Annotated in this window: 102 protein-coding genes and 6 tRNA genes (1 of these 108 cut by a window edge); 49 read left to right on the forward strand and 59 right to left on the reverse strand. The window is 30.3% G+C overall.

From position 1 onward, the window contains the following. The first annotated feature begins 26 nt into the window (after positions 1-26). Complete coding sequence (locus L0U72_RS01640) at positions 27-1,769, forward strand: hypothetical protein (protein ID WP_233898232.1); 1,743 nt, start codon at positions 27-29, stop codon at positions 1,767-1,769. Between the two features lie 322 nt (positions 1,770-2,091). Here L0U72_RS01640 and lpdA read toward each other — a convergent pair whose 3' ends face one another. Next, positions 2,092-3,492 carry a dihydrolipoyl dehydrogenase gene (lpdA, locus tag L0U72_RS01645; protein WP_233898233.1) on the reverse strand — a complete coding sequence of 467 codons (1,401 nt, stop codon included), beginning with the start codon at positions 3,490-3,492 and terminating at the stop codon, positions 2,092-2,094. A gap of 174 nt (positions 3,493-3,666) precedes the next feature. On the opposite strand from lpdA, the gene L0U72_RS01650 reads away from it, so the two are divergent. Both L0U72_RS01650 and L0U72_RS01655 read left to right on the forward strand, forming a co-directional pair. Beyond that, entirely contained in the window at positions 3,667-4,908 is a 1,242-nt protein-coding gene (locus L0U72_RS01650) for a glycosyltransferase (RefSeq protein WP_233898234.1), read from the forward strand. Positions 4,909-4,923: 15 nt separating this feature from the next. Continuing rightward, positions 4,924-5,523 carry a hypothetical protein gene (locus L0U72_RS01655; protein WP_233898235.1) on the forward strand — a complete coding sequence of 200 codons (600 nt, stop codon included), beginning with the start codon at positions 4,924-4,926 and terminating at the stop codon, positions 5,521-5,523. A gap of 85 nt (positions 5,524-5,608) precedes the next feature. On the opposite strand, the gene L0U72_RS01660 is transcribed toward L0U72_RS01655, so the two are convergent. From L0U72_RS01660 to L0U72_RS01685, 6 genes are all read right to left on the reverse strand, one after another. Continuing rightward, positions 5,609-6,094, reverse strand: a complete 486-nt coding sequence (locus tag L0U72_RS01660; protein WP_172505335.1) for a DUF4625 domain-containing protein — start codon at positions 6,092-6,094, stop codon at positions 5,609-5,611. Between the two features lie 73 nt (positions 6,095-6,167). Further along, on the reverse strand, positions 6,168-6,926 hold the full coding sequence (locus L0U72_RS01665; RefSeq protein ID WP_172505334.1) for a DUF4625 domain-containing protein: 759 nt from the start codon (positions 6,924-6,926) through the stop codon (positions 6,168-6,170). 38 nt (positions 6,927-6,964) lie between these two features. Beyond that, positions 6,965-7,795: a hypothetical protein gene (locus tag L0U72_RS01670; protein WP_233898236.1), complete on the reverse strand. Its 831-nt coding sequence runs from the start codon at positions 7,793-7,795 to the stop codon at positions 6,965-6,967. Between the two features lie 19 nt (positions 7,796-7,814). After that, the gene (locus L0U72_RS01675; RefSeq protein WP_233898237.1) at positions 7,815-10,163 is read right to left on the reverse strand and encodes a TonB-dependent receptor; all 2,349 of its coding nucleotides are present in this window, start codon (positions 10,161-10,163) and stop codon (positions 7,815-7,817) included. A gap of 257 nt (positions 10,164-10,420) precedes the next feature. Next, entirely contained in the window at positions 10,421-10,693 is a 273-nt protein-coding gene (locus tag L0U72_RS01680; protein WP_233883930.1) for a hypothetical protein, read from the reverse strand. A gap of 220 nt (positions 10,694-10,913) precedes the next feature. Next, the gene (locus tag L0U72_RS01685; protein WP_233898238.1) at positions 10,914-12,935 is read right to left on the reverse strand and encodes a M3 family metallopeptidase; all 2,022 of its coding nucleotides are present in this window, start codon (positions 12,933-12,935) and stop codon (positions 10,914-10,916) included. Between the two features lie 139 nt (positions 12,936-13,074). Here L0U72_RS01685 and L0U72_RS01690 point away from each other — a divergent pair, with 139 nt between their 5' ends. Continuing rightward, positions 13,075-13,323 (forward strand): type II toxin-antitoxin system Phd/YefM family antitoxin, encoded by a 249-nt coding sequence (locus L0U72_RS01690; protein WP_233898239.1) that lies wholly within the window; start codon positions 13,075-13,077, stop codon positions 13,321-13,323. Beyond that, a complete protein-coding gene (locus tag L0U72_RS01695) occupies positions 13,324-13,584 on the forward strand; it encodes a Txe/YoeB family addiction module toxin (protein WP_233898240.1) in 261 nt (86 codons plus the stop codon). Positions 13,585-13,639: 55 nt separating this feature from the next. Here L0U72_RS01695 and purE read toward each other — a convergent pair whose 3' ends face one another. The 5 genes from purE to L0U72_RS01720 all read right to left on the reverse strand — a co-directional run bounded on the left by purE (position 13,640) and on the right by L0U72_RS01720 (position 17,693). Then, positions 13,640-14,119 (reverse strand): 5-(carboxyamino)imidazole ribonucleotide mutase, encoded by a 480-nt coding sequence (gene purE, locus L0U72_RS01700; RefSeq protein ID WP_233898241.1) that lies wholly within the window; start codon positions 14,117-14,119, stop codon positions 13,640-13,642. Positions 14,120-14,146: 27 nt separating this feature from the next. Continuing rightward, positions 14,147-14,743, reverse strand: coding sequence for an HNH endonuclease domain-containing protein (locus L0U72_RS01705; protein ID WP_233898242.1), 597 nt, complete (start codon positions 14,741-14,743; stop codon positions 14,147-14,149). 2 nt (positions 14,744-14,745) lie between these two features. Beyond that, on the reverse strand, positions 14,746-16,020 hold the full coding sequence (locus tag L0U72_RS01710; RefSeq protein ID WP_233898243.1) for an ATP-dependent nuclease: 1,275 nt from the start codon (positions 16,018-16,020) through the stop codon (positions 14,746-14,748). 21 nt (positions 16,021-16,041) lie between these two features. Next, positions 16,042-17,199, reverse strand: a complete 1,158-nt coding sequence (locus L0U72_RS01715; RefSeq protein WP_233882003.1) for a 5-(carboxyamino)imidazole ribonucleotide synthase — start codon at positions 17,197-17,199, stop codon at positions 16,042-16,044. Between the two features lie 74 nt (positions 17,200-17,273). After that, the gene (locus tag L0U72_RS01720) at positions 17,274-17,693 is read right to left on the reverse strand and encodes a Rieske 2Fe-2S domain-containing protein (RefSeq protein ID WP_101917945.1); all 420 of its coding nucleotides are present in this window, start codon (positions 17,691-17,693) and stop codon (positions 17,274-17,276) included. 109 nt (positions 17,694-17,802) lie between these two features. Here L0U72_RS01720 and greA point away from each other — a divergent pair, with 109 nt between their 5' ends. Further along, positions 17,803-18,276 (forward strand): transcription elongation factor GreA, encoded by a 474-nt coding sequence (greA, locus tag L0U72_RS01725; RefSeq protein ID WP_101917944.1) that lies wholly within the window; start codon positions 17,803-17,805, stop codon positions 18,274-18,276. Positions 18,277-18,423: 147 nt separating this feature from the next. Then, the gene (locus tag L0U72_RS01730) at positions 18,424-18,816 is read left to right on the forward strand and encodes an HIT family protein (protein ID WP_193699651.1); all 393 of its coding nucleotides are present in this window, start codon (positions 18,424-18,426) and stop codon (positions 18,814-18,816) included. A 3-nt stretch (positions 18,817-18,819) separates the two neighbouring features. Here the strand turns inward: L0U72_RS01730 and L0U72_RS01735 are convergent, their stop codons facing one another. Further along, positions 18,820-19,989, reverse strand: coding sequence for a sensor histidine kinase (locus L0U72_RS01735; protein WP_233898244.1), 1,170 nt, complete (start codon positions 19,987-19,989; stop codon positions 18,820-18,822). A gap of 96 nt (positions 19,990-20,085) precedes the next feature. Here L0U72_RS01735 and L0U72_RS01740 point away from each other — a divergent pair, with 96 nt between their 5' ends. From L0U72_RS01740 to L0U72_RS01750, 3 genes are all read left to right on the forward strand, one after another. Then, positions 20,086-20,946, forward strand: a complete 861-nt coding sequence (locus L0U72_RS01740; RefSeq protein ID WP_101917941.1) for a flavin reductase family protein — start codon at positions 20,086-20,088, stop codon at positions 20,944-20,946. A gap of 8 nt (positions 20,947-20,954) precedes the next feature. After that, entirely contained in the window at positions 20,955-21,320 is a 366-nt protein-coding gene (locus L0U72_RS01745) for a DUF3127 domain-containing protein (protein WP_101917940.1), read from the forward strand. Between the two features lie 233 nt (positions 21,321-21,553). Continuing rightward, positions 21,554-22,462 carry an NYN domain-containing protein gene (locus L0U72_RS01750; protein ID WP_233898245.1) on the forward strand — a complete coding sequence of 303 codons (909 nt, stop codon included), beginning with the start codon at positions 21,554-21,556 and terminating at the stop codon, positions 22,460-22,462. A 102-nt stretch (positions 22,463-22,564) separates the two neighbouring features. Here the strand turns inward: L0U72_RS01750 and L0U72_RS01755 are convergent, their stop codons facing one another. The 3 genes from L0U72_RS01755 to L0U72_RS01765 form a co-directional block, all read right to left on the reverse strand. Beyond that, a complete protein-coding gene (locus tag L0U72_RS01755) occupies positions 22,565-22,828 on the reverse strand; it encodes a DUF1456 family protein (protein ID WP_101917938.1) in 264 nt (87 codons plus the stop codon). A gap of 62 nt (positions 22,829-22,890) precedes the next feature. Then, positions 22,891-23,520: a YqaA family protein gene (locus tag L0U72_RS01760; RefSeq protein WP_101917937.1), complete on the reverse strand. Its 630-nt coding sequence runs from the start codon at positions 23,518-23,520 to the stop codon at positions 22,891-22,893. 76 nt (positions 23,521-23,596) lie between these two features. Beyond that, positions 23,597-25,165, reverse strand: a complete 1,569-nt coding sequence (locus L0U72_RS01765; protein WP_233883943.1) for an NAD(P)/FAD-dependent oxidoreductase — start codon at positions 25,163-25,165, stop codon at positions 23,597-23,599. Between the two features lie 169 nt (positions 25,166-25,334). On the opposite strand from L0U72_RS01765, the gene aat reads away from it, so the two are divergent. Further along, the gene (gene aat / locus L0U72_RS01770) at positions 25,335-25,958 is read left to right on the forward strand and encodes a leucyl/phenylalanyl-tRNA--protein transferase (protein WP_233898246.1); all 624 of its coding nucleotides are present in this window, start codon (positions 25,335-25,337) and stop codon (positions 25,956-25,958) included. 15 nt (positions 25,959-25,973) lie between these two features. Here aat and L0U72_RS01775 read toward each other — a convergent pair whose 3' ends face one another. From L0U72_RS01775 to L0U72_RS01790, 4 genes are all read right to left on the reverse strand, one after another. Next, a complete protein-coding gene (locus tag L0U72_RS01775) occupies positions 25,974-26,303 on the reverse strand; it encodes a hypothetical protein (RefSeq protein ID WP_233896969.1) in 330 nt (109 codons plus the stop codon). 116 nt (positions 26,304-26,419) lie between these two features. Continuing rightward, positions 26,420-28,375, reverse strand: coding sequence for a CocE/NonD family hydrolase (locus tag L0U72_RS01780; protein ID WP_233898247.1), 1,956 nt, complete (start codon positions 28,373-28,375; stop codon positions 26,420-26,422). Positions 28,376-28,642: 267 nt separating this feature from the next. Further along, on the reverse strand, positions 28,643-31,135 hold the full coding sequence (locus L0U72_RS01785; RefSeq protein WP_233898248.1) for a zinc-dependent metalloprotease: 2,493 nt from the start codon (positions 31,133-31,135) through the stop codon (positions 28,643-28,645). Positions 31,136-31,145: 10 nt separating this feature from the next. Next, the gene (locus L0U72_RS01790) at positions 31,146-33,005 is read right to left on the reverse strand and encodes a M61 family metallopeptidase (RefSeq protein ID WP_233898249.1); all 1,860 of its coding nucleotides are present in this window, start codon (positions 33,003-33,005) and stop codon (positions 31,146-31,148) included. 133 nt (positions 33,006-33,138) lie between these two features. Here L0U72_RS01790 and L0U72_RS01795 point away from each other — a divergent pair, with 133 nt between their 5' ends. Both L0U72_RS01795 and L0U72_RS01800 read left to right on the forward strand, forming a co-directional pair. After that, positions 33,139-35,274, forward strand: a complete 2,136-nt coding sequence (locus tag L0U72_RS01795) for a YgiQ family radical SAM protein (protein WP_233898250.1) — start codon at positions 33,139-33,141, stop codon at positions 35,272-35,274. A 310-nt stretch (positions 35,275-35,584) separates the two neighbouring features. Next, positions 35,585-36,412 (forward strand): GIN domain-containing protein, encoded by an 828-nt coding sequence (locus L0U72_RS01800; protein WP_233898251.1) that lies wholly within the window; start codon positions 35,585-35,587, stop codon positions 36,410-36,412. A 66-nt stretch (positions 36,413-36,478) separates the two neighbouring features. On the opposite strand, the gene L0U72_RS01805 is transcribed toward L0U72_RS01800, so the two are convergent. The 4 genes from L0U72_RS01805 to L0U72_RS01820 all read right to left on the reverse strand — a co-directional run bounded on the left by L0U72_RS01805 (position 36,479) and on the right by L0U72_RS01820 (position 38,461). Beyond that, positions 36,479-36,904, reverse strand: a complete 426-nt coding sequence (locus L0U72_RS01805) for a GNAT family N-acetyltransferase (protein ID WP_233898252.1) — start codon at positions 36,902-36,904, stop codon at positions 36,479-36,481. Then, positions 36,901-37,986 (reverse strand): DUF6688 domain-containing protein, encoded by a 1,086-nt coding sequence (locus tag L0U72_RS01810; RefSeq protein WP_233898253.1) that lies wholly within the window; start codon positions 37,984-37,986, stop codon positions 36,901-36,903. Before L0U72_RS01810 ends, L0U72_RS01805 begins: the two co-directional genes overlap by 4 nt. A gap of 93 nt (positions 37,987-38,079) precedes the next feature. Next, positions 38,080-38,164: transfer RNA gene (locus L0U72_RS01815), tRNA-Ser, on the reverse strand. Between the two features lie 212 nt (positions 38,165-38,376). After that, positions 38,377-38,461, reverse strand: a tRNA-Ser gene (locus L0U72_RS01820). 307 nt (positions 38,462-38,768) lie between these two features. Here L0U72_RS01820 and aroC point away from each other — a divergent pair. After that, entirely contained in the window at positions 38,769-39,830 is a 1,062-nt protein-coding gene (gene aroC, locus L0U72_RS01825; protein ID WP_233898254.1) for a chorismate synthase, read from the forward strand. 91 nt (positions 39,831-39,921) lie between these two features. Here the strand turns inward: aroC and L0U72_RS01830 are convergent, their stop codons facing one another. The 7 genes from L0U72_RS01830 to L0U72_RS01860 form a co-directional block, all read right to left on the reverse strand. Then, the gene (locus L0U72_RS01830; protein WP_233898255.1) at positions 39,922-41,934 is read right to left on the reverse strand and encodes a protein-disulfide reductase DsbD family protein; all 2,013 of its coding nucleotides are present in this window, start codon (positions 41,932-41,934) and stop codon (positions 39,922-39,924) included. Positions 41,935-42,003: 69 nt separating this feature from the next. After that, positions 42,004-43,140, reverse strand: a complete 1,137-nt coding sequence (locus tag L0U72_RS01835) for a YCF48-related protein (protein WP_233898256.1) — start codon at positions 43,138-43,140, stop codon at positions 42,004-42,006. A 4-nt stretch (positions 43,141-43,144) separates the two neighbouring features. Beyond that, positions 43,145-44,464 carry a DUF3570 domain-containing protein gene (locus tag L0U72_RS01840; RefSeq protein WP_233898257.1) on the reverse strand — a complete coding sequence of 440 codons (1,320 nt, stop codon included), beginning with the start codon at positions 44,462-44,464 and terminating at the stop codon, positions 43,145-43,147. A gap of 12 nt (positions 44,465-44,476) precedes the next feature. Then, the gene (locus L0U72_RS01845; RefSeq protein ID WP_101907474.1) at positions 44,477-44,698 is read right to left on the reverse strand and encodes a DUF4266 domain-containing protein; all 222 of its coding nucleotides are present in this window, start codon (positions 44,696-44,698) and stop codon (positions 44,477-44,479) included. Continuing rightward, on the reverse strand, positions 44,698-45,828 hold the full coding sequence (locus L0U72_RS01850) for a WD40/YVTN/BNR-like repeat-containing protein (protein ID WP_233898258.1): 1,131 nt from the start codon (positions 45,826-45,828) through the stop codon (positions 44,698-44,700). The genes L0U72_RS01845 and L0U72_RS01850 overlap by 1 nt, the downstream gene beginning before the upstream one ends. Positions 45,829-45,846: 18 nt before the next feature. Then, on the reverse strand, positions 45,847-46,824 hold the full coding sequence (locus tag L0U72_RS01855) for an FAD:protein FMN transferase (protein ID WP_233898259.1): 978 nt from the start codon (positions 46,822-46,824) through the stop codon (positions 45,847-45,849). A 1-nt stretch (position 46,825) separates the two neighbouring features. Then, a complete protein-coding gene (locus tag L0U72_RS01860) occupies positions 46,826-47,257 on the reverse strand; it encodes a thioredoxin family protein (RefSeq protein WP_232119299.1) in 432 nt (143 codons plus the stop codon). A gap of 259 nt (positions 47,258-47,516) precedes the next feature. Between L0U72_RS01860 and L0U72_RS01865 the strand changes: the two genes are divergently transcribed. Beyond that, positions 47,517-48,053, forward strand: a complete 537-nt coding sequence (locus L0U72_RS01865; protein WP_233898260.1) for a Crp/Fnr family transcriptional regulator — start codon at positions 47,517-47,519, stop codon at positions 48,051-48,053. Between the two features lie 51 nt (positions 48,054-48,104). Then, positions 48,105-48,650 (forward strand): DinB family protein, encoded by a 546-nt coding sequence (locus L0U72_RS01870; protein WP_233898261.1) that lies wholly within the window; start codon positions 48,105-48,107, stop codon positions 48,648-48,650. 50 nt (positions 48,651-48,700) lie between these two features. On the opposite strand, the gene L0U72_RS01875 is transcribed toward L0U72_RS01870, so the two are convergent. The 9 genes from L0U72_RS01875 to L0U72_RS01915 form a co-directional block, all read right to left on the reverse strand. Beyond that, positions 48,701-50,326: a pyruvate dehydrogenase complex dihydrolipoamide acetyltransferase gene (locus tag L0U72_RS01875; RefSeq protein ID WP_233898262.1), complete on the reverse strand. Its 1,626-nt coding sequence runs from the start codon at positions 50,324-50,326 to the stop codon at positions 48,701-48,703. 3 nt (positions 50,327-50,329) lie between these two features. Next, a complete protein-coding gene (gene pdhA, locus L0U72_RS01880; protein ID WP_193706302.1) occupies positions 50,330-51,325 on the reverse strand; it encodes a pyruvate dehydrogenase (acetyl-transferring) E1 component subunit alpha in 996 nt (331 codons plus the stop codon). A 146-nt stretch (positions 51,326-51,471) separates the two neighbouring features. After that, a complete protein-coding gene (locus tag L0U72_RS01885) occupies positions 51,472-52,149 on the reverse strand; it encodes a hypothetical protein (protein WP_233882128.1) in 678 nt (225 codons plus the stop codon). 115 nt (positions 52,150-52,264) lie between these two features. Further along, positions 52,265-53,020 (reverse strand): M15 family metallopeptidase, encoded by a 756-nt coding sequence (locus L0U72_RS01890; protein WP_101917921.1) that lies wholly within the window; start codon positions 53,018-53,020, stop codon positions 52,265-52,267. A 40-nt stretch (positions 53,021-53,060) separates the two neighbouring features. Then, positions 53,061-54,341, reverse strand: a complete 1,281-nt coding sequence (locus L0U72_RS01895; RefSeq protein ID WP_101917920.1) for a DUF445 domain-containing protein — start codon at positions 54,339-54,341, stop codon at positions 53,061-53,063. A 197-nt stretch (positions 54,342-54,538) separates the two neighbouring features. Then, positions 54,539-54,898, reverse strand: coding sequence for a YkvA family protein (locus L0U72_RS01900; protein WP_233896994.1), 360 nt, complete (start codon positions 54,896-54,898; stop codon positions 54,539-54,541). Between the two features lie 150 nt (positions 54,899-55,048). Continuing rightward, positions 55,049-56,734: a PspC domain-containing protein gene (locus tag L0U72_RS01905; RefSeq protein ID WP_233898263.1), complete on the reverse strand. Its 1,686-nt coding sequence runs from the start codon at positions 56,732-56,734 to the stop codon at positions 55,049-55,051. Next, a complete protein-coding gene (locus L0U72_RS01910; protein ID WP_101917917.1) occupies positions 56,727-57,071 on the reverse strand; it encodes a PadR family transcriptional regulator in 345 nt (114 codons plus the stop codon). Before L0U72_RS01910 ends, L0U72_RS01905 begins: the two co-directional genes overlap by 8 nt. An 18-nt stretch (positions 57,072-57,089) precedes the next feature. After that, positions 57,090-57,536 carry a DUF4870 domain-containing protein gene (locus L0U72_RS01915; protein ID WP_101917916.1) on the reverse strand — a complete coding sequence of 149 codons (447 nt, stop codon included), beginning with the start codon at positions 57,534-57,536 and terminating at the stop codon, positions 57,090-57,092. Positions 57,537-57,701: 165 nt separating this feature from the next. On the opposite strand from L0U72_RS01915, the gene L0U72_RS01920 reads away from it, so the two are divergent. After that, positions 57,702-58,154: a DUF4442 domain-containing protein gene (locus tag L0U72_RS01920; RefSeq protein ID WP_101917915.1), complete on the forward strand. Its 453-nt coding sequence runs from the start codon at positions 57,702-57,704 to the stop codon at positions 58,152-58,154. A gap of 105 nt (positions 58,155-58,259) precedes the next feature. Here L0U72_RS01920 and L0U72_RS01925 read toward each other — a convergent pair whose 3' ends face one another. Further along, the gene (locus L0U72_RS01925) at positions 58,260-59,651 is read right to left on the reverse strand and encodes a TlpA family protein disulfide reductase (RefSeq protein WP_233898264.1); all 1,392 of its coding nucleotides are present in this window, start codon (positions 59,649-59,651) and stop codon (positions 58,260-58,262) included. A gap of 242 nt (positions 59,652-59,893) precedes the next feature. Next, a complete protein-coding gene (locus L0U72_RS01930; protein ID WP_101917913.1) occupies positions 59,894-62,449 on the reverse strand; it encodes an ATP-dependent Clp protease ATP-binding subunit in 2,556 nt (851 codons plus the stop codon). 299 nt (positions 62,450-62,748) lie between these two features. On the opposite strand from L0U72_RS01930, the gene gyrA reads away from it, so the two are divergent. Next, a complete protein-coding gene (gyrA, locus tag L0U72_RS01935; protein WP_233883979.1) occupies positions 62,749-65,289 on the forward strand; it encodes a DNA gyrase subunit A in 2,541 nt (846 codons plus the stop codon). Between the two features lie 22 nt (positions 65,290-65,311). Next, positions 65,312-66,547, forward strand: a complete 1,236-nt coding sequence (locus L0U72_RS01940; RefSeq protein WP_233897007.1) for a tetratricopeptide repeat protein — start codon at positions 65,312-65,314, stop codon at positions 66,545-66,547. A gap of 116 nt (positions 66,548-66,663) precedes the next feature. Here the strand turns inward: L0U72_RS01940 and L0U72_RS01945 are convergent, their stop codons facing one another. Together L0U72_RS01945 and L0U72_RS01950 are read right to left on the reverse strand one after the other, a co-directional pair. Beyond that, positions 66,664-67,506 (reverse strand): C40 family peptidase, encoded by an 843-nt coding sequence (locus L0U72_RS01945; RefSeq protein WP_233898265.1) that lies wholly within the window; start codon positions 67,504-67,506, stop codon positions 66,664-66,666. A gap of 19 nt (positions 67,507-67,525) precedes the next feature. Then, positions 67,526-68,701, reverse strand: coding sequence for an acetyl-CoA C-acyltransferase (locus tag L0U72_RS01950; RefSeq protein WP_233898266.1), 1,176 nt, complete (start codon positions 68,699-68,701; stop codon positions 67,526-67,528). 101 nt (positions 68,702-68,802) lie between these two features. Between L0U72_RS01950 and L0U72_RS01955 the strand changes: the two genes are divergently transcribed. From L0U72_RS01955 to L0U72_RS01980, 6 genes are all read left to right on the forward strand, one after another. Further along, complete coding sequence (locus tag L0U72_RS01955) at positions 68,803-70,851, forward strand: HD family phosphohydrolase (RefSeq protein WP_233898267.1); 2,049 nt, start codon at positions 68,803-68,805, stop codon at positions 70,849-70,851. A gap of 106 nt (positions 70,852-70,957) precedes the next feature. After that, positions 70,958-71,041, forward strand: a tRNA-Ser gene (locus tag L0U72_RS01960). 17 nt (positions 71,042-71,058) lie between these two features. Then, a tRNA-Pro gene (locus L0U72_RS01965) sits at positions 71,059-71,133 on the forward strand. 31 nt (positions 71,134-71,164) lie between these two features. After that, positions 71,165-71,238: transfer RNA gene (locus L0U72_RS01970), tRNA-Arg, on the forward strand. A 607-nt stretch (positions 71,239-71,845) separates the two neighbouring features. Continuing rightward, positions 71,846-75,109, forward strand: a complete 3,264-nt coding sequence (locus L0U72_RS01975) for an Eco57I restriction-modification methylase domain-containing protein (RefSeq protein WP_233898268.1) — start codon at positions 71,846-71,848, stop codon at positions 75,107-75,109. A 59-nt stretch (positions 75,110-75,168) separates the two neighbouring features. After that, positions 75,169-75,696 carry a heme-binding protein gene (locus tag L0U72_RS01980; protein ID WP_101917907.1) on the forward strand — a complete coding sequence of 176 codons (528 nt, stop codon included), beginning with the start codon at positions 75,169-75,171 and terminating at the stop codon, positions 75,694-75,696. An 8-nt stretch (positions 75,697-75,704) separates the two neighbouring features. Here the strand turns inward: L0U72_RS01980 and L0U72_RS01985 are convergent, their stop codons facing one another. The 3 genes from L0U72_RS01985 to L0U72_RS01995 all read right to left on the reverse strand — a co-directional run bounded on the left by L0U72_RS01985 (position 75,705) and on the right by L0U72_RS01995 (position 81,533). Further along, positions 75,705-76,292, reverse strand: coding sequence for a sigma-70 family RNA polymerase sigma factor (locus L0U72_RS01985; RefSeq protein WP_233883987.1), 588 nt, complete (start codon positions 76,290-76,292; stop codon positions 75,705-75,707). 265 nt (positions 76,293-76,557) lie between these two features. Further along, complete coding sequence (locus L0U72_RS01990) at positions 76,558-78,411, reverse strand: porin family protein (protein WP_233898269.1); 1,854 nt, start codon at positions 78,409-78,411, stop codon at positions 76,558-76,560. A 71-nt stretch (positions 78,412-78,482) separates the two neighbouring features. After that, complete coding sequence (locus tag L0U72_RS01995; protein WP_233898270.1) at positions 78,483-81,533, reverse strand: tetratricopeptide repeat protein; 3,051 nt, start codon at positions 81,531-81,533, stop codon at positions 78,483-78,485. Positions 81,534-81,703: 170 nt separating this feature from the next. Between L0U72_RS01995 and L0U72_RS02000 the strand changes: the two genes are divergently transcribed. After that, on the forward strand, positions 81,704-82,384 hold the full coding sequence (locus tag L0U72_RS02000) for a cell division ATP-binding protein FtsE (RefSeq protein WP_193699680.1): 681 nt from the start codon (positions 81,704-81,706) through the stop codon (positions 82,382-82,384). 112 nt (positions 82,385-82,496) lie between these two features. Here the strand turns inward: L0U72_RS02000 and L0U72_RS02005 are convergent, their stop codons facing one another. The 5 genes from L0U72_RS02005 to asnB all read right to left on the reverse strand — a co-directional run bounded on the left by L0U72_RS02005 (position 82,497) and on the right by asnB (position 88,650). Then, positions 82,497-83,423: a malate dehydrogenase gene (locus L0U72_RS02005; RefSeq protein WP_101917902.1), complete on the reverse strand. Its 927-nt coding sequence runs from the start codon at positions 83,421-83,423 to the stop codon at positions 82,497-82,499. 135 nt (positions 83,424-83,558) lie between these two features. Continuing rightward, positions 83,559-84,161, reverse strand: coding sequence for a DUF6588 family protein (locus L0U72_RS02010; RefSeq protein ID WP_233898271.1), 603 nt, complete (start codon positions 84,159-84,161; stop codon positions 83,559-83,561). Next, on the reverse strand, positions 84,112-84,603 hold the full coding sequence (locus L0U72_RS02015) for a DUF6588 family protein (protein ID WP_233898272.1): 492 nt from the start codon (positions 84,601-84,603) through the stop codon (positions 84,112-84,114). Before L0U72_RS02015 ends, L0U72_RS02010 begins: the two co-directional genes overlap by 50 nt. A gap of 147 nt (positions 84,604-84,750) precedes the next feature. Next, positions 84,751-86,688 (reverse strand): DNA topoisomerase (ATP-hydrolyzing) subunit B, encoded by a 1,938-nt coding sequence (gyrB, locus tag L0U72_RS02020; protein WP_233898273.1) that lies wholly within the window; start codon positions 86,686-86,688, stop codon positions 84,751-84,753. A gap of 297 nt (positions 86,689-86,985) precedes the next feature. Beyond that, the gene (gene asnB / locus L0U72_RS02025; RefSeq protein WP_233898274.1) at positions 86,986-88,650 is read right to left on the reverse strand and encodes an asparagine synthase B; all 1,665 of its coding nucleotides are present in this window, start codon (positions 88,648-88,650) and stop codon (positions 86,986-86,988) included. Positions 88,651-89,029: 379 nt separating this feature from the next. Here asnB and L0U72_RS02030 point away from each other — a divergent pair, with 379 nt between their 5' ends. The 9 genes from L0U72_RS02030 (at position 89,030) to recQ (ending at position 98,857) form a co-directional block, all read left to right on the forward strand. Continuing rightward, complete coding sequence (locus L0U72_RS02030) at positions 89,030-90,430, forward strand: anthranilate synthase component I family protein (RefSeq protein ID WP_233898275.1); 1,401 nt, start codon at positions 89,030-89,032, stop codon at positions 90,428-90,430. Between the two features lie 339 nt (positions 90,431-90,769). Next, the gene (locus L0U72_RS02035; RefSeq protein ID WP_233883997.1) at positions 90,770-91,348 is read left to right on the forward strand and encodes an anthranilate synthase component II; all 579 of its coding nucleotides are present in this window, start codon (positions 90,770-90,772) and stop codon (positions 91,346-91,348) included. A gap of 15 nt (positions 91,349-91,363) precedes the next feature. Continuing rightward, on the forward strand, positions 91,364-92,350 hold the full coding sequence (gene trpD / locus L0U72_RS02040; RefSeq protein ID WP_233898276.1) for an anthranilate phosphoribosyltransferase: 987 nt from the start codon (positions 91,364-91,366) through the stop codon (positions 92,348-92,350). Positions 92,351-92,421: 71 nt separating this feature from the next. Beyond that, on the forward strand, positions 92,422-93,210 hold the full coding sequence (gene trpC / locus L0U72_RS02045) for an indole-3-glycerol phosphate synthase TrpC (RefSeq protein ID WP_233898277.1): 789 nt from the start codon (positions 92,422-92,424) through the stop codon (positions 93,208-93,210). A 2-nt stretch (positions 93,211-93,212) separates the two neighbouring features. Beyond that, complete coding sequence (locus tag L0U72_RS02050; protein WP_233898278.1) at positions 93,213-93,872, forward strand: phosphoribosylanthranilate isomerase; 660 nt, start codon at positions 93,213-93,215, stop codon at positions 93,870-93,872. Further along, positions 93,873-94,568 carry a hypothetical protein gene (locus tag L0U72_RS02055; protein WP_233898279.1) on the forward strand — a complete coding sequence of 232 codons (696 nt, stop codon included), beginning with the start codon at positions 93,873-93,875 and terminating at the stop codon, positions 94,566-94,568. A 10-nt stretch (positions 94,569-94,578) separates the two neighbouring features. Then, positions 94,579-95,757, forward strand: a complete 1,179-nt coding sequence (gene trpB / locus L0U72_RS02060) for a tryptophan synthase subunit beta (protein ID WP_233898280.1) — start codon at positions 94,579-94,581, stop codon at positions 95,755-95,757. A gap of 4 nt (positions 95,758-95,761) precedes the next feature. Further along, on the forward strand, positions 95,762-96,529 hold the full coding sequence (gene trpA, locus L0U72_RS02065; protein ID WP_233898281.1) for a tryptophan synthase subunit alpha: 768 nt from the start codon (positions 95,762-95,764) through the stop codon (positions 96,527-96,529). A 213-nt stretch (positions 96,530-96,742) separates the two neighbouring features. Further along, positions 96,743-98,857 (forward strand): DNA helicase RecQ, encoded by a 2,115-nt coding sequence (gene recQ, locus L0U72_RS02070; RefSeq protein WP_233898282.1) that lies wholly within the window; start codon positions 96,743-96,745, stop codon positions 98,855-98,857. On the opposite strand, the gene L0U72_RS02075 is transcribed toward recQ, so the two are convergent. From L0U72_RS02075 to L0U72_RS02085, 3 genes are all read right to left on the reverse strand, one after another. Then, complete coding sequence (locus L0U72_RS02075) at positions 98,858-99,820, reverse strand: WYL domain-containing protein (protein ID WP_101917890.1); 963 nt, start codon at positions 99,818-99,820, stop codon at positions 98,858-98,860. It lies immediately after the preceding gene. A gap of 473 nt (positions 99,821-100,293) precedes the next feature. Further along, a complete protein-coding gene (locus L0U72_RS02080) occupies positions 100,294-100,716 on the reverse strand; it encodes a hypothetical protein (protein ID WP_101917889.1) in 423 nt (140 codons plus the stop codon). 145 nt (positions 100,717-100,861) lie between these two features. Beyond that, a complete protein-coding gene (locus L0U72_RS02085) occupies positions 100,862-101,185 on the reverse strand; it encodes a hypothetical protein (RefSeq protein WP_101917888.1) in 324 nt (107 codons plus the stop codon). 174 nt (positions 101,186-101,359) lie between these two features. Between L0U72_RS02085 and L0U72_RS02090 the strand changes: the two genes are divergently transcribed. From L0U72_RS02090 to L0U72_RS02100, 3 genes are all read left to right on the forward strand, one after another. Continuing rightward, positions 101,360-101,923: a DUF4136 domain-containing protein gene (locus L0U72_RS02090; RefSeq protein WP_233898283.1), complete on the forward strand. Its 564-nt coding sequence runs from the start codon at positions 101,360-101,362 to the stop codon at positions 101,921-101,923. A 118-nt stretch (positions 101,924-102,041) separates the two neighbouring features. After that, complete coding sequence (locus tag L0U72_RS02095) at positions 102,042-102,206, forward strand: DUF5522 domain-containing protein (protein WP_159459596.1); 165 nt, start codon at positions 102,042-102,044, stop codon at positions 102,204-102,206. Positions 102,207-102,252: 46 nt separating this feature from the next. Continuing rightward, positions 102,253-102,972: a DUF4197 domain-containing protein gene (locus L0U72_RS02100; protein WP_101917886.1), complete on the forward strand. Its 720-nt coding sequence runs from the start codon at positions 102,253-102,255 to the stop codon at positions 102,970-102,972. Positions 102,973-103,090: 118 nt separating this feature from the next. On the opposite strand, the gene pyrF is transcribed toward L0U72_RS02100, so the two are convergent. Beyond that, positions 103,091-103,945 carry an orotidine-5'-phosphate decarboxylase gene (gene pyrF / locus L0U72_RS02105; RefSeq protein WP_101917885.1) on the reverse strand — a complete coding sequence of 285 codons (855 nt, stop codon included), beginning with the start codon at positions 103,943-103,945 and terminating at the stop codon, positions 103,091-103,093. A gap of 96 nt (positions 103,946-104,041) precedes the next feature. Here pyrF and L0U72_RS02110 point away from each other — a divergent pair, with 96 nt between their 5' ends. The 8 genes from L0U72_RS02110 to L0U72_RS02145 all read left to right on the forward strand — a co-directional run bounded on the left by L0U72_RS02110 (position 104,042) and on the right by L0U72_RS02145 (position 109,017). Continuing rightward, positions 104,042-105,118 (forward strand): ABC transporter permease, encoded by a 1,077-nt coding sequence (locus L0U72_RS02110; RefSeq protein WP_233898284.1) that lies wholly within the window; start codon positions 104,042-104,044, stop codon positions 105,116-105,118. Between the two features lies 1 nt (position 105,119). After that, positions 105,120-105,599: a TlpA family protein disulfide reductase gene (locus L0U72_RS02115; protein WP_233898285.1), complete on the forward strand. Its 480-nt coding sequence runs from the start codon at positions 105,120-105,122 to the stop codon at positions 105,597-105,599. A 34-nt stretch (positions 105,600-105,633) separates the two neighbouring features. Next, entirely contained in the window at positions 105,634-106,173 is a 540-nt protein-coding gene (locus tag L0U72_RS02120) for a TlpA family protein disulfide reductase (protein ID WP_233898286.1), read from the forward strand. A 47-nt stretch (positions 106,174-106,220) separates the two neighbouring features. Next, positions 106,221-106,712: a TlpA family protein disulfide reductase gene (locus L0U72_RS02125; protein ID WP_101917881.1), complete on the forward strand. Its 492-nt coding sequence runs from the start codon at positions 106,221-106,223 to the stop codon at positions 106,710-106,712. An 84-nt stretch (positions 106,713-106,796) separates the two neighbouring features. Next, positions 106,797-107,555 (forward strand): triose-phosphate isomerase, encoded by a 759-nt coding sequence (gene tpiA, locus L0U72_RS02130; RefSeq protein WP_233898287.1) that lies wholly within the window; start codon positions 106,797-106,799, stop codon positions 107,553-107,555. A 51-nt stretch (positions 107,556-107,606) separates the two neighbouring features. Next, positions 107,607-108,446: a 50S ribosomal protein L11 methyltransferase gene (gene prmA, locus L0U72_RS02135; RefSeq protein ID WP_101917879.1), complete on the forward strand. Its 840-nt coding sequence runs from the start codon at positions 107,607-107,609 to the stop codon at positions 108,444-108,446. A gap of 21 nt (positions 108,447-108,467) precedes the next feature. Beyond that, on the forward strand, positions 108,468-108,743 hold the full coding sequence (locus L0U72_RS02140; protein WP_101917878.1) for an ATP-dependent Clp protease adaptor ClpS: 276 nt from the start codon (positions 108,468-108,470) through the stop codon (positions 108,741-108,743). Between the two features lies 1 nt (position 108,744). Then, on the forward strand, positions 108,745-109,017 hold the full coding sequence (locus L0U72_RS02145) for a hypothetical protein (protein ID WP_101917877.1): 273 nt from the start codon (positions 108,745-108,747) through the stop codon (positions 109,015-109,017). 811 nt (positions 109,018-109,828) lie between these two features. On the opposite strand, the gene L0U72_RS02150 is transcribed toward L0U72_RS02145, so the two are convergent. Then, positions 109,829-109,902: transfer RNA gene (locus tag L0U72_RS02150), tRNA-Arg, on the reverse strand. 80 nt (positions 109,903-109,982) lie between these two features. Then, positions 109,983-110,207 (reverse strand): putative signal transducing protein, encoded by a 225-nt coding sequence (locus tag L0U72_RS02155; protein ID WP_101916424.1) that lies wholly within the window; start codon positions 110,205-110,207, stop codon positions 109,983-109,985. A gap of 203 nt (positions 110,208-110,410) precedes the next feature. Between L0U72_RS02155 and L0U72_RS02160 the strand changes: the two genes are divergently transcribed. Next, a complete protein-coding gene (locus L0U72_RS02160) occupies positions 110,411-111,355 on the forward strand; it encodes a calcium/sodium antiporter (RefSeq protein ID WP_233897054.1) in 945 nt (314 codons plus the stop codon). A 434-nt stretch (positions 111,356-111,789) separates the two neighbouring features. On the opposite strand, the gene L0U72_RS02165 is transcribed toward L0U72_RS02160, so the two are convergent. Continuing rightward, positions 111,790-112,812 (reverse strand): glutamine synthetase beta-grasp domain-containing protein, encoded by a 1,023-nt coding sequence (locus L0U72_RS02165; protein ID WP_233884021.1) that lies wholly within the window; start codon positions 112,810-112,812, stop codon positions 111,790-111,792. 236 nt (positions 112,813-113,048) lie between these two features. Here L0U72_RS02165 and L0U72_RS02170 point away from each other — a divergent pair, with 236 nt between their 5' ends. Further along, complete coding sequence (locus L0U72_RS02170; RefSeq protein WP_233897056.1) at positions 113,049-115,232, forward strand: glutamine synthetase III family protein; 2,184 nt, start codon at positions 113,049-113,051, stop codon at positions 115,230-115,232. A gap of 93 nt (positions 115,233-115,325) precedes the next feature. After that, positions 115,326-115,343 carry the 5' end (the start) of an AIR synthase related protein gene (locus L0U72_RS02175; RefSeq protein ID WP_233898288.1) on the forward strand. It continues 1,161 nt past the right edge of the window, so only the first 18 of its 1,179 coding nucleotides appear in the window; it begins with the start codon at positions 115,326-115,328; the stop codon falls past the right edge of the window.

The raw sequence follows: 115,343 nt of genomic DNA on the forward strand, positions 1-115,343 counted from the left end.
AATAAGTAAAGTAAAAATCAAAGAAAATGAAAAAAAGTAATTTAATTTTTAGTGTATTACTATTAGCGTTTTTAACGCTATTCACTATGGTTTCTTGTTCTGATGACGATCCGATTCCTATAGTAGATATCGAATTAAACAGTAAAGAATTAACGCTTACCGAAAAAGGAACATCAGGAATTATCAATGTTTTAAAAGGAAATGGAGCTTATAGTGTAACTTCATCAGATAAAAAAATAGCGACAGCTAGTATAATTACTGATAAAGAAACCCAAAAAACAACAATTTCAGTAACACCTGTAAGCGCAGGAACAGCGACCATTACGCTTGTTGATGCTGCCGATAAAAAATCGGAAATTACTGTATTGGTAAAAACTCCTGATGTGGCTATTGAAAAATCATTAGTAAATCTTTTAGTAGATGAAATTGCTACCGTTAAAATTTTAGCAGGTTCTAGCCAGTATGAAATAAGTGTAAATAATAGCAATGCAACTGCCGAAATAGTGGGCATGGATATTAAAATTACAGGGAAAGTATTAGGAGAATCTGAAGTAACTTTAACAGACCTTAAAACCAAAAAAACCGCTGTAATAACCGTTAAAATTACACCAGCACCTGAATTAACTCTTGATAAAGAAAAAGTGGAGTTTATTTTAACGCAAACAGGAACAGTAACTATTTTAACAGGAACAGCTCCTTATGTTTTAACAGATAAATATACTTGGAGTAAAGCAGAATCAACCTATAAAATTGTAAATAAAGAGGGACAAGAAGATGTTAATGGAAATATTATCGTTTTTGATAGTACCAAACCAGCTTCAGATAGTTATGTTATTACTGATGCTAAATCAAAAGAAATAGATTTTGATGTAAAAGTATTTAAGACATTAAGTGTAACGGAAACCGCATTAGAAATTCCAAAAGGAAAATCAGTTGAAGTAACTTTAGAAGGTAAAATAGATGCAATTGAAGTAAGTTCAACAAATTCAGATGTTGCAACTGCTGAAATAAAAGATGAATACGGTTCAAGTAGTCGTACAGTAATTATAAAAACAGCTCAAGTTGGTTTGGCAGAATTAACTTTTACCGATGGCATTACCACTCAAAAATTAACCGTAACTGTTGTTGCACCAAATCCATTAGCTATTTTTAATGATGATGTTGAAGTAAACGCAACAACTCTTTATGAGTTAGAATATTTAGATTTAGTGCTTCAAGGAGGAATTGGCGAATATGAGGTTACTTTTAGTAAAGAAAATATTTTAACTTTTGATGAAATACAACAATCACCTTTAGATGATAGCAAGTATTATTTAAAATTAAACCGTAATTTTTCTGTTAGAAAAGGAGGTGAGGTAGTTGTTACGGTATCAAGAAAAGATGATGCTACTGATTCAAAAAGTTTTACAGTAAAATATAAAATGCTAATATCAGCTGCTATAAAAATAAATGGTGTAGATGTTATTCAGAAAGATAGTTCAGAATACGGAATGGCGACACCTTATTTTACAGCAAATCAAGAAAAAAGTTATGATGTTTATGTAGCATTAGGAACTACTGTTGATTTTGAAATTTTAAATAACACAAATAATAATTGCACGTTAGATGCTTCAGGTTATGGTTCGGATAGAGCAGAAATTACTGGCGATGCTACTAAATTTAGTGTAAAAACAGTAAAATCGGGTAATTATTATTTGTCCATAGTAAAAGGAAATCCAGATGATAAAAATAAAGAACAAGTACTTTTAATAACTGTTAGAATTCAATAATTAAATTACTTTAGATAAAATTAAAATTTATATATACAAAAAGCAATCTCACTTTGAGCTTGCTTTTTTCTTTCAAATTCTCTTTTTTTATTAAAATCACTCGAATTGATTATTATTAAAAAAAGCTATTTTATGAAATTAACTAAATTTAGCTTGACGGACTCGAATTCTAGTCCCGATTGAAGCAATTGTTTGAGCTCTTTTTTGTTTTTTTTCTTTAAAAAAAATAAAAAAAGCGAGTGCGGAAAGCGGGAAATAGCTCCAAAAAAAAAGACAATCTCAAAATGAGATTGCCTTTTAAAAAAATGTATTTTAAAATATTCTAAGCATTTAAAGGCTGACCATCCCAGGCACCTTTTGCAGCTTCTTTCACAGCCTCCGAATAGGTAGGATGACCATGACAAATTCTTGCCAAATCTTCCGCAGATGCTCTAAATTCCATAGCAACGGCAGCTTCCATAATTAAATCGGCAACACGTGCACCAACCATATGAACTCCTAAAATTTCATCCGTATTTTTATCAGCTAAAACTTTTACAAAACCGTCTAAATCGCCACTAGCTCTAGAACGACCTAAAGCACGCATTGAAAATTTACCAACTTTATAAGCAACATCAGCATCTTTTAATTCTTGTTCTGTTTTACCAACAGCCGCAACTTCTGGCCAAGTATAAACAATTCCAGGAATTAAATTATAATCAATATGAGGTTTTTGTCCTGCTAAAAACTCAGCAACAACAACACCTTCTTCTTCCGCTTTATGCGCTAACATTGCTCCACGAACAACATCACCAATAGCATAAATATTCGAAACATTTGTTTGTAAATGATCGTTTACATCAACCATTCCTCTATCGGTAAGTTTTACACCCGCTTTTTCTAAATCCAAACCTTTTGTAAACGCTTTACGACCAACAGCAACTAAACAATAATCTCCAGTAAAAGTAACTTCTTCCCCTTTTTTGTTAGTCGCTTTTACGATAACTTCATCACCGTTTCTTTCCACAGAAGTAACCCCATGATTAGCGTTAATTTTCATTCCTTGTTTCTTTAAAACTTTAGTAAGTTCTTTTGAAACATCAGCATCCATAGTAGGTGTAATTTTTGGAGCGTACTCAATTACGGTTACATCAGCACCTAAACGCTTGTAAACAGAACCTAATTCTAATCCAATAACGCCACCACCGATAACTAATAAATGCTTAGGAACTTCTTTTAATTTTAAAGCCTCTGTAGAAGTAATAACACGTTCTTTATCTAATTTGATAAAAGGCAATGTACTCGGTTTAGAACCTGTTGCAATAATGATATTTGTACCTTCAATTACTTCAGAAGTTCCATCATTTTTAGTAACTTTTACGTGTGTAGCATCTTCAAAAGAACCTAAACCTTCATGAACCGTAATTTTATTTTTGTCCATTAAATATTTAATTCCGCCAGTAGTAGTTTCCACGATATTCGCTTTACGGTCAACCATTTTTGTGAAATCGAAAGAAGGTTTTTCAACCGTAATTCCATGCTCTTCAAAATGATTTACAGCATCATAATAATGATGAGAAGAATCTAATAACGCTTTTGAAGGAATACATCCAACATTTAAACAAGTTCCTCCTAAAGTCGAATATTTTTCGATAATAGCTACATTAGACCCTAATTGTGCCGCTCTAATAGCTGCAATATATCCACCAGGACCAGAACCAATAATGATTAAATCATATTTCATAAGTCGTATTTTTAATATTTATGTTTTGCTGATAAAGTTACATTTTATCAGTTTTATGTTTGTTTTTTTAAGAATAATAGATGCAAAATTACATATAATAGTTGATTTGCTGAAGTATGTATTCGATTACTTTTTATCAAAAAATAACATTAATTATGCTAACTTTGAAGTCTTATGAAGCAACTTTTAATTATCGGATATGTTTGGGTAGAACCCAATTCTTCTGCTGCAGGAAGTAGAATGTTACAATTAATTGAATTATTTAAAAAGAATAATTATAAAATAACTTTTGCATCGCCCGCACAAAAGGGCGAAAAAGCATTTAATTTATCAGAAATTGATGTAAATGAAGTTTTTATTGAATTAAATTCGGCTTCTTTTGATGATTTTATTGAAGAATTAAATCCTGAAATCGTACTTTTTGACCGTTTTATGATGGAAGAACAATTTGGCTGGCGAGTTGCCGAAAATTGCCCTGATGCCTTACGGATTTTAGATACCGAAGATTTACATTTTTTACGTAAAACCCGTCATCAGCAATTAAAAAAAGGTCAAAATTTTTCTACGGATGCTTTATTAAAATCTGTGGATGCAAAACGTGAAATTGCAGCTATTTTACGTTGTGATTTGAGTTTGATAATTTCAACTTATGAAATGAAATTGCTTCAAGATATTTTTAAAATTGATGAAAATTTACTGTATCATTTGCCTTTTTTATTAGCTGAAATTGATGAAAAAAGTATCAATAATTGGAAACCTTTTGAAGAGCGAGAAAATTTTATATTTATCGGAAACTTTTTTCACGCTCCAAATGTTGATGCAGTTTTAACGTTAAAAAATCATATTTGGAAAGAAATTCGCAAACAACTTCCGAAAGCAGAAATTCATATTTATGGAGCGTATGCAACCCAGCAAATCAATCAATTACATAATAAAAAAGATGGTTTTTTAGTAAAAGGTTTTGCTACGGATGCGATGGAAGTTGTAAAAAATACAAAAATTGTTTTAGCTCCCATACGTTTTGGAGCAGGAATAAAAGGAAAATTAACAGAAGCGATGATTTGCGGAACACCAAGTGTTACTACAACTATTGGAGCAGAAGGAATGCACGATAATTTGCCTTGGAATGGTTTTATTGAAGATGATTTTCAAGAATTTGCGAACAAATCGGTAGCAATTTATTCGGATGAAAATTTATGGGAAAAATCACAAGAAAAAGGGATTGAAATTATCAATACTATTTATGATAAAGAAAAAATTGAAGCTCCTTTTATAAATAATCTGAAAAAAATCCAAGAAAATTTAGACGAACATCGCACACAAAATTTTTTGGGAAGTTTGTTACAGCATCAAACTATGCAAGCCACAAAATATATGAGTAAGTGGATTGAAGCGAAAAATTCAAAAGAAATTTAACATAAATAAATTGAAATGCTAAAAAAAATAATTGTTATTCTTGGAATTTTTTTAATGATTTCCTGTTCTTTTAAAAGGGTTGTTTGTACCTATAATTATAACACAATTGCACATGGAATTGATTTCAAAAAGACTAACAGTACCAACGGGAAATGGGCATTAAATATGTTAAATATTCGTGGAATTAGGGGAACTGTTGATGATAATTTAAATACTATTGTTTTTGATAAATTTATGATTTGGACGAAAGGAAAAGTGGTTAAAAAAGAAAATTTTAAAGATAATCAAGGGAAGCAATATCCTTTTGAAATTTCAGAAAACCCGACAAAAGAAGATTTAATAAATTTTAAAAAAACAACAAATTATAATTATTTAATCAATATTTTTTTGCTGGAAGATATTCAAAATTCTAAAAATAGAGAAATAAAAGTAGTTATAAATATTTATGATTTGGGGAATCAAAAAATGATGTTGAGTCAAGAAGTAATTGGTTTTTTAGATAAAGAAAATGGAACAGATATTGGTAAAGATTTTAAAATCGATGTAATACCTGATATGATGTATAAAATACTGACAAAAGGGCTTAAGCGAATCGAAAAAAAATCAATTTATTAATTTTTATTATAATAATTTGTAATTTAAAAATTAAAAAAAAATCTAATATATTTTTAAATATATCAGATTTTTTAGGCTTCCGTAATTACTGAATTTTAATATCAACCGAAGTTCTACTTTGCCAACCTGTAATATCAATTACCGAAATTTGACAATGATAATCGCCTGAATCAATATTTGTAGGAATTGAAATTTCTTGTGAAATTTCATAGGTTTTAGGATTGTTTGTAATATCATAATTTTCCATGAAAATAAGCGGAGAAACAGGCGTTTTTATAGGATTTAAATCACACAAACTTCCTTGGTCATCGTGTGTATGATGGTCAAAATTATTATGAATATCAATTGCATACGAAGCCAAACCGATATTATCGGCAACTTTTACTTTTATGATATATTTTTCACCTTTTTTCAATATAGTACACGATTGCGGAAATCCGCCTGTATAATTAATGGTAATGCTTGGTTTTTCTTTGTCAATTTCTTCGGATTCATCATTACAACTTATCAGAAATAAGCTTAAAAACAATAAAATTCCTGTTGATTTGATAGTTAATTTTAATAAATTCATTTTATATAATTATTATGACAAAGCCTACAAGAAAGAAATTCAAGTAGGCTTTTTTAATGTTTTATATTGATTATTATTTTACAGTTAATGGATAAGACAGAACTACTTTTTCTTTATTTTTATCTTCAACAATAATATATAAATCGTATGTTTTGTTTGATTTTAATTTATCTGTTATTGTTAATTTTTCGTTTAAAGATATTTCTTTAATATCTTTATCTGAATAGTTTAATTCTTTTTCAATATGATATTTCCAACCTTCTCCTTCAACAAATTCAGGAATTAATAATTGAATATTTTTGATAGCATTTTTCGATTTTATAAGTGCTTTTATGTTTAAATCTTTACCTATAATCGCTATTTTATCATTTTCGCTAGCAGTTCCGTATTTTACATCTTTTACTAAAATACTGTACGGCGTTACTTTTAACACATCTTCTCTTGTTTTCTTTTTCCCTTTTTCATCTTCAACAGTTATTGAAAAAATGTAATCGGTAACTTTAGCATCATAAGAAATATCGACATGTTTATGAAAATTTACTTCTTTTGCTCCAGTATATTTTTCGGTGAATATTTCTTTGAATTTCCAGTCGCCTTTTACACTGTCTTTTAAATAAATTTCTACAAGAATATTTTTAATTTTTTCATCTGCAAAAATCCCTGCTCCGATATGGATATTTCCACCTTGTTTTATGGTTTTATCGGTACTGTGTCCTGACCCAAATTCTAAATTAATAATTCCTAAAGCGGGAGCTATTATAATTTCTTCTTTTGTACAAGCGCCTAATGTTATTGCTAAAATAAGGATGCTTAAATATTTTTTGTAATTCATTTTAAATGTGTTTTATTAATTGATTTTAAATATTATTACTATTTTATTTCAAAAAGAACAGATAGTTTTACACTTTCTTTTTCACCTTTTTCTTGTACATAGATGTTTAGCCAATATTCTTGTTTTGATGATTCGGGTAATAAATCATAATGATAATGTATGTGCGGGTTTTTAACTCCTTCATATAAGTTTTTAGGAAGTATAGTTACTACGTTATTCCATTTTCCGATTGCTACTTTTTGGTCTGTTCTCCATTCTTTAAACCATAATTCATACTTAATTTCGGTTACGGTATTTGGTTCAGAAATATATTCAAATTCAGTATGTATTTCATCTTCTCCAAAATTTACAGTATTATTTTCTCCTATTTCTAAGTCTTTAAATTTTTGAAGGATGCTTAATTTTTTGGTAATAATACTTTTTGTTCCATCTTGATGTTCAATTGTAATTTTGAAATTATAAACTCCTGTTGCAGGTTTTAATAATGGATTTTCTTTGTCTTTTTCATCAAAGCCAAAAAGAAGATGATAATGAATGTGCGGATTTAATTGATTTTCATAATTTTTAACGGGAACTAAATGATTTTTTAACTCCCAAATAATTTCATCTTTATTAACTTTTGTAACGTTATGAGATGCTACATCAAAAGAAATTTTAGTTACTTTACTAGTTCCTGTATAATCAAATTCGACATGAACATCTGGGCTCGATTGTGGCATAATAAAACTAGCATTACCAAGTTCTAAGCCTTTAAATCTTTCTGTATTGATGTTTTCTTCAAAGCTATCTGGCGTTGGGTCTTCGTTATTACACGATATGATAAAAAAAGTGCTTATTAATAAAAAAAGTGTTTTTAATGTGTTTTTCATGATGTAAAAATTAAATTGATTAAAATGTTTGTATAATGTTTATTGAAAAATTTCTATTAGGTTCAGGAACTTCAATTAATCGATAAAAACTGGTGTGATTGAAAACTGTTTTATTAAAAATATTATTTAATTTCCCTTGAATTTTCAGTGGATTTTTTTTCGAAAACACCGAAATATTAGTGTGTAATCCTGCGTTAATTACCGTAGCTCCATTGGTTGGTTTTTCAGGAGGAACAATATCATGTTGATTTGCCGTGCTTCTTAGATTCGAGAAAAATTTAGTTTTTTCAAAAACAAACCAATCATTAAAAGTATATTCAAAAGAAAAAACGCCTGTTAATGGGGGAGAAAAAGGCAATGCAAAATTCTTTTTTTCGCCGTTTAATTGTTTTGATTTCACGTATTCTAAAGATGCGCTAAATGCTATTTTTTTTAGAGGGTTATATTTTAATGTAATTTCTCCTCCATATCTAAAAACTTTATTTTGAGTATATTTATATTTTTGAAGCGTTTCATAATATCCCGAAGTTGGAGTTAGATAAATATAATTATCAAAATAATTGGCAAAAGGCGTTAGTTGAATACTTACTTTTTTAAAATTATTAAATTCAGCAAAATCAGCTTTAAATTCACCATCTATTTGATACGAACTTTCGGGTTTTAAATCAATTTTCCCTTGTTCATATCGGTACATATGATAATTCACGCCATTAGAAGCAAGTTCATTAGCTAACGGAATTCTAAAACTTTTACCGATATTTATTTTATAAAGTCTATTTTTTAATGAATAACTAATTCCTGCGGATGCACTAAAATTATCAAAATGTAAATTATTTTTTGTGGCACGTTGTAGTTTTTGCATTGAAATAATGCCGTTTTTATTAACAGGCGATAAAAAAGATTCGTAATAGGGTTGTGTTTTTAGGTTTCCGTAATCGTAACGAATACCAGCATCAACATATAAATTTTTATTAATTTTTAGTTGATTATACACAAAAGATCCCACAGTAAAACGAGTATATTCAGGAATAAGAAAACCCCAACCCGCAATATTATTTTGTTGATATTCTAAATTAATTCCTGTTGTTATTTTATAATTATCAAAAGAATAATTCTCATTTTTGATATTAAAATTATAGGTGTTTTTAGTAAAACGGCGTTCCATGGTACTTGTCGGTTTTGACATGTATCCGTGTGCAATCGGTTCGGAATGTTCTTCTCTATCGTTTTTTTGAAAACCAATTTCGATATCTAACGTGTTGTTTTTTAGTGAAAAACGAGTATTGTTATTTATTTTAAAATGATTTACTTTATGAAGTGGTAAATCAATATCGTTGCTACTTTTATCGTAATTAATTTTAGAAGTTCTAACTTCCAGCCCGTGAGCATTGGCAAAAAAACCGTTTTTAGAATTTACATTACTAATATAAGTGGTTGAGTTTACGGAATCATCGGTATATCCTAAACTAAATCCGATATTATGATTTTTCCCTGCGGTATTTCGTAAATTATTTTCATGTAAATCAAAAATATAATTGTCGTAGGTTATTTTATCAACAGGCACTTTGTAATCGCCATATTGCTGATGCGTGATTCGAGTTTTATAAAACCAATGTTTGTAGCGTTGCTTTACACCAAATGAAATTCCATATAAATTATTGTTGTTTTTATGAGTGATATTTACTTCTCCAGCAAAGGAATTTACATTGGGCAGGGTATTATTTTTAAGATTAATGACACCCGCAATGGCATCAGAACCGTACATTAATGAAGAAGCTCCTTTTATGATTTCAATATTTTCAACATTATATTGGTCGATTTCTAAACCGTGGTCAGCTCCCCATTGTTGGGCTTCATGTTTTATACCATTTTCAATAACAACAACTCTATTAAAACCAAGCCCTCTTATCGTTGGTTTTGATTGCCCCGAACCGATAGTTATTGCACTAATTCCAGCAATATTTTGAAGCGTTTGCATTAAGCTATTTTCTCTATTTTGAGCTAAAAATTTCGTATCAATTTTTTGTTTTATAGCGGTATCTTTTGAAAATATTTTTATCGATTTTTGCGATATAACGACTTCATTTAGTATCGAAACATTTTGTTTAAGGGCTATTTTTATGTTGTTATCAACAGTGAAACTGCTATTTTTTTGATAACTAACATAGCCTACATGTGTAACTTTTAGTAATTTTTTACTGATGTTTTTATCTGATAATTCGTTGATTATCTGATAAAAAGTAGCGTTTCCGTTAAGGTTTGTATAGGCGTGTTTCTTGCCGATGCTCACATGAGCATTGGGTAGCACTTTTTGTGTTTTTTCATCAATTATAGTTATAGTAAGCTGATGCTTTTTTTGACAAAGCACATTTTGACTAAAAAATATAAGATAAAAAAATACACAAAATAAAGCGCGTAAGCTTCGTTTTGACATAGTAATCTTAAATAATCTGAATAAAAATAATGAAATTAACAGCTTGTTTTACAGTCAAATAGTTGTGTTATTTGATTATAAAATAGGTTAAAAGTAGGAGTTTATGCTGATAAATAAATCATACAAGAACAGCATCAACTAATTTAGGTTGATGTATTATGTAATAGATAAATAATCAGGATAAAAAATAATTAAGAAATAGTAGGAGGTGCTCTTAATCTTTTAAGAGAGGAATAACAAAAAGTTTTAGTTATTGATTGATAGTTTTCAATAACAGTTTTGTTAATAAGAAAGGTTTTTAATAAAATAAATACTTTTGAAGGTTCATCAAAGGAAGTAAAAGCAAAGTAACATACATCACAATGGTCATTTACAGATTCATGTAAGTGTGTTAATTTTTCTTTACAATTATGATGTTCATCATTTTCATGATGATGGCTTGCTTTAACAATACTAGGTAGCATAAGAAGAAACACCAAAAATATAGCGGTGATTTTACTTAAGAAACTGTTTTGTTTTACGACCATTTATTTATTAAAAAAAAAGCAAAGATAAGTTATAAATTGAAGATACAATAAGGAGTTTTGTTAAAGTTTTAATTTTAAAAACGAAGCTTATTTTTTGAAATTGTAAAATTAATAATTACGAGTTATAGTTTTATAACTCGTAATTATTAATTATTTTTTATGAAATTAATCCAGCACGTTTTAAAAGCGCATCTGGTTTTGGCTCTTTTCCTCGGAAGCGTTTGTATAACTCCATTGGTTTTTCAGTTCCACCTTTTGAAAGTACGTTTTCTTTAAATTTCGTAGCTACTTCTTTGTTGAAAATTCCTTTTTCTAGGAAATATTCAAAAGCATCAGCATCTAAAACTTCTGCCCATTTATACGAATAATATCCAGCAGCATATCCTCCTTGAAAAATATGAGAAAAAGCCGTACTCATACAATTTTCAGAAACTTCAGGATATAATTTAGTATCAGCAAAAGCGTTATTTTCAAATTCTTTTACTGATTTAATTGTTTCTGGCGATTCGTTACCATGCCATTGCATATCTAATAATCCAAAACTTAACTGACGTAAAGTTTGCATTCCTTCGTGAAAACTTGCCGACTCTTTAATTTTCTCCACATATTCCATTGGAATTGTTTCACCAGTTTCATAGTGTTTTGCAAATAACTCTAAAGCTTCTTTTTCGTAACACCAATTTTCTAAAACCTGACTTGGCAATTCTACAAAATCCCAAGAAACTGAAGTTCCTGATAAGCTTGTATAAGTTGTGTTGGCTAACATTCCGTGAAGTGCGTGTCCAAATTCATGGAATAAGGTTGTAACCTCGTTAAAAGTTAATAAAGAAGGTTTTGTTTCGGTTGGCTTGGTAAAATTACAAACAATAGAAACTTGCGGACGCTCGTTAACATCATTTTTAACATATTGCGATTTATAAGAAGTCATCCAAGCGCCGTTTCTTTTTCCTTTTCTTGGATGAAAATCGGCATAAAAATGCGATACAAAATTTCCGTTTGTATCGGTAACATTGTATGTTTTTACATCTTCATGATATTTATCTATCGATGTAATTTCTTCAAATTTTAAATCGAATAATCTATTAGCGATTTCAAAAGCACCATCAATTACATTTTCTAATTTAAAATATGGCTTCAATAATTCTTGATCTAAAGAAAAAAGTTCTTTCTTTAATTTTTCAGAATAATAAGCGCCATCCCATTTTTGAAGTTGGTCGATACCATCTAATTTTTTGGCGTAGGCTTCTAAAGTATCAAACTCACGTTTTGCGGCAGGTTTTGCTTTTGCTAATAAATCGTTTGAAAAAGACAAAACTTTTTCAGGATTTTCTGCCATTCGTTCTTCTAAAACAAAATGAGCGTGCGTTTTATATCCTAAAATATTGGCTCTTTTATAACGAAGATTTACAATATCTAAAACGATTTGTTCATTATTGTATTTATTATCTTGAAAGGCTTTTTTACCTGCCGAAATAGCGAATTTTTTACGTAATTCTCTATTATCAGTATAGGTCATAAAAGGAATGTAACTTGGATAATCTAACGTAAAAATCCAACCTTTTTTTTCTTTTGATTTTGCAATTTCTGCAGCTGCTTCTTTTACACTTTCTGGTAATCCTGATAACTCATTTTCATCAGTTAAATGCATTTCAAAAGCATTGGTTTCTGCTAATACATTTTCGCCAAATTGCAATGATAATTTTGATAATTCGGTATCAATTTTACGTAATTCAGTTTTATCAGCATCATTTAAATTAGCACCATTTCTAGCAAAACTCTTGTATTGTTTATCTAATAAAGTAGTTTGTTCAGGTGTTAAATTTAAAGAATCTTTTTTTTGATAAACTGCTTTTACTCTTTTAAAAAGTGCTTCGTTTAAAGTGATGTCATTTCTAAATTCACTTAATAAAGGCGAAAGTTCTTTGGCTATTTTTTGAATTTCATCATTCGTTTCAGCAGAATTTAAGTTGAAAAAAATTGAGGTAATTCTATTTAATTTTTCTCCTGCAAAATCTAAAGCAATAGTGGTGTTTTCAAATGATGGAGCGTCAGAATTTTCAATAATACTTTTAATTTCTTTTTTTGCTAATTCGATTGCTTTTTCAATAGCTGGCTTATAATGTTTTTCTTCTATTTGAGAAAAAGGAGGTGTTTTAAAATGGTGTAATAAAGGATTCATTAAATAGGTGCGTTTTAAAATGAATAATAAAAATGAATAATAGAGTAAAAATAATGAAATTTACTTGTAGCAAATAACATATTGTTACGTAAGTTTTTTCAAAAGTACTTCTTTAAGTACTTTTTTGTATCTTTGTACTATGGAAACAGTAAATTATACAGACTTTCGTTCAAATTTAAAATATTGGTTCGATAAAGTGGTTAATGATGTAAGTGACATTGTTATCAAACGTAAAAGCGGTAAAGATTTAGTTTTAATATCATTAGATGAATATAATTCATTAAAGGAAACTACTTATTTACTAACAGGAAAAAACAGAGATATTTTGTTAAATTCTATCAAAGAACTTGAGGAGGGTAAAGGTGTTCAAAAAAACTTAATCGAGTAGATGAAATTAACGTGGTCTGCTTCTTCTTGGGAAGATTATTTATATTGGCAAAAAGTCGATAAGAAAATAGTAAAACGAATTAATGAACTCATTAAAAATTGTATGCGAACACCTTTTGAAGGTATCGGAAAACCTGAAGCTTTAAAAGGAGATTTACAAGCTTATTGGTCAAGGCGTATAACATCGGAACATCGATTGGTTTATAAATACGAAAATGAACAAATATTAATAGCAGCTTGTCGTTATCATTATGGAAAGTAAAAAACCTCACCAATTTTTAAATTGATGAGGCTTGATAATTTTATAGAATTGAATTTTATTTACGAACTCTTTCAGACGCTTTTTCAACCTTAATTTTTAATTCCTCTTTGTAAGCTATAATTTTATCTAAAACTTTAGCATCAGAAGCACCAATAATTTGAGCTGCTAAAATACCTGCATTTTTTGCACCATCTAAAGCTACAGTAGCCACAGGAACACCTCCTGGCATTTGTAAAATTGATAAAATAGAATCCCAACCATCAATAGAATTTCTACTTTTTACAGGAACTCCAATTATTGGTAATGGGCTCATAGATGCTACCATTCCTGGTAAATGAGCTGCTCCACCTGCACCTGCAATAATTACTTGAATACCACGTTTGTGAGCATTTTTAGAATAGTCAACTAATTTTTCAGGAGTTCTGTGAGCAGAAACAATATCTACTTCTATTTTGATATTAAAACTTTCTAAAATATCGATTGCTTCTTGCATGATTGGAAGATCTGAATCGCTTCCCATTATAATTCCTATCATAATTTTATGTTTTGTGTTGTTGTTATTTTATTGAATTTCAGGAAGTAATTTCCAAATATTGATATTAAATTCGTTATTAATCGCTCTTAAATAATGAACTCCATTAATATGGTCATTAATTAATGTTTTAAAGAAATTATCAGGACTTACACCGTAAATTTCGATTTCTAACTTTTTTCTTTTGATATAATTTTTTCGTTCATCAGCTAACATAAGATTATCTAATTGAAGTAAATTAATTAGATTTTTAGCTTCAATATCGTTTGAATCTGCTAAAAAATAATGACCTTTTTCGTATAAAATTCTATTTTCAAAAGTGGAGTCTGTTGGATGTAAAATAGGTTGAAAATTCTCCCATTTTGAAGATTTTTCTTTATTCCATTGATGTTTTACTAAAAACCAATTTTGATAAGAATCTACTTCTTTTCCTTTTAATGTCGGATTAAAATGTTCGATATCTTTCGCATCTGTTCTGCCAATATATTCTTCGGTATAAGCACAAAATCCTTTTTGCTCTTTGTATAAAATATTAGAAATTTTTTTATTATTTGTAGAATTTCCAACAATATAATTTAAGTTTTCTTTTATAATTTCAGAGTCTACTTTTTTTACAATTCTTTTCATACCTAAAAATTATAAGTATCTCCTAATTTCATAAATTCAAAAAGCAATTCTTTCTTCTTTTTAGCATCTTTTTCACTTACAATAGCCTGTTTTAAATTTAGGTATTTTTTGTAAGCATTTTTCCCGTGTTTATTGTAATAGTTAACACCGAAATCATTTTTTAACATATCGTTTGGGTCATCGCCAATAGGAGAACTTCCTCTTTTAACGGCAACTTTACCATCTTCATCAAAATATAAAATAAAGCGTTCTTCGGGCTCAAAAGAAGCGGCTATAAAAGGAGAATGCGTTGCTACAATAAATTGCGCATCTGGAGCAAGGTTTTGATAATTTTCCATCAGAGACATTTGCATATCAGGATATAAAGAACGCTCAGGTTCATCCATTAATATGATGGCATCTTTGGTATTTAATTTAAATAAGGGTAAAAAAGAAAGCAATAATCCTTTAGTTCCAGTACTTGTGTGTTGTATTGGAATTATTTCTTCGTTTCTTTTATTGATGATAGGAATGGAATATTCTGTATTTACTAAATCAACTTCTAAATTTAATTTTTCTAATAACGGATTAAATTTATCAGCAAAATCCATTAATTTATTAGGGTTCTCTTTTTGCCATTTTGAAAATTCAGTACTTAATTTTTTTGGGTCATTTAATAAACCTTTATGAATCAGTTCCGACATTTTTTGAGTAAACTTTTTTCGATACTCAAGAATGTCTTCTATAAGTGATAGCCATATTTCTTTTGGAACGTTATTGTCAAAAATGTGTACTAATTGATTTTTGAATTTTCTGTCTTTATCAGGATTAGGATATTTTTCAATTAAATTTATAGGATTTTCTGTAAATATTTCAATATTTTCATCTGAAATAATATTAGCTTTGAAAAATAAGAGATTTGATTTCATGATATTTGACACGAAATATTCTGTTATATTGTCTATAGTTTTAAATTTATAGTTATTTTTTTTATAGGTTGTTTCTCCATTTTTAATTTTATAAATATCATTTTTGAAATTTATAATTAATTCACCTTTTAATTCTTCTTCAATATAATTTGCGGATAAATTACCGTCATCAGCAGATTTTAAAGTTAAAGCTAGTTCTATTTGCGAAAATAACAACTCCAATAAATTAGTTTTTCCAGTAGCACTTTGCCCAATAAAACAGATTTTATCTAAAGGCTCACCTTTTCGTTTTCCACTTTGATAGGTAAAATCAAAATCTAGGTTTTCTAGGTGTTTATACTGTGCTATTTTTAATTTTGAAATCTTCATTTTTGGAGTTGAATAAAAATATTATTTACTAATAACTCGAATCGTTTCTTTGACTAATTGTGCTATTTCTCTAGCTTTTTCAATTTCTTGATGTACAATTGTTACGTGTCCCATTTTTCGGAAAGGTTTGGTTGTTTTTTTTCCATAAATATGTGGGGTAACGCCATCAATTTTTAAAATTTGATTCATATTTTGATATACAACATCACCTGTATAACCTTCTTCACCGACTAAATTCACCATAATTCCAGCAACTTTACTAGCGGTATTTCCTAAAGGAAGATTTAAAATACTACGTAAATGTTGTTCAAATTGATTGGTATAACTTGCTTCAATTGAATAATGCCCCGAATTATGCGTTCGTGGTGCTACTTCGTTTACTAAAATTTCATCGTTTTCAGTTTGAAACATTTCAACAGCTAATAATCCGACGAAGTCTAAAGTTTTAGCAATTTTTAAAGCGATTTCTTGTGCTTTTTTCGCGACAGATTCTTCAATTCTTGCAGGACAAAGTACATATTCAACCTGATTTGCTTCTGGATGAAATTCCATTTCAACAACAGGATACGTTTTGATATCGCCATCAGAATTTCTAGCAACAATTACTGCCAATTCGTTTTTAAAAGGCACTAATTTTTCAGCAATACATTCCCCTTCTGGTAACGATTGTAAATCATCATAAGTACGCACGACTTTTACGCCCATACCATCGTAGCCGAATTGTGCTGTCTTCCAAACAAAAGGAAATTCAATGATATTACTTTCGTAGGAATGTTTTAATTCCTCTAAAAAAGCAAAATGTGTAAAATCTGCTGTAGGGATTTGATGTTCTTTATAAAATGATTTCTGATGTGCTTTGTTCTGAATAACTCTTAAATTCGAAGGTTTTGGATAAATAGTTATCCCTTCAGCTTCTAGTTTGTCAAGCGCATCAATATTTACATTTTCTATTTCGATGGTTAATACATCTACTTTTTTTCCGAAGTTATAAACCGTATCAAAATCAAATAAATCACCTTGATGAAATTCATTACAAATTTGTGCACAAGGAGCTTGGTGGTTATCGCCTAAAATAAGGGTGTAAATATCAAATTTTTGAGTTTCGGCAAGTAGCATTCTACCTAATTGTCCGCCACCGAGAACGCCTAATTTAAAGTCTGAAGAAAAATAATTTTTCAAGATAAATAATTTAAAATGTTGTGATGGCAAAAATAACAATCTAAAAGATAGCAGACTTATATTTAAGTGTATATTTAACGAGATATTCTTAATTGTGAACCGTTAATTTTGGTTACAAAATACATCAAAGCGTTGCAACCTTGCGTATCTATTGGCGAACCTCCTGAAATATAATTATACTTTTTTTCATCGCAAGGACATATAATTTCTACGCCGTTAAAGGTCATTAATGAGTTACAATTTCTATCAGGACATTGTCTATCGAAGGCTTTGTAGCTATTTCCTGTTCTAAAAATATAAATATCTCGTCCTTGTATGGTGTTTTGTGAACTACCATTTGGAACTAATAATCCTTGAAATTCAGGCAATGTTAAATCGATAATTGCATTGATTTCGATACCTCTAAAACAATCATTTACAGGTACGTTATCAGTACAACGAACAGTCGTATTTATGCCGATTATTAAAATTAATAAATAAAAAATAGTTTTCATTATTAAAAAATTGAGTTAGATGAGGAACGCTACGAATTTACAAATATTTTGTATATTTGTGAGACAATCTCATTCCATATCGGCATGGGATTTTTAAATTAATATAATTATGAGTGATATATCCTATTATTCGGCCGAAGGACTTAAGAAGTTAAAGGACGAATTGGTTCAATTAGAACAAGTAGAAAGACCGAGAGTTACACAAGAAATTGCAGATGCAAGAGATAAAGGAGATTTAAGTGAAAATGCTGAGTATCATGCAGCTAAAGAAGAACAATCTCATTTAGAGTTTAAAATTGCAAAGCTTAAAAATGTCGTAGGAAGTGCGCGTATTATTGATGAAAGTCAGTTAGATTTATCTAAAATATTAATTCATTCGGTGGTTAAAATTAAAAATACGGCCAATGATATGGCGTTTTCGTACACGTTAGTTGCTGATTCTGAAACCGATGTTAGAAACGGGAAATTATCAGTAAATTCACCTATCGGAAAAGGATTATTAGGGAAAAAAGTAGGCGATATTGCCGAAATTAAAGTACCTAATGGTATTATGAAATTTGAAATTATGGAAATTTCTAGATAAGATTTTTTAAATATTTCTTTAAAAAAGCGTTGCATCTAGCAACGCTTTTTTTATTTTTACGAATGTCTTTTTAATTATCATCTTGATAAGATTTTATTATGATAATCATCTTGATAAAAAAAATATAACTATTAAATTCAACAAAACATGGCAAGTATTTTCACTAAAATAATTTCAGGAGAAATTCCTTCTTATAAAGTAGCAGAAAATGAACATTTCATTGCTTTTTTAGATATCAATCCGAATGCAAAAGGGCATACGTTGGTAGTTCCTAAAAAAGAAGAAAACAAAATTTTTGATTTATCAAAACAAGAATATATCGAATTAATGGAATTTTCGTATCGTGTGGCAAAAGCGATTGAAAAAACCGTTCCTTGTAAGCGTGTTGGAATGAGCGTAATCGGTTTGGAAGTACCACACGTTCACGTACATTTGATTCCTTTAAATGCGATGGCAGATATTCAATTTAAAGAAAAAGTAACAGTATCCAAAGAAGAATTTTTGAATTTATCAGAAAAAATAGCGAGTAATTTTGAGTAATTATTAAATTTTATGAAGTGAAATTTCAAAAGTTGTTCCTTTATTAATGGTTGATTTTTGAACGATTATTTTTCCTTTATGATATTCTTCAACAATTCGTTTTGAGAGCGATAAACCTAAACCCCAGCCACGTTTTTTGGTGGTAAAACCAGGTTCGAAAATTTGTTTAAATTGTGATTTTTGAAGTCCTTTTCCAGAATCGGTAATGCTGATTTTTACCTGTTTTGGGGTTGCTGTAATCGCCAATGAAAGATTGCCTTTTCCTTGCATCGCATCAATAGCATTTTTAAGTAAATTCTCGAGAACCCAACCGTATAATTCAATATTTAAAAGTATCGAAAGTTGTTCTATATCCGAAGAAAAAGAAAAATGAACCTGTTTTGAACTTCTTGACTTGATATAATTAAACGTCTTTTTTGTTGCCTGAATAATATCTTGTTTTTCTAAAGTTGGTAGTGAACCAATTTTAGAAAATCGGTTAGCAATCGTGTTTAAACGCTCGACATCTTTTTCAATTTCAAGGATATATTCTTCATTTACATTTTCAAATCTTAAAATAGCAATCCAGCCTAATAATGACGATAAAGGCGTGCCAATTTGATGTGCCGTTTCTTTTGCCATTCCTGTCCAGAGCTTGTTTTGTTGGGCAACTTTACTTGATTTATACATCATATAAACGATGGTTACAAAAAGTGCTAAAATCAATAGTAAGGTTAATGGATAATATTTTAGTTTGTTTAATAAATCGGAATTTCGATAGTAAAAATATTGCGTAATTCCAAAATATTCAATCTTGATAGGCGCATTTTGCGATTTCATAATTGCTAATTGTGCTTCAAGATATGCAGGATTTTTAGCCTTAATCGTATCTAAATTTCGATATAAATCAATTGTACCATCTTTATTGACTAAAATCGTCGGAATATTTTCAATCGTTTGATATACTTTATTGATTAAATTCGTGTTTTCATTCAAATTCGGATTTGATGCTAATTCTTTAAAAGCAGTCGCAAAAATTTCAATTTTTCCGCGTTCTTCTTCCTTAAATTTCTGAAAAAATAAATACGTATTCCACAAAATTAGCGAAATCAATAAAAACGAAATAAAAATAATAATTCGTTTTATCCAATAAGAATTTTTTAAACTATTTTTAAAATTATTTTTTAAAATCATCAACCAAATATAAATATCTATAATAACTTATCTTGTGAAACGTTAGTATATTTACATCATAAAATAGAATATAAAATATAAAAATCAACTAAAAATATGCTATCATTAAATCCTAAAGAATTATCCGTAGCCGAATTACATCGTTATTTATTAGGAGCGATTGCACCCAGACCCATTGCTTTTGCAAGTACTGTCGATGAAAATGGAAATCCGAATTTAGCACCTTTTAGTTTTTTTAATGTTTTTGGCGCAAATCCGCCGATGTTAATTTTTTCGCCCGCAAGAAGTGTACGTGATAATACCCAAAAACATACGCTCGAAAATATTGAAAAAACAAAAGAAGTGGTTATCAATATGGTAAATTATGATATGGTACAGCAAATGTCATTAAGTAGTGCCATGTATCCGAAAGGCGTAAATGAATTTGAAAAAGCAGGGTTTACCATGTTGCCATCTGATAGCATAAAACCCTTTAGAGTTGCCGAAGCTCCCGTGCAATTCGAATGCAAAGTAACCGATATTATTTATACAGGAACACAAGGCGGTGCAGGGAATTTAATTCTTTGTGAAGTAGTTAAATTACACATCAATGAAAATGTATTATCCGAAGATGGAAGTATAGATCAGTATAAAATAGATTTAGTTGCCAGGGCAGGAGGTAACTATTATTCAAGAGCAAGAAACGGCTTTTTTGAAATTCCAAAACCCATAAGAACACTCGGAATTGGAGTCGATAAAATACCCGAAAGTATTCGAAATAGTACCATTTTAACAGGGAATAATTTGGGGATGTTAGCAAATGTATCAGAATTGCCAAATCAAGAAACTGTTGATAACTTTGCAAAAGAACATCCAATATATAATTCGCTTACAATTGAAAAAAAACATACATTTGCACAGCAGTATTTAAAAAATAATGATATAAAAAGTGCTTGGAAGGTACTTTTACTTAAATAAATAAGAATATGGAAGTTATAGGGAAAATTAAATTAATTAACGAAGCACAAACATTTGGAGCGAGCGGATTTAGAAAACGTGAATTAGTCGTTACCACTGATGAACAATATCCACAAATGATACTTATTGAGTTTGTACAAGATAAATGTGACCTTTTAAACAATTATTCAGTAGGACAAGACGTAAAAGTTTCGATTAATTTAAGAGGTAGAGAATGGATTAATCCTGAAGGAGTTGCAAAATATTTCAACGCCATTCAAGGTTGGAGAATTGAAAGTTTAGCACAAGCTACTTCTCAAAATACACCTCCTGTTGATAGTTTTCAACAAGCACCAGATTTATCAAATGATGCAGAAGACGATTTACCATTTTAATTTTTTAATTTAAATTTTTTGAAAATTTAGAAATTAAAGGAATTTATTTTATAAAAAGAGAAAGCAATACGCTTTCTCTTTTTTTGTTTAAAACTTAATGTTTTCTCTTTTATTTCTTCTCTTTTTTCTCTTTCTGATGATTAATCACATTTTTTTAACAATATGATAGTTTAAATTTAAAGAACTTTTATAGTTTGATTTGTAGATTGATTGAAAATTAAATAGGATAGTTTATGGAAAATAAAAAGATGAATATAGCCATGTTAATTGATGGTGATAATGCCCAAGCTAAATATTTAGAAAATATCATATCGGAAACATCAAAATACGGAAAAATCAGCATCAAAAGAATATATGGCGATTGGTCGAACGTACATTTGAAAAACTGGAAAGATGTATTAAATACTTTTTCTATAAAACCGATTCAAGAATTTGCACACACAACAGGTAAAAATGCCACTGATATCGCACTGGTTATTGATGCGATGGATATATTACATCAACAAAAAATAGACGCTTTTTGTATTGTTTCAAGCGATAGTGATTTTACAGGATTAGCCAGCAGAATACGTGAAAGTGGATTAACTGTTATTGGAATCGGTAAAGAACAAACACCAAAATCATTTGTAAATGCATGTGATATTTTCACTTTTACAGAATCGTTTAAAGAAGATCCTTCAATAGATAAATTGATGGAAATTTCAGCTAAAAAAGCAGCTAAAAAACTGGAGAAAAGCATTACACTAACCGTCAAAAAAAATAATGTAAAATCGAACGTAAAAGTAAGTTCTAAAGGAAGTTCTAAAGCAAATTTAAAAGAAAAGTTAAAGGAAAAATCAAGAAGAAAATCTAAAAAGAATAAGAAATCTAAAAAAACTATAAAAATAGATATCAATTTTCTTCGATGGGCTTTCTCAATGATTGAGCAAGAAAATGGCGTTGTTTTATTGAGTCAATTTGTTGAATCGGTTCGAAAACTAGATGCAAACTTTGATTCAAAAATATATGGATACAAAAATTTCAATGTTATGTTTAAAGCGTTAAAAAATGATTTTGAAATGATTTATCATAATGATAATTCAACTATTTCAATACGCGATAAAAAAGTAAAGACACTTCAAAAATATAAAAACGCTAGTTAATTTAAAATGTAACAAGCATTATAAAGTCTCCCAAAATAAAAAAACCTTCTAAATATTTAGAAGGTTTTTTTATGCTTTATTTTTGTGTTTATTCTGTGTACTTTATTTCGATTTTTCAGGTTCGACTTTTTTCTTTGCAGGCATCGGACCTCTTAGATGAATAATTAATCCGTTTAAGAAATTTCGAAGAATTTGGTCACCACATTCCATGTATTTAGGGTGTTCTTCATTTCTGAAAAGCGCTCCTAATTCTCCTTTAGAAACTTTAAAATCGACTAAAGCACAAATTTCAACAATATCGGTATCACGTAATTTGTGTGCTACTCGTAGTTTTTTAAATATATCGTTGTTTGATAAGCCTCCCATAATTTCGTGTAAATTTATATGAATTTGTGTAATTTTATATTTTGATGTTTATTTTTAAACGTTTAATTCACGATGCTAAAAATAGCCCAAGCATAGATAGCGAAACGTAAGAAACGAAATAATCCAAAAATAACGACATTTTTAAAAGGATATTTAATCATTCCTGCGGTTAAGCAACTAATTGCAAAAGGCAATGGTAATAATGCACCGACTAAAATTAAAATCCCTCCCCATTTACTGGTATTTTTCAAGTTTTTAGCCATTTTAACTTCTAAATAATTTCGTACAGAATTTATTTTTAAAGCTGCTCTTCCTATAAAATAGGCGGTTAATCCCCCAAGATACGATAAGGTTGCTAAAATTATTAAAATAACAATTGGATTGCTTGTTTTTTTCGACCAAGCAATAAAAATTTCTGGTGGAATTAAGCCTAATATTGTTTCAGAAATATAGAAGGTAATTAGGATTCCGAGTGTTGAAAAAGTTTCGGTTATTAGTTGTAAGCCGTCATTGATATTGTACACGTATTTATTGAATAAAAACACGCCTATTACAGCAATTACGATTGGCCAAAAAGCTTTTTTTAAGCTTTCCCAAATAAACATATAAAACCCTGTGCGATGATAATAATTATGCAAACGCTCAACATGTGGTTTATTTTTCTTTTTTTTTCTGATTTTTTTCACGTTCATTTATTAGATTCCAATTCTCTTATTCAAGATACAAAAATACGAGGTAATTACAGATAAATCAAACAAATATCGTTAATTATAAGTTAGCGATAGCGGCTTCAGCACAACGTTCTCCGTCCATTGCTGCCGATACGATTCCACCAGCATATCCGCCACCTTCTCCGCAAGGAAATAATCCTTGAATTTCAGGATGTTCTAGGTTTAATTTTCTAGGGATATTCACTGGCGATGAGGTACGAGATTCTACGCCAATAATATTTGCTTGTTCGGTATAATATCCGTTCATTTTTTTACCAAAAGCATCAAAACCTTTTCGCAATCTGCTTCCGATAAATTTTGGAAGTAGCGAGTGTAATGGTGCTGATGTTAAACCTGGTTGATACGAAGTTTCATTTAAGCTTGATGAGAATTTACCTTCTACAAAATCTGTTAAACGTTGTGCGGGAGCGGCTTGTGTTTTTCCGCCAGCATTAAAGGCTAATTTTTCTAAATCTTTTTGATATTGAAGTCCTTTTAGCGCACCATATTTTTCGTATTTATAAAGGTCTTTATCGATATTAATTTCAACAACAATTCCTGAATTAGCAAATTTGTTATTTCTACGAGAAGGTGACATTCCGTTTACTACAATTTCTCCGTTTGCAGTTGCTGCTGGTACAATAAATCCGCCAGGGCACATACAAAATGAATATACGCCTCTATCGTTTACTTGTTGCACCAAACTATATGCGGCGGGAGGTAATAATTCATCTCTTTGTCCTGAACAGCTGTATTGAATTTGGTCAATAATTTCCTGCGGATGCTCTACACGAACGCCCATTGCGAATGATTTTGCTTTTAATAGAATATTCTTTCGGTCAAGGAGTTCATAAATATCTCTTGCAGAATGTCCTGTTGCTAAAATCACTGAATTAACGGTCATTTCGTTTTCACTATTGCTTTTATTTTTTAATCGAATTGCTTGTATTTTACTACTTTTAATCACAAAATCGGTTACACGGGTATCAAAATGAATTTCGCCACCATATTTCAAAATATTTTCACGAATATTTTCAATAATTTTTGGCAGTTTATTAGTTCCGATATGTGGATGTGCATCAATTAAAATTTCTTCTGTAGCTCCATGATATACAAGGTTTTCGAATATTCTTCGAACATCGCCACGTTTTAAGCTTCGGGTATACAATTTTCCATCAGAATATGTTCCAGCACCACCTTCACCAAAACAGTAATTAGAATCTTCATTTACAAAATGCTCTTGATTAATAGCACGTAAATCTCTACGACGATCTTGCACATTTTTCCCACGTTCTAACACAATCGGTTTGTATCCTAATTCAATACAACGAAGTGCTGCATACATTCCCGCAGGGCCAAAACCAATAATATGAATTTCTTTGGCATTCGAAACGTCTTGATATTCAAAAACATATTCAGGTTTTTCTGGCAAATTTTCATTAATATATACGGCTACTTTGTAATTGAAAATAATTTCTTTTTTACGTGCATCAATAGATTTACGCAATACTTTTACCGTAGTTATCTCTGAAATAGCGATTCCTAATTTTCGAGAAGCTTTCTGTTTTAAAATATCAGTTTTCTTTTCTTCTATTAAATTAACGCGTAGTTGAAGTTCTTTTACCATTTTGCAAAATTATGCAAAATAATATAGATTTTAATAGATAGCTTCTTATTTTGACAAGTACTTGTTTAAAAAATAAGAAAATCATCTGAAGGTTCTTGTTTTTTGATTTTTACTGTTGATAACTACACTATATTTGTGGTGTTTATTAATATTTATAAGTGTTTTTTAGATGATTTGGTTACCTGAAGAAATAGTATTTCCGCCGTATGAATTTGCAAATGAAGAAGGTATTTTGGCATTTGGCGGCGATTTATCGGCAGAACGTTTGGAGTTTGCTTACAAAAATGGAATTTTTCCATGGTTTAATGAAGGCGAGCCAATTGTTTGGTATGCGCCACCACAGCGCATGGTTTTATTTCCTGATCAGGTGAGAGTTTCAAAATCGATGAAACAGGTTTTACGAAAAGAGAATTTTGTAATTACAGAAAATAAAGCATTTCGTGAGGTAATTTTTAATTGCCGTCATATTCACAGAGAAGACCAATTAGGAACTTGGATTACTGATGATATGGAAAATGCCTATATTAATTTACATGATAAAGGAATTGCAAAATCGATAGAAGTTTGGCAAGATGATATTTTAGTTGCAGGTTTGTATGGTGTCGATTTAAAAAATGGTGTTTTTTGTGGAGAAAGTATGTTTAGCAAAGCGAGTAATATGAGTAAAGTTGCGTTTATTCATTTGGCTAAAAACTGTGGATATAAATTAATAGATTGCCAAGTTCATAACGAACACCTAGAAAGTTTAGGTGCTCGTGAAATTGATAGAAGTGATTTTTTGGAGTTGTTGTAGTTATATTATAAAGGATTAAATAGTTTTTACTTGATTTGAAATTATATTTTCACATTTAACTAAAAAATCATTTTTAGTTAGTTTGGTTAAATTACTTACAATATCCCAATTAGTTTTTCTTCCTTTTAAACCTTGTGGTTTACCTGTTAATTTAGAAATATTAGGACTTGTATCAAAACCTTCTTCATCTAACATTGAAGTAATATTTTGTATTTTCATTTTTATAGAAGCTACTGAGCGGTTTGTTATTTTTTGAATATCAATTTCATCGATTTCTTTTTTTCCATATCTAGCGATATATGTACACAAAACAACTTCATCTTTAATATATAAATTTTTGGTCATAATTTTTTAGAAGCTAAGTTAATTAATAATTACCTACATAAAAACTAACTAAACAAAAAAACAAAACCTCGAAATAAATTACGAGGTTTGCTTAAAAAATGAGTGTTTTAAATTGATTATTCCAACACAGAAAACTCAATACTAGAGTCTGAAAAAACAGTATGTGTTTGTGTTTTAAAATCTTTTTTATCGGCTTTATAAATATTATCTACATAGGTTTGCGGATTCAAATCGATTAAAGGAAACCAGGTGCTTTGCACTTGAATTTGTAATTTATGTCCTTTTTTAAAGGTGTGAAAAACATCTTGTAATTTAATATTTACAGCTGTTTTTTTGTTTGGAGTAAACGGTTCAGGCTTTGAAAAACTGTTTCTAAAACGCCCACGCATCACCTCACTACGAACCATCATATGATAATTACTCAGCTTTAAATGCGTTTGCATATCTTTATTATCATTTTTGATATCCGAAGGATGCACATCAATAACTTTTACAACCCAATCAGCTGCTGAACCTGTGGTGGCTACTTTTAATTTTGCTAAAATATCTCCAGCTAAAGTGAAATCTTCAGTTAAAATATCCGTTTGAAAAACCAATACATCAGGTCTTCGTGCCGCAAAACGCTGATCGTCGGTCATGTATTTTCTTGGTGTGAAAACTGTTTTTATATCTTGTGAATAAGGAACAGGATGTTTAACATCACTTACAAATGTTGTTTTTGAATTCCCTTTTTTAGTTTTCTTTTTATCCGCAGTTAATTCTTGATTTTCTGATAAGAAAAATGACTGCTTTTTTGTGTTTTTTGGAGGCCAAACATCGTATGATTTCCATTGTTTTTTTCCTGAATCAAAAACATAAGCTTCTGGTAATCCACTATTTTTTGAACCGTTTCCTTTTAAGAAATGATTGAAAAACTTCGTTTCGATATTTTTCTGAAAATTAAGCGAAATAGAATCTCCAAAATAATAGTTTCCAACTTTATTGGCTACTTTATTTCGAGACCATCCGCCGTGATCCCAAGGACCAAAAACTAAGGTATTGTAATTATTTGGTTGATGTTTTTCAATATTTTTATAGGTTTCTAAAGGACCGTATAAATCTTCGGCATCAAACAATCCACCAACAATCATAGTTGCTACTGTTGAAGGAACTTTGTTTAAATGTTGAATAATTCCTTTGCTTTGCCAAACGCTATCGTAATTTGGGTGTTCTACGATTTCTTTCCAGAAAAAATCATCAATTTTGTTTTTATCGTTGCTAGTTTTAGAAGCAATTTTAGCATCTAATTTATCATATTGAAAATATTCGTTTAAATTTTTTAAAGGACCTTTGTCTAAAAAAAACTGATATTGGTCTTTTGTTTTCATCTTCGGAAAAGAATACCAAGAAGAATCTGTAGGTTGGTCTTTATAAGTTCCGAATAATGGAATCGCATTAAAATAACTTAGTAAAAATGCGCCATTATGATGAAAATCATCAAAAAAGAAATCGCCAATACAAGCCTGTGGCGAAGATGCTTTTAATGCAGGATGCGCATCAATTGTTGAAATAGTTGCATAATGCCCAGGATATGAAGTTCCCCAAGTTCCAACGTTTCCATTATTATTGGCGGTGTTTTTAACTAACCAATCAATCGTATCAAAAGTATCGCTAGTTTCATCGGTTTGTTTGGCTGTTTTATTAGGAATGTAAGCACGCATATTGTCGTAAACGCCTTCGCTCATCCAACGACCACGAACATCTTGATACACAATAATATTTCCTTCTTTCATTAAAATAGGATTAGGAGCTATTTTAGTTTTAAAAGTATCTTTTCCGTAAGGACGACAACTATACGGAGTTCGTTGTAATAAAATCGGATATGTTTTTGATGTGTCTTTTGGCGAGTAAATAGTGGTATGTAATTTTGCGCCATCTCTCATGGTAATTTTCACTTCTTTTTTAGTGAAGTTGTCTTTTACATAAGTACTTTTTACAGGTGTTTTTTCTTCGGATATTTTAGTCGTGCTTTTTGGCGTACAACTACTTATTACAAGTAGAAAAAATAAGGATAATTTAATAAATATTTTCATGCGGTTTGGTTATTTAGGAAGTAAATATAAATAAAAGAAGTTGTATTAAAACAGATTTTAAAAACCTGATTATATACAACTTCTATAAAATTGTTACTAAAAAATATAATTTACATTTTAAAATATTATATTTTTTTAAAGTGTAAAAATTTCTAGCCCCGATTGAAGCAATTGTTTGAGCTCTTTTTTATTTTTCTTTTCGAAAAAATAAAAAAAGCGAGTGCGGAAAGCGGGAAATTGCTTCAAATCATTTTTATTATTTTTAGTTTATTTAGGATCTAAAATTGTGTCGATTCTATCTAAAATATCTTGTAAATGATAACGAGAAATGTTGTTTTTAGCAACACTTAAAGCTCTTTTTGTATCTCTTTTTAAATGTTTTAATTCGCCTCTAACAACAGGTTTTATATCCGATTGGCTAATATTTACCGCCGTTTGTTTAAAATATCCTCCGTTATTTGTTCCTTTTTGATTTTTAGCTTTGTTTAATAAAAAATCTAAACGATCTAAATAGGCACGTTGTAAATTTCTACGATATGCATCAATGGATTTATTGGTGTATAGTTCGCTCCAAATTCCTTTGCGTAAATCTTGCATCATATTTACAAGCGTGTAAGATTTTGCTCCGTTTAAAGTTTCGTTTTCGATTAAACGTGCCATTCTACCCGTTTTTAAAATACGATTTAAGGTTCTTTCTTGCAATTCGCCAATACGTTTATCGGCTCCAGAAAATTGTACTTTATCAAAAATATTTTTATCTAATAACCAAGTTGGCGTTTCAAATAATTGCTCGTTTACAAATTTTAAAGCATTTTTTTGATGATTTTTAGGAACGTGTGTATATACAGCGCCATCTTGATTTGCAGTTTTGTAGTTTTCGTAAACACCACCAATATTAGAACTTACGTGTCCCATATATCGATTAAATTGCCATAACAATTGGGTGTACATGGTTTTTAATTCGTCGTAATTTTCGCCATCTTTAGTCGTCCATTTTTCTAAATTTGGTAAAATACGTTGTAGGTTTTTAATACCATAAGCACTTGCTTTTATAGCATCATCACCTAAATCTTCTGTTTGTGAACTCGGGTCGATAACATTTACAACTTGCTGATGTCCGAATCTATAAATAGGATTATCTGCTTTGTCAAGAATCCATTTATTTAAGGTTTTCTTTTCGTCTTTAGCCGATGTATTTACTATTGGACGGTATCCCCAACTGATGGCATATTTATCGTAAAGCCCAATATTTGGCATTAAAGCAACGCCTTTATCTTCAGGCTGCGCGATGTAATTAAAACGAGCATAATCCATAATTGAAGGTGCTGTTCCGTATTTTTTAGTAAAGCTTGCCGAACGTAAAGAGTCAACAGGATAGGCTACTGAACTTCCCATATTATGAGGCAATCCAAGGGTGTGCCCAACTTCGTGAGACGAAACAAAACGAATTAAACGCCCCATAGTTTCTTCTTTAAATTCCATGCTTCTAGCATCAGGATTTATAGCGGCAGTTTGAATAAAATACCAATCGTGCAGTAAAGTCATTACATTATGATACCAGTTAACATCCGATTCTAAAATTTCTCCAGAACGAGGGTCGCTTACATGAGGACCGTTGGCATTCGGAATTGGCGATGCTAAATAACGCACCACAGAATAACGTACATCTTCAGGGCTCCAATCAGGGTTTTCTTGCTTTGTAGGCGCATCTTTTGCGATAATTGCATTTTTAAAACCAGCGGCTTCAAAGGCTACTTGCCAATCATTTATTCCTTGTTTGATGTATTTACGCCATTGTTTTGGAGTGGCATCATCAATATAATAAACAATTTGTTTTTTAGGTTCAACCAATTCACCATTGTTGAATTTTTCAAGGTCTTGTTCTTTAACTTCTAAACGCCATCTGTCAAGATATTTTACTGATTTACTTTTTTGAGCGTCTAAACCGTAATCAGTTTGCGACCTGGCAAACCATCCTACACGCTGATCAAAATAACGGCGTTTCATTGGTTTTTTAGGTAATAAAATCATTGAATTACTCAATTCCATTGAAATAGCACCAACACTTTTATTAGCGGGTGCGGCGCTAGAAACGTAGGTTTTTACGTGTCGAACTTCAATATTTTTAGGATAACTGCTAATGCGTTCAATATAAGAGCGCTTTGCATCCATTTTAGAAATTTTGTATTCTTTTCTGCTTCTTTGAGGAAAACCAATCGCTTTTACATCGGTTTTAAATAAAGAAGAAACATCAATAACTGTTGCTGTTGAATCTTTGCTAAACGCTTTTATAGGAAAAGAGTATAAAATTGGCTCAAAGTTAGAGTTTACCACGGCTTTATGAACAGGAAGCAAGGTATCTGCTACGACATCATACGAAACAACTTTTAGTAAAATATTTTTTTGCTTTTTTTGCCAACGTAGTACTTGTGTGTTTTGTTTTCCGCCACCAAAACCGATACCGCTAGCTGTTTTAGCAATTCGAGTTACCATTAACATTTCACGATTAAGTAACGAATCAGGAATTTCGAACAAATACTCTTGCTCTTTTTGATGAACTTTAAATAATCCGTTATCCGTGATATGTTTTTTCGTAACGATTTTTTCGTATGGTTTTATAGCATCTTTATCAGGTTTTGGTTTTGCCGTGCTTATTTCTTTTTTATTCTTTTTCTTTTTGAACCATTGTGCATTTACTTCGGATGAAAAGCTTATAAAAACAACAATAAGAAGTAGTTTTGTGAGTGTTTTTTTTATCATAATGTTGAATTTAGTTTTTTAACCAAGCGTTTCTTAAAATTACTTTTTTGTTATCCGCAGATAATTTTTCAAGAACTAAACCAGTACTTTTAGTAGTTGGCTGTGTGTAATTTGCTGATAATTTTAAAAGTTTTCCGTTTCTAGTAACTTCCATCATTATTTTATCACCTTCTTTCCATTGCATTGTCTTTCCTAAAATAGGACGAATGTTTTCTAATGATATTTTTTTATTATTAACACTTTCTAAAACATCGCCAGCTTTAATACCTAAAGCGGTTAATGCTGAGTTTGTTCTGATGGTAAAAAATACTTTTTTATTACTATTTACAGAAATAAAAGGCTGTCCTTTTGAGTCGATAAAATAGGCTGAATTTTCTGTTTTTGTTTGGTTTTTAACCCCCACTTTTTCAAAATAAGTAGCGTAATTAATTGGCGTAGCTCCTTGTACATGATTTTTGAAAAATTCGCCAACCGAAGGGTAGGTCATTTTTACGATTTCAGCAATGATATTTTCATCTTTAAAAGCTTTATTTTTTCCGTATTTTTTAGATAAATCTAACATTATATTTCGAACTCCGTATGTTCCGTTGCTTTCTTCTCTTAAAATAATATCCAAACACATACCTATTAATGCACCTTTTTGATACACATTATTGTAGTTTTTAGCATATTTAGGTTCTAAAATGTTTTTACTCATTTTGGTAAAAGACATGGCATCGTTATAATTTAATGAAGAAGTAATTTTTGAATTCATTTCATTAATAAATTCATCCTCAGAAATTAAACCTTGATTCACCTGAAAAAGATTGGCAAAATATTCGGTCATTCCTTCGTACATCCATAAATGTTCCGACATTTTTGCTTGGTTAAAATCAAAAGAATGAATTTCTTCAGAATGAACCGATAACGGCGATACAATATGGAAAAATTCGTGGGATACTGTTCCGTTAATCATATTGCTTGCAAATTGTTCTTTGCTCATTGTTTCAGGATAGACTACCGTTGTAGAAGACCTATGTTCTAAAGCTCCGTATCCTTGAAATTTATACATTTCAGGATCAAATAAATAGACTAATACATTGTATTCGTTTGTAGTTTCAAAACCCTTTAAAAAGTTAGTTTGTGCGGTCATCATAGTTTTTAAAGCTTCCTTTAAATCGGTTGCTTTGTGCGTGTTGTTAGGCGAGTAAATAGCTAAATTCACTTCAATTCCGTTCACCGTAAAACTCACGTTATTAAGTGGCGCATACATAATTGGATTGTCTGAAATTTCATCATATCGAGGCGCTAAAAACACATCTTTACTGTTATCAGTTTTTGACGTATTTTTATTGATTAATGATGAGGTTTCATATAAATGAGTAGGATGCGTGATAGAAATCTCATAAGGCAATTCTTTTTTATCATTAAAATACCCAATAAAACCAGGTAAATTTAATAAGAAATTTTTTCCTTCTTCAATATTCGTACCCGCCATTACATAAATTTTATGGTCTTTTTTTGAATCAAAAGTATCATCAACCAAATACGATATTTTATCCATATTCTTAGCATTGTTAATTTGCCAAGAATTTTCGTTTAGTTTTTTAACTGATAATTCTTTTCCGTTATAATCAACTGCTTTAAATTGAGAAACAAATTTTCCGTAATTACTCATTGCATAGGTTCCAGGAACAATTGCAGGAATGTTATAAATTATTGTTTCTTTTTTTATTTTCTTCGGATTTATTACAATCATTATTTTATCATCAACAACGGTATTTAAATCAATATTTACAGCAATAGTTTGAGCCTTGTTTTGAACCGATTTATAGGTGGAACAACTTGCTAATAAGATTAAGGAAATAACTCCGAGTATAATTTTTTTCATAATAATTTTTTTATAGATTTAAATAATAGTGCATAAGTATTCATTATTACCCAAATGTTACACTATTGTAGCATATTTAACATCCTTTTAAGAATTGTAATATCAGTAAAAAACGTTGTACCTTTGCAGCGGCATGGGAATAAGACGAGTTTCAGATTGGTTACCGACTACAAATAAGGAGGTTAAGTTAAGAGGATGGGAAGAATTAGATGTAATTCTCTTCAGTGGAGATGCATATGTAGATCACCCATCATTTGGTCCGGCAGTAATAGGACGAATACTAGAAAGTTATGGTTTGCGAGTAGCAATTGTACCACAACCTAGTGTAAATGATAATTTACAAGATTTTGAGAAATTAGGAAAACCTCGTTTATTCTTTGGAGTAACGGGCGGATGTATGGATCCAATGGTGAGTAATTATACGGCTAGTAAACGCCGTAGAGATAAAGACGCATATACACCAAATGGTGATAAAGGGTTTCGACCTGATTATGCAACATCCGTATATTCAAAAATATTAAAAGAAAAATTCCCTGACACTCCAGTTTTAATTGGTGGTATCGAGGCTTCATTGCGTCGTGTTACGCATTATGATTATTGGTCAGATAAATTATTACCAACTATTTTAGAAACTTCTAAAGCAGATATGTTGGTGTACGGAATGGGAGAGCAACCTTTGCGAGAAATTGTAGAGTTGTTGCAAAAAGGGGTGCCGTTTTCGAGTTTAAAAACGATAAAACAAACCGCTGTTCTTATTGATGAGCATGAAGATGTTCCAAAGAATAAAAATTGGGAGGATGTAGAAATTAATTCTCACGAGGCTTGTTTGAAGGATAAAAAAACATTTGCATCGAACTTTAAAGTAATAGAGCAGGAGTCGAATAAATTATATGCACGTCGTATTTTTCAAAAGGTTGGGAATAAAAAACTAATGATTAATCCACCGTGTGCAACAATGACGGAAGGAGAAATTGATGCTTCTTTTGATTTGCCTTTTACACGATTACCGCATCCAAAATACGATAAACGTGGACCAATTCCTGCGTTTGAAATGATTAAATTTTCGATAAATATTCACCGTGGATGTTTTGGAGGATGTAGTTTTTGTACAATTTCTGCGCATCAAGGAAAATTTATTGCTAGTCGTAGTCAAGAATCGGTATTAAAAGAAGTCGATACCGTTACTAAAATGGATGACTTTAAAGGATATTTATCTGATATTGGTGGGCCATCTGCGAATATGTATCAGATGAAAGGAAAAGTGCAATCTATTTGTGATAAATGTGTGGCGCCTTCTTGTATTTCGCCAGTAATCTGTAGTAATTTAGATACTTCGCATAAACCATTAACAGACCTTTATAAAGCTGTTGATGCGCATCCGAAGATAAAAAAATCATTTATTGGAAGTGGAATTCGACATGATATGTTGGTTCCTGAATTCAATAAAAATGCAGACCCAAAAGAGTTAGATGCCTACACAGAAGAGGTAATGACGAATCATGTTTCTGGACGTTTAAAAGTAGCACCAGAACATACTTCTGATCCTGTTTTAAAATTAATGCGTAAACCTTCATTTAAATATTTTCATATGTTTAAAGAACGATTTGATCGCATTAACATCAAAAAGAAATTAAAATTACAACTAATTCCTTATTTTATCTCAAGCCACCCAGCGTGTGAAGATGAAGATATGGCTAATTTAGCTGCCGAAACAAAAGATTTAGGCTTTCAGTTGGAGCAAGTACAAGGTTTTACACCTACGCCAATGACTGTGGCTACCGTAATTTATTACAGCGGATATCATCCTTATACGTTAAAACCAACAAAAACACCGAAAACAGCCAAGGAAAAGGAAGATCAACATCGATTTTTCTTTTGGTATAAAAAAGAAAATAAAGATTGGATTCGTAATACGCTGAACAAAGTAGGACGAACAGATTTACTTAAAAAATTATTACCAGAAAATAATTCGTGGAAAAAGAATACAGGTGCAAAAGATACTAAAAATACCTTTGATGATGCCGTTCCTTTTAATAAGCGAAAAAGTAAAAATTACCGATCGCCAAAAACGGCTGTAAAAAATACAAGAGATACAAAAAGGACTAAAAATCAATTGGATGAAAAAGTGCCTTTTAATCAACGTAAAAATAAAAATTATAGAACCCCTAGCGTAAACGCAAAGGAAAGCCAAAATAACGGTGGTTCTAAAACGGAAGCGAAAGAAACTAAAAAATACAGCGCTCCTAAAAACAAAAAAAGGAGAAGGTAAATTTGTTTTTGAAAGCGTAAAAAATATTTAAAGTCAATATAAACCTAGTGTGTAAAAGCGCTAGGTTTTTTTTATGAGGATTAAGAGCCTGATTTACCGTGGTTATTCTCTTTTTAAGACGATTATTGTCAATTCGAGTGATTTTAATGACTAATAGGAATTGAGGGAAAAAAATCACTCGAACTGATAGTTTATTAAATTTTTAAAAAGTCGCTAAGCTAAATTAAGTGTATAACTAGTGACTTACTGATGGTTTAGGGGTCTTAAATATGGTTTTAATAACCGTTAACTATAATTTAAAATTAATACCATGAAAAAAATAATTTTAGTCGTATTTTCAGTAATGATTAGTACCGTATTACTTGCTCAGGATAAACAGAAAATTAAAGGAAATAAACAGGTAATAACAACGAGTAAATCTATTGATAAAGCGTTTTATAAAATTGAAATTGACGATGCTTTAGAGCTAAGTATAAATCAGGCTGCTAAAAACAGTTATGTATTAACTACGGATAAAAATTTACACGAAGTTATTAATTTTGTAGTAATAGACAGTGTTCTTAAAATTGCAACAACACATAAAATAGCAAGGAGTAAAAAACTTAAAATAGCATTAGATTTTGTAAAACTTGAAAAAATCACCTTAAAAAATGGTGCTAAAATAAAAGGAGAAGGAGTATTTAATTCAAAAGTAATGCATATTGATAGTTATAATTTAAGTGAGTTTGAATTAGATATAAAAGCGGAAGAAGTTACTGTAAATATGCTTGGAAAATCAAAGGGGGCGTTAAAAATAAAAGCAACGAACACCACTTTTTTAATGTCGGATAAAGCAAGGCTAGAGGCTCATGTTTTAGCCGATAATGTTACCGCTAAATTAATGAATTCAGCCGATTTAAGTTTAGAAGGAGAAGCTAAAAAAGCAAGCTTTAGTTTAAAAGAAGCTGCTGATATGAAAGCAAAGGAAATGAAAATTTCTGAGCTAGATGTATATACTTCAGGGAGTGCAGATGCTTCTATATATGCAGGAAAAAATTTAATTTTATATGCTCAGGATAAGAGTAAAATACAAATATATGGAGAACCTAAAATAGCAATAAAAGGTTTTAAAGGTAGTGCTAAACTTTTTAAGAAGTAACATAACAAATTTATCATTATTTGAAAAAGCTATATTACATAAGTAATGTAGCTTTTTTTATGCATTTTAATTACAAAAATATCTTTCCATAATAACATATTCAATCCCATCTTTTTCAAATTTATTATTTGTTGCTTTTAAATTGAATTTTTCATAAAATTTTGATTTTTCTACCCTAGCATTACACCATATTTTTTTGATGCCTTCTTCCTTTGTAAAATCTATAACTTTATTTAATAGTATTGTTCCGTATCCAAGTCCTTGGAATTCTGTTAAAGTTGCAAATTTTCGAAATTGAGCTTCATTATTGGCTATAAACAACGAAATTACAGCAGTTATTTCATCATTTACAAACAAACCAAAATGTGTTCCGTTTTCATCGTTAGGTAATTTAACATAGGCAATAGGTTTATTTGCCCACATTGCTTTATGACGAATTTCAAGTGTTTTAGTTGCGGTAATTTGTTTTATTTCTATTGCTGTATTTTTCAATTTTTATATTGTCTTTTGATTAGTTCTTCTGGCTTCGTGCAAAATAAATATAGGAAAATAATAAATAACCATTCCAGAGGTTTCATTAGTATATAAGTTACATCAGATTTGAAAGGCGTGTTTATAACTTTGGATAAATTATAGCCATAAGTATCATAATTTTTACGAATAAAATTATGTGTTTTCGGGTAGTTAACTTGAATAATATCTTCAAAAGCATTTGCAATCATTAATTGCCTATTTATTACAATTGGTTTTCCGTGTCTTTTTCCTATTCTTATCGGTTTTACAATACTTGGGTTTCCTCGTGCTGCAACAGTACATAAATAATGCCCTTTATGATCTAATGCTGGTGGGTGTGATTGTTGTGAAAAACGCCAAGTTGTGGTATCAGTAAATACTTTTATCATGCTATCAGAGTCTTGTCCGAATAGCATTAAAATGATGGTTATTATAAAAAAAACAGGAAAAATTAATAGTAAAATAATTAATGGATACGATTTTATTTTGAAAAGTATTTTATGTAAATAATTTAGCGTGGGGTTTTGGTATTGATACTCATTAAAATGATTAGCAATAATATTAAAGCTTTTAGCTAATATGTAAATAGCACTAATACTAGATATTAGCGGATAAAATAAAAACAAGGTTATTGTATTATGATTTGTTGAGGTATTAATAAGCGGGTCGTAATTGAATTCAAACATATCATTTGAATACGATGTTTGAAGGATGATAAAAATATTTAAAATAATACCAATAACTACAAAAACACTTGTAATAGCCCAAGTAAGTGGTGGTAGTGTTTTACTTTTTTTCCAAATTAAAATTTTAGAAACAACATATAATATATAAAAGACAAAAACAGTGAGCATATGTTTTTGCCCAAGAGGAGTGTAGCCTCCATCCATTGGGTCTATGGCTATGTTGTATTCAGCGCTAATTAGCAAACAAAACAGAAAAGGAATAAAAGCAATTAAATGAATGATAGCAGTAATAATACTACCTGCTGATGCTTTTAATTTAATAGCAAAAAATAGAGATATTATAAATAATAAGAAAATAATCAGTAAAAAGGACATAATATATTTGGCTTTATATAATATGAGCTAAGCTAAGTTATTAAAAATAAAAGAGCATAAAAAAAACCGAAACAACTAAATGTTCCGGTTTTGCGGAGAAAGAGGGATTCGAACCCCCGGTACCTTGCAGTACAACGGTTTTCAAGACCGCCGCATTCGACCACTCTGCCATTTCTCCAGACAGACATTCAAAATAAATCTGAATGCGGTTGCAAATATATAACTTTTTTAGATATTAAATGTTTTATTAACGTTTTTATTTTAAAATATTTTAGATAATATTACTTTCGTGATTCGTTCTATTTTTAAAGTAATGCGTAAAAATATATTACTTTTTTTTCATAAAAATCAGCACAAAAAAAACCGAAACAACTAAATGTTTCGGTTTTGCGGAGAAAGAGGGATTCGAACCCCCGGTACCTTGCAGTACAACGGTTTTCAAGACCGCCGCATTCGACCACTCTGCCATTTCTCCAGACAGACATTTAAATAAATCTAAATGCGGTTGCAAATTTACAATCTTTTTTCAGTTCTGAAAAATAAAAAACCTATTATTTTTATTGAAATGTTTATTATTTGATTTTTTATAGTGTATTTTTTTAGGTATCAGTAAGTTATATTTTAAATAATTTTTGAAGCGTTAAAAAATAAGTGTTTTTAAATTTATAGCAATACACAAAAGGTAGTATTACTGTTATATTTATACATACTTAATTAGTTTTTACATTTTTCATTAAGAGAATTATAATTTTTAAATTACTTTCGTTTTAAAATTAAGAAGCATGTTTAATTCATTTGGAAATATATTAAAAGTAACCACTTTTGGTGAATCGCACGGAACGGCAATAGGTGGCGTTATTGATGGTTTTCCTGCAGGAATGGAGGTCGATTTTGAGGCTATTCAACAAGAATTAGACCGTCGTAAACCTGGGCAATCTAAAATTGTAACTCAGCGTAAAGAACCTGATACTGTTGAATTTTTATCAGGAATTTTTGAAGGAAAAACAACAGGTACTTCTATTGGTTTTATGATTAAAAATACCAATCAGAAAAGTAAAGATTATAATCATAATACCAACATATATCGTCCGTCACACGCCGATTATACATATGATAAAAAATACGGAATTAGAGATTATAGAGGTGGAGGACGTACTTCGGCACGTGAAACTGCAAATTGGGTAGTTGCTGGAGCATTAGCAAAACAACTGATAAAACATATTACTATTGATGCATTTACATCATCAGTAGGTGATATTTTTATTGATAAACCATATCAAGAGTTAGATTTTTCTAAAATTGAAAGTAATATTGTTCGTTGTCCTGATGAAAAATCAGCAGAGATAATGATTGCTAAAATTCATGAAATCCGAAAAGCTGGTGATACCATTGGCGGAACAATAACTTGTGTTATTCAAAATATGCCTGTTGGATTAGGAGAACCTATTTTTCATAAATTACACGCCGAATTAGGAAAAGCAATGCTTTCAATAAATGCTGTAAAAGGTTTTGAATTTGGTAGCGGATTTTGTGGTGCTAAAATGAAAGGTTCTGAACATAACGATGTTTTTAATCAAGATGGAACAACAGAATCTAATTTATCAGGAGGAATTCAAGGAGGAATTTCAAACGGAATGGACGTGTATTTTCGTGTAGCTTTTAAACCTGTGGCTACGATTATGACAAATCAGCAAACTATAAATTCTGATGGTGAATTAACTGAGATTCAAGGAAAAGGTCGTCACGACCCTTGTGTTGTACCAAGAGCTGTACCAATTGTAGAGGCGTTATCTGCGTTGGTTTTAGCTGATTTTTATTTAATAGATAAAATGCGTAAAATATAGTTGATATAAATTGATACTAAAAAAAACCACAAGATTATCTTGTGGTTTTTTGTTGTTATAAATAATAGTTTGGTTAGAAGATTTTTAAATTTTAATCAGTATTTTTTTTAGTTAAAAAACTTACAAATTCATTAACATCACTTGTATAGCCAATTTTACTGATAGCTTTATCAGTAAGAGGATTATAAGTAACATAGAGCGGTTGAGAAACTTCATTAAATAATGATTTTTCTAAAAATAAATTCTTTTCACCTACTGTGGTAATATCATAGCCTGCTAAATCTTTTAAATGGTCTTTTTTAGGCAATTCGTGTTTATCATCAACATATAATGATACAACTATATAGTTACTTTCAATTTCAGATTTTACGTTAGGTTGTACCCAAATAGTATCTTCCATTTTTCGGCAGTTAGCGCATCCATGCCCTGTAAAATCAATTAAAAGCATTTTGCCTTGTTTTTTAGCACATTTTTTGGCTTGTTCTAAATCGAAATATCCATTAAAACCTGCGGGTGAATGTAAATAACTAGAATATAAAGGAGTTTCACATAAATTATTTTTACTAGCTGTTGTGTTATAATTATTAACTTTAGGAGGTATTAAACCACTCAAAGCATTTACGGGTCTATCAAAAATACCAGTTATAAAATAAATAGTGCTAAATAAAATAAAAGTAGCCATTAAAAACCTACCTACGGATAATTTTATAGGCGTATCATCATCATGAGAAAATTTAATAAAACCTAATAAATAAAAGGCTAAAAGCAAACTAAGTACTGCCCATATGGTTAAAAAAGTACTTCTATCTAAAAATCCCCAGCCATAAACTAAATCAATATTACTTAAAAATTTAAGCGATAAACCTAATTCTAATATTCCGAAAAATACTTTAATTGTATTCATCCAAGCACCAGATTTAGGTAATTTAGATAATAATTGAGGTGTTAATGCTAACAATACAAAAGGTAAGGCAAAACCAATAGAATACGAAAGCATCCCTAGAAAAGGTTTTATACTAATACCTCCTTTTGAAGAAAGAATAAGAATACTACTGATAAAAGGTCCTGTACATGAAAAAGAAACAATAATAAGAGTAAGTGCCATAAAGAAAAGTCCTAAATAACCTCCTTTTTCCGATAAATTATCAGCTTTATTTGCCCATTTATACGGAAGTTTTAATTCGAAAGCTCCTAAGAAAGACAATCCAAAAAGTACGAATACTAAAAAGAACAAAATATTTGGTAACCAATGCGTACTTATCCAATTATTTACACGGTCACTACCTAAAAGAAGACTTGGTAAAATAGCAAGTGCGGTATAAATAATAACAATGCTTAAACCGTATATAAATGCTTTTTTTATGGTTTCTAACCTGCTTTTATTTCCTTTTGAAAAATAACTTACCGTCATTGGCATTAGTGGAAATATACAAGGCATAAAAACCGTTAACAATCCTGCCATAAAAGCGGTAAGTAAGTACAATATCCAAGATTTTTTCTGTTCTTTTTTTGATGATTTTTCTTCTGATGATACAACTTTATCAATTACTGATTTAGAAGCCGTTTTTTTAGAGATAACGCCACTTTCTATTTTATCAATAGGATTTCCTATAACTATTTTCCCATACTTTTTACCAGGGATACAACTATCATTTGTTTTACAGGTAAAATATTTTAGTTTATAATTTAATAGTTGATTGTTTTTAGTGATTACTATTTTTTGACTAAGCAGTACTTCTTTGTCAAAAATTATCATATTACAATTCCAGTCTTTATCTAATTTAGGATGTGCTCCAATAGATTGTAAATTTCCGATGGTTTTAAAACCTTTTCCTGTCAATTTTAAGGTGGTAGGAATAGGACCTTGACTACACGAAAAACCCGTAGCATACATATAAAAATCATTTTTCATAGTTGCTTTAAAAACCAAATTTAAAGTATCACCAACTTTACTATTAGTAAATTTTAAATTAGTTGTTTTCCACTGAATAGGTAATTTAATGGGGGATTTAATAGAAGATTGAATAGGGGAGTTGTTGGCTATAAGATTTATAGTTGATATAAAACAAATCCCTATTAATAAAACGTATTTTAATAATTTCATATTGATTATATAAAAAAAATCTGATAACTTTTAAGGTAAAAGTTATCAGATTTAATGATTGTTTTTTTATTATTCAGCTAAATTTACTTTAAGGATAATTCCATCATCACCTACAAAATAACCGATTTTACCCGTAGGAAATTCTAAATCGTTTAAATCAGATTCTCTGTTTGTTTTTGTCAATTCATTACTCCAAGTAGTTCCTTGGTCATAAGTCGCAAAAACCTGTCCTAAATGCCCACAAACCCATAGGTTTCCAGCATCAGAAGCATATAAACCATTAAAGTAAAAGACAGAATGATAGGTGTCTGTTTTATCTTGATAAGTAGTTGTTCCGTCTGAATTTAAAGTGATTTTAAAGACCATTGCCTTATCTTCATTAGGAGCACTATCTCCACCACCAACAATATATCCTTCGGTATCATTAAAAAATGTTACTCGTTTAAAGGCTCTATCTTTTGGAGCGGTAATGTCTTTAGTCCAAGTATTACCAGCATTTAAACTGATGTAAACATTTCCTTGAGTACCTATGGCAACAACGGTGTTTTGGGTAACATAAGTAATGTCTGATATTCCAAGTGAGCCATCTCTATCTCCGTGATGCCCGTAAGCTTTCACATCTGAAAGTACTAATTTCCAAGTTAAACCAGCATCGGTTGTTTTGTAAACTTCGCCATTTTCATTTCTAATAACGGATAATAAACCCGTAGTTTCATTTTGAAATTTAAGCGATTTTATAAACGTTTTTTCTTTATCAAAAAAATTTATAGTATTCCAAGTTTCACCACCATCTTCTGTTTTTAAAAAGATATTTCCAGTGGCTCTAAAACGAAGTCTACCTCTTCGGATGTATTCTTCGCCTAAATCACCAGTGATAAATCCTTTTAAATCATTGACAAAAGTTACTTTGTTAAAACGTACTTTTATTTTATCATCAGCAGTTTTAAAAGGAATTGTTTTTATCCAATTTAAACCACCATCAGAAGTTGTTAAATAATCTTCACCTCCAACAACGACTCCTTTTGAGGCATCAAAAAAATGCACATCTTTTAAATCGGATGTTGTACCAGAATGCAAGGTGTTTATATACGTATCATCAGTAGGATTAATAATGGCTGTTTCAGGAGTTACTTCTACACAAGAAGTTAAAAATAGCATTGAAAATACTCCAGCTATTAGTGCGCCGTTTTTTATATATGTAATCATGATTTTATTTATTTTTTTTCTTTAAAAAATTAGAAAATTCAAAACTTGCCCCTACAGAAACTGAATTGGCAGATAAACCATCACTTCTTAAATATTTTGTATATCTTACATCGATTGATTTTATCCCAAGAAATTGTTTAAAAGGAACAATTCTGGCAGATGCTCCAAATTTATTTGAATACAAATTAGATAAATCAAAATCACTTGTGTAATATTCATCAGATAATTCATGCTGTCCGTACCCTGCAAAATAATCAGCCGAAGTTTGTGTATGAAATTTATAAAAAGGCATTACAGAAACCCAAGGTTTAATTTTAATAGGTGCATCAACGCCTAGTGTAAGCGAGTTAACGCCCCAATTATCAGCATATAATCTAGCACTTGTTCTAACAATAAGTAGTTTGTTAACAAAATAATTGTACCTACCGTAAACAGCTAATTTTAATCGTTCATTGGGTAATTTTTCAACAGCGACTGTTTTGGCATATTCATCTTGAATACCATCTCTAAAATAGACTCTGTAAAAAGGTGTAGAAAGTAGTCCGCTTTGATATATTCCATCAACACCAACTAAGGCATTCATACGTTTATTGATATTAAAAGCATAATTAACTCCTAAAGCACTTGTTAATCTGTCATCAACATTATAAGTGTTGCCATCTTTAGTAACTTGTTCGCCATCTGTAAGTTGAATAACATCAGCATTTACACCTATTTTAGTTCCTTTATCAGAAGCACCAGTTTGAGCATCAATAGTAGCGGTTGGTCTAAATTCACCAGGATATATTAAGAGCCATTTATCCATAATTAAGTTAGACTTAAAGGTAAATGTAGATAAGTTTTTAGGGTTTTTATACGAACCTGATAAACCAAAAGTTTTAGATTTTACATCATATTCTTCTGAATAACCAAAAAGTGGTGTTATTTTAAAATCATTGATTGAAAGGTCAATGCTAACATCGCCATATTTTCTTGTTTCATCAACACTAACTCCGCTGTTACCTGAACTTGCTGAGGTTTGATATTTATCAATTAATAAATAGGATGCAGAAGTAAAATAATCAACTCCAGCATTAAATTTTGCATCTATAATTTTTGATACAGGTACAAATATTTTTGCTTCTCGAGTATAACTATGTAATTCTTGTGAGCCAATACCACCATTAGGAGCACCTCTTTCGCCATCCTGCCCGTAGTAATTACCAAGCAAACTAACTTTAATATTTTTATCTTCTTGTTGATTAACAGTAGAAGTGTTTTGAGCAAAACCAATACAGGCAGATAAAACTAAAGCGAATGTTAATTTTTTATTTATTTTCGTCATTTTCTTTAATTTTTAATTACAGCCACAGCCTCCGCCAACTTTACCACCTTCACCACCTGAAACACCTTCTCTATAACTAAAACCTGAAGAAGATAAACTTTCAATAGAAAGCGGTCCTTGTTCCATATAATAATCACTTACAAATTGAGATTGATATGCTTTTACAGAAGTACAGGAAGACATACCTGCTAATATTGCTGTAAATAGTATTAATTTATATAGTATATTTTTCATTATTGTTGTGTTAAATTTTCTGTTGATGAATCTTCTATTTTAATAATTTGTCCTGCATTACCTACAAATATTCCTATTTGAGGATTGATAAATGCACAGCTTCTAAGAATATAGGTACTTTCTGTTGGTGCTATTTCTTTACCCCAATAATTACCGCCATTACTTGTTTTATAGATGTAACCATGCTCTCCAACACACCAGCCAACATCTTCAGTAATAAAGTGCATGCCTCTAAAAGAACGTGTATTGGCTATATTTGTAAGGTCTTGATAAGTTCCATCTTTGTAAATTTTAGATACCGAACCATTTTTACCACAAGTAATAAGAACCGAGTTGTTGATGTAGTTTAAATCATAAATATCATTGATGTTTCCTGTATTTACATATTTCCAGTTATTTCCTGCATCTATAGATTTAAAAACAATTCCATCTCTTCCAGCAGTATATATTTCGTTTTCAGAAACAACTTTTAAACGATATAATCGGGCATTTGAAAGCGTACCAGTATTTTCACTTGGTTCACGGTCTGGATATAGTTTTGCATAATTTTTTACACAAGCTTCTCGCATGCCTAGTGTATCAATTTTGGTTATTAAATTCCAAGTAGCACCTGTATCTGTCGATTTAAAAATTTGACCTTTATAACCAACCATAAATCCTGTAGTACTATTGGTAAAAGCAACATCATACATTCTGTCAATATCTCCACCGTTAACGATAGCTTCATTCCAAGAAGTTGCTCCATCAGTAGTTTTGTAAATAGTAATTTTATTTTTGGTGTTGCTTCCTACTAAAAAACCTGTTTTTTCATTGTTAAACCAAACAGAATTCCAGTCATAAACTTTTGAATCAACAAGTGGCGTATTTAAAGAAGCCCAAGTTTCACCGCTATCACTTGTTTTTAATAGAGTACCCGCCTGACCTGTTATATATCCTATTTTATTCCCTTTTAAAAACTGAATTCTTTCGAGTCTTTCTTGGGTGTTACTTACTATTTTTGTTATTTTAATTTCTTCTATAAGTGGTTTGTTATCGGTGTTTTCTGTACACGAATAACTTATTACAGCCAAGAGAAATAGGGCAATAGTGTTCCTTAGAAGATAAAATCTTCTTTCATTTTTAATAGTCATTGTATGATTTAATTTAGATTAAACTACTGCTTTTTGGTTTGCAGTATTTGGATAAGATATTTCTACTTTAAAGTTTTTTGAAAAATGTTTTTTTTCATTGTCATCAATAATAAAACACCTGATATCGAAAAATTGATTCACAAAATCAAGTCCTTTTTTTACGCCTTTAAGAAAAATTGTGGTAGCAATAGCATCACATAATTCTGCATCAGGGCTTAATACGGTTACACTTTTTATGCCTTCAACAGGATACCCTGTTTTAGGATGAATAATGTGCGAATACCGTTTTCCATCAATAATAGCAAAACGTTCATAGTTTCCAGAAGTAGCAATAGATTCATTTTGAATAGGAAGCCAAGCGATATTTTTCACTTCTTTATTGGGGTCAGCAACGCCAATATTCCAAAAACCACCTTCACGTATGCTTTGCCCCCACGAGGTCATATCTCCACCAGCACTTATAAGTCCTGATTTTATACCAGCCTTTTGTAAAAGGTCTTTCATTTTTGTAGCGATAAAACCTTTACCAATAGCACCAAGTTCTATTTTTGTACCTTTATTATTGATGAAAATATGCTGATTTTCATCATTTAATTCAATAAATTTATAGTTGATGTTTCTAACAGATTTTTGAATTTTTTCGGCACTTGGTTTTTCAGTTAATGGCTTATCGAAATACCAAATTTTATCGATAGAAGCAAAGGTAATATCAAATAAACCATTTGTTATTTCAGATAAATAAACACCTCTTTTAATTAATTGAAACAACTCATCACAAACTTTTACAGGTGCTATTCCTGCCATTTTATTTACTTTATAAAGTGTTGTGTTTTCATCCCAAGCAGAAATAATTTGTATTAATCGTTGTGCTTCGGCATAGGCTTCTTCAATTAATTTATTAGCTTTATTTTCTTTATTATTGGGCATTACGATATGAACATCTAAAGTAGATTTCATTGAATCGATAGATTTAGAAAAAACTTTTAATTGTTCCATTTTATCTATTATCTTTTAAAGCTTTTAAAGTTTTATCAGCACTTGTATTCATGTTTATAACTTTTTTAATAGTTAAGTTTTTATCAGTAATAACTAATAGCGGAAATACGCCTTGATTATTTAATTTTTCAGCGAGTGCATTATTTAGCGTTTCTAATTCTTCTGATAATTCGGTTCTTTGTGGAAAATCAGCTAGATGATACACATAATCTGTTTCAATTGATTTTTTAATTTCAGGAGTATTTAAAACCTCTTTTTTAAACTTATTACAGTTAGCACACCAATCACTTCCAGAAAAATAGACTATGATATTTTTATTTTGAGCTTTAGCAGTATCGCATAATGATTTGTAAGGTAATTTATTTCTTGTATTGAATGATAAAATAGTTGTTATTGAAAGTATAATTCCGATAAATAGTATAATTCTCTTCATTAAGTTTATTTAGATTTAATATTGATAATATATTTTCTGCGAAAGTATTAATCATTTTGATAAATAAAAAGAAAAAACATAAATTATTCTTATTAAGATTTAATAAGTTTAACTTGTTGTTGTGATTATTATAATAAATAGCTTTTTTTTGAAGAAATAAATTAACATATTTATAAAAAACAATAATATTTATTAATAATTTTGATTATTATTGAGTAGAAGTATAATTGAATATAAAAGTATCTAATCGCTATATTTTATGAGTTCATACAAGTGTTTTTTAGAAAAATTAGAAGATGAATGGGATAAAGAAATAACACTTAAAAGAAATGATTTTCTTATAAATAAGGGAGATTTAAATACCAATTTGTATTTAGTAAAAGAAGGAAGTTTACGAGTTTTTATAGAGGATGATAATGAAGAACACACCATTAGATTTGGATATAAAGAATCTATAATTACGGCATTTGATTGTTTTTTAACTGAAAAACCAACTTCTTTTTACATACAAGCACTTAAAAAATGTGAGTTGAAAGTAATTTCTAAAATAAATTACATGCGTTTTGTGAATTCTAAAAAGGAATATCAGGATCTTTGGAACGTTTTTTTAAATGATTTTATGTATCAACAAATAGAAAGAGAAATAGATTTAATTACTTATTCTCCACAAAAACGTTTTAATAGGATTTTTAAAAGAAGTCCAAAATTATTTCAAGAAATACCTCAAAAATATATTGCTTCTTATTTAAGAATGGCTCCAGAAACATTGTCTAGAATATTAAAAAATCTTGATTAGTATCAATATTTATTTTTATAAAAAAGCTCATATTTGAATTAAATTTCAAACATGAGCTTTTTTAATACCAAAGAATTATTATCAGAATTAAAACAAACTGTAGTTTCTCATATCAATTATGCAGAATCTTTAAAAAATAATACTACGGAAGAGTTACAATATAAAAAAACAGCAAAACCATGGTCTATTTTAGAATGTTTAGAGCATTTGAATTTATATGCAGAATTCTATAATAATGAAATTAGAAAAAGAATAGAAAAGTCTAAATATCAAAAATCGACAGTTTTTAAATCGGGATATTTAGGAAATAAATTTGCTTTAGATATGTTACCTAAAGAAGGAATGAAAACAATGAATACCTTTAAAAGTAAGAATCCTATTTATTCAAAATTAGATAAAAAAGTTGTTTTAGAACGTTTTATTACACTTCAAAAAGAGTTATTAAAATTACTTGAGTTATCAGAAGATAAAAATTTGACAAAGGTAAAAACTTCTACAACATTACCTATTTTAAAATTTAGGTTAGGGGATACTTTTCGATTTGTAATTAATCATAATCAACGACATATTATACAAGCAAAGAATATTTGTAAATAAAAAAAGCTCGAGATATTTCTCGAGCTTTTTTATATATGTACGTTAAAAACCTATGCTAACATAGTAACAGGGTTTTCAACAAAAGTTTTTAATGTTTGTAAGAACTGAGCACCAACGGCACCATCAACCGTTCTGTGGTCGCAGGCTAACGTTAATTTCATCGTATTTCCAACAACAATTTGACCGTCTTTAACAACTGGTTTTTGTACAATTGCACCAACAGATAAAATAGCAGAATTAGGCTGATTGATAATCGAAGTAAAACTTTCAATACCAAACATTCCTAAGTTAGAAACTGTAAAAGTACTTCCTTGCATTTCTGTAGGAGAAATTTTCTTGTTTCTAGCTTTACCAGCTAAATCACGTACCGAAGCACCAATTTGAGTTAAACTTAAGGCATCTGTATGTTTTACAACAGGCACTACTAAGCCTTCATCAACAGCCACGGCAACACCAATATGAATATGACTATGGAATAATGTAGTATTATCTGTCCAGCTTGTATTTACGTTTGGATGTTTTTTCAATGCCATCGCACAGGCTTTTACAACCATGTCGTTAAATGATACTTTAGTATCAGGAACGGCATTAATTATTTTACGAGAAGCCATTGCATTGTCCATATCTACTTCAATATTTAAGTAGAAGTGAGGCGCATCAAATTTAGAATTTTTTAAGGCTTTCGCAATTGCTTTACGCATTTGAGAATTTTTAACTTCTGATGTGTTTTCTTCTCCAGCGATAGCAAAATTAGTTGTCGCTGCCGAACTAGCAGGAGCTTCAACTTTAACAGCAGCAGGAGTGTAGTTTTCTACATCCTTTTTAACGATACGTCCGTTTTCACCAGAACCTTTAATTGCTGTTAATTTAATTCCTTTATCTTTTGCTATTTTTTTAGCTAATGGAGAAGCAAATATTCTTCCGCCAGAAGTTGTTGTAGTTGCTGTTTCAGTAGCAGCTACTTTAATTTCTTCTTTAGGAGCTTCTTCTTTTTGAATAGCTTTTTCTGCTGTTTTTACAGATGAAGTTGTGTTTTCTGAACCTAATGCAGCAAGTACGGTAGCAACATCTGTACCTTCTTTTCCGATGATGGCAAGTAAGGTATCAACAGGAGCAGCTTCGCCTTCTTGAACTCCGATGTGTAATAAAACACCTTCGTTAAAAGATTCGAATTCCATAGTAGCCTTATCAGTTTCGATTTCAGCTAAAATATCACCCTCTTCAATAGTATCGCCTACATTTTTTAACCAAGAAGCAACAGTTCCTTCTTCCATGGTATCACTTAAACGTGGCATGTTAATAACAATAGCGCCTGCTGGCATTGCTACTGCTTCACTTTTTACAGCTACTTCTTCGTTAGCAGTTGTTTCCGCTTTAGGAGTTTCTTTAGTTTCAACAGGAGCAGTATTTCCGTTTAATAAACTAGAAATATCTTCCCCTTTTTCACCAACAATCGCTAATAAAGTATCGACAGGAGCAGATTCACCTTCTTGAACTCCGATGTGTAATAAAACACCTTCGTGAAAAGATTCAAATTCCATGGTAGCTTTGTCAGTTTCGATTTCGGCTAAAATATCACCTTCTTCAATACTGTCTCCTACATTTTTTAACCAAGAAGCAACAACTCCTTCTTCCATTGTGTCGCTTAAGCGAGGCATGTTTATAATTGTAGCCATGGTTTACTTAGATTTTATAAATGGATAATCTTCTTGTTCGTACACCATATCGAATAATTGATTTACTTCTGGATATGGAGATTCTTCCGCAAATTTTTCACATTCGCTTACAGATTGTTTTACTTCTTTTTTAATTGCTTCAATTTCATCAGCAGAAGCATACTCGTTTTCTTTAATAATTTCTAATACTTGCGAGATTGGGTCAATTTTACGGTATTCTTCTACTTCGTCTTTTGTACGATAGTGTTGTGCATCGGACATTGAGTGTCCTCTATAACGGTACGTTTTCATTTCTAAGAAAGTTGGTCCTTCACCACGACGTGCTCTTTGAATCGCTTCGTCTACCGCTTCGGCAACTTTAATAGGATTCATTCCATCAACAGGAGCACAAGGCATTTCGTATCCTAAACCAAGTTTCCAGATATCGGTATGATTTGCGGTTCTTTCCACAGAAGTTCCCATGGCGTATCCATTGTTTTCTACAATAAAAATTACGGGTAATTTCCAGTTCATTGCCATATTAAATGTTTCGTGTAACGAACCCTGACGTGCAGCACCATCACCAAAACAACATAATGTTACGGCATCATTTCCTTTATATTTATCACCAAAAGCTAATCCTGCTCCTAACGGAATTTGACCACCAACAATTCCGTGACCACCATAAAAACGGTGTTCTTTTGAAAAAATATGCATAGAACCACCCATACCTTTTGAAGTACCGGTAACTTTACCATATAATTCGGCCATTACACGTTTTGGGTCTTCGCCCATACCAATTGGTTGTACATGATTACGATAAGCGGTAATCATTTTATCTTTAGATAAGTCCATTGCGTGCAACGCACCTGCTAAAACAGCCTCTTGACCGTTATATAAGTGTAAAAAACCTCTTACTTTCTGTTGAATGTAAACAGCGGCTAACTTATCTTCAAACTTTCTCCAGAAAAGCATGTCTCTATACCAGTTGATATAGGTTTCTTTGGTGATTTTATTCATTATATATTAGTTGTTTATTTAATGTTTGTTTGTTACACTTATTTTAATAAGTGCAACGACAAAAGTAAGTAGTTTTTAGTAATTTTAAAAAAGTTCTTATTAAAATTTATACAGCTATTTTTTTATTTTTAAAATGCGCTAAATTATTATTTTTCTTTAGCAATAATAATAGATGCTTTTGCACCTGTTGCTAAGTTCCATTCATTGGCTGAAAGTAGATTTCCTGTATCGTTAAAAATTTTGAAACCTGCGGTATTTGGACCTGAAGTTCCTTGGTTTAGTGCTAAAATTTCGATAGTGTTAATTCCTTCATCTAAGGAAATGTTAAAAGATTGATAGCGTTGTTTTAAAATTAAATTACTAACCACAGGAATATTATTCACTAAAATAGTTACTTTATCGCCATCAGGATATTGATAATCACGACAAATAATGGTTACATTTTTATCTTTTGTGCTAAAACTTCCTAAATCTTGGTCGATAATCGGATAATGATACATGCCATTTATTTTCGGGAAATTATTTAAATAGCTTTCTTCGGCAATTTTTGCTTTGGTTAAAATTCCTTTCGTTTCTAAATTTTTTTCGGCTTGTTTTTTTTGATATTCTTTTTGTTGTTGGCTGTGTGCGGTTTTAAAACCATCCGTATTTGTCTTGGAAAAATCTAAGGATTGAGGTTTTTTTGCATCACTTGCAGGGGCAGAAATCATACCGAAAGAAGTGTTATTATCTTTTTTATTTCCATAAGAAGCGTCAAGTTGTGCAAAACTAAAGGTACTGAAACTAAGTGTCATCAGAAGTAAAAAAGGGTGTATGTTTTTCATCATTTTTTTTTAAAAAAAATATAAGCAAATATAATGCTGATGTTTTTTATTTATCTAAATAAATAGTTAAAAAACAACTATTTAAGAAAGTTGGCTATTTTTAACTTCGGATTATTTATTCCACAGGAAAACTAAAATACGTTTTAGCAAACGGTTCGAATCGCAGTGTAAAATGCCACCATTCTTTAGCATAAGGTCTAAAATTATGAGTTTTCATAACAGTTTGTAATAACTGCCTGTTTTCTTGTTGATTTTCGGTTAATTTTGGATACGTGATATAGGATGATTTTCCGAAGAAATCATACGGACTTCCCATATCTAATTCTTTACCTGTTTTTATATTCACGATTGTTAAATCGACGGTACTACCGCGAGAATGTCCTGATTTAGATGCAATAAAACCTTTTTGAAACAAGTATTTTTTATTGATTGTCGGATAATATTGTTTTTTTCTTAATGTATCGTTTGTAACGCGCGCCCATTTTACAAAATGATTCACGGCAGTTTGTGGACGATAGGCATCAAAAATTTTAAGACTTAATCCTTTTTTTGATAAATCGGTTTGTACTTTTTTCAGTGCTTTTGCCATCGCGGTAGTTCCTATAAGTACGGCTTCTTGATAGCCATTAATAGAAACTCCTGTAAAATTATTTTCGGAACAATAGCGTATTTCTTGCCTAATTGTTGGTGCGATATCATGTATATACGAAAATCCTTTAGGAAGTTTTTGTCGCTGTTTTTGTCGTTTTTTTTGCAGATGATTTTGCGTTGTTTTTGTAAAAGATTTTACAGATAATTCTTCTTGTGCGTTTAAGTTAAATGACAAAAATAACAGAGAATAAAATACGAATAAATAAAATGATTGTTTCATCAAACAAAAATAAGAAAATTAGTGATTAATTCTTGTTTGATTAAAAAATTATCATTTTCAAAAGATGTAAAATAATCCCAACAATTCCGCCAACAAGTGCGCCATTAAGTCGAATATACTGTAAATCATCGCCTACTTTATCTTCAATTTGTTTTACCAAATCGTCGTTGTTTAAATTTTCTAAACTCTCGGAAACGGTGTTTGCAATTAGATGATGATTTTTATGAATTATTGAAATAAGTCCTGATTTTAAATTTTGATTTGCTTTTTCAATAAGTTCTGAATTAGTAGAAAAATCGTTTATAATTTGAGTTGATTTTTGCTTGATAAATTCAATAAAAACGCTTTTATCGTTGTTTAAATCTTCTTGTAATTTATGTTGTAGTGAGTTTACTAATTTAGCAACAATGGTTTTTGATTCAATATTATGGATTAGTTTTTCTTGCATATTTTGAATTGAAGCAAGTGCATCTGGGTTTCCAATTTCCAATTTTTTGGCAAAATCTACTAGTTCGTTTTCTAATTTGTTACGCAACGGATGTTGTGTGTCTGTGGCTATTTCTGCCAATAAATCATTCATTGATTTGATTAATTTATCGGTTATAGATTCATTGTCTAATCCTCCAAATTTTTGTGCTGTTTTTACGGCAAAAAGTTTAAAAGTGCTTTCTTTTTTTAGGCTTTCAGATTGTTTAGCAACATTTTTTATGAGCATTTCACGTGTTTCATCATTATTGATGGTTTTAGAAATACTCGATAAAGCGACGTTCCATAATTCGGAATGTTCTTGATTTTTCATTGCTTTTTGTAGCCAGATTCCTAAAGGTTTTCCAAGTTCGATTCCTTGTAATTCCTTTTTTAGCATTTTTTCTAAATAGGGAGCAAGTTTTGAAAAATCGGTATTTTTTGAAAATTTTAAAAGAATATCTTGTAAAAAATGAATAATTTTTGAAATATTTTTTTCCTCTTTTAGAGCGTCTATTATTTTATCGGCAATAGCGACCGATTTTATTTTTTCAGATAAACTTTCTTTGGATAGCCATTCATTAGAGACTAAATCGACAATTCCGTTAGAAATTTTAGCTCTCGATTTAACAATAATATTGGTGTGCTTTTTAATAAATGGAATCGGAATTTCCGCAAATAATGCACGAACCGCAAACCAATCGGCACAGCCACCAACTACGGCAGCTTCAAAACCCGCTAATAAAATATGCCAAGCTGTATGTGTTAAAAATTCAGTTTTAAGACCTGCAATTAGCAATAGCATTCCAACGGTTGCAATGCCTAAAGAAAGCGCACCTTTTTTTGGGAATTTCATATTTTTTAGTCCGTTTTTTTATAGTTTTTTACTTAGAGCCTGTTTAAATTTTATCAAAAAAAATATAGCAGGAAAACAGAAAATAGAATCTGTCAAACTGAATTTATTTCAGTTTCACATCCTGATTTTCCGTAGTTCTTGTGTTGATGCGATGCTGAAATAAATTTAGCATGACGAAAATTTGATGTTTAATAAATTTAACGAATCCCTTTAAAGTTTTTGTAATCTTGAATTACATCTTTTAATTTTGTCATGGCATATCCTACGATAGTAATATCATCGAGCCAACCGAATACTGGAATAATATCAGGAATGGCATCTATTGGTGACACAACGTATAATAAAGCCCCAATAATAATCGCTAAAGATGTTTTATTTAATTGATATGTTCCGCTCCAAGAATCTTTGAGCATTCCTAGTAATAACTTGAAGTTATCCATTTGTTCACCTAAGTTTTTGGACTTCTTTTCAGCTTTTTCAAAATCTTCTTGGCTGACTTCTTCTTGACTGTATTGTTCAAATAATTTTTTTGATTTCTTTTCCTGATTTGCGTTCATAGTCTGTTTTTTAATTTAATTATGATTAATTATAGTTAAGGTTTTATCGATATAAAAAAGACCGCTTCATTTTTTTGTTAAATATAAATGATTATTAAATAAAAAAGCTAAAACAATGACGCTTTAGCTTTTTTTATTTGATACTTAAATTTAGATATCCGAGTTTTCGTTGATTATATTTTCGTTTTCATCATCATCATCATCATTATTATTGTTATTCTTTTTAAAGGAATTACAATCGATACATTCAAAACCTTTTGAGCTCATTTTAAAATGATGATTCGCCATATCACGATCATAAATATCTTGGGTATTTTTAATATCATCAATAAATTTACCAGCTGAATCTTCGAAATAAACCGTTGTATTTTCATCAATATAAATAGTCGCTTTAATTTCTTCGTCTTTCCAGATGTTTTTATACGCACTTAAAAAGAAGGCATCAAAAATAATGGTGTTATTTACTATCTTAAAATTATATTGAATTGCCTGTGCGTTATCATTTGCTTGCTTGCGTTTTTTACCTTCGGATGTTTTTTTAATTTCGATATAAGTAAGCCCAGTTTCACTTTTACGAACATCAATATTAATATCGTTCGAATATTTCATTTTAACATCATTAATCACAACACCTTCAGCGTTGTTTCTGTTGCTTAAATTGTGGTTATAATAAATGGTATCATCATTAATAACGCTAATTTTTAAAGGTTGTTCTTTAGTGTAAGCAATGTTGTGTTTGCTCACATTAGCACCATTATAGGCGTGTGTTGTTGCATATTCGATACCCGAAAAACCAATGGCAAATAATGAAATCAACCAAACGCCTAATAAACTAAAAGTAGTGGTATTATTTAATTTTTTAACCGAAGGAGATAATATTCTTAATCCTAAAATAAATAATACCATCATCGGAATTCCGATTAATATAAATAATGAAATTGCTAACAACCATTTAGGTAAAATCGCTTCATAAAAAAATGGTGGATAGTGTACAAAGTCATTATCAACATTTAAAATTTCTAAACTACCGATTGAAAATGCTCCAAATAACAATGAAAGAATAACGATACCAGCAATAAAAATCAAAAGAATACCTATAAATTTAGCGAATATTTTAAATACCGCACGTAAAATTTGGGTAATTGTAGCAATAAAATCTTGCAATCCAGAAGAGGTTTGTGAACGTAATTTTTCATAATCGGCACTCGAAATTTTATCAGATATTTCACTCGCACCATCTTTTAGTTTTGTTGATATATTTTCAAACTCGGTACGAATTTTTTTTTCAATAGTATCAATATTTATAGCTTCACCTCGCATCTGTAATTTTTCAGAAGTTGTTTTAGCTTCGGGTAATAAAACCCATAAAATAATATAGGCTAAAGGCGAAAATCCAGAGGCAACTAAAATAATACAAGCAATTCGAATCCAAATAACATCAATATTGAAATAATGTGCAATTCCTGAACAAACACCTCCTAGAAATTTATCATCGCTATCTCTAAATAATTTTCTAGATGATTTTCTGTTGTTTTCACGGTATGATGAATCATCTTCAAAACTTTCGTTTGTTTCTGCATAATCTTCGGGTTGCCCCATGATGGTAATAATCTCTTCAATATCATTTTCATTGATAACCTGACGTACATCGGTTATTTTTTCAGATAAAAGTTCACTAATACGAGCCTCAATATCGGAGATAATTTCATCTTTTCCTTGTGGGTCATCGCTTAAAGAACGGGCGATAGCTTCTAAATAGTGTTTTAATTTTTGATAAGCAACTTCATCTATATGAAAGAAGAATCCGCCTAAATTTATATTTATTGTCTTATTCATTTTTAGTTGATTTTTTACTTGTTACTAAATTTACAGCATTTACTAAATTTCCCCAAGTAGTGTTTAATTCTTTTAAAAATAGTGTACCATTTTCGGTTAAAACATAATATTTTCGTGGAGGTCCTGAGGTTGATTCTTCCCATCTGTAGCTTAGTAAACCTGCATTTTTTAGGCGGGTTAGTAGCGGGTAAATCGTTCCTTCAACCACAATCATTTCTGCACTTTTTAATGTTGAAAGTATTTCAGAAGTATAGGCATCACCATTTTGTAAAATAGATAAAATGCAATATTCTAAAACACCTTTTCGCATTTGTGCTTTTGTATTTTCAATCTTCATGTACTACGATTTGTAAGGTTATTTTAAAAAATTAATAGTAAAAGGGTAGTGATATTCTTCTCCTTTATTTGCTTTTACACAAGCGATAATAATTAAAACGATTCGACTTAATAAAATAGCAGTCATTGAAAATCCACCAATAACTAAACCGATAACAGAAAAAATTCCATAGTAAGCATAATTTTCATTAAAATTAAAGTCTGTTTCGTTATAGATATTGATAAAACTTCCAAAGAAAAATCCGAATAAAAATAAAAGAAATACGACGGTTGCTATAAAAAGATACAGCGTAAAACTAAGATTAAAATTCACAGCCTGTTTTCCGTGTTGATTTAAAAAGGGACTATCACTTTTAAAGAGTTGCCATAAAATTAAAGGAGCAATAATGCTTCCTAAAGGAAAAAAATAGCCTAAAAAAGCAGATAAATGTATAAAAAGAGCATTCGTATTTTCGTCGTTTTGCATAACAGTTTTTTTATATAGTATTTTACTATGCAAATATATATCTTTAAAAAGGTACTATGCAATGCAAAGTACTGTATTTAACTTTTTATTAACATTTTTTTTGGATTTTATAGCTTTTCTGAGTTTTAAAAAAAAAGTAGTAAATTGCCAATAAATACTCAAAAAATGAAGTTTACGCCCAGAAAAATTAATTTATTTACGTTGTTAAAATTACCATCGGCATATATTTGTGGGATTCGAGTTTTGTCGATTTCAGAAGAAAAATCGTTAGTAAAAGTCAGGCATCGTTGGATAAATCAGAATCCTTTTAAGAGTATGTTTTGGGCAGTTCAAGGAATGGCTGCTGAATTATCCACAGGTATTTTAGTGATACAAGCTATTGCTGCATCAAACAAAAAAGTATCGATGTTAGTTACCAATATGAATGCCAATTTCACCAAAAAAGCGACAGGAAAAATTCATTTTTCTTGTAACGATGGATTGGCAATTAAACAAGCGATTCAAAAATCGGTTGAAACAGGTGAGGGGCAAACTATTTTAGTTACTTCACAAGGAATTAATGAAGAAGGAATTTCAGTATCTAAATTTGAATTTGAATGGAGTTTGAAAGTAAAATAAAAATAAGATATTAAATATAAAACTCAAAAAACCGCAAATATTTGCGGTTTTTTGAGTTTTATCAGTATTTGAAAACACTAAAAATTTAGTTGAAAAATGAATGAATTATATTCCTAATTCATCAAATATGTTTGTTAATTTTTCTCCTTGAGAAGGAGCAGGTGCATTAGGACTTACAATTGTTCCATCAGGAGCAATGATGATAAATTTAGGCAATCCTTTTATTAAGAATTTTTGAGCCCATTCTAAATCTCCTTGCTTTTTACCGCTAAATAATTGTATTCCAGTCATTTCTCTGTCGACTATTGTTTGTTTCCATTTTTCATGTTGTTTTTTATCATCAACACTGATACTTACAAATGTTAATTTTTTTCCATGATATTCTTCTTCTAAATTCTTTAATAAAGGAATTTCTCTTTTACAATATGCACACCAAGTTGCCCAAACATCAATATATAAATAGTTTCCTTTATTTAACAAATCATCTAAAGAAGTTGTTCCGCCTTTATAGTTTTCAAAATTTGAAAATTTGGGAGCAGGTTGTCCTTTTGCGGTTGCTTTTAATATGTGATAACTTTCTGAAATTTCTTTTTTATGCATTTCATTTGTTGAATATTGCATAAATTTATCATGAAATTCTTTTAAATTATCAGTAAAAGTAATACCATTTTTAGCTTTTTTATATAATAAATCATTTTTAGCTAAAGGATCATTAACTTCGGTTTGTATGGTTTCTAAATATGTTAAATAATAATCGCCTCCTTCTTCATTTTTTTCTTTAGCGATAACCTCTAATTGGGTTTCTAACATCTTACGATATGCGTATGAATTTACATAATCTTCACCGCTACTGTAATTAAAGTTTTTAAGAGGATTTGGAAAATCAGCAGAGACTACAAACTTATCATTTTCAGTTAAAGTTGCATAAAAATCTTGATAATTACTCAAGTTTCTTAAATATTCATAATTAATATTTTTAACTTCTTTTTTTAAGAAATTTGTAGGCAGATTATTAGCGATTGATAAATCAATTAAGGCTTCTTTATATTGATCCATTTTTGCTAAAAAATCACTTTCTTGTAAAGAAAATAAGTTGTTTGCACTTACTAGAATTTCACCAAATTTTTTGTTTTTCTCAACAAAATAAGTATTAATATTGGCATAACCTCCTTCAAATTTGATGGCATCAGCATTTTTATAATCAAAAATAATTTTGGTGTCTACGGTATCTGAAAGATATAAATTAACAGGTTTTCTGTTTGCTTTTAAAGTGTAGTATCCATTTTCTTTAATCCTTAAAGTATCCGAAAACGAGCGTGTTTTTTTATTGAATTTTATTTTTTTCTCAAAGTTAAATCCTGTTAAAGTAACCTCTCTTTTTTTGAAATTTTCAATTGTTCCTGATAAGATAAGATAATCTTTTACAGGTTTTGGTTTTTCTTTTTCGCAAGAAATAATGGTAACTCCTATGAGGGCTAAAAGTAGTAGTCTTTTCATGGTTTACTGTTTAATATGAATGAGGATTTAGGGGTCAAAGTTACTTTTTTTTAGGTTTTTTATCAAAGAAAAGACTAAAAGAATATCAAAAGAATTTGGAACGGTATTTTAACGTCTTTTTATTTTTGATTTTTTCTATCAGAAAGAAAGTAAAATTATAAAAAATAGTGAGTTAAATATAGTTAATAAAACTAAAACTCCCAAGAAAAATCTTAGGAGTTTTTAGAATTATTTTTTGATCGTTATTCTGATATTTCAGTACGAGATTCTGTTGGTTTTTCGCCTTTTTCAATATTGATAACTAGTTTATTTTCTTCTTGATCTAAATCCATTGAAATAGTATCGCCTTCATCTAGTTTTGAGTTTACAATTTCTTCGGCTAAAGCGTCTTCAATATATTTTTGAATAGCTCTTTTTAAAGGTCTGGCACCGTATTTTTTATCAAAACCTTTATCAGCGATATAATCTTTTGCTTTTTCGCTTAGGATTAATTTATAGCCTAAATCAGCAATACGTGCTAATAATTTTTCTAATTCGATATCGATAATTTTATGAATATCTTCACGTTCTAATGAATTGAAAATAATAACATCATCAATTCTGTTTAAAAATTCAGGAGCAAATGATTTTTTCAAAGCGCCTTCAATAATACTTTTTACGTGTGCATCTTCCTGATCTTTTTTAGAAGCAGTACCAAAACCAACTCCCGCACCAAAATCTTTTACTTTACGCGCTCCGATATTCGAAGTCATAATAATAATGGTGTTTCTAAAGTCAATTTTACGCCCTAAACTATCGGTAATATGCCCATCATCGAGTACTTGTAAAAGCATGTTAAATACATCAGGATGTGCTTTTTCAATTTCATCTAAAAGAATTACAGAATATGGTTTTCTACGAACTTTTTCGGTTAATTGTCCACCTTCTTCGTATCCGACATATCCTGGAGGCGCTCCGATTAAACGAGAAATAGCAAATTTTTCCATATATTCACTCATATCAATTCTGATTAAAGAATCGCTAGAATCGAATAATTCACGGGCTAAAACTTTTGCTAATTGTGTTTTTCCAACACCTGTTGAACCTAAAAATATGAACGAACCAATTGGTTTATTAGGATCTTTTAATCCCACACGATTTCGTTGAATTGCTTTGACCACTTTGGTTACCGCTTCGTCTTGCCCGATAACCTTTCCTTTAATCATGTTTGGTAAATCGGCTAAACGATGGCTTTCAGCTTCGGCAACTCTATTTACAGGGATTCCAGTCATCATCGAAACGACTTCAGCAACGTTGTCTTCGGTAACAATTTCACGGTTTAATTTGGCATCTTCTTCCCATTGATTTTCCGCAGAATCTAGAGCTGTTTCAATATTTTTTTCATCATCACGAAGTTTTGCTGCTTCTTCGTATTTTTGACCACTTACGGCAGTTTTCTTTTGCGTTCGAATCTCTTCTAATTTCGCTTCTAATTCGATGATTTGTTCTGGTACGACAATATTGGTGATATGAATTCGAGATCCAGCTTCATCTAAAGCATCGATTGCTTTGTCAGGTAAAAATCGGTCTGTCATATATCGATTCGTTAATTTTACACAAGCTTCAATAGCTTGATCGGTAAATGAAACTTGATGATGTGCTTCATATTTTCCTTTAATATTGTGTAAAATTTGGATAGTTTCCTCAACCGTTGTTGGTTCCACAATTACCTTTTGAAAACGACGTTCTAAGGCGCCATCTTTTTCGATATTTGTTCTGTATTCATCTAAAGTTGTAGCACCGATACATTGAATTTCGCCACGAGCTAACGCAGGTTTCAACATATTGGAAGCATCTAAAGAACCTGTTGCACCTCCAGCGCCTACAATGGTGTGAATTTCATCAATAAATAAAATGATATCGTCATTTTTTTCGAGTTCATTCATCAGGGCTTTCATGCGTTCTTCAAATTGTCCACGATATTTTGTTCCAGCGACTAAACTTGCTAAATCTAAGGAAACGATTCGTTTATCGAATAAAATTCTTGATACTTTTCGTTCTACAATTCTTAAAGCCAAACCTTCTGCAATTGCCGATTTTCCAACACCAGGTTCTCCAATTAACATTGGATTATTCTTTTTACGTCTGCTTAAAATTTGCGAAACACGTTCAATTTCTTTTACACGTCCAACAACAGGATCTAGTTTTCCTGCAATGGCGAATGCGGTTAAATCGCGTCCAAAATTATCTAAAACAGGTGTTTTCGATTTTTTATCTTGTTTGTCTTTGTTGGTGTTCGATCTTCCAAAAGGATCTAATTTATCGCCAGGAAAATTACTATCCGAAGGTGTTTCGGAAGTTGGTGTTTCTGGCAAATCTTCTAAATGAAATTCTTTATAAATTTCGGTTGCTTTTTTGTAAGTCACGTTATATTTTTTAAGCAATTTAGTGGTCGGATCATTTTCGTTACGTAAAATACATAACAATAAATGTGCGGTATCAATAGTGGTACTTTGATATAATTTCGCCTCTAAAAAGGTTGTTCGTATCGCTTTTTCAGCTTGTCTTGTAAGGTGTAAGCTAGTTGATTCGGTGTTGTTTGATGAGGAAGTTACTGGATTTAATTGCTCCAATTTAGTACTAACTAACTCTAAATCTACGTTAAAAGTAGTTAATATTTCCATGGCTTTTCCGTCTGCTTTTCTTATCAAACCTAATAATAAATGTTCTGTTCCAATAAAGTCGTGTCCTAATCGTAAGGCTTCTTCTTTACTGAAAGTAATTACATTTTTAACTTCTGGTGAAAAATTATCGTCCATAAAATTTAGTTGTATGATGGTAAATTTAGGTTTTTTCTTAAAAATAACAAAAAAGATACCAAGTAGTTTTTAAGCGTTTTTTTTAGTGTGTTAAATATACGTTGTTAATGCTTAAAAATAGCTAAAATTGTTGATAAGTATCATTAAAACAATAACTTTATTTTTTGTATAAAAGGTGTCATTATCGTATCTTGCAATGTTTTAAGAAACATGGTTACATTAGCATTGTTTTTAGTGCTTTTTGATAAAGTATGAAAGTTACTTTTTATTAACAAAATAAGAATTTTAAAGAATTATATATGGCAGATGGCGAAAAGTTGATCCCGATCAACATTGAAGAGCAAATGAAAGCAGCTTACATTGATTATTCAATGTCAGTTATTGTATCAAGAGCATTACCAGATGTAAGAGATGGTTTAAAACCAGTTCATCGAAGAGTTTTATTCGGGATGCATGAATTGGGTATTAAAGCAACAGGTTCATATAAAAAATCAGCAAGAATTGTAGGGGAAGTACTGGGTAAATATCACCCACACGGAGATACTTCTGTATATGATTCGATGGTTCGAATGGCACAAAACTGGAGTGTGCGATATATGATGGTTGATGGACAAGGGAATTTCGGTTCTGTTGATGGAGATTCTCCAGCAGCAATGCGTTATACCGAGGTAAGAATGCAGAAAATATCCGAAGATATGTTGGCGGATATTGAAAAAGATACCGTAGATCATCGCTTAAATTTTGATGATACCCTACAAGAACCAACCGTGTTACCAACTCGTATTCCGAACTTATTAGTAAACGGAGCGTCAGGTATTGCAGTAGGTATGGCAACAAATATGGCACCACACAACTTAACAGAAGTTGTAAACGGTACGATTGCTTATATCGAAAATAACGATATCGATATTGATGGCTTAATGGAACACATTAAAGCCCCAGATTTTCCTACAGGAGGAACTATTTACGGGTACGAAGGTGTGCGTGATGCTTTTCATACTGGTAGAGGGCGTATTGTGATGCGTGCTAAAACTTCTTTCGAAGAAGTAAAAGGAAGAGAATGTATTGTTGTTACTGAAATTCCGTATCAGGTGAACAAAGCAGAAATGATTAAAAAAACTGCGGAGTTAGTCAATGATAAAAAATTAGAAGGAATTGCGAATATTCGTGATGAATCTGATAGAAACGGAATGCGTATCGTTTATATTTTAAAACGTGATGCAATTCCTAATATCGTTTTAAATAAATTATTTAAATATACGCAATTACAAACGTCGTTTAGTGTCAATAATATTGCATTAGTAAACGGTCGTCCTGAGCAATTAAACTTAAAAGAATTAATTCATTATTTTGTTGAACACAGACACGAAGTTATTGTTCGTAGAACAGAATTTGAATTAAAGAAAGCGCAAGCAAGAGCGCATATTTTAGAAGGATTAATTATTGCTTCGGATAATATTGATGAGGTAATTAAAATTATTCGTGCTTCTAAAAATGGTGATGAAGCTCGTGAGAGTTTAATCAAACGTTTTGAATTGACAGAAATTCAAGCAAAAGCAATTGTTGAAATGCGTTTGCGCCAATTAACAGGTTTAGAACAAGATAAATTACGTGGCGAGTTTGATGAAATAATGTTAACAATCACCGATTTAAAAGATATTTTAGCAAACGAACCAAGACGTTATCAAATAATTACTGATGAATTAATTCATGTTAGAGATAAATATGGTGATGAACGTCGTTCAGTAATTCATTATGCAGGTGGCGATATGCGTATCGAAGATATGATACCAAACTCTAAAGTTGTGGTAACTATTTCGCATGCAGGATATGTAAAACGTACGAATCTTGATGAATATAAAGTTCAAAATAGAGGCGGACGTGGGCAAAAAGGTGCAACAACTCGTAATGAAGATTTCTTAGAGCATTTATTTATCGGAACAAATCATCAATATATGATGTTCTTTACTCAAAAAGGAAAAGTGTTCTGGATGCGTGTGTATGAAATCCCCGAAGGAGGAAAAAATACCAAAGGTAGAGCGATGCAAAACTTAATCAACATTGAACCTGATGATAAAGTAAAAGCATTTTTAGTTACTGAAGATTTAAAAGATGAAGAGTATATCAATAGTCATTATGTAATTATGGCGACTAAAAAAGGTCAGGTTAAAAAGACTTCTTTAGAACAATATTCTCGTCCAAGAACTAATGGAATTAATGCCATTACCATTAAAGAAGGTGATGAGCTTTTAGAAGCAAAATTAACAACTGGTGATAGTCAAGTAATGTTAGCCTTGAAATCGGGTAAATCGATTCGTTTTGAAGAAGCGAAAACACGCCCAATGGGAAGAACCGCATCTGGTGTTCGTGGTATAAGTTTACAACATGATAAAGATGAGGTAATAGGAATGATTGCCGTAAATGATATGGATAGTAATATCTTGGTGGTTTCTGAAAAAGGATATGGTAAACGTTCTAAATTAGAGGATTATCGTGTTACAAACCGTGGAGGAAAAGGTGTGAAAACTTTAAATATATCAGAAAAAACAGGAGAATTAGTAGCGATTAAAAATGTAGACGATTCAAATGATTTAATGATTATCAACAAATCAGGACTTACCATTCGTTTAGCTGTGGAAGATTTACGTGTGATGGGACGTGCAACACAAGGTGTTCGTTTAATTAACATCAAAGAAAATGATAGCATTGCTGCAGTAGCAAAAGTAATGCGTGAAGAAGAAGTCGAAGAAGAAACTGAAGAAGGAACTCAAGATGTAGAAAAACTTACAGTTGAAAACGGCACGGAAATTGAAAATAACACAAACGAAGATCAAGAATAACAATAAATAAATAAGAACTAAAATGAAAAAACAATTATTAACACTTTCTTTAGGTTTAGCATCATTAGGATTATTAGCTCAAAAATCAGAATTGAAAACAGCAGAGAAAGCCATAAAAAAACAAGATTTTACAACAGCAATTACTACGTTAAATGCTGCTGAAAAATTAGTAATGGATAAAGCTCAAGCTAAATATACTTCTAAGTTTTACTTTTTAAAAGGAAAAGCATTAGCCGCTACAAAAGATTATGAAAATGCTGCAACGGCTTTAAATAGCTTGTTAGCGATGGGTAAAAGTAAATACTCTGAACAGGCAAAACCTATCTTGAATACCATGATTCAAGAAGTTTCTGATAAAGCTGTCGATTTATATAACAATAAAAAAGACTATAAAAACGCTGCTGAAAACTTTTATTTAACATACGTATTAAGTCCAAAAGATACTTCATTTGCTTATAATGCAGCAATATCGGCTACACAAGCAAAGGAATATGATACGGCAATTAAATATTATAGAGAATTACGAAAAGTTGGTTATACAGGTATTGAAACGCAATATTTAGCAACGAGTAAATTAACAGGAGAAGTTGAAAATTTAGGTTCTAAAAAAAATAGAGACTTATTAGTGAAAACGAAACAATATACTAATCCTAAGAACAAATCTACAGAGTCTAAAACAGCGACTATCGTTAAAAATGTAGCACTTTTGTTAAAAGAACAAGGTAAAACTGATGAAGCGATCGAGGCATTAGCGGAAGCAAGAAAAGCAAATCCAAAAGATTTAAATTTATTGTTAAATGAAGCGGATATGTATGTGAAGCTTAATAAAATGGATAAATTTGGAGAATTAATGAGCGAAGCAGTTGCTTTAGATCCTGAAAATCCTACTTTATACTACAATTTAGGAGTTGTAAACTTTAATCAAGGAAGAGCTGAAGAGGCTAAAAAATACTACAAAAAAGCAATCGAATTAAATCCTGATTATGGAGATGCTTACATGAACTTAGCCGTTGTTGTCTTAGGAAAAGATAAAAAAATTGTTGAGGAAATGAATAAAAATTTAAGCAACAATAAAAAATATGACGCTTTAGCTTTACAGCAAAAAGAAGTATATAAAGAAGCATTACCATTTTTAGAAAAAGCAGATGCGATTAAAAGAAGTGTTGATACTGTTAAAACATTAATGAACTTATATGAAGTTTTAGAAATGGAAGCGAAAGCAACTGAATATAGAACATTATATAAATCATTAAGATAGTTTTTAAGCTAAAAAATAAGCTAAAACTTCCTAATTTTATCAATTAAAATATAAAAAAAACCGAAACGTAAAATGTTTCGGTTTTTTTATGAGCCTGTTTTATTTTTTAAAATATATTATGAAATAAAACGCTTTATAATTCTTAATTTATGGGTATATTTTTTTGAATCGGTATTATAAATTCCATTGTGGTCTAGCGTATCAATACGAACTTTTCCGTGTGCGTGAATAATCGTATTATTATCTAAAATAATTCCTACGTGTGTTATTTTTGCTGATTTTTCATCATCAAAAGAAGTATCAAAACAAGTATCGAAAAAAGCGACATCACCCGTTTTACTTTCTTCGATAAAACTTACAGACGTGCCTTGTGTAGCTTGTTGGCTGGCATCACGTAATAAAGTATAGCCACATAATTTGTAAACCATTTGCGTGAATCCTGAGCAATCAATCCCGAAAACAGATTTCCCGCCCCATAAATACGGCACATTTAAAAATAACATCGCTGTTTTGGTAATATCTTGTTTTTTATCATAGATTTTCCCTTGATAAGTATATTTTTTTAGCTTGATATTAAATTCTCCATCCTTTAGAAAAGGAAGTCTAGCTCCCAAAGGAATTGTTAATTTTTGCTGATTTTTAGAATTATCATTTTCAAAATCAAGATAAAAATCATCTTCAAAATCAACAAGATTAATAAAATCACCCGAATAATTTTTATGTTCTTCGGATGATAAATTGTTATAGATTTCTTGGCTAATTTCTTGGTATTGTTTGGTGTCAATAAAACCTTGATATTTATCGAAAGCCAATTCAATTTTAGTCCAATTATCTTTTTTTTCTAGCACTTTAAAATGTTCGCCAAAAAGAACTTGATTTACCATTTCTGAAGTATCGCTAGCTTCAAAACGCATGGGAATACTACTTAAATTACAAATTCCAAAAGAGGTTAATTGCATTTATTTGTTTTATTAAAATTTACATTCTTTCGATAATCATTGCACTTGCACCACCGCCACCATTACAAATTGCCGCCGCTCCAATTTTGGCATTATTTTGCTTTAAAATTGATGTTAAAGCGATGATAATTCTTGCACCTGAAACTCCTAAAGGATGCCCCAAAGAAACAGCGCCACCATTAATATTTACTTTATCGGCAGATAAACCTAAAATTTTCATATTCGCCAAACCAACTACTGAAAATGCTTCATTTAATTCAAAATAATCAACATCATCAATTGAAATATTAGCTTTTTTTAAGGCTTTTGGCAATGCTTTTGAAGGAGCTGTCGTAAAATTTTCTGGTTCGTGAGCCGCATCAGCATAGCTTTTTATTTTTGCTAAAGGCGTTAGATTTAATTCGATAGCTTTCTCTAAAGACATCAAAATTAAAGCGGCACCACCGTCATTAATTGTAGAAGCATTCGCAGCGGTTACGGTTCCATCTTTAGAAAAAGCAGGGCGTAAGGCAGGAATTTTATCCATTTTTACATTCTTATATTCTTCATCTTCCGAAAAAATAATAGGTTCGCCACGACGTTGTGGTATTTCAACAGGAACAATTTCATCGGCATAATTTCCTTCGCTCCAAGCCTTTGCCGAACGCTCATACGATTCCATCGCAAAAGCATCTTGTTCTTCTCTTGAAAAATTATATTCGGTAGCACAAGCATCAGCAAAAACACCCATCGAAACTTGCTGGTAAGCATCAACTAAACCATCTTTTAATAAGCCATCTTCTAGGGTGATCGAACCAAATTTACTCCCTTTTCTAGCGTATTGATAATGCGGAATTAAACTCATATTCTCCATTCCTCCAGCAACTACAATTTCGGCATCGCCTAAAGCAATTGCCTGACTTGCTAACATAATCGCTTTCATTCCTGATGAACAAACTTTATTAATCGTAGTACAAGGAACGGTATTTGGAATCCCTGCAAAAATAGCCGATTGACGTGCAGGAGCTTGTCCGATACCAGCCGAAACAACATTTCCCATAAAAACTTCATCAACTATTTCGGGCTGTAAATTTATTTTAGCCAACGCACCTTTTATGGCAATTGCCCCTAATTCTGGCGCGGGTATGCTTGATAAACTTCCTAAAAAACTACCTATTGGTGTTCTTGCGACCGATACAATTACTACTTCTTTCATATTGATGGAATTTGTTAAATTTCTTCTGCTAAAATAACCATTTTATAATAAGGAGTCAAAATAATACGGAAAGGTTATATTTACATATCTAAATATTAAAAATGAACGATTTTATCAATAAACTATATAAAAATAATGCGATTATCTATAAAGTATTATTGTTTCTGATAGCCGTTTTGGCAATTGTATATTTATTCCCAAAAGCAGGACAATTTAAATACGATTATACGCAAGGAAAACCTTGGCAATACGATAATTTATACGCTCCTTTTGATTTTGCCATTGAAAAAACAGCCAAAGAAATTGATGAAGAAACAAAAGAAATCAGCAATAATTTAAAAAAATATTTCGTGTATAATGAAGAAACTCCCGCACGTGTTTTAACCAGTTATATTCGAAAAATAACGCTATCAGATTCATTAGCAACCAAAGATTTGACCGTTTTAAAAGAGTTAGGAACAACGATTATCAACAAAATATATGCCTACGGTTTTTTAGAAGATGCTAGTATTCTCAAAGCAAATCAAGATGAATTAATCTTGCTAAGAAAAGGAAATGCTATTGAAGATGTGCCTTTTGCTCGATTAGTACAATCAAAAGATATCCTGAAATTTATCGCCGAAAATACGCATAAAGTCGATGCTCAAAAACAAGAAATACTTTTAAATCGTTTATCCGAAGCACTCGAACCGAATGTTATTTTTGATACAAAATATAGTACAAAAGAATTAAACGAAGCTTTAAAACAACTTTCGTATGTAAAAGGAAAGGTATCAAAAGGAGAATTAATTATTTTAAAAGGCGATATTGTAAAAGCAACGAAATTTAATGTTTTAAAATCGTATGAAAAAGCCTCGAGTTCGCAACTTTTAACCAAATCGAATTATAATTGGATTGTTTTCGGATACACAATTTTAGTGTCCTTAGCCTTGTTGATGCTCTTATTATTTCTTCATAAATATCGATTAGAAATTTTTAATGATAATAATACTGTTACGTTTATTATTTTCAATGTTTTTTTTATAATTTTCGTACAAACCTTGGTTGTTAAATTTAATCCTGAATATCTGTATGTTGTTCCGTTGAGTATTTTACCGATTATATTAAAAACTTTTTTTGATGCTCGTTTAGGACTTTTTACACACGTGCTTACGGTGTTATTATTAGGGTTTATTGTACCCAATAGTTTTGAATTTATTTATCTTCATATTATTGCTGGAATTGTAGCAATATTAACAGTTTCAGAGCTTTATAAACGGGCGAGTTTATTTATATCAGTAGGTCAGATTACCTTAATTTATATGCTTACTTATTTTGCTTTTTCCATTTTGAAAGAAGGAAGTGCCGATAAAATAAATTGGTCGTATTTTGGAATGTTTGCTGCCAATGGATTGTTATCCTTTTTGGTGGTATTTTTCATTTATTTTTATGAAAAAATCTTCGGATTGGTTTCTGATGTTACGTTATTAGAATTATCGAATACCAATTCGAAGTTGTTAAGAGATTTAAACGAAAAAGCTCCAGGAACTTTTCAACATTCAATGCAGGTGGCGAATTTGGCAGAAGCAGCCGCCAATGAAATAGGAGCAAATTCAATGTTAGTTAGAACTGGTGCGTTGTATCATGATATTGGTAAAATGGAAAATCCGATGTATTTTGGTGAAAATCAATCAACAGGCGTAAACCCTCATAATGATTTATCAGCAGAAGAAAGCGCACAAATTATTCTAAATCATGTAATTAATGGAATTGAAATTGCAAAGAAAAATAATTTACCCGATAGAATTATTGATTTTATAAGAACTCACCACGGAACAAGTATTGCGTATTATTTTTATAAAAAAGCAGTTGAAGAACACGGAGAAGAGGCAGTAAATATCAAAAAATATCAATATCAAGGACCGATTCCTTTTTCAAAAGAAACAGCAATTTTAATGATGTGTGATGCTTCAGAAGCGGCTTCAAAGAGTTTAAAAAATCCAACAGCACAATCGGTGGATATTTTAATTGATAAAATTATTGAGAAGCAAAAAAACGATAATCAGTTTATAAATTCCGATATCACCTTTAGAGAGATAGAAAAAATAAAAAAAATTATTAAAGTTAAATTAATGAGTATCTATCATTTACGTATCGAGTATCCAGAATGATGAAAAAAAAACGAAAAAAAATAAAAAAAAGCTTGTGAAATCTTTTAATTAGATGTAGATTTGCACTCGCAATTTAAGGTTGTTATTTATAACAGTTATTAAATTAGGAGAGGTGCCAGAGTGGTAATGGAGCAGATTGCTAATCTGTCGACGGGTGACTGTCGCCAGGGTTCGAGTCCCTGTCTCTCCGCAATTAAGATGACTAATCGGGGTGTAGCGTAGCCCGGTCATCGCGCCTCGTTTGGGACGAGGAGGTCGCAGGTTCGAATCCTGCCACCCCGACACAGTTGTACGTAGCAACTTTAAAAACTACGGGCTCTTAGCTCAGCTGGATAGAGCACCTCCCTTCTAAGGAGGCGGTCGGAGGTTCGAATCCTCCAGGGCTCACTTAAACCTTACTAGAAATAGTAAGGTTTTTTGTTGTTTAAATGTTTTCTGTGTCAGCAAATGTGTCAGCAATTTTGTTGTTTCTTAGTTTTAAATACACAGATTGGGCGAACACATAGGTTCGCCCCTACGGATTATCGATGTAGGGGCAGACCTATGTGTCTGCCCCCACTTTTTTTTTTGAAATCCGTCTATCCTTTTTGTAAATATATCTGCCCTTTTTTGGAAATTTATTCCCCCATATTTTTCATCGACTTTATTATTGAAAAAATCATTATTTTATTTTTAGAGCCTGTTTAAATTTCATCTGAAAAAAATATAGTGGCAAAAAATGACCGCAAGGGGTTAAAACCCCTTGTTAAAAGGAGCTGAAAATCACAAAAAAAGCTAAAAATTGTAGTAAATCAGGATGATAAACTGAAATAAAATCAATTTGACGCATTTTTATTTTTAAAAACAAGGGGTTTTAACCCCTTGTCATGCCTATTTTGACGTTACAAAAATTTTTGGAATAAAATTTAAACAGGCTCTAATCATTTTCAACACTAAAAAAATTTTCGATACAACTTTTTTAAAGTAAATTTATCAGCAATAAAAAAAGCTATAAATGTCGTTATTTCAAAAATCCGTATTAAAAAAACATCTCAAACTTCAAGAAAAAGAAATTGTAGAAAAAGCCTACAAAAAATACACAAAGTATTTTCTAAATCCTACCATACAAGAAAATATCAGAAGCTCAAAAGAAGAAGAATATCAAGGTATTTTTTTAACGGAATTATTTGTTACTATTTTAGATTATACCCTAAAACCAAATTCCGATTTTAACCTAGTTGCCGAATATAAAAATCAAACAAATGCACGCAAAGCAGATGGCGCAATTTTAAACGATAATATTGCTATTGCGGTAATCGAATTAAAAGGCACGAAAACCAAGGATTTAGAAAGCATCAGAAAACAAGCTTTTGATTATAAAGCAAATCAAAAAGGCTGTGTTTATGTAATTACTTCCAATTTTGAAAAATTACGATTCTATATAAACGATGCCACCGAATTTGAAGAATTTAATCTTTTTGAACTTACTAAAGAACAGTTTCAATTCTTGTATTTGTGCTTGCATAAAGATAATATCATAAATAATATTCCTTTAAAAATTAAAGAAGCATCCGTAGTTAAAGAAGAACAAATTACCAAAGAATTTTATAACGATTATTCACTTTTTAAAAGAGAATTATATCGAGATTTAATAAAACAGAATTTAAAGAATCCTGTTTTTAGAACCGAACAGGAAAAAGAAAATATTGATAGCATTAATAAAAATATCAAACTTAGTCTGTTTAAAAAATCGCAAAAATTAATTGATAGATTTCTGTTTATTTTCTTTGCCGAAGATAGAGGTTTATTACCGCCAAATTCAACACTTCAAATCCTTGAAAATTGGGATAAATTAAAAGATTTAGATGTTGAAGTTCCGTTATATAATCGCTTTAAACTGTATTTTAAATATTTAGATACTGGTAGAGAAGGAACAGACAAAAAAGCCGAAATTTTCGCTTATAATGGCGGACTTTTTAAACCTGATGCCGTTTTAGATTCGCTTATTTTAGATGATACTTTACTGTATAAACATACTAAAAAATTATCGGAATATGATTTTGATAGCCAAGTTGATGTAAATATTTTAGGGCATATTTTTGAAAATTCCTTAAATGAAATTGAAAGTGTAAATGCTGAAATTCAAGGTTCAAATTTTGATAAACAAACAAGTAAACGTAAAAAAGATGGCGTTTTTTATACGCCAAAATACATCACAAAATATATTGTAGATAATACCGTTGGTAAACTTTGTACCGAAAAGAAAACAGAACTTGGTATAAAAGAAGATGACTATTTTAAAGGACGAAAAAACAGAAATAAAACAACGATTATTAAATTAGTTTCGTTCTTAGATGTTTATCGAGATTGGCTGTTAAAACTGACTATTTGCGACCCTGCTTGTGGTTCGGGAGCATTTTTAAATCAAGCGTTAGATTTTTTAATTAAAGAACACACCTATATTGACGAACTAAAAACCAAACTTTTAGGAGGTGGTTTTATATTTCCTGATATTGAAAATAAAATCCTTGAAAATAATATTTTTGGAGTCGATTTAAACGAAGAATCCGTAGAAATTGCCAAACTTTCGCTGTGGCTAAGAACCGCACAACCTAGACGAAAATTAAACAACTTAAACAGCAATATTAAATGTGGAAATTCTTTAATTGATAGTAAATCGGTTGCAGGTGATAAAGCCTTTAAATGGGAAAATGAGTTTCCTCAAATATTTGAAAATGGTGGTTTTGATGTTATTATTGGGAATCCGCCGTATGTGAATTTAGAAAGAATGAAAGAAGTTTCTATTGCTTTGGAAAAACAAGGTTATAAAACTTATAATAAAAGAGGCGATTTATATATTCTTTTTGTTGAAAAAGCTTTTTCTTTAATAAGAAAAAACGGTATTTGTTCATATATAATGCCTAATAAATGGCTTCAAGCTGGTTACGGTGAAAATTTAAGAGAATTTTTTCTTTCCAAAGAATTACTAGAATTAATTGATTTTGGAGATATTCAAATTTTTGAAGGAGCAACAACTTATCCGTGTATTTTTATTGCGAAAAATAATGAACCAAAGAAAAAAATAAATGTATCTGTTTTAAAATCTACAAACTCTTTTGATTTTGAATCGAGTGTAATTGGTACTAGAGAAGTTTTTGAAAACTCTGATTTTAGTAAAGATACTTGGATTATTTCTTCTAAATTAGAAAAAAATCTTTTAGTTCGTTTATCAAAAAATAAATCTTTAGAAGAATTTGTAAATGGTGAAGCAAATTATGGAATAAAATTCGGTTTAACAGAAGCGTTTTTAATTGATAATCATAAAAAACAAGAATTAATAAAAGAAGATATTAATTCAGAAAAAATAATTGGTTCAATTTTAAGAGGAAGAGATTTAACAAGATACGGAAAACCTATAAAAAGCAATCTTGATAGCATTATTTTAGCTGGTTTTGGAAGTTATAAGTTTATCGAAAATGATTATCCTGCTATTTATAATCATCTTATTAAATATGAAGAAAAACTAAAGAAAAGAGGACAATGTAAAGGCAGTAAAATAACTAATGAAAAACCATTTACAGGACAACATCATTGGTTAGAGTTAGATAATAATCCGTCAGAATCGTATCTTTCTATTTATAAAAAACCTAAAATAATGTATCAAGCATTTCAAGTAAAACCTTGTTTTGTTTTTGATGAACAGAGTTTGTATTGTAATAATTCAATGTGGATAATTCCAACAGATAATAAAGCTCTTTTAGGTGTTTTAAATTCAAAAATGGGTTGGTTTTTAATCACTAAATATTGTACTCAAATACAAAATGGTTGTCAATTAATTTGGAAATATTTTAGTAAAATTCCTATTCCTGAATTATCAAATAATAATTTAAACGTAAGTGTAGAAGAAATTCTTTTATCAACAGAGAAAATTCAAAAAGTAAATAACAATTTCCAAAACTATCTAAAGCAAAAATTTCAATTAGAAAAGTTATCAAAAAAGCTTCAAAACTGGTACGATTTAGAATTTGGCGATTTTATAAAAGAACTCAACAAGGCGATAAAAATCAATAATAAAGAACTTGTAAAAAACGAACTACCAATAATTCCCGTACTTACAAAACTAGATGAAATGGATTGGATGGATGTTTTTACGGTTAAAAAATCCGAAGCTCAAGCCTTACAAACACAAATAAATCAAACCGATAAAGAAATTGATACAATGGTTTATAAATTATACAATTTAACCGATGCTGAAATTGCGATTGTAGAGAATAGTTAAGACTATTTTTGTAGTTTTTTGTACTTTGCAACATAAAAATAGTAAAGAAATCCATTAAGATGAAAAAAATTATTACCATAATTATTTTTGGAATATTGACCAATGTATATTCTCAAAAAAACCTTGAAAAATTGCCTAAAAATGAAGATGATAACATCATTAAAAAAATAGAATTAGAGAGTTTTAGTAATCGAGTAGGGCTTGAAATCGGTATGGCGATTGTAGATTTAGCCAAAGAACGCCAACAGCGTGTTGCGGTAAAAATAGAGCGATTAAATTACACGATATTTTTATATGTTGATGATAATTTACCTGCGGATAAACTGAATTGGTTACGCCGTAAAGCGAATGTTGTTCGGAATTTTGAGGAAAGTTCATTGAGTGTAAAACATCAATTAAAGAAAGGGAAAATGACGTTAAGTGGTACTTTTGCCTTAGATTCGAAGGAATATTTAGCTCGAGGCGGTTCGATTCCTATTTTTGTTAAAAACACGGGAATGGTTGCTATTGTATCTGTTTCTGGGCTTCACGACAAGCAAGACCACGCTATTATTATCGATGGTTTAAAGAAGCGATTTGTCAAATAAATTACAGGTTATAAATTACAGATTTTACAATCTTTTTTATCTTTAATTTCGCCCACTAATTTGCCATTTTCGTTTGTTACAAATCCGCAACAATCGATAAAACCTTTCGTTATCATTTTGCGACCTCTTTGAATTTGCGATTTTGTTGTTGATAAACTTTGTTGTAAAGTATCGGCAATTTCTTGTTGTTTTACGCCTTGTATATCTGATAAAATTAAAGGAATTCGATATTTTTTAGGTAGATTTTTTAAGATACCTTCTAAACAATCTTTAGCGGTGTGTATTTCTGCGGATTTTATATTTGTAGAGGTTTCGAAATTGGCAAATTCGAATGTTTTATTGTTATTTTTAAAATAATCGAGTATTGAATTTCGGGCAATGCTAAAAACCCATGATTTGAGTTTTGTAGTATCTTTTAGGGTGTTTATTTTGGTGTGTATTTTAATGAACGTATCTTGTAGGATATCGTCAGTATTGCTGGCATTTTTAACGTTACTTAAGATAAAATATTTAAGGTCGTCACTATATTTTTTCCAAATATAATTGGTTGTTAATTCTGATGTTACGGTTGCTATTTTGGCTTGTTTTTTGGTCATTTTTTTCTGAAATAAAAACAGTAATTATTTAATGAAAAATAATTACTGTTATATTTTATACATTTTGTATGCTAGTAAATTTTAGCAATTACAATGATTACAAGTACAATTTTCACAGGTACAATTTAAGCAATTTCCTGTTTTACATCCTTCGCAATTACACGTACATTGATTTTTATGGTTCATAATTTTTGGTTTTAAAGTTCATATAATAGACGTTAAAAACCTTAAAAAGATGCATTTTTATAGTTAAAATATATTTTTTTTAAAAAAGTGCATCAAATTTCCAGCTTAATCCGCCCATTGCTTGAAAACCTTGTACGTTAAAATTATTAAATCTTTGGTAATCAGTATTTAAAATATTATTCAGATGTAGAAATACCGAAAAAGAATCGCTTATATGATAGCCTCCATTTAAATTAATATCGAAATAACTTTCTAAATCGATTGTTTTAAATGTTGTTTCAGGGATTACGTTATATTCTTTTGCTTTTCGTTCTCCGACAAAGAATAAATTTGTTCCAGCATACCATTTATGAGTTTTGTAGGTTGCAAAAAATTCTCCTTTTATTTCTGGTGTATTCCAAGGTGCTAATTCGTTGGTAAGCGTAAATTGGTTGAATTGTCCATTAATTCCTAAACTCATATTTTTGAAGCCATCAAAAGCAAGTTCACCGAAGAAAGAAACTTTTGTAATATCGTCATATTCGGTATTAAAAGAGTTTCCGTAATCGTATCCGAGGAAGGAGAAAGCATCTGTTCCAGCGATATTTTTTCCATTCGATTTTGATTGCTGTATGCTTGAAAAAGCGTTATTTTCAATATCGGCATAACTCGCTTTTAGATGATAACTAAATTGATTGGGTAATTTCCCTCTAAACCCAGCAAAAGCATTGTATTTTTCGTTGGTTTGTAGGAGTTTTTGCGTGGGTGAAATATACGGATTTTCATTTGCTAAAGATTGATACGAATTGGTTTTTAAATCTCCAGAAGCTCCCAAAAAGATGGTTAGATATTCTTTTACAATAGGATATGAAATTTCAACATCAGGATATACAAAAATATTATGTTCACTATTTTCGATGTCCATTGAAAAGTAGGTTTTAGCTCCAATTTTCACGGAAATATCGTGTGCTAAAAATTCGTAACTTGGATGTATTCCAAAAGTAAAAAAGCTGTGTTTTAATCCGTCTGAATTGTTTGAATTGTTTGAATTTGTTGTTGATTTCAGATATGATTTTTCAAATTTAGTTCCTAAATACGTAAGAGTTGTTTTTATTTCCAAGTCGTTTAAATCACGATAAATAACATCTAACGGGAATTTAAAGGTTGCATCTGCATCAAATTCAATTTCACTACTGCTTAGTATATCGGAAAATAAAGAAACCTTTGTGTTTGCTGATGAAATAAAAGAATCATCAAAGATAACTTCACCAAAAACATGGATTGAATTATATGCTTGTTCGGGTTCGATACGGCTAATTGTGGCATCTGTAAAGCTGATATTTTCAGGTAAACCGTACCAATTGTGTTTATTTCTAGAAGCATTAATTCCAGCTTTCCAGTTGTAATAGCGTTCGTATTGGGTATAAAATAATTTCAAACCCATGGTATAATATGTGCTATTGAGCTGACTATTTTCGATAGGATTTGACGATAGTAAAAATTTTAAATCTGCACCAAATTCGCTGTCATAATTTTCATTTTTTCTGATAGATGCTTCAAAAAATGGGGTCATTTTATTGGCGAAACCTAAGGCGAAATAGTTTGGATAAAATTCTTCTTTTTTTCCTAAATCAATTTTTTTCATTACGCCACTTTTGGGGATAAAAGTAGAGGCAACGGGTACGGAAAAAATGGTATATTCTAGGGCTTTTTTTTGAGTTTCCTTGGTGTGTTCTATTTGTGGTTTTTGTTTGATTTTAAAAGCATCTGTAATTTTTGGAACGTAGGAAGTAACAACATTTACGACTTCTGTTTTTATGATGGTATCTGTTTTTATGGCATTTTTTTCTTGTCTATTTTCCTGTTTGTTTTCCTGTTTGTTTTCTTGTGCATTTGCGATTGATATCACGAATAAAACAAGTAGTATTGAGTATTTTTGTATTAAATTAATCATTGAATTTTTGAATTAATTTTTGAATTATTTTTTTTTAAATATAAATTGTCGAGTATAAATTTGAACAAATTTTAGTTTTTAGTACTAACAGATTCGTTTGTTTTCGCTTCTTTAATTTTGATGGCTCTAAGTTCGCTAGTTGCTTCTTCGGTAATATCTTTATGTTCGGTAAAATTTTTGATAATATTTTCTAAGATATAAGTTGCTTGATATGCATCATTTAGTGCGTTATAATTTTTTGCCATGATAATATAACTTTTCACGCCCCAATATTTATAGGAAGAATAATTGGCGATTAAGTTTTGCACGGCTTTATTAGACGCTTGATATTCTTTATTTTCATTTAAAAAGAAGGCGTTATAGTATAGGCTTTCTGCTTTTAATTCTCCTGTTGCTTTTCTGCTTACTTCGTAAAAATATTCTTCAGCGGTTACAAAATCGTTTGTTTTAAAGGCGGAGCGTGCGATAATTATTTTAGCATCTTCGGTAATATTTGTGGCTACTTTATCGGTTGCTAATACTTTTTCTGCGTATGAAATTGCATTGTTATAGTTTTCTTTTTGATAATATCCTTTCATCAAATTGCTTTGTGCAAAAATAATATTCTGCGGATAATTGGCTGATTTCTCTAATTTTTCGAGGATTGTAATTCCGTTATTCCAGTCTTCTTTTTCCAGATATATTTTGGCAAGTTTAGTGAGTGCAATTTCGGTAAATTCGCTTTTTTCTTGTTGAATTACATAGCTATAATTAGGGATTGCACTTTTAAATTGATGGGTATTATTATAAGCTTCGGCGAGATAAAAGTGTGCATTTAAGGCGTGTATTCCAGCTGGAAAAGCGGTTAAATATTTTTTAAAACCGATAATTGCTTTTTGGTTTTTATTTTCAAGGAATTTATTTTCAGCCGATTGATAGGTTGCGTTATCGAGGTCGGCATCGGTAACATTTATAAAGAGTACATTTTTAACCCAAGTGGCGTATTCATCTACTTTTCCTAGGTCGATATATACATTTTTAACGTTGCTAACGGCTTGTTTTGCTTCTTTCGAATTTGGGTGTTTTGCAACGACTTCTTTATATTTCTGTAATGCTTTTTGCTTATCATTTTGATTATTGTATAATAATCCTTGACGCAAAAGTACATTGGGAACATAATTACTATTTGGATATTTTGCTAATAAATTTTCGTATGTTTTTTGAGCTTTTTGGGTGTTGTTTACCGTTGTGTAAGTGGTTGCTAATTGAAACAGGGCATCATCTTGTAATTGAGAATCAGGATATTGATTTTCAAGTGTTTTAAAGGCGATAATTTTCTGGGTATTTTTCCCCATAAAACCGTAACTCATCGCTGTTTGATATTGGGCATAATCTGCACCAACGCCTCCTTGTTCAATTACTTTTTGATACGAATTAATCGCTTCTGAAAATTTATTAGATGCATAAAAAGAATCTCCTAATCGGTTAGAAGCGTCATCATTTAAGTTGTTATCATTTAATTTTGTATTTAAAAATTGCTGGAAATATTCGGCTGATTTTTGATAATTTTTCAGTTTAAAATAGGTGTAGGCAATATGATACGGTAATTTTTCAGCTTCTTTAAAATCGGTATTGGTGATTTGTAAAAAGTGGTTCAGGGCATTTTGATAATTTCCGATAGTATAATCAGTTTCCGCAAGCCAAAAAATACTTTTATTACGAGTAATTTCGTTTATTGATAGGGTTGCTTTTTCAAAATGTGGTGTTGCTTCGAGCAGTTTATTTTCATTAAATAATTGAATTCCTCTGTACAAAGAAATTTCGTTGACAAGATTTTTATTTTTTGCTGATTTAGAGTTTTTCAAATATGTTAATGCACCTTGATAATCTTGTTGATATAAGAAGGAGGTAATTAGCAAATCGCTAATTTCATTGGCGTTGGTATTGTTTGGATATTTAGCTAAAAACCCTTTTAAAACTTCGGGAACACTTTGATAAGGATTTCCTAATTCGTAGCTTAATTTGGCATAATTTAGCCAAGCACTTTCGGTTATTTTGGCATCGAAATCCATTTCGCTGGCATTTTTAAAAGCGTTTAAGGCTTCCATTTTTTTCTGCGATTCCAAATAACATTCGCCTAAATGATAGTACGCATTTTGTGCTACTTTATTGCTTCCATCAATAATTTTATTAAAATTATTAATGGCTTCTTCGTAGTTTTTTTGCTGATAATAGGCATATCCTAAATAATAATAATCGGTATTTTTCCATTTTCCGTTTGTACCTTTGTAGGCTTTTAAATAGGGAATAGAAGCCTCATATTTTTTCAGATTAAAATAACTTTCTCCTACTATTTTAGAGATTTGAGAAATTTCTTTTTCCTCTTTTTTATTTTTCTTTGATTCTTTTAATGCTGTTAACAGTTGTTCTCCAATTTTTATTGATTTATCAAAGCGTCCTGCTTTAAAGCTGATATCTAAAATATAATAATTTGCTTTTGCTTTGTAGGTTGCATCGTTTGCTAATTGGCTTAAATTATCTTCAGCTTCGCCAAAATTTTCTTGTTTATAGGCGATATATCCGAAATAATATCGGGCATCGTTTCCATAAACAGAACTTCCTAATAAGGTTTTAAAATGTTCTTTTGCATCCTTTAGATAATTAGAAACCAGTAGTGCATAGCCCATTTTATAATTTAATTCATCTCTTTCTGGTTTATTTAATTGATTTATGGTTACTTTTTGATACCATTTTAAGGCGTGTGCAGCTTTTCTGTTGGCAAAATAATGGTTTCCGACATTTAAAAAAGCCTTTTCTTTTTTATTGTTCTGCGGATAATTTCTTACAAATGCCAACACTTTTTCATTGGCATCATCTTGTCCTTGTTTGATGGCACACATGGCATCGTAATAATGGGCATCGGCTTTTATATTTTTATGGGATTCAGAATTTTTAGAAACCTCTTTGAATAAGGCTTGTGAGGCACCATATGCCTTATTGTTATACAGTTTTATCGCTTGATAATACTTGGATTTTACCCCAATATTTAGTTCCGATTCTTGTGCTATTATCGTAGTTGAAATAGTAGAAAATGCTATTAAAAATAATAGATAATAGCTTTTTTTTGAATAAATAAATCTCATGTTTTTTAATTATCTATTTTAATTATAAGAACTATAACGTTCTTTTTTTATTTTTGTTGGTAAACGATGTGTTAAAATATACATCAAAAGTAAGAAATGTTCTAGAATTAAGTAATAAAATTTTAGCTTTGTAACAACTCGAATTAAATCAAATTAACGATATATAAAAAATGGAAAAACCTGTTTTACATCTTGAAAATGCCGATATTTATCAGCAAGATACGCTCGTATTATCAAACGTTAATTTTAGTTTACATAAAGGGGATTTTTATTATCTGATAGGAAAAACAGGAAGTGGAAAAAGCAGTTTATTAAAAACGCTATATGGCGATTTACCATTACAAGAAGGTGTCGGAGAAATTGTAGGATTCGATTTAACAGCAACCAAACAAAATGACATTCCTTTTTTAAGAAGAAAATTAGGTGTTGTTTTTCAGGATTTTAAGCTTTTAAATGATAGAAATGTGTTTAAAAATTTAGAATTTGTTTTAAAAGCAACTGGCTGGAAAGATAAAGTTGAGATTGAAAATAAAATTCACGAAGTGTTGGGTAAAGTTGGCATGCAAGAAGAATGTTATAAAAACACGTTTGAATTATCGGGAGGGGAGCAACAACGAATTGCGATTGCTCGGGCTTTATTAAACGATCCTGAATTAATTTTAGCTGATGAGCCAACAGGAAATTTAGATCCGAAAACATCGTTAGAAGTCATGGAATTATTAAATGAAATTCATAAAAGCGGGAAAACAATTTTAATGGCAACACATGATTATCAATTAATTGTGAAGTTTAAGCAAAAAACATTAAAATGTGAAGATGGCGAACTTTTTGAAGTACAGCAATCGGTTTAACTTTTATTAATTTGAGTGCTTTTATGTTAAAATAACATCAAAAATAAAAACCCGTATAATTAAAATTATACGGGTTTTTTTATCGCTTTAAAAAATAGTAAAGAATTATTTTTTATAAGTTTAAAGCAGCATTGTTATTTTTTACTGCTTCGGCAGAGGCAACTAAATTTGCTTTTTCTGCTTCTGATAAATTAATTTCAACGATTTTTTCAATTCCGTCTTTCCCTAAAACAACAGGAACTCCGATACATAAATCAGACAAACCAAATTCACCGTCTAATAACGCTGAACAAGGGAATATTTTTTTAGTATCACAAGCAATCGCTTGTACCATTCCTGAAACTGCTGCTCCTGGTGCATACCAAGCAGAAGTTCCTAATAAACCAGTTAAAGTAGCACCACCAACTTTGGTATCTTGCAATACTTTTTCTAATCTTTCTTCTGATAAAAATTCAGAAACAGGTACAGAATTACGAGTTGCTAAACGCGTTAAAGGAAGCATTCCTTTATCAGAATGACCACCAATTACCATTCCATCAACATCAGAAATAGGCGCACCTAAAGCTTCTGCTAAACGATATTTAAAACGTGCAGAATCTAAGGCTCCACCCATTCCTATAATTTTATTTTTAGCCAATCCAGTCGCTTTGTGTACTAAATAGGTCATCGTATCCATAGGATTCGAAACTACAATAATAATCGTATTTGGTGATTGTTCCACTAAACTAGTAGCAACCATTTTTACGATTCCTGCATTAATTCCTAATAATTCATCACGAGACATTCCTGGTTTACGAGCAATACCAGAGGTAATTACACAAATATCAGAACCCGCAGTTTTACCGTAATCACCAGTCGTACCAGTAATTTTAGTATCAAAACCATTTAAAGAGGCTGTTTGCATTAAATCCATTGCTTTCCCTTCTGCAAAACCTTCTTTAATATCCACTAATACAACTTCTGATGCGAAATTTTTAATAGCAATATACTCTGCACAACTTGCCCCTACAGCACCTGCTCCTACAACTGTTACTTTCATATTTTTATATTTTAATTGTGATGATTAATTTAGTTATACAAAAATAACGATTTGAACATCGATATAAAAGTAAAAGCCCATTGAAATTTCAACGGGCTTTTATACTAATTTTTTAGGTGTTTTTTTAGGTTGATTTTATCTAAAACTAAATGCAATTCCAGCATTTACAGTATTGTATTCTTGTAGCGTATAACTTCCAAATATTTTAAAGAATCCTAAACTTAAGCGAGTTCCGATAGTAGCATTAAATCCGTTTGTTTTTTGATTTAATGATACTGGATTTTTCCCTAAGTTTTCTTCGACATTTATTGCTGGAAAATTTTCTAATTGATAGCTTGCAATAAAATCGGTATCTGCTTTTATTTTTAATTTGGTTGTTCCGCCGTTGTAACCTGCTCCACCATAAAAATTGATAAATGGAAAGTTAATAGAGGCAATTGCTTGAACTGTATAACTGTTTAATTGAAATTCAGTAATGGCATTTGTGGCTCTTATATTTTCATTGATAATATCCATACTATAATCAACAGTCATTTTGGTGTAACCCGCTACTATGGAAACATGTAATGGTGTTTTTTCCATAGGTCCAAACAGGCTTGTAATTTCTTTTTTCAAACCGAAACCAAGTAAGTTTCCTTTCACTTCATCGGAACCTACTTCAGGAATATAACGTACGATAGCTTCTAATTTAAAGGGTAATCCTACGCCTATTTTGAACGGCAGGTGCAGGAATAGCACTTATTGGTAAATCTTCTTTAATTCCTTCTGGAAGTGTAAATTTAGCACTTACTTTTTGACCTTTTATAGTTGTTTCATATTTTAGTTTAGCAAGAGCGTTCTCTTTACTTCCTGCCACTGTTGAAGAAGAAGTTACGCCATTTACAACGGTTGTATTTTCTGATAAATTTAAGTTAGCAATTTTAAAAATTTCATCTTTTGAAGGCACAAGAGAGGCATTTGCACCGATGGTAATATCAAAACCAAATTTTTTATGGACTTTCGCTGTGTGATACCAGCCATTATTCATACTGTATATTAACCCTTTCATAGCAGGACTGATATAGGCTTCTGTTAATTTTTCAGCATCTTTTTTTGCTAAAAGAATGGTTTCTAATTCTTGTGCTTTTATAGTACCTATTGTGCTAAAAATAGCCAAGATAACTAGGGGAATTTTTTTCATTTTACTAGGTTTAATTTTTAAACAAATGTATCAAAAAAGCTCCGTCTTACAAGATGGAGCTTTTTAAATTTTATTTCTTAATGAAGATTTAATAGAAACTCAATAAAAAGTTAATATAAAAATCTTTTCTTTAAGAAAGATAAAATATTAGGCATCAATATTTGCATATTTAGCATTTCGTTCGATAAAATCTCTACGAGGCGGTACATCATCTCCCATTAACATAGAAAAAACTCTATCTGCTTCGGTTGGGCTGTCAATAACAACCTGACGTAAAGTTCTAAATTCAGGATTCATGGTAGTATCCCATAATTGTTCTGCATTCATTTCCCCAAGACCTTTATAACGTTGTATGCTTACGTTTCCACCTAACTTTTTAGCAATTAAATCACGTTGATTATCATCCCAAGCATATTCACGTTTTTGTCCTTTTTTAACTAAATATAAAGGAGGCGTAGCAATATAAATATACCCTTGCTCAACCATTTCACGCATATATCTAAAGAAAAATGTTAAAATTAAGGTAGCAATATGCGATCCATCGACATCGGCATCACACATAATAACTACTTTATGATACCGTACTTTTGATAAATTTAAAGCCCTAGGATCTTCTTCTGTTCCAATAGAAACACCTAATGCAGTAAACATATTTTTGATTTCTTCATTCTCAAAAACCTTGTGTTGCATGGCTTTTTCAACATTCAAAATTTTTCCACGTAATGGAAGAATTGCTTGAAAGTTTCTATCACGTCCTTGTTTTGCTGTTCCACCTGCCGAATCTCCCTCAACTAAGAAAATTTCACATTGTGCAGGATCAGTTTCAGAACAATCTGATAATTTCCCAGGTAAACCACCAATTGACATTACAGTTTTACGCTGTACCATCTCTCTTGCCTTACTTGCTGCATGACGTGCGGTTGCTGCTAAAATTACTTTTTGAACAATTGTTTTAGCATCATTCGGATTTTCTTCTAAATAATTCGTTAACATTTCTGAAACAGCTTGTGATACTGCGGCAGAAACTTCTCTATTTCCTAATTTTGTTTTTGTTTGTCCTTCAAATTGAGGCTCTGCAACTTTTACAGAAATAATTGCCGTTAACCCTTCACGGAAATCATCACCAGCAATTTCGAATTTTACATTTTTTAATAAACCAGAATTTTCGGCATATTTTTTTAATGTTCCAGTTAATCCTCTACGGAAACCAGATAAATGTGTTCCTCCTTCGTGTGTGTTAATATTGTTTACATACGAATGTAAATTTTCAGAATACGAAGTATTATAGACCATTGCAACTTCAACAGGAATTCCGTTTTTTTCTCCTTCCATAGAAATTACTTTGGAAGTTAATTGCTCACGTGTAGAATCTAAATATTTAATAAATTCAGGCAAACCTTCATCAGAATGAAAAACTTCAGAAATAAAATTTCCTTCATCATCGGTGTTACGCTTATCGGTTAAGGTAATCGTAATACCTTTATTTAAAAACGATAACTCACGCATACGAGTAGCCAACGTTTCGTAATTAAATTCCGTTGTTTGCTTAAAGATAGATTTGTCAGGTAAAAAAGTAACAATCGTTCCTGTAAAATCAGTTTCGCCGATTTTCTTTACAGGAAATAAGGCTTTTCCTTGAGAATATTGTTGTTCCCAAACACTTCCTTCTTTATGAACAGTTGCCGTTAAAAGATCAGAAAGAGCATTTACACAACTTACACCAACACCGTGTAAACCACCAGAAACTTTATAAGAATCTTTATCGAACTTACCACCAGCACCAATTTTAGTCATTACAACTTGTAATGCCGAAACGCCTTCTTTTTTATGAATACCTACAGGAATACCACGACCGTTATCTTTGGTTGTAACAGAATTATCTTCATTAATCGTAACATCAATCGTATCACAATAACCACCCATTGCTTCATCGATAGAGTTATCGACAACTTCATAAACTAAATGATGTAAACCTCTAACACCAACATCTCCAATATACATTGATGGACGCATTCTTACGTGTTCCATTCCCTCTAGGGCCTGGATACTGGAAGCGTCATAATTACCTTTATTTTCTTCGCTCATTATAAAAAAGAGTTAATTAATTTTTGTTTTTTACTGTTTTTATCACAAAAAAACTATTAAATTTTTTTCTGCGGATAAAAAAACAGCTTTTACAAAAATACAATTATTTCAAAATATTTTAAAGCTTTTTAGTTATTGATGTTTAAAAATCAAAATATTTGCTGATATTTTAAAAGTGTCTTAAAATGTATTTAAAATTCTTTATTTAGGTTTTTTTGTTTTTTTAAGATGATAAAATTAATTAATAATAAAAAAACCTCGCAAAAGCGAGGTTTTAAATATTTAAAATTATTTTTTTTAGTAAGAATCGTCGTGAACATTAGCAATTGCTCTTCCAGAAGGTTCGTTCATATTTTTAAAAGCTTCATCCCATTCTAAAGCAATAGCGGTACTACAAGCAACACTCGCTTCTTGTGGAACACTTAATGCCGCAGTATCACTAGGGAAGTGGTCTTCAAAAATAGTTCTATAATAAAATTCTTCTTTGTTAGTTGGCGTTTGAATTGGGAATCTGAATTTAGCATTTGCTAATTGTTCATCCGTAACTTCTTTATCAACAACTTCTTTTAAAGTATCAATCCAATCATAACCAACGCCGTCAGAAAATTGTTCTTTTTGTCGCCAAGCAACACTTTCAGGCAACATATCTTCAAAAGCCTTACGAATTACCCATTTTTCCATGCGTTCACCGTTAATCATTTTATCCTGCGGATTGATGCGCATGGCAACATCCATAAATTCTTTATCTAAAAATGGCACACGTCCTTCAATTCCCCAAGCCATTAAACTTTTGTTGGCTCTTAAACAATCATACATGTGTAATTTTTCTAATTTACGAACCGTTTCTTCGTGAAATTCTTGTGCGTTTGGTGCTTTATGAAAGTATAAATATCCTCCAAAAAGTTCATCAGCTCCTTCACCAGATAATACCATTTTAACACCCATCGATTTAATAACACGTGCCATTAAATACATTGGCGTAGAAGAACGAATTGTGGTAATATCGTAGGTTTCGATGTTGTAAATAACATCTTTAATAGCATCTAAACCTTCTTGAATAGTAAATTTTATTTCATGATGAACCGTTCCGATATGGTCGGCAACTTTTTTAGCGGCAGCTAAATCAGGCGAACCTTCTAATCCGACAGAAAAAGAATGTAACTGCGGATACCAAGCGGTTGATTTATCATCAGATTCAATTCTTTTTTGTGAATATTTCTTCGCAATTGCAGAAATAACAGAAGAATCTAATCCTCCAGAAAGTAAAACTCCGTAAGGAACATCGCTCATTAATTGTCTGTGAACGGCTGCTTCTAAAGCTTCTTTTACTTCGGAAATACTCGTTTCGTTGTCTTTTACAGCATTGTAATCTTCCCAATCTCTTTTGTACCATTGCACAAATTTTCCATCTTTGCTCGACATATAATGTCCTGGAGGAAATAATTCGATTTTAGAGCAGACACCTTCCAAAGCTTTTAATTCAGAAGCAACATAAAAAGTTCCATTCTGATCCCAACCAATATATAAAGGAATAATTCCCATGTGATCACGGGCGATAAAATATTCATCTTTTTCAACATCGTATAAAGCGAAACCGAAAATTCCGTTTAAATCATCTAAAAAATCAACGCCTTTTTCTTTGTAAAGTGCTAAAATTACTTCACAATCGGAAGCGGTTTGAAATTCGTACGAAGTTGTAAGATTTTTAGCTAATTCTCTGTGGTTGTATATTTCTCCGTTTGCTGCTAAAATTAGTTTTTTATCAGCACTAAATAAAGGCTGTTGCCCAGAAGCAGGATCTACAATTGCCAATCTTTCGTGCGCCATAATTACTTTGTCATCGCTATAAACACCACTCCAATCTGGTCCACGATGTCTGATTTTTTTAGCCATTTCTAAAACTTGAGGTCGTAAACTATCCGAAGGTTGCTTTAAATCAAACGCACATACAATTCCACACATAACTTTATATTTTTAATTTTCTTGTTCTTATTTATGATGCAAATATCATTTAAAGGTTTGTTTTTATAAACAATAGTTTGTTTTTTGATTACATATTGAAACTTAAATTTGTTTTTTGATTGTTTATTGTAATTTTAAAAACTATTTTTAGTTGTTTTAGATGTTTTTTATCATTTTAGATAAAAATTGTAATAATTTAAAGAAGAAAATAAATTATTAAAATAACTTTCATATATTTGTATCACAATGATGAAACAAAACAACATATGGTGGTGGAACTCTCTTAAAAAATAAGTGAGCGGAAACCTATATGTTATATTATATAAAGAAAAGGCTTATCTCACGATAAGCCTTTTTTGTTTTTAATAATAAAATTAAAATGAATAAAACGACATTCAAAACAATCAGTAAAAAACGAATTTCAGATACAATTACTCCAGTAGGTTTGTATTTACGATTTAGAGATAAATATGCAAATACTTTATTGTTAGAAAGTTCCGATTATCATAGTAAAGAAGAAAGTTTTTCTTTTATTGCTATCGAACCTGTGCTAACGATGAAAGTAGAAAATCATGATTTTATTGTTTCTAGACAAGGAAATGTTATCGAAAAAAATGCGATTGATAAAAAGGATACTAATTTTTATAACTTGTTTGATAAATTTTCAAAATCAATCAATTTAGATTGTGATTCTGCTTTAAAATCGTTCAACGGATTATACGGATATTCAACGTATGATAGCGTTCAATATTTTGAAAATATCGTATTAAATGTAAAAGATGCGCCGTCAAAAATTCCTTTAATGCAGTATAGTTTTTACAGATTTATTATCGCTATCAATCATTTTAATGATGAAATGACGATTATTGAAAACGTAGAAGCAGGAACTGAATCAAGAATTTCAGAAGTAGAAACCATCATTGAAGCACAAGCTTTCAATACTCAAAAATTTGAAATCGATGGACAAGAAACTTCAAACTGTACCAATGAAGATTTTAAAGAATATGTTGTAAAAGCAAAAGCTCATTGTAAAAGAGGCGATGTTTTTCAATTGGTTTTATCACGCCAATTTCAACAAAAATTTAAAGGAGATGAATTTAATGTGTATCGTGCATTACGTTCGATAAATCCATCGCCATATTTATTTTATTTCGATTATGGTTCGTTTAAATTAATGGGATCTTCACCAGAAGCTCAAATTAAAATTAGCGAAGGAAAAGCCATTATCAATCCAATTGCAGGAACTTTCCGAAGAACTGGCGATATGGCGCAAGATATTAAGCTTGGAAAAAAATTATCCGAAGATAAAAAAGAAACAGCCGAACACGTAATGCTAGTTGATTTAGCACGAAATGATTTAAGCAAACACGCCAATAATGTAAAAGTTGAGGTATTTAAAGAAGTGCAATATTTCAGCCATGTAATTCACTTGGTTTCTACTGTAAAAGGCGAAATTAAAGGCAATCCGATTGAAATAGTTGGCGACACTTTCCCGGCAGGAACTTTAAGTGGTGCTCCAAAATACAAGGCGATGCAGTTAATCGATACCTATGAAAACCAATCTCGTGGTTTTTATGGAGGCGCAGTCGGAATTATCGGCTTAGACGGTTCTGTAAATTTAGCGATTGCCATTCGCTCATTTGTTAGTAAAAATAATAGGTTGTATTATCAGGCAGGCGCAGGAATTGTAATTCATTCGGATCAAGAAAAAGAATTGCAAGAGGTAAATAATAAATTAGCAGCCTTGAAAAAAGCCTTGATTTTAGCAGAAAATATTTAGGGCGTTCGAGCGGGCTTTCCACTATATCTTTTTATTTTGAAAAAAAATAAAAAGGATGCCGTTGCAATCCCTAACGCAAAAAAAAATCAGCCAGAAATCAAGAAAATAAATATTTAAAAAGATTAATAGTTTGTTTAAAAATTAAATAAAGACTAGATTCTCGTCATGCTGAATTTATTTCAGCATCGCATCAACAGAAGAACTACGGCAAATCAGGATACGAACCTGAAATAAATTCAGGTTGACGGATGCGATTCCTTATTTTTCTGTGATATTTTTTTTCAGATGAAATTTAAACAGGCTCTAAAAATTATTTAATCATTCAATTTTTAAAAGAAGATGAAAATATTAATACTAGATAATTACGATTCATTTACCTATAATTTGGTGCACATGGTCGAAGATATTACGGGAAATTTGCCCGATGTATTTAGAAATGACGAAATTTCAATAGCAGAAATTGACCGTTATGATGTGATTTTTTTATCGCCAGGACCAGGAATTCCTGACGAAGCAGGAATTTTAAAAGAAGTTATCAGAAATTACGCAGGGAAAAAACCCATTTTTGGCGTTTGCTTAGGATTACAAGCAATTACTGAAGTTTTTGGTGGAGCAATCGAAAACATGGGCGAAGTATTTCACGGAGTTGCTACGGAAATGGAAATCATCAAAAAAGATGCGGTTATTTTTAAAGATATTCCACAGAAATTTAAAGCAGCTAGATACCATTCTTGGACAGCATCGCACAAAAATTTTCCATCAGAATTAATGATTACGGCAAAAGATGAGCAAGGAGGAATTCAAGCAATTCAGCATAAAGAATTTAATTTATCCGCAGTGCAATTTCACCCAGAATCAATATTAACAGATGTCGGGGAGCAACTTGTTAGAAATTTTTTAAACAACATTAAAAAATAAAAATCTTTTAAAATCATGAAAGAAATTTTAAATAATTTATATCAACATAAAAGATTAACAAAACTTGAAGCAAAACAGGTTTTAATCGATATTGCTTCAGGAAAATTTAACGAAGCACATTTAGCATCATTTATGACTGTTTTTATGATGCGTCCAATTTCTACTGATGAGCTTGCAGGTTTTAGAAATGCTTTAATAGAATTGGCTATAAAAGTTGATTTTTCAGAATATAATACCATTGATATTGTAGGAACTGGAGGTGATGGAAAAGATACTTTTAATATTTCAACATTAACTTCATTTATTGTTGCAGGAACAGGACAAAAAGTAGCAAAACATGGAAATTATTCCGTATCTTCTCAATCAGGCTCTTCTGATATGTTAGAAAGTTTTGGCTATAAATTTACCAATGATGAAGCGGTTTTAAAATCGCATTTAGAAAAAGCAAATATCTGTTTTTTACACGCGCCGAAATTTCATCCAGCAATGAAAGCGGTAAGTGCAACAAGAAAAGAATTAGCGTTAAAAACGTTTTTCAATATTTTAGGACCTTTAGTAAACCCAAGTTCGCCAAAAAATCAATTATTAGGAACGTTTAATTTAGAAGTTGCTCGTCTGTATAATTATATTTTACAAGAAGAAAATACAAATTACGGAATTGTACATTCGCTTGATGGCTATGATGAAATTTCATTAACAAGCGGTTTTAAATTGTTCACTAAAAATGGCGAACAATTAATAAACCCTGAAGATTTAGGGCAAAAAAGATTGCAACAATCCGATGTTTTTGGAGGTAAATCGGTTGCTGATGCGGCTAAAATATTCAAAAATATTATTGAAGGAAACGGTACGGAAGCACAAAATAGTGTTGTGTTAACAAATGCTGCATTTGCTTTAAAAATTGTTGATGATAAAAAGAGTTTTGAACAAGCATATCAAGAAGCAAAAGATTCTTTATTAGGATTAAAAGCAAAAGAATGTTTAGCTAAATTAATAGCATAAAGTTAAAAAGTTAATTATAATGAGTTTCTAAATAATTTTTAAAGCTCATAAAAATTACAAAAGCATAAAAAATGACAATATTAGATAAAATAATAGCCTTTAAGAAAACAGAAGTTGCTAAAATTAAAGCAGAAATTCCTGTTAGTAAATTAGTGGAAAGTCCAAATTTTAAAAATGCCCCTTTTTCATTAAAAAAGTCATTATTAACAGTAGGTTCAACAGGAATTATTGCAGAGTATAAACGTAAATCTCCATCAAAAGGAATTATCAATGATACTTCATCAATATTAGAAGTAACAGAAGGTTATTTAAATGCCAACGTAGCAGCGCAATCTATTTTAACGGATACGAACTTTTTTGGTGGAACAATGGCAGATTTGTTAGAAGCTAGAACTGTAAATCAGCAAATACCAATTTTAAGAAAAGATTTTATTGTTGATGGTTTTCAAATTGTTGAAGCTAAAGCAATAGGAGCAGACGTTATTTTATTAATAGCTGCTTGTTTAACAAAACAAGAACTTAAAAATTACGGACAATTAGCCAACGATTTAGGTTTAGAGGTTTTATACGAAATACACACACAAGAAGATTTAGATAAAATTAGTGATTTGGATAATAAAATTATCGGAATTAATAATAGAAATTTAAAAACTTTTGAAGTTGATTTAGAACATTCTATCAACTTGGCAGGTCAAATTCCTGATACGGCAATTAAGGTTTCAGAAAGTGGAATTTCAGACCCAAGAATTATTACAGGATTAAAAGAACACGGTTTCCAAGGGTTTTTAATAGGAGAGAATTTTATGAAAACAAAAAATCCTGGAGAAGCTTGTAAAGATTTTATCGCTCAAATAAGATAAATATGAAATTGAAAGTTTGTGGGATGAAATATGTAGAAAATATCCAACAAGTTGCCCAATTGCAACCTGATTATTTAGGATTTATTTTCTATGAAAAATCAAAAAGAAATTTTGAAGGAATTATTCCCGATTTACCTAAGGAGATAAAAAAAGTAGGTGTTTTTGTGAATGAAATTCCAGAAATTGTAGTTTCATTAACTGAAGAATATGGTTTAAATACGTTGCAATTACATGGCGATGAATCATCAGAATATGTACAGCGTTTAAGAACTATTTTTGAAGAAAGTATTGCTGAAAAAAAGCAACATCTTAAATATAAAGTTCCAGAATTAATAAAAGTATTTGGAATTAAAGACAGTTTCGATTTTGAAGTTTTAAAACCCTACGAATCATTGGTTGATTTCTTTTTGTTCGATACTAAAGGAAAAGAACGAGGAGGAAATGGAATTACTTTTGATTGGTCTGTTCTTCAAAAATATAATTTAACAAAACCATTTTTTTTAAGTGGAGGAATTGGGTTAGAAGAAGCATCAGAAATCAATAAATTAAAAGCATTGAATTTACCTATTTATGCGGTAGATGTAAATAGTAAATTTGAAGCATCAGCAGGTTTAAAATCAGTAAAAAAATTAGAAAAGTTTAAAAAAAGTTTTATTATATAGATGGAAACATGCTTAGAAGCTTTAAATGGATTTACCAATGTTGAAATATATTGTGATATTATAAAAGAATCTTTAAGGTTAATTAATTATAAAATTTATCCTACAGAGGAAGAGCATCGTTTGGCTTTAATAAAAAAAATGAAATTAGAAAAGTCATATGATATTGAACTTTTTATATCTTGTATTGATTTAATAGAAGATGCACAATATGCGATAAATGAAGTTAATGAATATGGATTGAGTTTAGGTAAAATACCAAGAAGAAATGAAATGTATTTACGTTTATATGGAGTTTTAAACGCAGCGTACATTCAAATATTAGCAATAAAAGATTTATTGAATTTGTTGAATTTGTTGAATTTTTCTGAATTTACAGAAATACATAATCATTTAAAGAAAGTTAGATTAATAGAATTAAGAAATAAAATAGCTTCTCATTCTACAAATTATGATGACGGAACAAATGAGAGGTGTTTTTTTAGATTAGTACAGGCTAGTTTAAGTAAATCAGGAAAAAATATACAAATAGAAGGTCGGAACGAGAGTGAAGATTTTAATTTATTAGATTGTCTAGCATCATTCACAAATGAAGTAGAGTTTTTTCTAGATAAAATTGTAGTTAAACAATTGGAAAAAACATATAAAAAAGAAGCTATAGATGATTTAACTTTGAAATATAATTATATTAAAAAATAGGATTTAAAAAATGAAATTTCAACCAACTAAAGAAGGATATTACGGGCAATTCGGTGGTGCATTTATTCCTGAATTATTACATCCAAACGTACTAGAATTAGAAGATAATTATATTAAAATTATCGAATCTAAAGAGTTTCAAGACGAATACAAAGCATTGTTAAAAGACTATGTTGGACGTCCTACTCCGTTGTATTTGGCAGAAAGATTATCAGAAAAATATGGTGCTACTATTTATTTAAAACGTGAAGATTTAAATCATACAGGAGCACACAAAGTAAACAATACTGTTGGGCAAATTTTAATAGCTAAAAAGCTAGGTAAAACAAAAATTATAGCAGAAACAGGAGCAGGACAACATGGTGTTGCAACAGCTACAGTTTGTGCTTTAATGGGTTTAGAGTGTATTGTTTTTATGGGTGAAAAAGACATTGCAAGGCAAGCGCCTAATGTTGCTCGAATGAAAATGTTAGGAGCTAAAGTTGTGCCTGCATTAAGCGGAAGTAAAACATTAAAAGATGCTACAAACGAAGCAATTCGTTATTGGATTCAGCATCCAGATAGTTATTATTTAATTGGTTCTGTGGTTGGTCCTGCTCCGTATCCTGATATGGTAGCGCGTTTACAAGCTATTATTTCAGAAGAAATGAAATGGCAACTAAAAGAAAAAACAGGAAAAGAAAATCCTGATACAATTATTGCCTGTGTTGGAGGTGGTTCTAATGCTGCGGGTGCTTTTTATCATTATTTAGAAGATGAAGAAGTTGGTTTAGTAGCAGTAGAAGCTGGTGGTTTAGGAGTTGATTCTGGTGAAAGTGCAGCAACATCTCAATTAGGACAAGTTGGTGTAATTCATGGAAGTAAAACTATTTTAATGCAAGATGAATACGGACAAATTACAGAGCCATATTCTATTTCTGCAGGATTAGATTATCCTGGAGTTGGTCCATTACATGCGTTTTTACACGAAACTAAGCGTGCCGAATTTTTGAACGCAACAGATGATGAAGCTTTAGAAGCTGCTTTTGAATTAACCAAATTAGAAGGAATTATTCCTGCTTTAGAAACAGCACATGCATTGGCTGTTTTATCTAAAATGGATTTGAAAAAAGATCAAGTAATTGTTATAAACTTATCAGGAAGAGGTGATAAGGATTTAGAAACGTATATGAAGCATTTAAAAGAGTAAGTAGATGAAATTATTAAAAGAAATATTTCAAGAAAAGAAGAATTTACTTTCTATATTTTTTACAGCAGGTTTTCCAAATTTAAATGATACAACTAAAATTATACACGATTTAAGTGAAAATGGTGTTGATTTTATAGAAGTTGGTTTACCTTATTCTGATCCTTTAGCAGATGGAACTACAATACAAGACAGTAGTCATAGAGCTTTGCAAAATGGAATGAATTTAGATGTTGTTTTTGAGCAATTAAAATCAATTAAAGAGACCAATAAAACGCCATTAGTTTTAATGGGATATTTGAATCAGCTTATTAAATATGGTGAAGATAAATTTTGTCAAGCAGTACAAGATTGCGGTATGAAAACTGTTATTTTTCCTGATTTACCAATGATTGAATATGAAAATCATTATAAAGCGTTGTTCGAAAAATACGGAATTACTAATGTGTTTTTAATTACGCCACACACATCAGAAGAACGTATCCGAAAAATTGATGCACTTACTGATGCTTTTATTTATGTAGTTGCTTCGGCATCTATAACAGGAGCAAAAGGAGAAATATCAACAGAACAAATTGATTACTTTAAGCGAATTGAAGCAATGAATTTAAAAAGTAAATTAGTTGTTGGTTTTGGTATATCTGATAACAAAACATTTACAACTGCTTGTAATTATGCTGATGGTGCAATTATTGGTTCGGCTTTTATTAAAGATTTAGATAAAAATGGCGTAGCAGGAATTTCTAATTTTGTTAGTACTGTTATCAATGCTTAATTTTTATAAAGATGCAATTTGTTTTAATAGTTGTAAATAATATCGTAAAAATGTTTAGCCCCGATTGAAGCAATTGTTTGAGCTCTTTTTTTGATTTTTTTCAAAAAAAAGCGAGTGCGGAAAGCGGGAAATAGCTTCAAAATATTTTAACAAGTATTTAAAAGAAACGTAGAAATTAATTTCTACGTTTTTTTTTATGATTATTTTTGTAAAATGATACAGCTAACAGAACAAGATTTACTAGCAAAATTAAAAACTAATTTTGGATACGACAGTTTTCGGTTACAGCAAAAAGCAATTATTGAAAATGTTTTAGCTAAAAAAGATACCTTAGTAATAATGCCAACAGGAGGAGGGAAATCTATTTGTTTTCAGCTACCTGCATTATTTTTTGATGGAATTACGTTGGTTATTTCTCCGTTAATCGCACTGATGAAAGATCAGGTTGATAGTTTAAAAGCCAATGGAATACCTGCTACTTATTATAATAGTAGTCAATCATCAGAAGAACAAGAAGCTGTTTTTGATGCAGTTATCAACAAAAAAGTGAAGCTTTTATACGTTGCTCCTGAGAGTTTAGCATTGCTTCAAAATTTGTTAAATCAGAATTATATTAGTTGTGTTGCTATTGATGAAGCACATTGTATTTCTTCTTGGGGTCATGATTTCAGACCATCTTACAAACAATTATCTTTTTTAAAAAGAACCTTACCCAATGTGCCAATTATCGCTTTAACTGCAACTGCTGATAAAGCGACTCAGGAAGATATTTTAGCACAATTATCTGTACCAAATGCAACTAAATATGTGAGTTCTTTTAATCGAGAAAATATCAGTTTAGAAGTTCGACCAGCAAATGATAGAGTACAACAGATTATTAAATTTATCAATAAAAAACCTAATGATGCAGGAATTATTTATTGCTTAAGTAGAAAAGCTACTGAACAATTGGCAAGTAAATTAAAGCAAAATAATATCAATGCAAAAGCGTATCATGCGGGTTTAAATTTTGAAGAACGTGCAAAAAATCAAGAAGATTTTATTAAAGATGATGTGCAAATTATTTGTGCAACGGTTGCGTTTGGGATGGGAATCGATAAATCGAATGTGCGTTGGGTAATTCATTATAATATGCCCAAAAATATTGAAGGATATTATCAGGAAATAGGACGTGCAGGAAGAGATGGTTTATCTGCCGAAGCCTTACTATTTCATAGTTATGCAGATGTAATTCAATTGCGTCAATTTATTGAAAATGGAAATAATCAAGAATTAGAAAATGCGAAGTTAGACCGTATGAAACAATTTTCTGAAGCAACCGTTTGCCGACGAAAAATTTTATTGAGTTATTTTGGCGAATTGATTGAAAAAAATTGTGGAAATTGTGATGTTTGTAAAAATCCAGTTCAGTTTTTTGACGGAACTATTATTGCTCAAAAAGCACTTTCAGTAATTTACAGATTGCAAGAAAAAGAAGGAATAGGAACTGTTATTGATGTACTTCGAGGTGCTAAAAATGCGGGAGTTTTAGATAAAAATTATCAAACATTAAAAACCTACGGAATAGGAAATGATATTTCGTGGCAACATTGGCAACATTATATTATTCAGTTGATAAATCAAGGATATTGTCAGATTGCTTTTCATTTAAATAATAGCTTGCAATTAACTGATTTTTCTAAAAAAGTTCTTTTTAATGGTGAAAAAGTTCAATTAACAACACCTGTTGAATTTAAGAAAGAAGTAAAAGTAGCAGGTGTAAAAAAGAAAAAATCAAGAACAAAAACGCCAACTGGTAGTTTATTTGAGGCTTTACGAAAATTACGTACTCGTATTGCAAAAGAAGAAGATATTCCTGCGTATTTGGTTTTTAGTGATGCTACATTACGAGCTTTAGAAAACGAACGTCCGCAAACAGATTCGGCATTTTTAGCCGTTAGTGGTGTAGGAAATCGAAAGTTAGAAGTCTATGGTGGCGAGTTTATGGAAGAAATTAAAAAATTTATCAAACATAAAAAACAAGGTAAAAAAGATACGACTTTAGAAACCTATAAATTATACAAAGAAGGTTTTTCTATTGATGAAATAGCGGAGAAACGAAATTTAAAATCACCAACAATATTTTCTCATTTATCAAAATTATATTTAGAAGGAAAAGATGTAAATCTAAATAAATTTATTAGTGTAGATACCTTAAAATTAATAGCAAATGCTAAAAAAGTTTTAAAAAATGAACCAACACTAAAACCTTATTTTGAGTTTTTAGGAGAAAAAGTTCCGTATGGAGAAATACGTGTCGGATTGACTATTTTACAAAAGAATAAGTAATTAAAGATGATAATTTTTCATTAATCCTGTTACTTCATCTGCAATTTCTTTTCGTAAACTAAGCGGTTCTAAAACTTCAATTCGATGTCCGTATTTTAATATTTTTTGATGCAGTTCAATCGAATTTCCAACAAATAAACTCAAGATAAAAAAATCAGGATTTTCTTCGGTTATTTTTTGATATTTAAAAATAGGGGTTGTTTTTATATATTCTTTCTGACTGTTATTAATTTTCAATTTAATTTGTATCGGTTTGATGGTTTCTTCATTAAAACTAACACCAACGGTATAGCGTAATTTTTCTTCAATACGTTCTAAATTAATAGCGATTTTATTTTTGGTAAGTTCTAAATCTGAAATTCTATCCAAAGAAAAAGTTCGGTATCCTTTTTCGGTTTTACCGATAACATACCATCTATTTTGAAATTCTTTTAATACATAGGGTTCAAAAATATATTTTTTTACAGCGTTATTTCGTTTATAATTTACATGATTAAAAGTTACGGCTACTTTTTTGATAATTGCATCAAAAATAGTACTGAAAATATCTAAATTAAATTCTAGAGCATTGGGTTCAAATAAAATATATTGCATATATTTTTCGGGGATTTGTAAAGCTTTCTCATAGGCAATTGCCATGGATTGATATTTTACAAAATGTGAAAAAAGTTCGTTACATTCCTCAAAAAATAAGGTATAATATCCTTTGGTATTGTCATCAATTTTGAAGCCACTTTCTTTTAAACTTTTAATGTCATTACTTAAAGTACTGGTACTTTTACTGTGTCCTTTTAGTGCGAGATGCTGTAAAATTGCATTACTAGATTTTGTTTCTGTTTTTAGAAAATTGATGATAGTAATTTGCCGTTGTATTTTTTTACTGATGTTATTTTTCATAATTTTTTCTTCTTTTTTATTGTTGATATTTCTTTTATCAATCAAAGATACGCTTTGATTTTCCATAAAAATGGGAAATCTTTTATTTTCCTAATTTCGTGGAAAACGATGAATTTACTTTGTAGTATAAATAAATCAAAAAAAAAGTTACTATGAATGAAGTGCAAGAAGTAAATGAAGTAGAAAATGCTTCTCAAGAAAAAAATAAACAAGAACAACGCCTTATAATGATGCTAAATTATACATCGCTGATGATTGGAATTTAAAAGAAAGAAATACAATTATTAAAAATAACTATTTAAAAATAGAGAATATGAAAATTATAGAAAAATTGCAATTTTGTAAAAATTTATTTTAAGTGGGAAAATTTAGAAAAAGAAAAAAGCATATCATTTATTTTAGATTATCAACGCACCGCTATGATGAGATAACCTAAGACAAATTATCAAAAAAAATCCTTCAATATATTTTGAAGGATTTTTTAGTGTTTTTATCAATGATAAATTATAAAAAATAATGATAAATGGGGGATAACAATATTATTGTCCAGGTTCTTCTAGTAAGTTAAGTGTACTAGAATTCTTGATGTTTACTTTTTCAGAAAAATCACCATGAATAATTAAATTATTTTCATGACGATGTACTAATTTATTCATTTTATTACGGTTTAATAATAAAATCGTTTTAGTTCCAGAATGGTCTTTTTTCTCTAAAATATTTTCGCCGTTAAATTCCACAATCCATTCACTTTCGTGGATATTATTTTCATATTCTAATTCAATTATAGGCATTTTATAAAAGTTGTAATCTTGAATATATCCTAAAGCGATATTTAAACGTAAATTTCCACCTTCAACAGTGTATGAATCTTCTTTTAAACCAGCATCTTTAAGAGAAAATTTGTTAAAAGCAGGCGTATCCATTACAATTTTTAATTCTCCGTCTGTTATATTTAATTTCATAAGTAGTTTTTTTTTATTGTTAATTAATCATATTAATTGATACTGCAAAATTACGCTTACTATTTATGTTTTTAAATGACTTTTATCATTGTTTATCATTATTTATTGCTGTTTTTGTTGTTGATTTTATCATTAATTTGATATATTATAGATAATACATAAAAGCCCAAGATTTACGAGATTCAATATAATATAAATTTTCTTCGTTGATATACGCTTCTCTTTCAAAACTTAAATTTTCATAGGCTAAATAGGCATTTTTGTATTTTATATATTTAAAAATCCATTCGATTGCGTAGAAAAGATAGAAGAAAATAATGAACAATTCTACTTGTTGTTTTAGGTGAATTTTTTCATGATTTATTAACACATCATTTTCTTTTAAATCCTTAGTTTTTAAAAAGATAAAAGGAAATAAGGCAATGCCCGAAAAACCTTTAGGAATAATATATTTTGCTATAAAAATCATATTAAAATGGAAGGGATTTAGCCACAAAAATACTCATTTATATTTTGGATGATGTTTCTTGTTTGCATCGTAACTGTTATTTTTTTGTGTTAATTTTTATTGTTTGTAAATCAGTTATTTGGCATATTTATTGCTATATTTTTTTAACATTTTATCCTTAAAAAATTAATTATTATGAAATCAGCTACTTTATTTTCTTTTTCGATAAAATCATTAACAAAATCATTAATTTTACTGATTGTATTATTTCTGATAACTTCCTGTGTTTCAGTAAATGTAGCAACAGACTACGATACGAAGGTAAATTTCAAAAATTATAAGACATTTGCATTTTATAAAAAAGGCATCGATAAAGCAACGATTTCCGATTTAGATAAAAGACGGATTATGCGTGCTATCGAGCAAGAATTAATGGCAAAGGGAATGACAAAATCCGATTCGCCTGATATTTTAGTAAGTATTTTTACAAAATCAACAGAACGAATTATGGTTACTGATAATTTTTACGGCGGATTTTATTATCCGTATTATTACGGCATCAATCCGATACAAGTTTCTAAATATACACAAGGAACACTTTTTATTGATATATTAGATGCTCAGAAAAAAGAATTAGTTTGGCAAGGTATCGGAACAGGGACTTTAAGCACTCGAAATGTGGAACAAAAACAAGCGAGAATTAAAGAATTTGTCGCTGAAATAATGGCAGTATATCCGCCAGAAATCAGCAAAAAATAAAAAAAATATTTATTATCTTTATTCTAGACCTCACAGGTTTTTAAAACCTGTGAGGTCTAAGTTTATTAAGAAACTAAAATAAATTCTTAATAACGTTTCTTTTTTTGATATTTGCATTATGAGAAATACCATTTTAAAAGCAACTCCCGACGAATATTATCTAAACGAACAAGGATACCGAGTTTTTAAAGAATCGTATCATTTAAGGCGTGGATATTGCTGTAAAAGTGGCTGTAAACATTGTCCGTTCGGATATGATAAAAAAACCGATAGTTTTCAATAATAATATAATTTAACATCAAAACAAACATCAAAATAAACTAGTAAAAATGAAAAAAATTATAGCAATATTTGTGTTTTCCGTAACATTTTTAACAGGATGTGCCGAATTACAAAAAGTAGTCAGTCAATTACCACAAGGAACGGGAGGCGTTTTATCGCAACAGCAAATAGGAAATGGATTGCGTCAAGCGTTGGATAACGGAATTAAACATCAAGTTGCAAAACTAACGGCAACCGATGGTTTTTATAAAAATAATTTGGTGAAAATCGTATTGCCAGAAGAATTAAAAGCCGTTGATAAAGGATTGCGTAAAATCGGATTAAGTAATTTGGCAGATCAAGGTATAAAAGCGATGAACAGAACTGCGGAAGATGCCGTTAAAACTGCCACGCCAATTTTTGTAAAAGCAGTGAAAGAAATTTCTTTTAACGATGCCAAAACTATTTTATTAGGCGATAAAAATTCGGCAACTTCTTACTTAGAGTCAAAAACAAATACAGCTTTATATAGCAAATTTAATCCTGTTATAAAAAACTCATTTTCGAAAGTTGGTGCCGATAAAATTTGGACAAATTTAATCAATAAATATAACAGCATTCCTTTTGTAAAAAGGGTAAATCCTGATTTAACAGATTATGTAACCAAGCAAGCGTTGCAAGGTGTTTTTAAAATGATTGCAGTGGAAGAAAAAGGAATCCGTGAAAAATCGGCATTACGAAATACGGCTTTATTGCGTCAAGTATTTGCGTTGCAAGATAAATACTAAAAAATAGTTATTGAAATTTAAAAAACAACAAAAAACAACAAATAAAAACCTAAATACTTATTTTAATATTTTAAGTATTTAGGTTTTTATGCTTTTTTTGATGCTTATTTTTTGATACTTATTGGTTTAAAATATCTTGCATTTGTTGTTGTAATTCTAGTGCTTTTACTGCGGATTTATCAGCAAAATCTTTTTTATCCGAAGCATAAATAATTCCACGAGAAGAATTAATTAATAAACCGATATTTTTGTTCATTCCGAATTTACAAACATCTTGTAAATTTCCACCTTGCGCTCCAACTCCAGGAACTAATAAAAAGCTATCAGGCACAATTTTTCGAATTTCTTTGAAATATTCCGCTTTTGTTGCTCCGACAACATACATTAAATTTTGAGAATTTTTCCAAGATTTAGACGTTTCTAAAACCTGTTTATATAATTCTTTTGGAGTGTCAATTTTATTATTTTTATCAATTTTATTACTTTCTACCACATTTTTTGTTTGAAAATCAAACGCACCTTGGTTGGATGTTAATGCCAACATAATGGTATGTTTATCTTGAAAAGCTAAAAAAGGTTCTACGGAATCTTTTCCCATATACGGGGCAACGGTTACCGAATCGAAGGCTAAATCTTCCAAAAAAGCTTTGGCATACATGGTAGAAGTATTGCCGATATCGCCACGTTTTGCATCTGCAATGGTAAAAATTTCAGGGTACTTTTTGTTGATGTATTTGATAGTTTTTTCCAAAGATTTCCAACCTTTTATTCCGTAAGCTTCGTAAAAAGCGGTGTTTGGTTTGTAGGCAACGCATAAATGATGTGTCGCATCAATTATGGCTTTATTGAAGGCGAAAATCGGGTCTTTTTTCTGTAATAAATGTTGCGGTATTTTGGTTAAATCGACATCTAAACCGATGCATAAAAACGACTTCTTTTTTTTAATTTGTGCAACTAATTCTTGTGTGGTCATGTGTTGTTCTAAAATTATGGTAAAAGTTAGGCAAAAGTACACTTTTTAAATACTTTTTTTAAGACTTTCTTATATCTTATTCTATCTTTGTATCGTATGTTTCAATATATAATTCATAAAATTTTCTACGGATTTTTAACACTTTTTGGAGTTGTTACGGTTATCTTTTTTTTGTTCAATGTGTTGCCAGGCGACCCTGCTAGAATGATGTTAGATCAACGAGAAGATACCAAACAGCTTGAAAATATCAGAAAGAAATACGGTTTTGATAAGCCGATATCTACGCAATATTTATATTATTTAAATGATGTTTCGCCGTTATCATTTCACAGTGATTTTTCGGGAGATTATACTTTTTTATCCGAAGAAAAATATTCTTTTCAGAAAATAATCCAAATAAATGGAACGAATATTGTATTAAAATATCCGTATTTACGACAATCTTTTCAGAAAAACGGTAAAAATGTATCGGAAGTTATTGCAGAAACGTTGCCAAATACGGCCGTTTTAGCCATTTTTTCCATTGCGATTGCGTTATTTTTAGGAATTATTTTAGGAATTTTATCGGCATTATATAAAGATACTTTTTTTGATAAAATCATAGCGATTATCAGTACTTTAGGAATGAGTATTCCGTCTTTTTTTTCGGCAATTTTAGTGGCTTGGTTCTTCGGATTTGTATTGCATAAATTCACAGGATTAGAAATGACAGGAAGTTTATATGAAGTTGATGATTTTGGCGAAGGAATCCGTATTGAGTGGAAAAATTTGGTGTTACCAGCGATTGTATTAGGCATTCGTCCATTGGCGGTGGTGATTCAATTGATGCGAAATTCGTTATTAGAAACCCTACAACAAGATTATATCCGAACCGCAAGAGCAAAAGGATTAACGGAATATCAAGTACTTAAAAAACACGCCTTAAAAAACTCGTTAAACCCAGTAGTAACGGCAATTTCAGGTTGGTTTGCTTCGATGTTGGCAGGTGCCGTTTTTGTTGAATATATTTTCAATTGGAACGGATTAGGAAAAGAAATCGTAAATTCGTTGAATACACTCGATTTGCCCGTAATAATGGGGAGTGTATTGGTTATCGCTACGTTATTTATTTTGATAAATATCTTAGTAGATGTTATTTATAGTTGGTTAGATCCACGGATTAAATTAAGTTAAAATGAAGTATTTTTTTATTTTTATGCTGTTTTTAGTATTGCAAAGTTGTGCTGTTTTTCAGCCTAAATATTTTTCTTCGGATGCGTTATCAGAAAAACTAGTAACCATACATCGAGATTCGATAACTTTAAGAGAAATCTTTCAAAAAAATAAAAATAAGAGGCAATTTGTACAAATTTTTGCAACCTATTGCCCAATTAGTCAGCAAAGTTTTAAAGACGTCTTGGAATTTCAACAAAAAAATCCAGCGATAAAATATGTGTTTTTATCGGTCGATCATTCTTATTTTGATTGGAAAAGAGGACTTGAAAACATCAAAAAAAACAACAACATAAAAGGAGCGTATTATTATATTCCAAAAAAAGGAAAAGGGAAATTAGCGAAATTTTTAAAACTCAAAACAATTCCGAGATTTATTATGATTGATGAAAAACAGAAAATTACGCTTTTTAAAGCATCAAAAGTTTCAAAAATAAAATAATTTAAACCAATTTTAAGTAAAATAAATAATCAAGATGATAAAATATATACTATTAATTTTTACAGGATTTTTTTTAGGGAATTGTTCTCTTAAAAATCCTACCGAATTTTCAAAAGAAGCCTTAAACGATACTTTTATTTCATTCGGTATAAAGAATCAAAATCAAAATAAAACAGAAAGAGAAAGAGAAATAGAAAGAGAAGAAGTACTTTTTAAAGATATTTTATCACAAAATAAAGGAAAAAAAATAGTGATTGATGTGTGGGCTTCGTGGTGTAAAGATTGCTTAGAGAGTCTGCCTGATGTTAAAAAACTTCAAGCCGAAAATCCAACGGTAGTATTTGTATATTTGTCGCTTGATAAAGATTTAGAATCCTGGGAAACTGCTGTTCATCGCCTAAATCTAAAAGGACAACATTATTTTATGCAATCGGGCTGGGAAGGAAAATTTGCGAAGTTTTTGGGGGTAAATTGGATTCCTCGCTATTTATTAATTGCTGAAAATGGAGCAATAACTGTTTTTAATGAAACAAAAATTACCGATGATTTTATAGGTAAAATATTAAAAAAATAACGTATTTTTAGCCGAAATAGTTAGTGAAAATATTAAAAAAAAAAGTTATGAAAAAAATTATTTACGCATTTATCTTTATTGTATTAGCCTCTTGTGGTGGTGAAAAACCATCACCATTTCCTGAAGAAGTTTTAAATGAAAAATTTTTAACAATTCAAGAGGAAACAATCACTTTTAGAGAAATTTTAGAAAAATATAAAGGTAAAAAAGTAATGTTTGAGGTATGTGCCTCTTGGTGTGCTGAATGTGTTTCTGGAACGCCAAAAATTAAAGAATTAAAAGCCAAAAATCCTGACGTTGTTTTTGTTTTCTTATCAATAGATAAAACAATTCCACATTGGAAAAAAGGAATAGAACGCTTTTTTAATATAGAAGGAGATCATTATTTTATGTCTAATGCATTAAAAGGAGGATATGCTAAAGGATTAGGAATTAAAGATATACCAGGTTATATGGTCGTTAATGAGCTTGGAATTATTTCGTTATCAAATGTAACAGAACCGTTTGATCCAAGGTTAGAAGCAGCTTTAAAAGAATAATAAAAAGGATAAAATATTAATCATAAAAACACTAATAGTAAAACACTAATTAGTAACGTTTAAATTATAAATTAGAACATAATTTTGAGAAAAAAGATAGTTGCAGGTAACTGGAAAATGAATAATAATCTTGACCAAACTAAAACGTTAATCAAGGAACTTAAAAAGCAGGCAGACAAGCAAATAAGTGATACTACCAGAGTAATTATAGCACCGAGTTTTGTGAATTTAAATACGGCTGTTAAAAAAACAAAAAAATCAAATATTGAAGTAGCTGCACAAAATATGCATCAAGCTGATAATGGTGCTTTTACAGGCGAAATTTCTGCTGATATGCTGACTGATTTAGGTTTGAAGTTAGTGATTTTAGGACATTCTGAAAGAAGAGAATATTTTGGCGAAACCGATGCAATTCTTGCTCAAAAAGTAACAACAGCTCTTCAAAATAACTTAGAAGTTATCTTTTGTTTTGGCGAAGTTTTAGAAGATAGAAAACAAAAAAATCATTTTGAAGTTGTTGAAAATCAATTGAAAAATGGCTTATTTCATCTAAAAAAAGAAGATTTTAAAAATATTATCTTAGCCTACGAACCTGTTTGGGCAATCGGAACGGGAGAAACAGCATCGGCTGGACAAGCACAAGAAATCCACAGTTTTGTAAGGAAAACAATCGCTAAAAAATACGGAAATGAAATAGTAGAAAATATTTCAATATTGTATGGCGGAAGCGTAAAACCCGAAAATGCCAAAGAAATTTTTTCAAAACAAGATGTCGATGGCGGATTAATTGGAGGTGCAGCTTTAAATGCTAAAGATTTTTTAGCAATTGTTAACGCAATTTAAGTCAGAGAAATCAACAGAAATCAACAAAAAAATCAAGAGAAGTTAAAAAAAATGGATAATATTTATATAGAATATATTTTTGAAATAAGCCCAAAAGAACCCGCAACAGAAATTTTAATCGCTGAATTAGGTGACGTTGGTTTTGAAAGTTTTGTCGAAAATGAAAATGGCGTTACCGCATATATTCAAAAAAATGACTGGAAAGAAACTATATTAGATGCTATTTTTATTTTAAAATCTGCTGATTTTACCATCAATTTTGAACAAAAAGAAATTGAACAAACCAATTGGAATGCCGAATGGGAAAAGAATTTTAATCAAATTCAAGTAGATGATTTAGTAAGTATCCGAGCGCCATTTCATGAAAATCCTCAATTAAAATACGATATTGTTATCGAACCGAAAATGAGTTTCGGTACAGGACATCACGAAACAACACACATGATGGTACAACATTTAATCAATCTAGATGTTGCGGATAAAAAAGTGCTCGATATGGGATGCGGAACAGGAATTTTAGCAATTTTTGCTGAAATGAAAGGTGCAAATCCTATTGATGCTATTGACATCGATGCTTGGTGTTACGAAAATTCCGTAGAAAATGTAACAAGAAATGGTTGTAAAAATATTTCAGTTTTTGAAGGTGATTCATCACTTTTAACCGATAAAAAATATGATGTTATTATCGCGAATATCAATCGTAATATTTTATTAAACGATATGAAAACCTATACAAATTGCCTAAATAAAACAGGCGTTCTATTGTTAAGCGGTTTTTATAGTGAAGATATTCCAATTATAGATGCCGAAGTTTCAAAATACGGTTTAACATTAAATAAAACAATAAAAAGAAATAATTGGGTAGCTTTGCAGTATCAAAAAAAAGCATAAAATAGTACTAAATATCCACAAATGAGCACAATAGAAAAAATACAAGAAGAGCTAGATGTTTTAATTCAAGAAACAAAAAAGCATGAAATTATTTTACATAATGATGATGTAAATTCGTTCGATTTTGTAATTGATAGTTTGGTCGATGTTTGTGAACACACATTGGAACAAGCAGAACAATGTTCTATTTTGGTTCATCATAAAGGAAAATGTGCCGTGAAAACAGGCGAATATAAAGACTTAGAACCAAGATGTAGTAAATTACTAGAATTAGGATTATCTGCAGAAATAATTTAATATGGAAAATATTTTTAGGTATTACGAATTTTCTGATTTTTTTAAGGATGAATCAGCAAGTTTTTTAGGAAATGAAATTTGTTATGCCATTTTAAATGAAGAACATTTTTTAATTTTTGAAAAAGATAAAGAAACCTATAATTTATATGTTTCTAAATATAAAGAAGTATCAGAAATTGGTGTTAAGCCTCCAGAAATACTAGAGGTTTTAGTGAAAAATTATGATAAATCAATTCCTGAACATCGGGTATTTTTAAGAAAATACTTATATTAAAAACTCAAAAAAAAACTTTTTTGAGTTTTTTTTTGTTTTTATGTGACCTTTAATTAATAAATGTGTCATAAGTGTGTAGAATCTATTAAATATCAGTAAAATATAATAGCCTTAAATTGAAGTCCCCTTTTTAAACTTCTCTTTGTTGAAGCGTTTTTACAGTATCCTTTTTTAGGATAATTCAATAAAAGAGAAGTTTTAGAGAAGTTTAAAAAAAATTAAGAGTTTAAAGATAGTAGTAGTTAGTTTTTATACTAAGTTTGGTTAGACGAAAAGGCCTTAAGCGAAAGCTTAGGGTCTTTTTTATAGCAGTTGTTTTTATGTTGATTATTTTATCCTAATTTCTTGTGATTTTTTTAAAGTAGCATATATTTATTGGTTTTAAAACTTCAAAAAAGATTAAAAACAATACGAAATATGATAAAAAATAATTTTAGCGTTTACTTTTCTGATTTTTATGTAATCGTGCAACGAATGGGAATTAATTTGAATTGCTAGATAAAGTAATAGAAGAAAATTTAATTCAAAGGATATTAAGGTAATCAATTTAGAAACGAAAAAACTTGTTGAATTTTGTTTTATATAGTCTAATCATTCAAATTAATTCGATTGTCTGGAAAAAAGCCATTATTAGTATGGTATATTTTTATACTATTTTTTCTTAATTGTACCAATTTTAGTAACTAAACTACTCGTTTTGTAATAAAACTATATTAAATAAAATTTAAAAATAAGGCATTTAACCCAGTGTTTACAGGTAAAATGTGGGCAAATAAAAAACACTAAGAATATAATTCTTAGTGTTTTTTTGTGACCTCGGCTGGATTCAAACCAGCAACCTCTTGAGCCGTAATCAAGTGCGCTATTCAGTTGCGCCACGAGGCCGTATTGCGAGTGCAAATCTACAACTGTTTTTCGGTTCTAAAAAATAAAATAGCACTTTTTTTTATTTTATTTTCAGAAATTTAATTTACCTCTTTTTTAAAGTCGATAATTATTTTTTCAGCATCCTTATAATCAGCTTTATAAATGAATAATTCACAAGAATCTCCCGTAGCACCAAAGCCTGCTAATCTTCCAGATTCTTTTGTGTCCTTAATTAATGTCGGAATTTTTGCCTCATCTAATAAAAAAGCAAGTCGATTTGTTAAAATTGTTGTTCCTGTGTATACCTTTATGTGTTCTTTCATCGTTGAATTTTTTAGTTTTATAGATTACAAGCAATTAAAATACAAAATTTTATTCTTTTTTCTGTCATATTCTAGTATATTTTAACAATTAATCACTTAATATCTTTATAAAAATCAGTTTTAAAATTTAAGTGAAATATAGCATTTTTATTTTGCTATAAAAATTATAATCAATGTACTATCTTTGTAAAAAAATATAAAAAATGAGTATCATTTACATAGTATTAGGGTTGTTACTACTGGTTCTTGGAGGGAATTGGTTGTTAAAAGCAGCGGTAGGATTGTCATTAAAATTAAATATTTCTAAAGTTGTCATCGGGATGACGGTAGTTTCTTTTGCAACCTCTGCACCAGAACTAATAGTTAGTATTAAATCGGCATTAAGTGGTGCTACTGGCTTGGCAGTAGGAAATGTAATTGGTTCTAATATTGCAAATTTAGGCTTGGTTTTAGGGATTACGATAATCTTATCGACCATTGAAGTTGAAAAAAGTTTTTATAAAACTGATTGGCCCGTAATGATGCTTGCCTCTGGATTGTTATATTTTTTTATCGCCTTTGATTATACGATTCAACGCTATGAAGGTATTATTTTATTTACAATGTTAATTGCATTTTTAGTGTATTTATTACGTTTTCAAAAAAATACGGTTGTTGTTGATGAAATATCAGAAGAGGAAGAGGAGATGCCGTTGTATAAAATTATCTTATTCTTAGTGATTGGTGGTTTTTGTTTATGGTTGGGTTCGGAATGGTTAATCGAAGGAGCAACAAGTTTGGCTAAAAATATGGGTGTAAGTGATGCTATTATTGGAGTTACTGTCGTTTCCGTAGGAACAAGTGTACCAGAATTAGCGGCATCAATAATTGCAGTTTTGAAGAAAGAAAAAGCTATTTCTTTAGGGAATTTAATCGGTTCGAACGTGTTTAATATCTTGGCAGTTTTAGGAATTACCGCCATTATTACACCGATACAATTGGAAAATGATGCGTTAAGTTTAGTAAATAGCGATATTTATTGGATGCTTGCCATTTCATTTATCGTATTACCATTTGCGTTTTTTCCAAAGAAATTGCGTTTAAATTGGGTACACGGAATCCTATTATTAGTTGCTTATACAGCATTTGTATATTTAAAATTAAGTTAAATATATTTTTTAAGCTAGAGTCTGTTTAAATTGAATTTGTCAATTCGAGTGATTTTAATGACAAGAAGGAATTAAATATTGTATCGAGAATTTGAATTCTTTTATATTGATGAATATTGATTTATTTTGATACTTAAAAAGTTCTCGATACCATTTTTTTAAAGGAAAAAAATCACTCGAACTGACAGTTTGCTTGTTTGTGTAATATAATTGATTTCTAAAATAATTAAAATTAGCAAAAATGCCTAGCCCCGATTGAAGCAATTGTTTGAGCTCTTTTTTATTTTTTTCTTTTGAAAAATAAAAAAAGCGAGTGCGGAAAGCGGGAAATAGCTTCAAATAATTTTTAGTATAAAATAACATCACATAAAAAAGCCTTTAAATTACTTTAAAGGCTTTTTTGATATCTAAAATTTATAATTTTTTATAAGATTTTATAAATTATCACAAACTGGTTTTACTGTTTGTATAATTCTTGATGCAATTTTATAAGGATCTCCGTTTGAAGCAGGTCTTCTGTCTTCTAAATATCCTTTCCAACCGCTATCAACTGTTAAAATAGGAATACGAATTGAAGCACCTCTATCAGAAATACCATAACTGAAATCGGTAATTGAAGCAGTTTCGTGTAATCCTGTTAAACGTTGGTCGTTATGCGCTCCGTAAATATCAATATGTTCTTTAGTTACTGGTCTAAACGCTTCACAAACCTTCATGTAAATTTCCTTAGAACCACAAGTTCTTAATACGGTATTTGAGAAATTTGCGTGCATTCCTGAACCATTCCAATCTCCTTTTACAGGTTTTGGATGATATTCAATATAATAACCATATTGTTCAGTTAATCTATCTAATAAATAACGAGCAATCCAGATTTCATCACCAGCTATTTTAGCACCTTTTGCAAATAATTGAAATTCCCATTGTCCTGAAGCAACTTCTTGATTAATTCCTTCAAAATTTAAACCAGCATCGATACATAAATCAGCATGTTGTTCTACGAAATCTCTTCCATGTGTATTTCTTCCGCCAACTGAACAATAATACATTCCTTGAGGTCCAGGATATCCGCCAACAGGAAATCCTAAAGGAAGTTGTGTTTTTCTATCCATGATAAAATATTCTTGTTCAAAACCGAACCAGAAATCATTATTATCATCATTAATAGTAGCACGAGCGTTAGATTCATGCGGAGTTCCATCAGCATTTAATACTTCATTCATTACTAAATATCCGTTAATACGAGCAGGATCAGGATAAATTGCAACAGGTTTTAAAACACAATCAGAAGCGCCTCCTGAAGCTTGTCTTGTTGATGAGCCATCAAAAGACCAATTTTTTAATTCCTCAAGAGTTCCTTGAAAATTTTCGTGTTCTTCAACTTTTGTTTTACTTCGTAGGTTTTGCGTTGGTTTGTAACCGTCTAACCAAATGTACTCTAACTTAATTTTTGCCATGATACTATAAGAATCTATATTTTTTATAATCAAATTCGATGCAAAAATAAATAATTTATATTATATGTTAAAATTTATAGGGGTAAAAAACTTAAAATTAACTTTAAAATAATTTACCCCTGTTTTTTATAGGGGTATTCTTTATAATTGATAAAATTGTGTACTTTTGATGTTCGATTTCATATCTTTTATTTCATTTTTCACACTTTATAACTATTTTATAACACCTATATATAATGTCAACTTTAAGATTTAGCGCTTTACAAGAAACTTTACATCGAAAACCTGTTTTTATAGAAGAGAAAGGACGTCGTTCAGAATTGTTTGGGAAAAATGTTTTTAATGAACAAGCGATGCGTCAATATATGACAAAAGATGCGTATAAAAGTGTGATGGATGCTATTGAATTTGGCACTAAAATCGATCGAAAAATAGCCGATCAAATTGCGGTAAGTATGAAAGATTGGGCATTATCTAAAAATGCGACTCATTATACACATTGGTTTCAGCCTTTAACGGGCGCAACAGCTGAAAAACACGACGCTTTTTTTGAAACAGTTCAGGGTGGAGGCGCGATGGAACATTTTGACGGTGGTAAATTAGTGCAACAAGAACCTGACGCTTCTAGTTTTCCGCACGGCGGGATAAGAAACACCTTTGAAGCCCGTGGATATACTGCTTGGGATCCAACATCACCTGCATTTATATATGGAACAACATTATGTATTCCAACAGTTTTTGTCGCCTATACAGGCGAAGCACTAGACAATAAAGCACCGTTATTAAAAGCCTTGCAAGCACTCGACACAACAGCAACGGCAGTTTGTAAGTATTTTGATAAAAATGTATCAAAAGTAAATGCAACTTTAGGATGGGAGCAAGAATATTTTTTGATTGATACCGCTTTAGCAATTGCTCGACCAGATTTAATGATGACAGGAAGAACACTTTTAGGACATTCTCCCGCAAAAGGACAACAATTAGACGATCATTATTTTGGGTCAATTCCTGATAGAGTCATGAGTTTTATGCGTGATTTAGAACAAGAATCGATGCTTTTAGGCGTTCCTGTAAAAACACGTCATAATGAAGTAGCACCAAATCAATTTGAATTAGCACCCATTTTTGAAGAAGCTAATTTAGCCGTTGACCATAATTCATTATTGATGGATGTCATGGAAAAAGTATCACAACGTCATCAATTTAAAGTGTTATTTCATGAAAAACCATTTCAAGGAATTAACGGTTCAGGAAAACATAATAACTGGTCGCTAGTAACCAATACAGGCGTTAATTTATTAAGTCCTGGGAAAACTCCTATGAAAAATTTACAATTCTTAACCTTTTTTGTAAATACAATTAAAGCTGTTCATGATTATGAAGAATTATTAAGAGCATCTATTGCAAGTGCTAGTAACGATCACAGGTTAGGAGCAAATGAAGCACCTTTGGCAATTATGTCGGTATTTATTGGCTCGCAATTATCCGCCGTATTGGACGAACTCGAAAACGTAACCAAAGGAAAATTATCACCCAAAGAAAAAACAGACCTGAAATTAAATATTGTCGGGAAAATTCCTGAAATTTTACTCGATAATACCGATAGAAATAGAACATCTCCCTTTGCTTTTACAGGAAATAAATTCGAATTACGTGCCGTAGGTTCATGGGCAAATTGTGCCGAACCAATGACGATTTTAAATACCATTATCGCAAAGCAATTAAAAGAATTTAAAATTGAAGTTGATGAATTAGTAGAGGTCAAAAATCTGAAAAAAGATGAAGCTGTTTTTAATGTATTAAGAGAATATATTAAAGCATCCAAAAAAATTAGATTTGAAGGCGATGGATACGGAATCGAATGGGAAAAAGAAGCCGAAAAAAGAGGATTAAGCAATCATAAAACAACGCCTGAAGCATTAAAAACTAAAATTTCTGAAAAATCAATCGCACTTTTTCAAGAAATGAAAGTAATGAGCAACATCGAAGTTATCGCAAGACACGAAATTGAACTCGAAAAATATTCGAAACAAATCCAAATTGAAAGCAGAGTACTCGCAGATATTGCTAGAAATCATGTAATCCCAACGGCAATTCAATATCAAAATACCTTAATAGAAAACGTAAAAGGATTGAAAGAAATCTTCGGAAATGATTTTCAAAATTATGCCAAAGAACAAATCGAACTTATAAAAAAAATATCAGCACATATTACAGGAATAAATTCCAATGTTGAAAAAATGACAGAAGAACGTAAAGAAGCAAATAAATTACACGGACAAAAAAATGCCGATAATTATTGCTATAAAGTAAAACCGTTTTTTAACCAAATTCGATATCATTGCGATAAATTAGAATTAATGGTCGATGATAATTTATGGCCACTAACAAAATATCGAGAATTATTATTTATCAGATAAAAAATAAAAATTCAATTAAAAATTTAATTAAAAAGTTTATTTAAAAAGATTAATTAAATTTGCAACCAACAACAACAGAACACACAGAACATAATGAGTAACGAAGTTTCT

The sequence above is a fragment of the Tenacibaculum piscium genome, assembly GCF_021390755.1.
GTDB lineage: Bacteria > Bacteroidota > Bacteroidia > Flavobacteriales > Flavobacteriaceae > Polaribacter > Polaribacter piscius.

Excerpts from the sequence above, each read along its gene's own strand:
- L0U72_RS01640 (WP_233898232.1), top strand. The coding sequence starts at position 27 with ATGAAAAAAAGTAATTTAATTTTTAGTGTATTACTATTAGCGTTTTTA.
- lpdA (WP_233898233.1), bottom strand. The coding sequence starts at position 3,492 with ATGAAATATGATTTAATCATTATTGGTTCTGGTCCTGGTGGATATATT.
- L0U72_RS01650 (WP_233898234.1), top strand. The coding sequence starts at position 3,667 with ATGAAGCAACTTTTAATTATCGGATATGTTTGGGTAGAACCCAATTCT.
- L0U72_RS01655 (WP_233898235.1), top strand. The coding sequence starts at position 4,924 with ATGCTAAAAAAAATAATTGTTATTCTTGGAATTTTTTTAATGATTTCC.
- L0U72_RS01660 (WP_172505335.1), bottom strand. The coding sequence starts at position 6,094 with ATGAATTTATTAAAATTAACTATCAAATCAACAGGAATTTTATTGTTT.
- L0U72_RS01665 (WP_172505334.1), bottom strand. The coding sequence starts at position 6,926 with ATGAATTACAAAAAATATTTAAGCATCCTTATTTTAGCAATAACATTA.
- L0U72_RS01670 (WP_233898236.1), bottom strand. The coding sequence starts at position 7,795 with ATGAAAAACACATTAAAAACACTTTTTTTATTAATAAGCACTTTTTTT.
- L0U72_RS01680 (WP_233883930.1), bottom strand. The coding sequence starts at position 10,693 with ATGCTACCTAGTATTGTTAAAGCAAGCCATCATCATGAAAATGATGAA.
- L0U72_RS01685 (WP_233898238.1), bottom strand. The coding sequence starts at position 12,935 with ATGAATCCTTTATTACACCATTTTAAAACACCTCCTTTTTCTCAAATA.
- L0U72_RS01690 (WP_233898239.1), top strand. The coding sequence starts at position 13,075 with ATGGAAACAGTAAATTATACAGACTTTCGTTCAAATTTAAAATATTGG.
- L0U72_RS01695 (WP_233898240.1), top strand. The coding sequence starts at position 13,324 with ATGAAATTAACGTGGTCTGCTTCTTCTTGGGAAGATTATTTATATTGG.
- purE (WP_233898241.1), bottom strand. The coding sequence starts at position 14,119 with ATGATAGGAATTATAATGGGAAGCGATTCAGATCTTCCAATCATGCAA.
- L0U72_RS01705 (WP_233898242.1), bottom strand. The coding sequence starts at position 14,743 with ATGAAAAGAATTGTAAAAAAAGTAGACTCTGAAATTATAAAAGAAAAC.
- L0U72_RS01710 (WP_233898243.1), bottom strand. The coding sequence starts at position 16,020 with ATGAAGATTTCAAAATTAAAAATAGCACAGTATAAACACCTAGAAAAC.
- L0U72_RS01720 (WP_101917945.1), bottom strand. The coding sequence starts at position 17,693 with ATGAAAACTATTTTTTATTTATTAATTTTAATAATCGGCATAAATACG.
- greA (WP_101917944.1), top strand. The coding sequence starts at position 17,803 with ATGAGTGATATATCCTATTATTCGGCCGAAGGACTTAAGAAGTTAAAG.
- L0U72_RS01730 (WP_193699651.1), top strand. The coding sequence starts at position 18,424 with ATGGCAAGTATTTTCACTAAAATAATTTCAGGAGAAATTCCTTCTTAT.
- L0U72_RS01735 (WP_233898244.1), bottom strand. The coding sequence starts at position 19,989 with ATGATTTTAAAAAATAATTTTAAAAATAGTTTAAAAAATTCTTATTGG.
- L0U72_RS01740 (WP_101917941.1), top strand. The coding sequence starts at position 20,086 with ATGCTATCATTAAATCCTAAAGAATTATCCGTAGCCGAATTACATCGT.
- L0U72_RS01745 (WP_101917940.1), top strand. The coding sequence starts at position 20,955 with ATGGAAGTTATAGGGAAAATTAAATTAATTAACGAAGCACAAACATTT.
- L0U72_RS01750 (WP_233898245.1), top strand. The coding sequence starts at position 21,554 with ATGGAAAATAAAAAGATGAATATAGCCATGTTAATTGATGGTGATAAT.
- L0U72_RS01755 (WP_101917938.1), bottom strand. The coding sequence starts at position 22,828 with ATGGGAGGCTTATCAAACAACGATATATTTAAAAAACTACGAGTAGCA.
- L0U72_RS01760 (WP_101917937.1), bottom strand. The coding sequence starts at position 23,520 with ATGAACGTGAAAAAAATCAGAAAAAAAAAGAAAAATAAACCACATGTT.
- L0U72_RS01765 (WP_233883943.1), bottom strand. The coding sequence starts at position 25,165 with ATGGTAAAAGAACTTCAACTACGCGTTAATTTAATAGAAGAAAAGAAA.
- aat (WP_233898246.1), top strand. The coding sequence starts at position 25,335 with ATGATTTGGTTACCTGAAGAAATAGTATTTCCGCCGTATGAATTTGCA.
- L0U72_RS01775 (WP_233896969.1), bottom strand. The coding sequence starts at position 26,303 with ATGACCAAAAATTTATATATTAAAGATGAAGTTGTTTTGTGTACATAT.
- L0U72_RS01780 (WP_233898247.1), bottom strand. The coding sequence starts at position 28,375 with ATGAAAATATTTATTAAATTATCCTTATTTTTTCTACTTGTAATAAGT.
- L0U72_RS01785 (WP_233898248.1), bottom strand. The coding sequence starts at position 31,135 with ATGATAAAAAAAACACTCACAAAACTACTTCTTATTGTTGTTTTTATA.
- L0U72_RS01790 (WP_233898249.1), bottom strand. The coding sequence starts at position 33,005 with ATGAAAAAAATTATACTCGGAGTTATTTCCTTAATCTTATTAGCAAGT.
- L0U72_RS01795 (WP_233898250.1), top strand. The coding sequence starts at position 33,139 with ATGGGAATAAGACGAGTTTCAGATTGGTTACCGACTACAAATAAGGAG.
- L0U72_RS01800 (WP_233898251.1), top strand. The coding sequence starts at position 35,585 with ATGAAAAAAATAATTTTAGTCGTATTTTCAGTAATGATTAGTACCGTA.
- L0U72_RS01810 (WP_233898253.1), bottom strand. The coding sequence starts at position 37,986 with ATGTCCTTTTTACTGATTATTTTCTTATTATTTATAATATCTCTATTT.
- aroC (WP_233898254.1), top strand. The coding sequence starts at position 38,769 with ATGTTTAATTCATTTGGAAATATATTAAAAGTAACCACTTTTGGTGAA.
- L0U72_RS01830 (WP_233898255.1), bottom strand. The coding sequence starts at position 41,934 with ATGAAATTATTAAAATACGTTTTATTAATAGGGATTTGTTTTATATCA.
- L0U72_RS01835 (WP_233898256.1), bottom strand. The coding sequence starts at position 43,140 with ATGATTACATATATAAAAAACGGCGCACTAATAGCTGGAGTATTTTCA.
- L0U72_RS01840 (WP_233898257.1), bottom strand. The coding sequence starts at position 44,464 with ATGACGAAAATAAATAAAAAATTAACATTCGCTTTAGTTTTATCTGCC.
- L0U72_RS01845 (WP_101907474.1), bottom strand. The coding sequence starts at position 44,698 with ATGAAAAATATACTATATAAATTAATACTATTTACAGCAATATTAGCA.
- L0U72_RS01850 (WP_233898258.1), bottom strand. The coding sequence starts at position 45,828 with ATGACTATTAAAAATGAAAGAAGATTTTATCTTCTAAGGAACACTATT.
- L0U72_RS01855 (WP_233898259.1), bottom strand. The coding sequence starts at position 46,824 with ATGGAACAATTAAAAGTTTTTTCTAAATCTATCGATTCAATGAAATCT.
- L0U72_RS01860 (WP_232119299.1), bottom strand. The coding sequence starts at position 47,257 with ATGAAGAGAATTATACTATTTATCGGAATTATACTTTCAATAACAACT.
- L0U72_RS01865 (WP_233898260.1), top strand. The coding sequence starts at position 47,517 with ATGAGTTCATACAAGTGTTTTTTAGAAAAATTAGAAGATGAATGGGAT.
- L0U72_RS01870 (WP_233898261.1), top strand. The coding sequence starts at position 48,105 with ATGAGCTTTTTTAATACCAAAGAATTATTATCAGAATTAAAACAAACT.
- L0U72_RS01875 (WP_233898262.1), bottom strand. The coding sequence starts at position 50,326 with ATGGCTACAATTATAAACATGCCTCGCTTAAGCGACACAATGGAAGAA.
- pdhA (WP_193706302.1), bottom strand. The coding sequence starts at position 51,325 with ATGAATAAAATCACCAAAGAAACCTATATCAACTGGTATAGAGACATG.
- L0U72_RS01885 (WP_233882128.1), bottom strand. The coding sequence starts at position 52,149 with ATGAAAAACATACACCCTTTTTTACTTCTGATGACACTTAGTTTCAGT.
- L0U72_RS01890 (WP_101917921.1), bottom strand. The coding sequence starts at position 53,020 with ATGAAACAATCATTTTATTTATTCGTATTTTATTCTCTGTTATTTTTG.
- L0U72_RS01895 (WP_101917920.1), bottom strand. The coding sequence starts at position 54,341 with ATGAAATTCCCAAAAAAAGGTGCGCTTTCTTTAGGCATTGCAACCGTT.
- L0U72_RS01900 (WP_233896994.1), bottom strand. The coding sequence starts at position 54,898 with ATGAACGCAAATCAGGAAAAGAAATCAAAAAAATTATTTGAACAATAC.
- L0U72_RS01905 (WP_233898263.1), bottom strand. The coding sequence starts at position 56,734 with ATGAATAAGACAATAAATATAAATTTAGGCGGATTCTTCTTTCATATA.
- L0U72_RS01910 (WP_101917917.1), bottom strand. The coding sequence starts at position 57,071 with ATGAAGATTGAAAATACAAAAGCACAAATGCGAAAAGGTGTTTTAGAA.
- L0U72_RS01915 (WP_101917916.1), bottom strand. The coding sequence starts at position 57,536 with ATGCAAAACGACGAAAATACGAATGCTCTTTTTATACATTTATCTGCT.
- L0U72_RS01920 (WP_101917915.1), top strand. The coding sequence starts at position 57,702 with ATGAAGTTTACGCCCAGAAAAATTAATTTATTTACGTTGTTAAAATTA.
- L0U72_RS01925 (WP_233898264.1), bottom strand. The coding sequence starts at position 59,651 with ATGAAAAGACTACTACTTTTAGCCCTCATAGGAGTTACCATTATTTCT.
- L0U72_RS01930 (WP_101917913.1), bottom strand. The coding sequence starts at position 62,449 with ATGGACGATAATTTTTCACCAGAAGTTAAAAATGTAATTACTTTCAGT.
- gyrA (WP_233883979.1), top strand. The coding sequence starts at position 62,749 with ATGGCAGATGGCGAAAAGTTGATCCCGATCAACATTGAAGAGCAAATG.
- L0U72_RS01940 (WP_233897007.1), top strand. The coding sequence starts at position 65,312 with ATGAAAAAACAATTATTAACACTTTCTTTAGGTTTAGCATCATTAGGA.
- L0U72_RS01945 (WP_233898265.1), bottom strand. The coding sequence starts at position 67,506 with ATGCAATTAACCTCTTTTGGAATTTGTAATTTAAGTAGTATTCCCATG.
- L0U72_RS01950 (WP_233898266.1), bottom strand. The coding sequence starts at position 68,701 with ATGAAAGAAGTAGTAATTGTATCGGTCGCAAGAACACCAATAGGTAGT.
- L0U72_RS01955 (WP_233898267.1), top strand. The coding sequence starts at position 68,803 with ATGAACGATTTTATCAATAAACTATATAAAAATAATGCGATTATCTAT.
- L0U72_RS01975 (WP_233898268.1), top strand. The coding sequence starts at position 71,846 with ATGTCGTTATTTCAAAAATCCGTATTAAAAAAACATCTCAAACTTCAA.
- L0U72_RS01980 (WP_101917907.1), top strand. The coding sequence starts at position 75,169 with ATGAAAAAAATTATTACCATAATTATTTTTGGAATATTGACCAATGTA.
- L0U72_RS01985 (WP_233883987.1), bottom strand. The coding sequence starts at position 76,292 with ATGACCAAAAAACAAGCCAAAATAGCAACCGTAACATCAGAATTAACA.
- L0U72_RS01990 (WP_233898269.1), bottom strand. The coding sequence starts at position 78,411 with ATGATTAATTTAATACAAAAATACTCAATACTACTTGTTTTATTCGTG.
- L0U72_RS01995 (WP_233898270.1), bottom strand. The coding sequence starts at position 81,533 with ATGAGATTTATTTATTCAAAAAAAAGCTATTATCTATTATTTTTAATA.
- L0U72_RS02000 (WP_193699680.1), top strand. The coding sequence starts at position 81,704 with ATGGAAAAACCTGTTTTACATCTTGAAAATGCCGATATTTATCAGCAA.
- L0U72_RS02005 (WP_101917902.1), bottom strand. The coding sequence starts at position 83,423 with ATGAAAGTAACAGTTGTAGGAGCAGGTGCTGTAGGGGCAAGTTGTGCA.
- L0U72_RS02015 (WP_233898272.1), bottom strand. The coding sequence starts at position 84,603 with ATGAAAAAAATTCCCCTAGTTATCTTGGCTATTTTTAGCACAATAGGT.
- gyrB (WP_233898273.1), bottom strand. The coding sequence starts at position 86,688 with ATGAGCGAAGAAAATAAAGGTAATTATGACGCTTCCAGTATCCAGGCC.
- asnB (WP_233898274.1), bottom strand. The coding sequence starts at position 88,650 with ATGTGTGGAATTGTATGTGCGTTTGATTTAAAGCAACCTTCGGATAGT.
- L0U72_RS02030 (WP_233898275.1), top strand. The coding sequence starts at position 89,030 with ATGAATAAAACGACATTCAAAACAATCAGTAAAAAACGAATTTCAGAT.
- L0U72_RS02035 (WP_233883997.1), top strand. The coding sequence starts at position 90,770 with ATGAAAATATTAATACTAGATAATTACGATTCATTTACCTATAATTTG.
- trpD (WP_233898276.1), top strand. The coding sequence starts at position 91,364 with ATGAAAGAAATTTTAAATAATTTATATCAACATAAAAGATTAACAAAA.
- trpC (WP_233898277.1), top strand. The coding sequence starts at position 92,422 with ATGACAATATTAGATAAAATAATAGCCTTTAAGAAAACAGAAGTTGCT.
- L0U72_RS02050 (WP_233898278.1), top strand. The coding sequence starts at position 93,213 with ATGAAATTGAAAGTTTGTGGGATGAAATATGTAGAAAATATCCAACAA.
- L0U72_RS02055 (WP_233898279.1), top strand. The coding sequence starts at position 93,873 with ATGGAAACATGCTTAGAAGCTTTAAATGGATTTACCAATGTTGAAATA.
- trpB (WP_233898280.1), top strand. The coding sequence starts at position 94,579 with ATGAAATTTCAACCAACTAAAGAAGGATATTACGGGCAATTCGGTGGT.
- trpA (WP_233898281.1), top strand. The coding sequence starts at position 95,762 with ATGAAATTATTAAAAGAAATATTTCAAGAAAAGAAGAATTTACTTTCT.
- recQ (WP_233898282.1), top strand. The coding sequence starts at position 96,743 with ATGATACAGCTAACAGAACAAGATTTACTAGCAAAATTAAAAACTAAT.
- L0U72_RS02075 (WP_101917890.1), bottom strand. The coding sequence starts at position 99,820 with ATGGAAAATCAAAGCGTATCTTTGATTGATAAAAGAAATATCAACAAT.
- L0U72_RS02080 (WP_101917889.1), bottom strand. The coding sequence starts at position 100,716 with ATGAAATTAAATATAACAGACGGAGAATTAAAAATTGTAATGGATACG.
- L0U72_RS02085 (WP_101917888.1), bottom strand. The coding sequence starts at position 101,185 with ATGATTTTTATAGCAAAATATATTATTCCTAAAGGTTTTTCGGGCATT.
- L0U72_RS02090 (WP_233898283.1), top strand. The coding sequence starts at position 101,360 with ATGAAATCAGCTACTTTATTTTCTTTTTCGATAAAATCATTAACAAAA.
- L0U72_RS02095 (WP_159459596.1), top strand. The coding sequence starts at position 102,042 with ATGAGAAATACCATTTTAAAAGCAACTCCCGACGAATATTATCTAAAC.
- L0U72_RS02100 (WP_101917886.1), top strand. The coding sequence starts at position 102,253 with ATGAAAAAAATTATAGCAATATTTGTGTTTTCCGTAACATTTTTAACA.
- pyrF (WP_101917885.1), bottom strand. The coding sequence starts at position 103,945 with ATGACCACACAAGAATTAGTTGCACAAATTAAAAAAAAGAAGTCGTTT.
- L0U72_RS02110 (WP_233898284.1), top strand. The coding sequence starts at position 104,042 with ATGTTTCAATATATAATTCATAAAATTTTCTACGGATTTTTAACACTT.
- L0U72_RS02115 (WP_233898285.1), top strand. The coding sequence starts at position 105,120 with ATGAAGTATTTTTTTATTTTTATGCTGTTTTTAGTATTGCAAAGTTGT.
- L0U72_RS02120 (WP_233898286.1), top strand. The coding sequence starts at position 105,634 with ATGATAAAATATATACTATTAATTTTTACAGGATTTTTTTTAGGGAAT.
- L0U72_RS02125 (WP_101917881.1), top strand. The coding sequence starts at position 106,221 with ATGAAAAAAATTATTTACGCATTTATCTTTATTGTATTAGCCTCTTGT.
- prmA (WP_101917879.1), top strand. The coding sequence starts at position 107,607 with ATGGATAATATTTATATAGAATATATTTTTGAAATAAGCCCAAAAGAA.
- L0U72_RS02140 (WP_101917878.1), top strand. The coding sequence starts at position 108,468 with ATGAGCACAATAGAAAAAATACAAGAAGAGCTAGATGTTTTAATTCAA.
- L0U72_RS02145 (WP_101917877.1), top strand. The coding sequence starts at position 108,745 with ATGGAAAATATTTTTAGGTATTACGAATTTTCTGATTTTTTTAAGGAT.
- L0U72_RS02155 (WP_101916424.1), bottom strand. The coding sequence starts at position 110,207 with ATGAAAGAACACATAAAGGTATACACAGGAACAACAATTTTAACAAAT.
- L0U72_RS02160 (WP_233897054.1), top strand. The coding sequence starts at position 110,411 with ATGAGTATCATTTACATAGTATTAGGGTTGTTACTACTGGTTCTTGGA.
- L0U72_RS02165 (WP_233884021.1), bottom strand. The coding sequence starts at position 112,812 with ATGGCAAAAATTAAGTTAGAGTACATTTGGTTAGACGGTTACAAACCA.
- L0U72_RS02170 (WP_233897056.1), top strand. The coding sequence starts at position 113,049 with ATGTCAACTTTAAGATTTAGCGCTTTACAAGAAACTTTACATCGAAAA.